The sequence below is a fragment of the Streptomyces sp. NPDC026659 genome (assembly GCF_040638245.1).
GTDB lineage: Bacteria > Actinomycetota > Actinomycetes > Streptomycetales > Streptomycetaceae > Streptomyces.
Window position 1 is genome coordinate 56395 of the sequence record NZ_JBEZXY010000014.1, and the last position, 112981, is coordinate 169375.

General features: G+C 72.7%; 95 protein-coding genes, 1 tRNA gene and 2 pseudogenes (1 of these 98 cut by a window edge). 46 read left to right on the plus strand and 52 right to left on the minus strand.

What is annotated here, in order from left to right; genetic code table 11:
* Positions 1-414: 414 nt before the first annotated feature.
* From AB0E91_RS28940 to AB0E91_RS28955, 4 genes are all read left to right on the plus strand, one after another.
* The gene (locus tag AB0E91_RS28940; protein WP_018548646.1) at positions 415-630 is read left to right on the plus strand and encodes a hypothetical protein; all 216 of its coding nucleotides are present in this window, start codon (positions 415-417) and stop codon (positions 628-630) included.
* Positions 631-762: 132 nt separating this feature from the next.
* Positions 763-1569, plus strand: a complete 807-nt coding sequence (locus tag AB0E91_RS28945; RefSeq protein ID WP_361787900.1) for an HlyD family efflux transporter periplasmic adaptor subunit — start codon at positions 763-765, stop codon at positions 1567-1569.
* The gene (locus AB0E91_RS28950) at positions 1566-3803 is read left to right on the plus strand and encodes an NHLP family bacteriocin export ABC transporter peptidase/permease/ATPase subunit (protein ID WP_361787902.1); all 2238 of its coding nucleotides are present in this window, start codon (positions 1566-1568) and stop codon (positions 3801-3803) included. The genes AB0E91_RS28945 and AB0E91_RS28950 overlap by 4 nt, the downstream gene beginning before the upstream one ends.
* A gap of 1 nt (position 3804) precedes the next feature.
* Positions 3805-6621, plus strand: coding sequence for an NHLP bacteriocin export ABC transporter permease/ATPase subunit (locus AB0E91_RS28955; RefSeq protein WP_361787904.1), 2817 nt, complete (start codon positions 3805-3807; stop codon positions 6619-6621).
* A 213-nt stretch (positions 6622-6834) separates the two neighbouring features.
* Here AB0E91_RS28955 and AB0E91_RS28960 read toward each other — a convergent pair whose 3' ends face one another.
* Complete coding sequence (locus tag AB0E91_RS28960; RefSeq protein WP_361787906.1) at positions 6835-7257, minus strand: subtilase-type protease inhibitor; 423 nt, start codon at positions 7255-7257, stop codon at positions 6835-6837.
* A 475-nt stretch (positions 7258-7732) separates the two neighbouring features.
* Between AB0E91_RS28960 and AB0E91_RS28965 the strand changes: the two genes are divergently transcribed.
* The 4 genes from AB0E91_RS28965 (at position 7733) to AB0E91_RS28980 (ending at position 11774) form a co-directional block, all read left to right on the plus strand.
* On the plus strand, positions 7733-9319 hold the full coding sequence (locus AB0E91_RS28965) for a cytosine permease (protein ID WP_361787908.1): 1587 nt from the start codon (positions 7733-7735) through the stop codon (positions 9317-9319).
* A complete protein-coding gene (locus AB0E91_RS28970) occupies positions 9316-9975 on the plus strand; it encodes a cyclase family protein (RefSeq protein ID WP_361787910.1) in 660 nt (219 codons plus the stop codon). Before AB0E91_RS28965 ends, AB0E91_RS28970 begins: the two co-directional genes overlap by 4 nt.
* A 102-nt stretch (positions 9976-10077) precedes the next feature.
* A complete protein-coding gene (locus AB0E91_RS28975) occupies positions 10078-11016 on the plus strand; it encodes an ATP-binding cassette domain-containing protein (RefSeq protein WP_361787912.1) in 939 nt (312 codons plus the stop codon).
* Positions 11013-11774 (plus strand): ABC transporter permease, encoded by a 762-nt coding sequence (locus AB0E91_RS28980; RefSeq protein WP_361787914.1) that lies wholly within the window; start codon positions 11013-11015, stop codon positions 11772-11774. Before AB0E91_RS28975 ends, AB0E91_RS28980 begins: the two co-directional genes overlap by 4 nt.
* On the opposite strand, the gene AB0E91_RS28985 is transcribed toward AB0E91_RS28980, so the two are convergent.
* Positions 11758-14934 (minus strand): BTAD domain-containing putative transcriptional regulator, encoded by a 3177-nt coding sequence (locus tag AB0E91_RS28985; RefSeq protein ID WP_361787916.1) that lies wholly within the window; start codon positions 14932-14934, stop codon positions 11758-11760. The two genes, AB0E91_RS28980 and AB0E91_RS28985, sit on opposite strands and share 17 nt — an antisense overlap.
* A 171-nt stretch (positions 14935-15105) precedes the next feature.
* On the opposite strand from AB0E91_RS28985, the gene AB0E91_RS28990 reads away from it, so the two are divergent.
* A complete protein-coding gene (locus AB0E91_RS28990; RefSeq protein ID WP_361787918.1) occupies positions 15106-16263 on the plus strand; it encodes a lactate 2-monooxygenase in 1158 nt (385 codons plus the stop codon).
* Positions 16264-16399: 136 nt separating this feature from the next.
* On the opposite strand, the gene AB0E91_RS28995 is transcribed toward AB0E91_RS28990, so the two are convergent.
* From AB0E91_RS28995 to AB0E91_RS29005, 3 genes and pseudogenes are all read right to left on the minus strand, one after another.
* Positions 16400-18055, minus strand: coding sequence for an RICIN domain-containing protein (locus AB0E91_RS28995; protein WP_361787920.1), 1656 nt, complete (start codon positions 18053-18055; stop codon positions 16400-16402).
* Between the two features lie 447 nt (positions 18056-18502).
* Positions 18503-18883, minus strand: coding sequence for a toxin Doc (locus tag AB0E91_RS29000; protein WP_161179753.1), 381 nt, complete (start codon positions 18881-18883; stop codon positions 18503-18505).
* 99 nt (positions 18884-18982) lie between these two features.
* Positions 18983-19201: pseudogene (locus AB0E91_RS29005) on the minus strand (hypothetical protein); the annotation flags it as partial.
* A 151-nt stretch (positions 19202-19352) separates the two neighbouring features.
* On the opposite strand from AB0E91_RS29005, the gene AB0E91_RS29010 reads away from it, so the two are divergent.
* Positions 19353-20978 (plus strand): multicopper oxidase family protein, encoded by a 1626-nt coding sequence (locus tag AB0E91_RS29010; RefSeq protein ID WP_361787923.1) that lies wholly within the window; start codon positions 19353-19355, stop codon positions 20976-20978.
* 245 nt (positions 20979-21223) lie between these two features.
* On the plus strand, positions 21224-23635 hold the full coding sequence (locus AB0E91_RS29015; RefSeq protein WP_361787925.1) for a SpoIIE family protein phosphatase: 2412 nt from the start codon (positions 21224-21226) through the stop codon (positions 23633-23635).
* 26 nt (positions 23636-23661) lie between these two features.
* Here the strand turns inward: AB0E91_RS29015 and AB0E91_RS29020 are convergent, their stop codons facing one another.
* Entirely contained in the window at positions 23662-24210 is a 549-nt protein-coding gene (locus AB0E91_RS29020; protein ID WP_361787927.1) for an RNA polymerase sigma factor, read from the minus strand.
* A 44-nt stretch (positions 24211-24254) separates the two neighbouring features.
* Here AB0E91_RS29020 and AB0E91_RS29025 point away from each other — a divergent pair, with 44 nt between their 5' ends.
* From AB0E91_RS29025 to AB0E91_RS29040, 4 genes are all read left to right on the plus strand, one after another.
* Positions 24255-25637 carry a serine/threonine-protein kinase gene (locus AB0E91_RS29025; protein WP_361787929.1) on the plus strand — a complete coding sequence of 461 codons (1383 nt, stop codon included), beginning with the start codon at positions 24255-24257 and terminating at the stop codon, positions 25635-25637.
* Positions 25638-25809: 172 nt separating this feature from the next.
* Positions 25810-26535 carry a DUF4232 domain-containing protein gene (locus AB0E91_RS29030; RefSeq protein ID WP_361787931.1) on the plus strand — a complete coding sequence of 242 codons (726 nt, stop codon included), beginning with the start codon at positions 25810-25812 and terminating at the stop codon, positions 26533-26535.
* A 53-nt stretch (positions 26536-26588) separates the two neighbouring features.
* Positions 26589-27881 carry an arsenic transporter gene (locus AB0E91_RS29035; RefSeq protein ID WP_361787933.1) on the plus strand — a complete coding sequence of 431 codons (1293 nt, stop codon included), beginning with the start codon at positions 26589-26591 and terminating at the stop codon, positions 27879-27881.
* Between the two features lie 67 nt (positions 27882-27948).
* Positions 27949-28431 carry a universal stress protein gene (locus tag AB0E91_RS29040; protein WP_361787935.1) on the plus strand — a complete coding sequence of 161 codons (483 nt, stop codon included), beginning with the start codon at positions 27949-27951 and terminating at the stop codon, positions 28429-28431.
* A gap of 7 nt (positions 28432-28438) precedes the next feature.
* On the opposite strand, the gene AB0E91_RS29045 is transcribed toward AB0E91_RS29040, so the two are convergent.
* Together AB0E91_RS29045 and AB0E91_RS29050 are read right to left on the minus strand one after the other, a co-directional pair.
* Positions 28439-30346, minus strand: a complete 1908-nt coding sequence (locus AB0E91_RS29045) for an RICIN domain-containing protein (RefSeq protein WP_361787937.1) — start codon at positions 30344-30346, stop codon at positions 28439-28441.
* A 327-nt stretch (positions 30347-30673) separates the two neighbouring features.
* On the minus strand, positions 30674-31642 hold the full coding sequence (locus tag AB0E91_RS29050; RefSeq protein ID WP_361787939.1) for an aldo/keto reductase: 969 nt from the start codon (positions 31640-31642) through the stop codon (positions 30674-30676).
* Positions 31643-31851: 209 nt separating this feature from the next.
* Between AB0E91_RS29050 and AB0E91_RS29055 the strand changes: the two genes are divergently transcribed.
* The gene (locus AB0E91_RS29055) at positions 31852-32595 is read left to right on the plus strand and encodes an endo alpha-1,4 polygalactosaminidase (protein ID WP_361788120.1); all 744 of its coding nucleotides are present in this window, start codon (positions 31852-31854) and stop codon (positions 32593-32595) included.
* Positions 32596-32605: 10 nt separating this feature from the next.
* Here the strand turns inward: AB0E91_RS29055 and AB0E91_RS29060 are convergent, their stop codons facing one another.
* The 3 genes from AB0E91_RS29060 to AB0E91_RS29070 are packed head-to-tail and all read right to left on the minus strand — an operon-like array spanning position 32606 to position 34642.
* Positions 32606-33118, minus strand: a complete 513-nt coding sequence (locus tag AB0E91_RS29060; protein ID WP_361787941.1) for a flavoprotein — start codon at positions 33116-33118, stop codon at positions 32606-32608.
* 54 nt (positions 33119-33172) lie between these two features.
* On the minus strand, positions 33173-33400 hold the full coding sequence (locus AB0E91_RS29065; RefSeq protein ID WP_161181002.1) for a ferredoxin: 228 nt from the start codon (positions 33398-33400) through the stop codon (positions 33173-33175).
* Positions 33401-33412: 12 nt separating this feature from the next.
* On the minus strand, positions 33413-34642 hold the full coding sequence (locus AB0E91_RS29070; protein ID WP_361787943.1) for a cytochrome P450: 1230 nt from the start codon (positions 34640-34642) through the stop codon (positions 33413-33415).
* A gap of 348 nt (positions 34643-34990) precedes the next feature.
* On the opposite strand from AB0E91_RS29070, the gene AB0E91_RS29075 reads away from it, so the two are divergent.
* From AB0E91_RS29075 to AB0E91_RS29085, 3 genes are all read left to right on the plus strand, one after another.
* Positions 34991-35440, plus strand: a complete 450-nt coding sequence (locus AB0E91_RS29075) for a nitroreductase family deazaflavin-dependent oxidoreductase (protein ID WP_361787945.1) — start codon at positions 34991-34993, stop codon at positions 35438-35440.
* Between the two features lie 425 nt (positions 35441-35865).
* On the plus strand, positions 35866-36165 hold the full coding sequence (locus AB0E91_RS29080; RefSeq protein WP_361787947.1) for a DUF4235 domain-containing protein: 300 nt from the start codon (positions 35866-35868) through the stop codon (positions 36163-36165).
* Positions 36166-36368: 203 nt separating this feature from the next.
* Entirely contained in the window at positions 36369-36749 is a 381-nt protein-coding gene (locus tag AB0E91_RS29085; RefSeq protein WP_361787949.1) for an anti-sigma factor antagonist, read from the plus strand.
* 64 nt (positions 36750-36813) lie between these two features.
* Here AB0E91_RS29085 and AB0E91_RS29090 read toward each other — a convergent pair whose 3' ends face one another.
* The gene (locus tag AB0E91_RS29090) at positions 36814-37767 is read right to left on the minus strand and encodes a ribose-phosphate pyrophosphokinase (protein ID WP_361787951.1); all 954 of its coding nucleotides are present in this window, start codon (positions 37765-37767) and stop codon (positions 36814-36816) included.
* Positions 37768-37926: 159 nt separating this feature from the next.
* Between AB0E91_RS29090 and AB0E91_RS29095 the strand changes: the two genes are divergently transcribed.
* The 3 genes from AB0E91_RS29095 to AB0E91_RS29105 all read left to right on the plus strand — a co-directional run bounded on the left by AB0E91_RS29095 (position 37927) and on the right by AB0E91_RS29105 (position 40686).
* On the plus strand, positions 37927-38595 hold the full coding sequence (locus AB0E91_RS29095) for a DUF4230 domain-containing protein (RefSeq protein ID WP_361787953.1): 669 nt from the start codon (positions 37927-37929) through the stop codon (positions 38593-38595).
* Between the two features lie 84 nt (positions 38596-38679).
* Positions 38680-39348, plus strand: coding sequence for a VanZ family protein (locus tag AB0E91_RS29100; protein ID WP_361787955.1), 669 nt, complete (start codon positions 38680-38682; stop codon positions 39346-39348).
* A gap of 105 nt (positions 39349-39453) precedes the next feature.
* Positions 39454-40686, plus strand: coding sequence for a lectin (locus tag AB0E91_RS29105; protein ID WP_361787957.1), 1233 nt, complete (start codon positions 39454-39456; stop codon positions 40684-40686).
* A 68-nt stretch (positions 40687-40754) separates the two neighbouring features.
* Here AB0E91_RS29105 and AB0E91_RS29110 read toward each other — a convergent pair whose 3' ends face one another.
* Positions 40755-41000 carry a hypothetical protein gene (locus tag AB0E91_RS29110; protein ID WP_361787959.1) on the minus strand — a complete coding sequence of 82 codons (246 nt, stop codon included), beginning with the start codon at positions 40998-41000 and terminating at the stop codon, positions 40755-40757.
* Positions 41001-41141: 141 nt separating this feature from the next.
* On the opposite strand from AB0E91_RS29110, the gene AB0E91_RS29115 reads away from it, so the two are divergent.
* Entirely contained in the window at positions 41142-42182 is a 1041-nt protein-coding gene (locus AB0E91_RS29115) for a PHP domain-containing protein (RefSeq protein WP_361787961.1), read from the plus strand.
* A gap of 208 nt (positions 42183-42390) precedes the next feature.
* Here the strand turns inward: AB0E91_RS29115 and AB0E91_RS29120 are convergent, their stop codons facing one another.
* Complete coding sequence (locus AB0E91_RS29120; protein ID WP_361787963.1) at positions 42391-43680, minus strand: ROK family transcriptional regulator; 1290 nt, start codon at positions 43678-43680, stop codon at positions 42391-42393.
* 132 nt (positions 43681-43812) lie between these two features.
* Positions 43813-46992 carry a cytochrome P450 gene (locus AB0E91_RS29125; RefSeq protein ID WP_361787965.1) on the minus strand — a complete coding sequence of 1060 codons (3180 nt, stop codon included), beginning with the start codon at positions 46990-46992 and terminating at the stop codon, positions 43813-43815.
* Positions 46993-47200: 208 nt separating this feature from the next.
* On the opposite strand from AB0E91_RS29125, the gene AB0E91_RS29130 reads away from it, so the two are divergent.
* From AB0E91_RS29130 to AB0E91_RS29145, 4 genes are all read left to right on the plus strand, one after another.
* On the plus strand, positions 47201-47905 hold the full coding sequence (locus AB0E91_RS29130) for a PAS domain-containing protein (RefSeq protein ID WP_361787967.1): 705 nt from the start codon (positions 47201-47203) through the stop codon (positions 47903-47905).
* 125 nt (positions 47906-48030) lie between these two features.
* Positions 48031-48525 carry an FBP domain-containing protein gene (locus AB0E91_RS29135; protein WP_361787969.1) on the plus strand — a complete coding sequence of 165 codons (495 nt, stop codon included), beginning with the start codon at positions 48031-48033 and terminating at the stop codon, positions 48523-48525.
* 73 nt (positions 48526-48598) lie between these two features.
* Positions 48599-49843, plus strand: coding sequence for an aromatic acid exporter family protein (locus AB0E91_RS29140; RefSeq protein WP_361787971.1), 1245 nt, complete (start codon positions 48599-48601; stop codon positions 49841-49843).
* 89 nt (positions 49844-49932) lie between these two features.
* Positions 49933-51201, plus strand: a complete 1269-nt coding sequence (locus tag AB0E91_RS29145) for a lactonase family protein (RefSeq protein WP_361788122.1) — start codon at positions 49933-49935, stop codon at positions 51199-51201.
* Here AB0E91_RS29145 and AB0E91_RS29150 read toward each other — a convergent pair.
* Complete coding sequence (locus AB0E91_RS29150) at positions 51169-51900, minus strand: DUF2470 domain-containing protein (protein WP_361787973.1); 732 nt, start codon at positions 51898-51900, stop codon at positions 51169-51171. The two genes, AB0E91_RS29145 and AB0E91_RS29150, sit on opposite strands and share 33 nt — an antisense overlap.
* A 234-nt stretch (positions 51901-52134) precedes the next feature.
* Positions 52135-52740 (minus strand): TetR/AcrR family transcriptional regulator, encoded by a 606-nt coding sequence (locus AB0E91_RS29155; protein ID WP_361787975.1) that lies wholly within the window; start codon positions 52738-52740, stop codon positions 52135-52137.
* 121 nt (positions 52741-52861) lie between these two features.
* On the opposite strand from AB0E91_RS29155, the gene AB0E91_RS29160 reads away from it, so the two are divergent.
* Entirely contained in the window at positions 52862-54433 is a 1572-nt protein-coding gene (locus tag AB0E91_RS29160; protein WP_361787977.1) for a cytochrome P450, read from the plus strand.
* On the opposite strand, the gene AB0E91_RS29165 is transcribed toward AB0E91_RS29160, so the two are convergent.
* Positions 54395-55234, minus strand: a complete 840-nt coding sequence (locus tag AB0E91_RS29165; protein ID WP_361787979.1) for a pentapeptide repeat-containing protein — start codon at positions 55232-55234, stop codon at positions 54395-54397. The genes AB0E91_RS29160 and AB0E91_RS29165 overlap by 39 nt on opposite strands.
* Before the next feature lie 333 nt (positions 55235-55567).
* Between AB0E91_RS29165 and AB0E91_RS29170 the strand changes: the two genes are divergently transcribed.
* Genes AB0E91_RS29170 through AB0E91_RS29185 form a run of 4 tightly spaced genes read left to right on the plus strand, consistent with a single transcriptional unit; the run spans position 55568 to position 59647 of the window.
* Positions 55568-56323 carry a (Fe-S)-binding protein gene (locus AB0E91_RS29170; RefSeq protein WP_361787981.1) on the plus strand — a complete coding sequence of 252 codons (756 nt, stop codon included), beginning with the start codon at positions 55568-55570 and terminating at the stop codon, positions 56321-56323.
* Positions 56320-57798: a LutB/LldF family L-lactate oxidation iron-sulfur protein gene (locus AB0E91_RS29175; RefSeq protein ID WP_361787983.1), complete on the plus strand. Its 1479-nt coding sequence runs from the start codon at positions 56320-56322 to the stop codon at positions 57796-57798. The genes AB0E91_RS29170 and AB0E91_RS29175 overlap by 4 nt, the downstream gene beginning before the upstream one ends.
* Complete coding sequence (locus AB0E91_RS29180) at positions 57795-58496, plus strand: LUD domain-containing protein (RefSeq protein ID WP_361787985.1); 702 nt, start codon at positions 57795-57797, stop codon at positions 58494-58496. Before AB0E91_RS29175 ends, AB0E91_RS29180 begins: the two co-directional genes overlap by 4 nt.
* Positions 58493-59647: a betaine/proline/choline family ABC transporter ATP-binding protein gene (locus tag AB0E91_RS29185; RefSeq protein ID WP_361787987.1), complete on the plus strand. Its 1155-nt coding sequence runs from the start codon at positions 58493-58495 to the stop codon at positions 59645-59647. Before AB0E91_RS29180 ends, AB0E91_RS29185 begins: the two co-directional genes overlap by 4 nt.
* A 25-nt stretch (positions 59648-59672) precedes the next feature.
* Here AB0E91_RS29185 and AB0E91_RS29190 read toward each other — a convergent pair whose 3' ends face one another.
* The 4 genes from AB0E91_RS29190 to AB0E91_RS29205 form a co-directional block, all read right to left on the minus strand.
* Positions 59673-60632, minus strand: a complete 960-nt coding sequence (locus tag AB0E91_RS29190) for an ABC transporter substrate-binding protein (protein WP_361787989.1) — start codon at positions 60630-60632, stop codon at positions 59673-59675.
* Entirely contained in the window at positions 60629-61300 is a 672-nt protein-coding gene (locus AB0E91_RS29195; RefSeq protein ID WP_361787991.1) for an ABC transporter permease, read from the minus strand. The genes AB0E91_RS29190 and AB0E91_RS29195 overlap by 4 nt, the downstream gene beginning before the upstream one ends.
* A gap of 28 nt (positions 61301-61328) precedes the next feature.
* Positions 61329-62009, minus strand: a complete 681-nt coding sequence (locus AB0E91_RS29200; RefSeq protein WP_361787993.1) for an ABC transporter permease — start codon at positions 62007-62009, stop codon at positions 61329-61331.
* A gap of 171 nt (positions 62010-62180) precedes the next feature.
* Positions 62181-62612: a DoxX family protein gene (locus AB0E91_RS29205; RefSeq protein WP_361787995.1), complete on the minus strand. Its 432-nt coding sequence runs from the start codon at positions 62610-62612 to the stop codon at positions 62181-62183.
* A 184-nt stretch (positions 62613-62796) separates the two neighbouring features.
* Between AB0E91_RS29205 and AB0E91_RS29210 the strand changes: the two genes are divergently transcribed.
* On the plus strand, positions 62797-65115 hold the full coding sequence (locus AB0E91_RS29210) for an FdhF/YdeP family oxidoreductase (RefSeq protein ID WP_361788124.1): 2319 nt from the start codon (positions 62797-62799) through the stop codon (positions 65113-65115).
* A gap of 63 nt (positions 65116-65178) precedes the next feature.
* Here the strand turns inward: AB0E91_RS29210 and AB0E91_RS29215 are convergent, their stop codons facing one another.
* Complete coding sequence (locus tag AB0E91_RS29215) at positions 65179-66111, minus strand: alpha/beta hydrolase (RefSeq protein WP_361787997.1); 933 nt, start codon at positions 66109-66111, stop codon at positions 65179-65181.
* Positions 66112-66464: 353 nt separating this feature from the next.
* On the opposite strand from AB0E91_RS29215, the gene AB0E91_RS29220 reads away from it, so the two are divergent.
* Both AB0E91_RS29220 and AB0E91_RS29225 read left to right on the plus strand, forming a co-directional pair.
* Positions 66465-67388, plus strand: coding sequence for an alpha/beta hydrolase (locus tag AB0E91_RS29220; protein WP_361787999.1), 924 nt, complete (start codon positions 66465-66467; stop codon positions 67386-67388).
* Positions 67389-67509: 121 nt separating this feature from the next.
* Complete coding sequence (locus tag AB0E91_RS29225) at positions 67510-68598, plus strand: aldo/keto reductase (RefSeq protein WP_361788001.1); 1089 nt, start codon at positions 67510-67512, stop codon at positions 68596-68598.
* 63 nt (positions 68599-68661) lie between these two features.
* On the opposite strand, the gene AB0E91_RS29230 is transcribed toward AB0E91_RS29225, so the two are convergent.
* The gene (locus AB0E91_RS29230; protein ID WP_361788003.1) at positions 68662-69291 is read right to left on the minus strand and encodes a TetR/AcrR family transcriptional regulator; all 630 of its coding nucleotides are present in this window, start codon (positions 69289-69291) and stop codon (positions 68662-68664) included.
* Here AB0E91_RS29230 and AB0E91_RS29235 point away from each other — a divergent pair.
* The gene (locus AB0E91_RS29235) at positions 69239-69664 is read left to right on the plus strand and encodes an FCD domain-containing protein (RefSeq protein WP_361788126.1); all 426 of its coding nucleotides are present in this window, start codon (positions 69239-69241) and stop codon (positions 69662-69664) included. The two genes, AB0E91_RS29230 and AB0E91_RS29235, sit on opposite strands and share 53 nt — an antisense overlap.
* Here the strand turns inward: AB0E91_RS29235 and AB0E91_RS29240 are convergent.
* The 4 genes from AB0E91_RS29240 to AB0E91_RS29255 all read right to left on the minus strand — a co-directional run bounded on the left by AB0E91_RS29240 (position 69557) and on the right by AB0E91_RS29255 (position 73381).
* Positions 69557-70459, minus strand: a complete 903-nt coding sequence (locus AB0E91_RS29240; protein ID WP_361788005.1) for a helix-turn-helix transcriptional regulator — start codon at positions 70457-70459, stop codon at positions 69557-69559. The two genes, AB0E91_RS29235 and AB0E91_RS29240, sit on opposite strands and share 108 nt — an antisense overlap.
* 85 nt (positions 70460-70544) lie before the next feature.
* Positions 70545-71225, minus strand: a complete 681-nt coding sequence (locus AB0E91_RS29245; RefSeq protein ID WP_361788007.1) for an NAD(P)-binding domain-containing protein — start codon at positions 71223-71225, stop codon at positions 70545-70547.
* Positions 71226-71317: 92 nt separating this feature from the next.
* Positions 71318-72367: an NAD(P)-dependent alcohol dehydrogenase gene (locus AB0E91_RS29250; protein WP_361788009.1), complete on the minus strand. Its 1050-nt coding sequence runs from the start codon at positions 72365-72367 to the stop codon at positions 71318-71320.
* A gap of 33 nt (positions 72368-72400) precedes the next feature.
* The gene (locus AB0E91_RS29255) at positions 72401-73381 is read right to left on the minus strand and encodes an aldo/keto reductase (protein ID WP_361788011.1); all 981 of its coding nucleotides are present in this window, start codon (positions 73379-73381) and stop codon (positions 72401-72403) included.
* A gap of 266 nt (positions 73382-73647) precedes the next feature.
* Here AB0E91_RS29255 and AB0E91_RS29260 point away from each other — a divergent pair, with 266 nt between their 5' ends.
* Together AB0E91_RS29260 and AB0E91_RS29265 are read left to right on the plus strand one after the other, a co-directional pair.
* Positions 73648-74520: a helix-turn-helix domain-containing protein gene (locus AB0E91_RS29260; protein WP_361788013.1), complete on the plus strand. Its 873-nt coding sequence runs from the start codon at positions 73648-73650 to the stop codon at positions 74518-74520.
* Positions 74517-75359 carry a helix-turn-helix transcriptional regulator gene (locus tag AB0E91_RS29265; protein WP_361788015.1) on the plus strand — a complete coding sequence of 281 codons (843 nt, stop codon included), beginning with the start codon at positions 74517-74519 and terminating at the stop codon, positions 75357-75359. The genes AB0E91_RS29260 and AB0E91_RS29265 overlap by 4 nt, the downstream gene beginning before the upstream one ends.
* Before the next feature lie 46 nt (positions 75360-75405).
* Here the strand turns inward: AB0E91_RS29265 and AB0E91_RS29270 are convergent, their stop codons facing one another.
* Positions 75406-77805 (minus strand): SpoIIE family protein phosphatase, encoded by a 2400-nt coding sequence (locus tag AB0E91_RS29270; protein WP_361788017.1) that lies wholly within the window; start codon positions 77803-77805, stop codon positions 75406-75408.
* A 128-nt stretch (positions 77806-77933) separates the two neighbouring features.
* Positions 77934-79463: an alpha/beta hydrolase gene (locus AB0E91_RS29275; protein WP_361788019.1), complete on the minus strand. Its 1530-nt coding sequence runs from the start codon at positions 79461-79463 to the stop codon at positions 77934-77936.
* 119 nt (positions 79464-79582) lie between these two features.
* Here AB0E91_RS29275 and AB0E91_RS29280 point away from each other — a divergent pair, with 119 nt between their 5' ends.
* A complete protein-coding gene (locus tag AB0E91_RS29280; protein WP_361788021.1) occupies positions 79583-80542 on the plus strand; it encodes a MerR family transcriptional regulator in 960 nt (319 codons plus the stop codon).
* A 34-nt stretch (positions 80543-80576) separates the two neighbouring features.
* On the opposite strand, the gene AB0E91_RS29285 is transcribed toward AB0E91_RS29280, so the two are convergent.
* On the minus strand, positions 80577-81458 hold the full coding sequence (locus AB0E91_RS29285) for a universal stress protein (RefSeq protein WP_361788023.1): 882 nt from the start codon (positions 81456-81458) through the stop codon (positions 80577-80579).
* Between the two features lie 277 nt (positions 81459-81735).
* On the opposite strand from AB0E91_RS29285, the gene AB0E91_RS29290 reads away from it, so the two are divergent.
* The gene (locus AB0E91_RS29290) at positions 81736-82617 is read left to right on the plus strand and encodes a universal stress protein (protein WP_361788025.1); all 882 of its coding nucleotides are present in this window, start codon (positions 81736-81738) and stop codon (positions 82615-82617) included.
* Positions 82618-82670: 53 nt separating this feature from the next.
* Positions 82671-83651 (plus strand): nitroreductase, encoded by a 981-nt coding sequence (locus AB0E91_RS29295; protein WP_361788027.1) that lies wholly within the window; start codon positions 82671-82673, stop codon positions 83649-83651.
* A 131-nt stretch (positions 83652-83782) separates the two neighbouring features.
* On the opposite strand, the gene AB0E91_RS29300 is transcribed toward AB0E91_RS29295, so the two are convergent.
* From AB0E91_RS29300 to AB0E91_RS29330, 7 genes and pseudogenes are all read right to left on the minus strand, one after another.
* Complete coding sequence (locus AB0E91_RS29300; protein ID WP_361788029.1) at positions 83783-84631, minus strand: universal stress protein; 849 nt, start codon at positions 84629-84631, stop codon at positions 83783-83785.
* 212 nt (positions 84632-84843) lie between these two features.
* Complete coding sequence (locus AB0E91_RS29305) at positions 84844-85518, minus strand: CBS domain-containing protein (protein ID WP_361788031.1); 675 nt, start codon at positions 85516-85518, stop codon at positions 84844-84846.
* A gap of 284 nt (positions 85519-85802) precedes the next feature.
* A complete protein-coding gene (locus AB0E91_RS29310) occupies positions 85803-86543 on the minus strand; it encodes an alpha/beta hydrolase (RefSeq protein ID WP_361788033.1) in 741 nt (246 codons plus the stop codon).
* 238 nt (positions 86544-86781) lie between these two features.
* Positions 86782-87075: a hypothetical protein gene (locus AB0E91_RS29315; RefSeq protein WP_361788035.1), complete on the minus strand. Its 294-nt coding sequence runs from the start codon at positions 87073-87075 to the stop codon at positions 86782-86784.
* An 81-nt stretch (positions 87076-87156) separates the two neighbouring features.
* Positions 87157-87527: pseudogene (locus AB0E91_RS29320) on the minus strand (6-carboxytetrahydropterin synthase).
* Positions 87528-87545: 18 nt separating this feature from the next.
* On the minus strand, positions 87546-90290 hold the full coding sequence (locus AB0E91_RS29325) for an AAA family ATPase (protein ID WP_361788037.1): 2745 nt from the start codon (positions 90288-90290) through the stop codon (positions 87546-87548).
* Positions 90291-90460: 170 nt separating this feature from the next.
* Positions 90461-90994 carry a universal stress protein gene (locus tag AB0E91_RS29330; RefSeq protein WP_361788039.1) on the minus strand — a complete coding sequence of 178 codons (534 nt, stop codon included), beginning with the start codon at positions 90992-90994 and terminating at the stop codon, positions 90461-90463.
* Positions 90995-91265: 271 nt separating this feature from the next.
* Between AB0E91_RS29330 and AB0E91_RS29335 the strand changes: the two genes are divergently transcribed.
* Together AB0E91_RS29335 and AB0E91_RS29340 are read left to right on the plus strand one after the other, a co-directional pair.
* Positions 91266-92342 (plus strand): hypothetical protein, encoded by a 1077-nt coding sequence (locus tag AB0E91_RS29335; RefSeq protein WP_361788041.1) that lies wholly within the window; start codon positions 91266-91268, stop codon positions 92340-92342.
* A 90-nt stretch (positions 92343-92432) separates the two neighbouring features.
* Positions 92433-93017: a DinB family protein gene (locus tag AB0E91_RS29340; protein WP_361788043.1), complete on the plus strand. Its 585-nt coding sequence runs from the start codon at positions 92433-92435 to the stop codon at positions 93015-93017.
* On the opposite strand, the gene AB0E91_RS29345 is transcribed toward AB0E91_RS29340, so the two are convergent.
* From AB0E91_RS29345 to AB0E91_RS29360, 4 genes are all read right to left on the minus strand, one after another.
* The gene (locus AB0E91_RS29345; protein ID WP_361788045.1) at positions 93007-94092 is read right to left on the minus strand and encodes an enoyl-CoA hydratase/isomerase family protein; all 1086 of its coding nucleotides are present in this window, start codon (positions 94090-94092) and stop codon (positions 93007-93009) included. The two genes, AB0E91_RS29340 and AB0E91_RS29345, sit on opposite strands and share 11 nt — an antisense overlap.
* 78 nt (positions 94093-94170) lie before the next feature.
* Positions 94171-94575 (minus strand): hypothetical protein, encoded by a 405-nt coding sequence (locus AB0E91_RS29350; protein WP_361788047.1) that lies wholly within the window; start codon positions 94573-94575, stop codon positions 94171-94173.
* Positions 94576-94604: 29 nt separating this feature from the next.
* The gene (locus tag AB0E91_RS29355) at positions 94605-95240 is read right to left on the minus strand and encodes a sulfite oxidase-like oxidoreductase (protein WP_361788049.1); all 636 of its coding nucleotides are present in this window, start codon (positions 95238-95240) and stop codon (positions 94605-94607) included.
* Between the two features lie 130 nt (positions 95241-95370).
* Entirely contained in the window at positions 95371-95790 is a 420-nt protein-coding gene (locus AB0E91_RS29360) for a TOBE domain-containing protein (RefSeq protein WP_361788051.1), read from the minus strand.
* 204 nt (positions 95791-95994) lie between these two features.
* Between AB0E91_RS29360 and AB0E91_RS29365 the strand changes: the two genes are divergently transcribed.
* Positions 95995-97041, plus strand: coding sequence for a methyltransferase domain-containing protein (locus AB0E91_RS29365; protein ID WP_361788053.1), 1047 nt, complete (start codon positions 95995-95997; stop codon positions 97039-97041).
* 20 nt (positions 97042-97061) lie between these two features.
* Here the strand turns inward: AB0E91_RS29365 and AB0E91_RS29370 are convergent, their stop codons facing one another.
* From AB0E91_RS29370 to AB0E91_RS29380, 3 genes are all read right to left on the minus strand, one after another.
* A complete protein-coding gene (locus AB0E91_RS29370; RefSeq protein ID WP_361788055.1) occupies positions 97062-98426 on the minus strand; it encodes an NAD(P)/FAD-dependent oxidoreductase in 1365 nt (454 codons plus the stop codon).
* Positions 98427-98710: 284 nt separating this feature from the next.
* The gene (locus AB0E91_RS29375; protein WP_361788057.1) at positions 98711-99562 is read right to left on the minus strand and encodes a formate/nitrite transporter family protein; all 852 of its coding nucleotides are present in this window, start codon (positions 99560-99562) and stop codon (positions 98711-98713) included.
* Positions 99563-99853: 291 nt separating this feature from the next.
* On the minus strand, positions 99854-101023 hold the full coding sequence (locus AB0E91_RS29380) for an NAD-dependent formate dehydrogenase (protein ID WP_361788059.1): 1170 nt from the start codon (positions 101021-101023) through the stop codon (positions 99854-99856).
* Positions 101024-101622: 599 nt separating this feature from the next.
* On the opposite strand from AB0E91_RS29380, the gene AB0E91_RS29385 reads away from it, so the two are divergent.
* Positions 101623-102042, plus strand: a complete 420-nt coding sequence (locus AB0E91_RS29385) for a TOBE domain-containing protein (protein ID WP_361788061.1) — start codon at positions 101623-101625, stop codon at positions 102040-102042.
* 67 nt (positions 102043-102109) lie between these two features.
* Here the strand turns inward: AB0E91_RS29385 and selD are convergent, their stop codons facing one another.
* The gene (gene selD / locus AB0E91_RS29390; protein ID WP_361788063.1) at positions 102110-103138 is read right to left on the minus strand and encodes a selenide, water dikinase SelD; all 1029 of its coding nucleotides are present in this window, start codon (positions 103136-103138) and stop codon (positions 102110-102112) included.
* Positions 103139-103294: 156 nt separating this feature from the next.
* Here selD and AB0E91_RS29395 point away from each other — a divergent pair.
* Positions 103295-103390 (plus strand) — tRNA-Sec (locus AB0E91_RS29395).
* Positions 103391-103422: 32 nt separating this feature from the next.
* Here AB0E91_RS29395 and AB0E91_RS29400 read toward each other — a convergent pair.
* The 6 genes from AB0E91_RS29400 to AB0E91_RS29425 form a co-directional block, all read right to left on the minus strand.
* A complete protein-coding gene (locus tag AB0E91_RS29400) occupies positions 103423-105192 on the minus strand; it encodes a SelB C-terminal domain-containing protein (RefSeq protein ID WP_361788065.1) in 1770 nt (589 codons plus the stop codon).
* 2 nt (positions 105193-105194) lie between these two features.
* Complete coding sequence (gene selA, locus AB0E91_RS29405) at positions 105195-106559, minus strand: L-seryl-tRNA(Sec) selenium transferase (protein WP_361788067.1); 1365 nt, start codon at positions 106557-106559, stop codon at positions 105195-105197.
* A 116-nt stretch (positions 106560-106675) separates the two neighbouring features.
* Positions 106676-107767 (minus strand): NrfD/PsrC family molybdoenzyme membrane anchor subunit, encoded by a 1092-nt coding sequence (gene nrfD, locus AB0E91_RS29410; RefSeq protein ID WP_361788069.1) that lies wholly within the window; start codon positions 107765-107767, stop codon positions 106676-106678.
* Positions 107764-108849 (minus strand): 4Fe-4S dicluster domain-containing protein, encoded by a 1086-nt coding sequence (locus AB0E91_RS29415; RefSeq protein ID WP_361788071.1) that lies wholly within the window; start codon positions 108847-108849, stop codon positions 107764-107766. The genes nrfD and AB0E91_RS29415 overlap by 4 nt, the downstream gene beginning before the upstream one ends.
* Positions 108846-112184 carry a formate dehydrogenase gene (fdh, locus tag AB0E91_RS29420; protein WP_361788073.1) on the minus strand — a complete coding sequence of 1113 codons (3339 nt, stop codon included), beginning with the start codon at positions 112182-112184 and terminating at the stop codon, positions 108846-108848. The genes AB0E91_RS29415 and fdh overlap by 4 nt, the downstream gene beginning before the upstream one ends.
* Positions 112185-112274: 90 nt before the next feature.
* On the minus strand, positions 112275-112981 hold the 3' portion of the coding sequence (locus AB0E91_RS29425) for a cysteine desulfurase family protein (RefSeq protein ID WP_361788075.1). Its footprint extends 490 nt past the window's final position; the window shows 707 of its 1197 coding nt (coding positions 491-1197); the start codon falls outside the window, past its right edge; its stop codon occupies positions 112275-112277.

Consider the following 112981-nt stretch of genomic DNA (forward strand, 5'->3'; position numbering starts at 1 on the left):
GGAATCGTTGCTTCAGGGAATCTGCACACCGACTGCCCAAGCGGGTCACCGGAGAGGCCGGATCTGCACATCCGCGCGCTCCCGCAACGCACCTTTGGAGAGGAGTGCCGGATTCGCCGCCGGAGGATCGCACGAGTCGGCGCGCGCCGGGCGCCCGGCATGTGAAGGAGTAGCCACGGCCCGGTGCGCGCGCCTGCACCATCGCCCCCCATTACCGACAGAAACGCCTGGTGAGGGGCTTGTTCAGGTGGAAGCGGGCGCGGCGTGCGTGCTTTGATCCATCGCACCGCGGGGACCGCTCAGGGGCCGCCGGAGACGGCGACCCCCGGGTGCTCGCGGACGCGGCGGTCCATCTGTCCCCAGAGGGGGCCGCTCTCCCCCTTGTGAGATATCCATATGAAGGGAAGTTCCACCATGAACTCCACCCCCCAGGTTGAGACCGTCGAGATCTCGGACGCCGAGCTGGACAACGTCTCCGGCGGCCTGTCCGTGAACGCCCTCAACACCGTGACCGGCGCCGTCAACGGCATCGCCCCGGTTTCCGGCCTGGTGGACACCGCCATCGGCACCGTCGAGGGCGTCACCGGCCTGAACACCCAGCCGGTCACCAACCTGGTCGCCGGTCTCTGATCGCACCTGGTTTCACCGAAGTCCCGGAGCCGTCCGCCGGCTCCGGGACTCTCGGGCGTTCCGCCGCGGTTTCCGCACAGGTCTCCGCCGCGGCTTCCGTGATGTCGTCTCTCCTCGGGTGAGGGAAGTTCCGTGCAGTTCCGCCAACAGGCCCTCGCCAAGCTCCAGTCGCCGGAGGAACTCGACCTCCCGGTGCGGCTCGCGCGTCCGCAGGGCTGGCTCGCGCTGGGTGTCACCGTCGTCGTGATGGCGGCCGCCTCCGTGTGGGCGGTGACCGGTTCGGTCACCTCCACGGTGAGCGCCCCCGCCATCCTCACGCACGCGCAGGGCAGTTATCTGCTCCAGAGCCCCGTCGCCGGGCAGGTGACGGCCGTGCTCGCGCAGCAGGGCGACCGCCTCGACGCGAACGCGCCCGTCCTCAAGGTCCATACCGCGCAAGGCGATTCACTTATCCGCACGGTCGCCGCCGGACGGATCACCGCGCTCGCCGCGACGATCGGGCAGATCATCCGGACCGGCGCCAACGTGGCCGCCGTGGAGAAGGTCGCGCACGCGGACGACCCGCTGTACGCGACGGTGTACGTGCCCGCCGGGAACGCCGCCTCGATCCCGGCGCACGCGGAGGTCGACCTGACCGTCTCCTCCGTGCCCGCCGAGCGCTACGGCGTGCTGCGCGGCCGGGTGAAGTCGGTGGACCGCACCGCCCAGTCGGCGCAGTCGATCGCCGCGTTCCTCGGCGACAGCCAGCTCGGCGAGCAGTTCACCCGCGAGGAACGCCCGGTCGCCGTGACCGTGAAGCTGGAGAAGTCGGCCTCGGCGAAGAGCGGTTACCGCTGGTCCTCCGCCGACGGACCGCCGTTCCGGCTCGACTCCATGACCCTGGCCACCGGTTCGGTCCGGCTGGCCGACCAGCGTCCCCTCGATTGGCTGCTCCCGTGACCGTGCAGACGGGGCAGGACCCCGACACCCGTAGCCGCAGACGCGCCGCCCCGCCCCGGCGCCCGGTCCCCAAGGGCCGTGGCGGCACGGTCCGTACCCCCACCGTGCTCCAGATGGAGGCCGTCGAGTGCGGCGCCGCCTCCCTCGCGATGGTGCTCGGCCACTACGGCCGCCATGTCCCGCTGGAGGAGCTGCGCATCGCGTGCGGTGTCTCCCGCGACGGCTCGCGTGCGAGCAACCTTCTGAAGGCGGCGCGTAGTTACGGGCTGACCGCCAAGGGCATGCAGATGGACCTGGCCGCCCTCGCCGAGGTGCGCGCACCGGCCGTGCTGTTCTGGGAGTTCAACCACTACGTCGTCTACGACGGCATGGGCCGCCGCTTCGGCCGGCGCGGGGTGTACATCAACGACCCCGCCAAGGGCCGCCGGTTCGTGCCCATGGAGGAGTTCGACGGCAGCTTCACCGGTGTCGTGCTCGTCCTCGAACCCGGTGACGACTTCGCCAAGGGCGGCCGCAAGCCGGGCGTGCTCGGCGCGATGCCCGCCCGGCTGCGCGGCACCGCGGGCACCCTGCCCGCCGCCGTCCTCGCGAGCCTGCTGCTGGTCGCGGTCGGCGCGGCGCTGCCCGCGCTGAGCCGCACCTACATCGACATGTTCCTCATCGGCGGCCAGACCTCGCTGCTCGGCGTGCTGTTCGCCTCGATGGGCACGTGTGTCGCGCTGACGCTGGTGCTGACCTGGCTCCAGCAGACCAACCTGCTGCACGGCCGGATCATCTCCTCCACCCTCTCCAGCGCCCGCTTCCTGCGCCATCTGCTCCGGCTGCCGGTCACCTTCTTCTCCCAGCGCTCCCCCGCCGACCTGGTCCAGCGCCTCCAGTCCAACGACCAGGTCGCCGAGACCCTGGCCCGCGACCTCGCGGCGGCGGGCGTGGACGCGATCGTGGTCGTGCTGTACGCGCTGCTCCTCTACACCTACGACCCGCAGCTCACCTTCGTCGGCATCGGCGTGGCCCTGCTGAACATCGTGGCGATGCGGCTGGTCGTACGGCTGCGCGCGACCCGTACGGCGAAGCTGCGCGCGGACTCCGCGCGGCTCACCAACACCTCGTACACCGGCCTTCAGCTGATCGAGACGATGAAGGCGACCGGCGGCGAGGACGGCTACTTCCGCAAGTGGGCCGGGCAGCACGCGGCGACACTGGAGGAGCAGCAGAAGCTCGGGGTGCCGAGCGCGTGGCTCGGGGTGGTCGCGCCGACGCTGGCCACGCTCAACAGCGCGCTGATCCTGTGGATCGGCGGCGTCCGCGCGATCGAGGGGCACATCTCGGTGGGTCTGCTGGTCGCCTTCCAGGCGCTGGTGGCCCGCTTCACGGCCCCGCTGACCCGGCTCAACGGCGTGGCGGGCCGCATCCAGGACTTCGCCGCCGACGTGGCCCGGCTGAAGGACGTGGAGAACTTCCAGGCCGACCCGCTCTACGACCGCCCCGGCGGCGCGGGCGAGTCCACGCGCAGGCTGCGCGGGCACGTCGAGCTGGAGAACGTCACCTTCGGCTACAGCCCGCTGGACAAGCCTCTGCTCACCGGTTTCGACCTCACGGTGGGCCCGGGCCGGCAGGTCGCGCTCGTCGGCGGCTCGGGCAGCGGCAAGTCCACGGTGTCCCGGCTGATCTCGGGGCTGTACTCCCCGTGGGACGGCGCGATCCGCATCGACGACACACGCCTGGAGGACATCCCGCGCGGCGCGCTCGCCTCCTCGGTCTCCTTCGTGGACCAGGACGTGTTCCTCTTCGAGGGCACGATCCGCGACAACGTGGCGCTGTGGGACCGCTCGATCCCGGACGAGGCCGTGGTGGAGGCGCTGCGGGACGCGGCGCTGTACGACGTGGTGACGCGCAGGCCCGGCGGCATCCACAGCCGGGTCGAGCAGGACGGCCGGAACTTCTCCGGCGGCCAGCGCCAACGCCTGGAGATCGCGCGGGCGTTGGTCCGCCGTCCCAGCATCCTCGTCCTCGACGAGGTGACCAGTGCGCTCGACGCGGAGACGGAACTGACCGTGATGGACAACCTGCGCAGGCGCGGCTGTGCCTGCGTGGTGATCGCGCACCGGCTGAGCACGGTCCGCGACAGCGACGAGATCGTGGTGCTCCAGCACGGCACGGTGGTCGAACGCGGCCGCCACGAGGAACTGGTGGCCCACGGCGGCGCCTACGCGGCGCTGGTCAGGGAGCGGTGAGATGACGCGGACACACGAAGGGGACCTGGTCCTCGGCGCCCTGGGCGCGCTCGGCTCCCGGGTGGACTGCGCGGGCTTCAGCCGCCTGGACCTCGAAGGCCCGCAGGTGCTGTGGCTGGTGGCGTCCGGCGCGCTCGACCTGTTCGCGGTGGACGCCGCCCAGCAGGGCCACTGGCACCACCTGGGCCGCCTTGAGGCGGGCGCGCTGCTGCTCGGCCCGGTCGCCGGCCCCCAGCACACGCTGGTCGCCCGCCCCGTACGGGACTGCGTGGTGCACCGGGTGAACCTGCGCGAGCTGTACCAGAGCGCGCAGACCGAGACCTGGTCGTACGACGCGTACGGCAACCCGCAGTACGTACCGCCCGCCACCAGCCCCCTGGAGTACGCGCTCGCGCTGGGCGTCGGACGCGGACTCGCGGTGCTGTTCCAGACGCCGCTCGCCGAGGACCGCTCCACCGCGCCCTCGGACGACGACGTGTTCTGGACCCAGGTGCCGCCGGGCAGCGTGCAGTACGGCTCGGTGTACGGCGCGGAGGCCGCCGCCGATCTGCTGATGGACCCGGCGCTGTGGCAGACCCTGGTGGACCAGCAGTACCGGCTGCTGACCGCCCTGGACCGGTGGATCGAGCAGCTGGAGCGCAGCCACGAGACGCGTACGGCGGCCGGGATCAAGGCCGGTGAGGCGGTGCGCGCCGAGGCCGACCGGACGCTGCTCGCCTCCATCGGCAAGCGTTCGGCGCGGCGGACCACGGCGGCGGACGCGGACGCCGGATACGCGGCCTGCAGGCTGGTCGCGGAGGCGGCCGGGATCACGCTGGCCGAGCCCGCGCACAGCGGCACCGAGAGCGAGCGCCTGGACCCGGTGGAGCGCGTGGCGCTGGCCTCCCGGGTGCGTACTCGCGCGGTCCGTCTCGACGGGCACTGGTGGCGCGAGAACGTGGGCCCGCTGGTGGGCCACCGGGCGCTGTCCGGGGCGCCGGTCGCGCTGCTGTGGCGGCGCGGCGGCTATGTGGCCGTACAGCCCGCGACCGGGCGCGAGACGCCGGTGGAGAAGGCGAACGCGGAGGAGTTCGAGCCGCGCGCGGTGATGTTCTACCGTCCGCTGCCCGAACGGCGCCTCGGCCCGCTGGGTCTGCTCCGCTTCAGCCTGCGCGGCACACGCGGCGATCTGACGAACCTGATGCTGGCCGGTCTGGTGACGGTGGCGATCGGCGCGCTGGTGCCGGTGGCCACGGGCAAGGTGCTCGGCGAGTACGTCCCGCAGGCGCGGGAGAACCTGATCGCCCAGGTGTGTCTCGCGGTGATGCTGAGCGGGATCGTCTCGGCCGCCTTCACCCTGCTGGAGAACCTGACCATCCTGCGCCTGGAGGGCCGTATCGAGGCCGCGCTCCAACCGGCCGTGTGGGACCGGCTGTTGAGACTGCCCACCCGCTTCTTCGCGAGCCGTTCGACCGGTGAACTGGCCAGCGCCGCCATGGGGATCAGCTCGATCCGGCGGCTACTGGCGGGCGTGGGACCGGTGGTGGCCCAGTCGGTGACGGTCGGCGCGATGAACGTCGGGCTGCTGCTCTGGTACAGCGTGCCGATGGCGCTCGCCGCGATCGGACTGCTGATCGTGATCGGCGCGGTGTTCCTGGGGCTCGGGCTGTGGCAGGTGCGCTGGCAGCGGCGCCTGGTGACGCTCGGCAACAAGCTGAACAACCAGGCGTTCCAGACCCTGCGGGGCCTGCCCAAGCTGCGGGTCGCGGCGGCGGAGAACTACGCCTACGCCGCCTGGGCGCGGGAGTTCGCGCGCAGCCGGGAGCTCCAGCAGAAGGTCGGCCGGATCAAGAACCTCAGTTCGGTGCTCGGCGCGGTCTATCTGCCCGTCTGCACGCTGGTGATGTTCATGCTCCTCGCGGGTCCGGCGAAGGGGGCGATGTCGGCGGCGGCGTTCCTCACCTTCAGCACCTCGGTGACGATGGTGCTGACCTCGGTGACCCAGTTGACCGGCGCGTTCGTCTCGGCGGTGGCGGCGCTGCCGCTGTTCGAGGAGATCCGCCCGGTCCTCGACGCCACCCCGGAGGTGCGCTCGGCGAGCACCCGGCCCGGCCCGCTCACGGGTGCGCTGGAGGCCCGGCGGCTGTCCTTCCGGTACGCCGACGACGGCCCGCTGGTCCTGGACGACGTGTCCTTCTCGGTGCGCCCCGGCGAGTTCGTCGCGGTGGTGGGCCCGAGCGGCTGTGGCAAGTCCACGCTGCTGCGCCTGCTCATCGGCTTCGACAAGCCGGTCTCCGGCAGCGTGCTCTACGACGGCCAGGACCTGGCGGCGCTGGACCAGTCGGCGGTACGGCGCCAGTGCGGGGTGGTGCTCCAGCACGCGCAGCCGTTCACCGGCTCGATCCTGGACGTCATCTGCGGCGCCGAGCCGTACACCCCGGAGGAGGCGATGGCGGCGGCCGAACTGGCCGGGCTCGCGGAGGACATCCAGCGGATGCCGATGGGGCTGCACACGATCGTCTCCGGCAGCGGCGCGGTCTCCGGCGGCCAGCGGCAGCGGCTGATGATCGCCCAGGCGCTGATCCGCCGCCCGCGCGTGCTGTTCTTCGACGAGGCGACCAGCGCCCTGGACAACGAGACCCAGCGCACGGTCATGGAGAGCACTCGCAAGCTGAACGCCTCCCGGATCGTCATCGCCCACCGCCTTTCGACCGTCATGGACGCGGACCGGGTGGTGGTGATGGAGGACGGCAAGGTCGTCCAGCAAGGGCCGCCCGCCGAACTCCTCGCGGACACCGGGGGCCGGCTGCACGAACTGGTGCGCAGGCAGCTGACGTAGAGCCGTCGCGGGCGTCCTCGGCGGCGAAAACGCCGTGTCCCGGCCAAGGCCCCCCACGGGCCCGGCCGGGACACGGTTGTGCTTCCGGAGACGGGCGGTCGGCCCCACACCGTCCGCCTGCTCCGGCAACGGAATCGCGGTCGCTCCGGCCAGGGGCCGCACTCCCCAGTCACGAGCCCGATCCGGCGTCCTGGAGTCCGCGCGATCCCGGTCCTAGAACGCGAAGACGCTGCTGTCCAGCGCGTCCTTCGCGCAAGCGTTGCCGAACGTGCGCTCGTAGGAGACCCGTTGGCCCTGCCAGACGCCCTGGACGGTCACGGTCACCGGGTCGTAGAGCCGGGTGCACCACACGTCGTCTCGGGCCTTCAGGGCCGTGAAGTCGCCCTGGAGACCGCGCAGTTCGGCACAGGCCCGGACGGGGTCCGGGTGGGTGCCGGACGGGGTCGGGGCGCAGCTCAGGGTGACGGCGCGCTCGGGGGCGAGCGTGGCGGCGCTGTCGCCGTGCCCGGTGGTGAGCACCAGCGCCGAGGGCGCGTACAGCGAGGCCGGGGCGGCTGCGGCGGTCCCGGTCAGGGGGCCGCAGACGGCGGCGGCGGTGAGCCCGAGGGCCGCGGTCCAGCGCGCGGTGTTCCGCATCGTGTGCATCCTTCCGCTCGAACAGTCGGGGGGTGCCGGCCCGGCTCCGTTCGGGTGCCGGGGCGGCGGCCGCCACTCTGCCGAGTCCGCCGCCGGAACACACATCCCACCCATGACTTTCAGTAACCTTGCGTGTTGAATCAGTGGCGAGAAGTCACGGAAATCGAACACGTCGGCCGCTCAACCCCACGGTTCTTGATCGGATGTGACGACTCGATGGCCGAAAACCACCGCCTGCGCAATCGGCCTGAAACATTCCGGCCGCGCGCGCCCCGACCGCCTTCACGTCCCGTTCGTGACACCTTCACGCTTCCTCGCGTTCGCCCGGGTTTCCGGCGCACCGGCATGGCCGAACCCTCCATCGGCGGCCCCGGAATATGGACGAAACATCACCTGGCCCGATTCCGCCGCCCGGCCGTACCGTCGGCAGATCCCGATCCGGACATCCGCCCACCACGCGGCGCAGGAGCCCCCGTTGACCTCACAGCCCGCCGAATCCCCGGCCACGCCGCCGCCCGCCCTCACCGAGGTCGAGCCCTACGGCGTCGAACGCATCCCCGACTCCGAGCGCACCGCGACCCCGCTCGACCTCTTCCGGGTCGCCTTCGGCGGCGCGAACACCTTCTCCACCTGTGTCCTCGGCGCGTTCCCGATCCTGTTCGGACTCTCCTTCTGGCAGGGCCTCGCCGCGACCGTCCTCGGCGTGGTCGTGGGCGCCCTGATCCTGTGTCCGATGGCCGTGTTCGGCCCGGTGAACGGCACCAACAACGCGGTGGCGTCCTCCGCGCACCTCGGTGTGCACGGCCGGATCGTCGGCTCCTTCCTCTCCCTGCTCACCGCGATCGCCTTCTTCTCCATCTCGGTGTGGAGCTCGGGCGACGCCCTGGTGGGCGGCGCGCACCGGCTGTTCGGCCTGGAGCGCGGCACGCTGTCGTACGTCGTGGCGTACGCGCTGTTCGCGGGCCTGGTCCTCGCGGTGTGCGTGTACGGCTTCCGGTTCATGCTCTTCGTCAACAAGATCGCGGTGATGTCGGCGACCGTGCTGTTCCTGCTCGGCGCCATCGCCTTCGCCGGTGACTTCGACCCGTCGTACGCCGGTGTCTTCACGGCCCACGCGGACGCGGCGACCCAGTCGATGTTCTGGCCGTCGTTCATCGGCGCGGCCCTGATCGTGCTGTCCAACCCGGTGTCGTTCGGCGCGTTCCTCGGCGACTGGTCGCGCTACATCCCCGCGTCCACCCCGCACCGCAAGGTGATCGGGGCCGCGTTCCTCTCCCAGCTGGCCACGCTGCTGCCGTTCGTGTTCGGCCTGGCGACCGCGAGCATCATCGCGACGAAGGCACCGGCGTACGTGGACCCGAAGGCGCCGGACTTCGTGGGCGGTCTGCTGGCGATCTCCCCGAGCTGGTTCTTCCTGCCGGTGTGCCTGCTCGCCCTGATCGGCGGCATGTCCACGGGCACGACCTCGCTCTACGGCACGGGCCTGGACTTCTCCTCGGTCTTCCCGAGGCTGTCCCGGGTCCAGGCGACCCTGCTGGTCGGCGTCCTGTCCATCGCGTTCATCTTCATCGGCCGCTTCGGCCTGGACCTCGTGCAGTCCATCTCCACCTTCGCCACGATGATCATCACCTGCACCACGCCGTGGATGGTCGTGATGATGCTCGGCTTCTGGACCCGGCGGGGCTGGTACGACCCGGACGCCCTCCAGGTCTTCAACCGCCGTCAGCGCGGCGGCCGTTACTGGTTCGCGCACGGCTGGAACTGGCGCGGCATGACCGCCTGGTGGGTCTCGGCGGTGCTCGGTGTGCTGTTCACCGACATCCCGGGCCAGTTCGTGGGCCCGCTGGGCGACGTGGCGGGCGGCGTGGACATCAGCCTGCCGCTCTCGCTTGCGGTGGCCGCGCTGCTCTTCCTGGCCCTGCTCCGGCTGTTCCCCGAGCCCCGCGCGGTCTACGGCCCCGAGGGCCCGCGCCTTGCCCGCACGGCGGACACCCCGGTCCCGCCGATCACGGGCCCGGACGCGCCCGCCCAGCCGGTCGCGGCGACGGAGCCCGCCGTATGACGCGCTGGCTGGACCTGTCTGTCCCCGTGGTGACCGGGATGCCCGTGTATCCCGGTGACCCGGAGGTCACGGTCTCCCCCGCGCTGCGCGCCCCGGCCGACGGCGTCAACGTCCTTGCCCTGCACCTGGGTTCGCAGTCCGGTACCCATGTGGACGCGCCGTACCACATCGACGACGCCTGGCCCCGGCTGGACGAGCTGCCGCTGTCCCGGTTCACGGGCCGCGCGGTGGTGGCCGACGTACGCGGGCTGGCGCCCCGCTCCCCCGTCACCCCGGAGCTGCTGGCCCCGGCCCTGGAGGCGGCGGCGCCGGACGCGGTCCTGCTGCTGGCCACCGGCTGGTCGGCGCACTGGGGCACGGACGCCTACGCGGACCATCCCTGGCTGACCCCGGCCGCCGCCGAGGCCGTCGTGGCGGCCGGGGTCCGCACGGTGGCGGTGGACGCCCTCAGCGTGGACCCGAGCGGCCCGGACGCCGACCCGGCCCTCCCGGCCCACCGCGTGCTGTGCGGCGCGGGCGGGGTGATCGCGGAGAACCTCAGGCACCTCGACCGGCTGGTGGGCGTGGACGACGCCGAGGTGTTCCTCTTCCCGCTGCGTCTGCCGGGGGCGGACGGGGCGCCGGTGCGCGCGGTGGCGCGGCTCGGCGGGGAGTGACGGCACACGAAATGACGGCGCGGGGCCCGTGGTGACACGGGCCCCGCACGCGTGTCAGGGGCGTGGCGGCGCCGTGTCAGGGGCGGCCGCCACCTTGGGGTCATGCGGAATTCAGCGATCGCGGTCTCGGGGCTGCGCAAGGCATACGGCGACAGAGTCGTCCTCGACGGCGTCGACTTCGACGTCCCGGCGGGCTCCGTGTTCGCCCTGCTCGGCCCGAACGGCGCGGGCAAGACGACGACCGTCAACATCCTCACCACCCTGCTGAGGGCCGACGCCGGGACGGTGCGCGTCGCCGGGCACGACGTGACGACCGCGACCCGGGAGGTGCGCGCGGTCATCGGTGTGACCGGCCAGTTCGCGGCGGTGGACGAGCTGCTGACCGGCCGGGAGAACCTGCGGCTGATGGCCGACCTCAAGCGGGTGCGCCCGGCCGGCGAGGTGGTCGCCGGGCTCCTGGAGCGGTTCGATCTCACGGAATCCGCCGACGAGTTGGCGTCGTCCTACTCCGGCGGCATGCGCCGGAAGCTGGACCTGGCGATGACCCTGGTCGGCGACCCGGGCATCATCTTCCTGGACGAGCCGACGACGGGTCTGGACCCGCGCAGCCGCCGCACGATGTGGGACATCGTGCGCGAGCTGGTGGCCGACGGCACCACGATCCTCCTCACCACCCAGTACCTGGAGGAGGCCGACCAACTGGCCGACCGGATCGCGGTGCTGGACCACGGCCGCCTGGTCGCCCAGGGCACCCCCGAGGAGCTGAAGCGCCAGGTCCCCGGCACCCATGTCCGGCTGCGCTTCGCCGGCCCCGCCGACCTCGACGCGGCGGCACGGGTATTGCCCGGGTCCGTGCGCGACGACCAGGAACTGACCCTGCGGGTGCCGAGCGAGGGCGACTCGCGGTCGCTGCGCGCCCTGCTGGACCGCCTCGACGAACACATGCTGGACGCCAAGGAGTTCTCCGTGCACACACCCGACCTCGACGACGTCTTCCTCGCCCTCACCGGCCGCGCGCACACGGAGGTGACCGCCAAGTGAGCACCTCCACGATGCCGTTGGCCGACGCGGCGGTCATGCTGCGCCGCAACTTCAGGCACACGCTCCGCAATCCGGTCACCGTGTTCCAGGCGGTCCTGTTCCCGCTCGTGATGATGGCGATGTTCGTCTACGTCTTCGGCGGCGCCTTCGAGGTCCGGGGCGAGTACATCGACTACGCGGTGCCGGGCCTGATCGTGATGGCCCTCACCTACGGGCTCGGTCCGACGGCGGCGGCCGTGAACCAGGACATGACCAAGGGCATCATCAACCGGTTCAAGGTCATGGACGTCTCGCACGGCGCCGTGCTCATCGGGCATGTCGTCTCCACGACGGTGCGCGGTCTGATCGCGGACGCGGTCATCATCGGGGTCGGCTTCGCCATGGGGTTCCGTCCGCACGCGGACCTCCTCCAGTGGCTCGGCGCGATCGGCGTGATGCTGCTGCTCGGGTTCGCCGTCAGCTGGCTCACGGTCGCCCTCGGGCTGGCCGCGAAGACCGTGGAGTCCGCGGGCCTGGCCACCGTTCCGCTGATCATGCTGCCGTTCCTCAGCAGCGCGTTCGTACCCGCCGACACGATGGGCACGGGCGTACGGCAGTTCGCGGAGTACCAGCCCTTCACCCCGATCGTCGAGACGCTGCGCGGCCTGCTGGCGGGTCACCCGTCGAGCGGCGACACCTGGGCGGCTCTCGCCTGGTGCGCCGGGTTCGCGGTCGTCGGCTACGTCTGGGCGGTCTCCACGTTCAAGAAGCGGGCGTGACCCGGGGCGCGGCGAGCACGGCCTCGGCGAGGCGGGGCCAGGCGGCCCGGGTCCCCTCCCGGGCCGCCTCGGCGTACCGCGCGTCGCCGAGGCGGTCGCGGGCCTCCCGCTCGATCCGGTCCGTGTCCGGGTTCGAGCGGTCCCGCAGACCGCCCACGTCCGCGCTCGCCGCGAGCAGCCGGGCGGCCTGCCCGGGCTCGCCGCGGCGCAGCGCGAGGTCCGCGACGCCGACGAGGACCTGTGCGATCGCCAGCGCGTATCCCGACTCGGCCGCCGCGGCGCAGGCCGCCGCGTGGTGGGTGCGGGCCTCGTCCAGGTCGTCGGCGAGGTGGCCCAGCAGGTCGTGCCTGATCGCGCGGATGTGCGGCAGCTCGGCCTCGTCGCGCAACAGGTCGGTGGCGAGGTCGAGTTGTGCGCGCGCCTCGTCGGCGTCGCCGTCCCAGCGGGCAAGTGCGGCCTGGGCGAAGCCCAGTTCGGCCAGCGCGTCCGGCCAGGTGACCCGCTCCGCCCACCGCCGCGCCTCGGCCACGGCGGCGGCGCTCGCCTCCCGGTCGCCGAGCAGCCAGTACAACTGGGCCTGCCGCGAGCGCATGCGGATGACGTCCTCGGCGGCGCCGACCTCGGTGACGACCGCGACGGCCTGCTCGTAGTGCGCGCAGGCGGCGGCGAACTCGCCGCGCGCGGCGATCCGGTCGGCCAGCTCGCTCTGCGCGAAGGAGATCCCGAACCGCTCGCCGAGCGCCCTGAACTCCGCGAGCGCCGCCTCCAGATGGGCGTCCGCGTCCTGCCCACTCCAGCCGAGCACGATCCGCATCTTGCCCATGTGCAGCCGGGCCAGGGCGCGCACCCAGGGGTCCTCGTCGGCGAGCAGCGGCTCGAACGCGGTCAGGGCCTCCTCGGGCCTCCGCAGCAGACGCACCAGCGCGCCCACGAGGCCCAGCGCCGGATGACCGCCGCCCGGCAGGCCCTCGTTGATCCGGTGCGCCTCGTGGATCCACTCCGCGGCCTGCTGCGCGTCGCCCCGCCCGGAGGTGGCGAACATCGAGTACAGGGCGTACACCGTGGCCCGGACCTCGTCGGCGACCACGCCGGGCACCTTCGTCGCGGCGGTGATCAGCTCCATGCCCTCGGTGCGGTGTCCGCCGAGCCACCAGTACCAGCCCACGGCCGCCGCCAGCCGCATCGCCGCCTGGGCGTCGCCCGCCGCGAGCGCCCCGCGCATGGCCGCCGCGATGTCGTCGTGCTCGGCCTCCAGCCGTGCCAGCCAGTGGAGTTGACTCGCGCGGCGCAGCTGCGGCTCGGCGGTCTCGGCGAGTTCGGTGAGGTGCGCGAGGTGGGCCCGGCGGGCGAGGTCCGCCTCTCCGGCCTCCGCTAGGCGGTGCCCGGCGTACTCCTTGATCGTGCCGGTCATGCGGTAGCGCGGGGTGCCGTCGCCCTCGGTGCGCAGCAGCGACTTCTCGGTCAGCGCGGTGAGCAGCTCGAAGACCTCCTCCGGCGCGACGTCCTCCCGTGCGAACTCCTCGCCCGCGCAGACCCGTTCGGCCGCCTCCAGGCTCGCCCCGCCGGAGAACACCGCGAGCCTGCGCAGCACGGCCCGTTCGGCGTCGGTGAGCAGTTCCCAGCTCCAGTCGACGGCCGCGCGCAGGGTCTTGTGCCGGGGCAGGGCGGTGCGGCTGCCGCCGGTCAGCAGGCGGAAGCGGTCGTCGAGGCCGCCCGCGAGCTGGTCGACGGACATGGTGCGCAGCCGGGCGGCGGCCAGTTCGATGGCCAGCGGCAGTCCGTCCAGGGCCCGGCAGACCCGCACCATGGTGGCCAGCGTGCCGGTGTCTCCGGCCAGGTCCCGGCGCACCGCGAGGGCCCGGTCCCGCAACAGCCGTACGGCCGGTGCGGACGCGATCTCGCCCGGGGCGGCGTCCGCCGACGGGAGCGCCAGCGGCTCGACGGGCCACAGCGCCTCGCCGGTGATGCCGAGCGGTTCCCGGCTCGTCGCCAGGATGCGCAGCCGCCGGCACTCCCCGAGGAGCCGGTGGGCGAACACCGCGGCGGACTCGATCACATGCTCGCAGTTGTCCAGGATCAGCAGCGCCTCGCGCTCGCGGATCGCGGCGACGAGACGGTCCACCGGCTCCGCGTGCGGGGCGCCCCCGAGCAGGGTGTCCCGCAGCCCGAGCCCGGAGAGGGCCGCCTGTGCCACGTCGCCGTCCGCGCCGACCCCGGCCAGCTCCACCAGCCAGGCGCCGTCCGGGAGTTCACCGAGCAGGGTACGCGCGGTCTCGGTGGCGAGCCTGGTCTTCCCGGCGCCGCCCGGCCCGATCACGGTGGTGAGCCGGTGCTCGGTGACGAGCCCGCGCACCGCGTCGACATCGGGGTCCCGGCCCACGAACGTGGTCAGCTCGGCGCGCAGGTTGGTCTTCCGGCTCTCCTGCGGGCGCCCCAACTCGCCCCGCAGCAGCGCGACATGGAGTGCGGCCAGCTCCGGCGAGGGATCGACGCCCAGCGCCTCGGACAGGGCCTCCCGCGCCCGCTGGTACACCAGCAGCGCCTCGCTGTCCCGCCCGGCCGCGACGAGGGCACGCATCAGCGCGGCCACGAGCCGTTCGCGCAGCGGATGCGCGGCCACCAGATCGGTCAGCTCCGTGACCGTCTCCGCCCCGCGCCCGAGCGCGAGATCCGCCTCGGCCCGCTCCTCGGTGGCGGTCAGCCGCAGCCCCTCCAGCCGTACGACGACGGCGTCGAACGCCTCACTGCCGCCCAGCCCGACATCCTGAAGAGCCGCCCCCCGCCACAGTTCAAGCGCCTCGCGCAGCAGCCGCACCCGCCCGAACGCGTCCCGCCCCTGGGCCTCCCCGACGAGCCGCTCGAACCGTACGGCGTCCACGGCGTCCGGCTCCACCCGCAGCCGGTACCCCTCCGTGCGCCCCTCGATCGCGCCGTCCGGCAGCAGTTTCCGCAGCCGGGACACCAGCCGCTGCAGCGCGTTCGCGGCGTCGGCGGGCGGCAGTTCGCCCCAGATCCAGTCCACGAGCGTCGCCTTCGGGACCACCTGCCCCGCCCTGAGCGCCAGCGCGGCCAGCAGCCCCCGCAGCCGCGCCCCCGGCACGTCGACCGGGCCACCGTCGTCCGCGCGCGCCGTCAACGGCCCCAGTATCCCGATCTGCACGCGCCGATTTTGCCACGGGCGCGGGCGGGCGTCTCCGGGCCGGTGACGCCTATCGTCATCGGGTTCTCCGGATCTCGCCCCGACTCCTGACCAGCGGCTCCGGCCCGCCTAGGATCGACGCCGGTCCTCATGGGGACCGTAGGTCCACAACGGAGTGGAGGGAGCCGGATCATGGTCGGGCAGTGGGCGGATTTCCAGTACGAGATCTACTTGAACGGGATGACCGGCGCGGTGCCCCGGCTGCCCACCGATCTGACCCGGCTGGAGGAGCTGGCCGAACACCGGCTCGGCCCGGGTCCCGTGGGGTACGTCGCGGGGAGCGCCGGGGACGGCAGCACGGCGCGGGCCAACCGGGACGCGCTGGAGCGGCGCCGGATCGTGCCCCGGATGCTGCGGGACGTGCGCGAACGGGACCTGTCCGTCGAGGTGTTGGGGCGCACGCTGCCCGCGCCGCTGGCCCTGGCGCCGGTCGGGGTGCTGTCGATCATGCACCCGGAGGCGGAGTCCGGGGCGGCGCGGGCCGCCGCCGCGCGGGGCGTGCCGTACATCCTGTCGTCGGCGTCGAGCACGCCGATGGAGGAGGTCGCGGGGGCGATGGGGGACGCCGAGCGCTGGTTCCAGCTGTACTGGGGCAGCGACCGGGAGGTGACGGCCCGTTTCCTCGCCCGCGCGAAGGCGTCCGGGTACTCGGTGCTGGTGGTCACGCTGGACACCCCGCTGCTGTCCTGGCGGCCGCGCGATCTGGACCGGGCGTATCTGCCGTTCCTGCACGGCGTCGGCACCGCCAACTACTTCACCGACCCGGCGTTCCAAGCGGGGCTGGCGAAACCGGTGCACGAGGACCCGAACGCGGCCGTGCTGCGCTTCCTCGGGCTGTTCGGGGACGCCGGGCACACCTGGCCGGACCTCGCGTTCCTGCGGGAGCACTGGGCCGGCCCGATCGTGCTGAAGGGCGTACTGCACCCGGACGACGCCCGCCTCGCCGCCGACGCCGGGATGGACGGGGTGGTGGTCTCCAACCACGGCGGCCGCCAGGTCGCCGGTTCCGTCGCGGCGGCCGACGCGCTGCCCCGGATCGCCGAGGCCGTCGGCGACCGGCTCACCGTCCTGTTCGACAGCGGCATACGCACCGGCGACGACGTGTTCAAGGCCCTAGCCCTGGGCGCCCGCGCGGTGCTGCTCGGCCGCCCCTACGTGTACGGGCTCGGCCTGGACGGGCAGGCGGGCGTGGACCACGTGATCCGCTGCCTGCTCGCGGAACTGGACCTGACGATGGCCCTCTCCGGCCACGCCTCCGTGGCGACACTGGGCCCGGACTCGCTCGCCTGATCGACCACTTCGCGAAGGACTGAACCGGGGGCCACGACAACTCCCCAGGGGCGCGGGGAACTGCGCGACCAGCCACCACGCACCCGCACCCGACAAAGGCGAGAACCCCTGTTCCCCGGCCGAAGCGCCGCAGGCACTACGCCCCTTGGCGCGGCGGCTCCGAAGCCCCCGCTATGGACAGCGAGTCGGGCTTCGCCGACGGCGTGTCGGTCAGCCAGAGCTGGCCGGCCGAGCGGTCCCGGAAGGCGGCCACGATGTCGGAGCCGGGCCGGGTGTCCGCCGCCGCGAGGGCGAGTGTCCGGTCCCAGCGGGGCAGCAGCTCGCCGCGCACCGTGAGGTCGTAGCGCACGTCGTCCGCGCGGTCCGTACCGGCATCGGTGCAGGTGCCCAGGATGACCACGCCGGGGTCGGCGTGCGAGTCCAGGCACAGCTGGGGGTCGGCGGCGCTGTGCAGCATCCCGTCGGCGTCGTAGGTCCAGCGCTGGACCTCGTCGCCGGAGCACAGCGCCAGCGTGGTCGCGCCGCCGTCCCGGGGTTCGCCCTTGACGCTCAGACAGAGGTCGGCGCCGACGTTGCGCAGCCGGAAGGGGTGCCCGGCCGTGGGGACCGCCACGGCGGTGGGCGTCCCGGCGGACGCGGACGGTGACGTGCCGTCGGACGGCTGCGCGGAGCGGGGGTCGGCGGCGGGCTCGGCACCGGTGGAGGCGATCTGGGAGGTGCCGTCACCGCCGCCCGGCCAGGCGCCGACGGCGTACACGGTCCCGAGGAGCCCGGCGGAGGCGACGCCGACGCCGGTGAGCACCACCTTGGCCGACCAGGCCCCGGCGACGCGGGCGAGCGGGCCCTCGCCGCCCCGGCGGCGGCTCGTGCCCTCGGCGCCCCCGGCCGCTGCCCCGCGCCTGCCGCCGCCGCGCCTGCGGCCGCCCGGGCGGCGGGAGGTGCCGTGCGTGGCGGCGGACCCGGAGCGGCCGGGGCGGGAGTCGAGGTAGCGGCGGGCGCCCCAGCCGAGGACGGCCTCGGCGAGCAGGGCACCGGGCGCCGTGTCGATCTGGCCGAGCTGTTCGGCGGCGTGCCGGCAGTAGGTGCAGGCGGCCAGGTGCCTGCGCACGTCGGGCAGCAGGTCGCCGCCCCGGCGGATCGGCACGTCGAAGAGGCGGTTGTAGTGGCGGCACTCGGCGCTGGGCGCCAGTTCGCGGTGGGCGCGCACGCAGCCCTCGCGGAAGCGCTCCCGGGCCTGCTCCAGCGCGGCGGCGGCGCTTCCCTCGTCCAGGCCGAGCAGGACGGCCGGGACACCGAGCGGCTCCGCCTCGACGGCGGTGTGCCACAACAGGGCCTGCTCCAGCGGGGCCAGGGCGTGGAAGGAGCGCTCGGCGAGGGCGCGGTTCTCCGGCGTCAGCGACTTGGCGGCGCGCATCCCGCGTCCGCCCGCCGGTTTGCCGAGGCCGGGCAGCGCGGCGGTGATCCGGTCGGCGGCGGCCCAGTCCACGATGGTGTCGCGGACGGTGAGCAGCAGCCGGGGGCGCAGGGCGACGGCGGGCTCGCCGAAGCGGAGCCGGTCGAGGACCTGGTGGAAGGCGGCCGCGGTGACCATCTGGGCGACGGGGCCGGACGTCGCCAGGCAGATGACCGCGTAGTCGGTGGCGGGCTGCCAGTGACGGGCCATCAGCAGGGCGGCGGAGCGGGACGACTCCGCGTCGGAACCGGCGCGCAGGGGCGCGGCGAGCGACTCGTCGGACTCACCCGGGTCGCCGCCTTGCGGGTACGGGGGACGGGGAGGTCGGGGGGTGGTCACTTGAGCGGTTTCCTTTGGCGCGTGCGGTGCGTGGGAGCCGGGAGCGAACCTCCGGGGTGCGCACGGGGAGCGGGAAGTCACCGGCGTCGTCCCCCGCCCCGGTTCCTCAACTGCCGAAGCGGTCCCGGACCTTACCCCCCGCGCGGGTGTGTCAACCCTCGCACAACTTCTGCACAAGCAACAAGGCGCCCGTCCCACATCACCGGTTTTGAAAGGAAGTCTTCGAAACCCCCGGCGGTGTGTTCTCTCGCGCCCCGTGTGAAACACGCGCACCCATCGCCCCGCCGCGCACGGTGTCGCCGCGGGGACCGGCGGTGTGGACTTGGTCCCGGTCCTTCCCCGGGAGGCCCCGGCGGAACGGCGGTTCCGCGTACGGGGCAGGCCGGCCGGTCCGTTCCCACCGCCTCGGCCGGCGGTACGACGGCTTCCCCCGTCCGCCGGGCGGTGTCAGATCTGCCAGGAACGGAGCCGGCCGGCCACGCGGTTCACGTCGGCCGCCCCGGAGCGCAGGTCGCGCACGAGCCCGGTGAGGGCGCCGGGCGGCGGTTCGACGCGCACGCCGCTGACCGCCAGATAGGCGACGGCGGTGGCGCACGCGAACCGCGCGTTGGCCGAGGGCAGCGGCCGGAGCACGGCGAGGGTGTGCAGCAGGGCGGCCGCCCGCCACGCGGCGTCGGCCTCCACCCCGGGCCCCGGGGGCTGCACCCGGTGCCGGGCCACGGCGGCGACCAGTACGGAGAGGTCTCCCACCGCCGCCGCGCCGGGCAGCACCTCCTCGTACCGCCGCAGCAGCCAGGGAACGTCGATGTGGATGACGGGCGACGGCATCGCTCAGGCGGCCTCGCCGTCGGCGGAAGCGGAGGGGGAGGGGGAGGCGGGTGCCGGTACGGGGGCCGAAGCGGGTGCCGGTGCGGGTGCGCTCCGTACGGCCGGTTCGTCGTCCGGGAAGGCCGCCGCGAACTCCCCCGCGTGGGCGGCGAAGAAGCCGCGGAAGGTCTCCGCGCCCTCCTTCAGTGCCCGGTGCCGGGCGATGTCCGCGGCGGCGGCCTCGCGCACGAGGGCCTTCATCGACGTACCGCGCTCCTTGGCGATCTGGCGCAGGTCGGCCAGTTCGCGTTCGCTGAACTCCACATTCAGAGCTGGCATGACCTCACGGTACAGCGCGGGTACTTGGCCGTAAATTCCGCCAGTTGACGGGCCTTTCCCGCCGGTACCGGGGGCGGTGCGGGCCCGACACCAGCGGACGCGCCGCCGCAGATCCATCACATATCAGCACAAAAAGTGTCTTATTTCCTTCATGCATACACCTTCGCGGCGTACCCTGCTCCGAGCCCCGTTCGCTGCCGCCGGCGCGGGTCTCCTGGCTGCCTGCACGGACTCCGGCTCCCGCCCCAGGCCGGGTCCGGGGCCGAGCGGCGCGTCGGCGGCGGAGAAGGCCTTCGTCCCCCCGGGACCCCAGGGATATGTCGACCCGTCGGGTCCGGAGGTCCGTGCCGCCGAGCGCAGACGCGGCTCGGGGCGGGTGCGCATGGTCGGGCTGACCGCCCGGGAGACCACGCTGGACCTCGGCGGCCGCAGTGTGCGGACCTGGGCCTACCACGACCAGCTCCCGGGGCCGCTGGTGCGCGCCACCGCGGGTGACGTGCTGAGCTTCACCTTCTCCAACCGGCTGCCGGAGTTCTCCACCCTGCATTTCCACGGCATCCGGTTGCGCTGCGACATGGACGGCGTGCCGGGGCTGACCCAGCGGGCCGTCGCTTCCGGAAGCGACTTCACCTACCGCTTCACGGCCGCCGATCCGGGGACCTACTTCATCCATTCGCACGTCGGGATGCAGCCGGACCGCGCGCTGTACGCGCCGCTCATCATCGACGACCCGCGCGAGCCGCTCTCCTACGACCAGGAGTGGATCGTCGTCCTGGACGACTGGCTCGACGGGGTGAACGGCTCCACCCCCGACAAGGTGCTCCGTCAGCTCGTCCCGGACTCGGCGATGCTCGACAGCATGAGCATGGACATGGGGATGGGGATGGGCCCGCAGCACCCGTCGGCCCACCCCACGGCCACGCACGTGGACAACGGCCCCGACCGCAGGCTGCACCACTCCTACAGCCGCATGCTGCACAGCATGGGCGGCAGCGTCGACTTCCCCGTCTACCTCGTCAACGGCCGCCGCCCGGGCGAGCCCACCAGCTTCCGCTGCCGTCCCGGCGAGCGCGTCCGGCTGCGCATCATCAACGCGGGCTCCGAGACGGCCTTCCGGGTCGCGCTCGGCGGTCACACCATGACGGTCACGCACACCGACGGCTACCCCGTGCAGCACTGCGACACGGACGCACTGCTCGTGGGCATGGCCGAGCGCTACGACGTGCTGTTCACCGCGAAGGACGGCGTCTTCCCGCTCGTGGCGAAGGCCGAGGGCAAGAACGGACAGGCGATCGCGGTGCTGCGCACCGACAAGAGCAGAACCGTTCCGCTCCCCGATGTGCACCCCGACGAGCTGGACGGGAACATCGTCCTCGCGAACCGGCTGCGCCCCGCCGACTCGGCGGCCCTGCCCGAGCGCGAGCCCGACCGCCAGTTCCGGATCAGGGCCACGGGCAACATGGGCAAGTACGACTGGAGCTTCGACCACAAGCCGTACGACGTGCGCCAGCGCCACCCCGTGCGCGCCGGTGAGCGGGTCAGGGTCACCCTCATCAACGCCACCGACATGTGGCACCCCATGCATCTGCACGGCCACACCTTCGCGATGACCGGCCTCGACGCGGTGGGCGCCCGCAAGGACACCGCGATCGTCCTGCCGCACCGCAAGCTGGTCTTCGACTTCGACGCCGACAACCCGGGCCTGTGGATGCTGCACTGCCACAACCAGTACCACTCGGAGAGCGGCATGATGACGATCCTCGGCTACCGCACCTGAGCGGGGCGCAAAGGTGCCGGTACGACCCGCATCTGACGAGGCGGCGGCACGGCGGGGCCGTTCGCCTGCGCCCGGTCGCCGGGCGACCCGCGTCCCGCCCGAACCCGCACAGCGGGCGGGGGCTCGCCGACAGGGCCCAGGGGGTGTCTCGCCGCGGGCCCGCGCAGATCGGGGAGACACCCCCTAGGCTGGATGACGGAGGTGCGCCTGTCGACTCTGCGCGCACGCGCTTGGGAGTGGCGACGATGAGCCGGGGCTATCCGTTCGACGAGGCGGCGACGGCCCGGGCCGTGATCGCCGACGACGGAACACTGCTGGAGTGGAACGAGGGCGCCCGGCGTCTGCTCGGCCACCCGGCCGACGCGGTCGTGGGCCGCCCGGCCGCCCGCCTGCTCGCGTCCGACGGCAGCGCTCCGGTCCCCTCCGGCGGCCGCTGGGACGGCACGCTCGACCTGCGCCACCTGGACGGCCGTACGGTCACGGTCCGACTGATCGCCCGGCACCGCCCGGCCGACGGCACGCGCGGCGGCGACTGGCTCGTACTCGCCCCGCCGCCCGGTGCCGCACCCGCGTCGGCCGACGACGCGCTGGCCGAGGCGGGTCTGCTCCAGTCCCCCTGTGCCGTCGCCGTGTACGACGACCGGCTGCGGCTGTGCCGGATGAACGACGCGATGGCGCGGGTCACCGCGCTGCCCGAGGACCGGGTGCGCGGGCTGCGGATCACGGAGACGGGCGGCCTGCCGCAGCCCGAGGAGCTGGAGCGCGGCATGCTCCGGGTGCTCACCACCGGCCGGTGTCTGGACGTGCGCGTGGTCACCGGCGCGGCGGGCCGGTCCTGGCTCGTACGGATGGCGCCGGTGACGGGTCCGGCGGGCCGGGTACGGGGTGTCGTCGTCGCCGCGCACGACGTCACCGAGGGCGACCGGGCGCGGCAGCGGCTGCGCCTGGTGAACGAGGCGAGCATCGGCATCGGCACTTCCCTGGACGTGCCCCGTACGGCGCAGGAGCTGGCGGACGTGTGCGTGCCCGTGCTCGCGGACTTCGTCACCGTCGACCTGCTGGACCCGGCCGAGCACGGCGGCGAGCCCCCGTACCGGGTGGTGGCGCCCGTGCCGCTGCGCCGGGCCGCCCACCGGTCGGTGCTGGAGGGCGCGCCGGAGGCGGTGGCGGAGCCGGGCGGGTCCGAGGTGTACCCGGAGTTCTCGCCGCAGGCGGCCGCGCTGCTGACCGGCCGTACCGTGTCCGCCACGGTGGCCGCGGGCGATCTGGACAAGTGGCTGGCCTGGAGCGCGGAGCGGGGCGAGCGGGTGCGCGAGTTCGGCATCCATTCCTCGATGGCGGTACCGATCCATGCCCGGGGCACGACGCTCGGGGTGGTGGTGCTGGCCCGGCACCGGCGCCGCGATCCGTTCACGGCGGACGACGTGCTGCTGGCCGAGGAGATCACCGCGCGCGCCGCCGTCTGTCTCGACAACGCCCGCCGCTACTCCCGCGAGCGCGACACCGCCCTGGCCCTCCAGCGCAGTCTGCTGCCCCGGCGGCTGCCGCCCACGGCCGCCCTGGAGGCCACCTCCCGCTATCTCCCGGCGGCCCGGGCCGGGGTGGGCGGCGACTGGTTCGACGTGATCCCGCTGTCCGGGACGCGGGTCGCGATGGTCGTCGGGGACGTGGTGGGGCACGGGGTGCAGGCGTCGGCGGCGATGGGTCGGCTGCGCACCGCCGTGCGCACGCTGGCCGACCTCGACCTGGCCCCGGACGAGCTGCTCACCCATCTGGACGACCTGGTGGTCCGGCTCTACGAGGAGTCCGGCGGCGACGGCGGCGGCGAGGTGGGCGCGACCTGCCTCTACGTGGTCTACGACCCGGTGTCCCGGCGCTGTTCGCTGGCCCGCGCGGGCCATCCCCCGCCCGTGGTCCTGGAGCCGGGCAAGCCGCCCCGCGAGCTCGACCTGCCCTCCGGGACCCCGCTGGGCCTCGGCGGGCTCCCCTTCGAGTCGGCCGAGGTGGAGCTGCCCGAGGGGACGGTGATCGCCCTGTACACCGACGGTCTGGTGGCCTCGCGGGACCGCGCCGGGGACGGGGGCAGACAGCTGCTGTTCGAGGTGCTCGGCGACGAGACGCGGCGCCTCGGCGAACGCTGGGGCCACGCGCTGGACGCCACCTGCGACCGGGTCCTGGACGCCCTGCTGCCGCGCGGCGACGCGGCGGACGACGTGGCGCTGCTGCTGGCCCGTACCCACGCCCTGCCCGCCGACCAAGTGGCGGCCTGGGACGTGCCGGACGACCCGGCGCTGGTGGCGCCGGTCCGCCGGGAGGTCGGGGAGCAGCTGGAGCGCTGGGCGCTGAGCGAGGCGGCGTTCACGGCGGAGCTGGTGGTGAGCGAGCTGGTCACCAACGCGATCCGGTACGGCTCCCAGCCGGTGCGGCTGCGGCTCATCCACGACGCGGACCGGCTGATCTGCGAGGTGTCCGACGCCAGCCACACCGCCCCGCACCTCAGGCGGGCCAAGACCTTCGACGAGGGCGGCCGGGGTCTGCTCCTGGTCGCCCAGCTCACCGAGCGGTGGGGCAGCCGGCACACCGCCGAGGGCAAGACCATCTGGGCGGAGCTGGCCCTGCCGAAGGAGGAGCGGCGGCCCGAGCGGGACGCTCGGTAGGCGGCCAGTGGGCGTTCAGGAAGCGTTCAGTAGCCGCTGAGCCAGGGTCGTACTCGCTTGCGGGCCTCGTGCAGGCGTGACTTGAGGGTGCCGAGCGGGATACCGGCGCGTTCGGCGGCCTCGGCGTAGTCCAGATGGCAGATGTCCCGGTAGACGAGCGGCGCGACCAGGTGCGGGTACTCGCGCTCCAGCCGGTCGAGCGCCTCCAGGAGGTCGACCCGGGAGCCCGCGATGACGCTGGTGGTGCGCGGGTCGACGGGTTCGGGGCGCGTGGGCGGGGCGGGCCGTTCGGCGGCGCGGCGGCGCAGCTCGCGGTACTTCTGGCGGCAGCAGTTGGCGACGACGGTGTAGAGCCAGGTGCTGAAGCGGCTGCGGCCCTCGAAGCCGGTGATGTGCCGGGCCACCTGGAGCAGCACGTCCTGCGCGGCCTCCTCGGCGTCCTCGCGGCACGGCAGGAAGCGCCCGCAGCGGCGCACCACCTCCGGACGCAGCTCGGCCAGGAGCCGGTCGAGCGCGGCTGTGTCCCCGGCCGCGGCCAGCCGGGCGAGGTCCTCGGCCGTCGGCTCGTCCCCCACCGCTGCCCCCTCGAAGTCGATCTCAGGGCAGGCATGATAGTCGTATGCATCCCCCGGAGCGGATCGGCCGTCACCGCATGGAACGGGTCCTGGGCACCGGTGCCTTCGCCACGGTGTGGCTCGCCCACGACGACGAGCTGGACGCGCCGGTGGCGGTCAAGGTCCTCGCGGACAACTGGGCGCACCGGCTCGATGTGCGCGAGCGGTTCCTGTCCGAGGCCAAGCTGCTGCGCAAGGCTTCCTCCAGCCGTCTGGTGCAGGTCTACGACATCGGTGAACTCCCGGACGGCAGGCCGTACTTCGTCATGGAGTACGCCGACGGCGGCACGCTCGCCGACCTGCTGACGGACGGTCCGCCGCCCGTCGAGGAGGCGCTGCGGCTGACCGCGCAGGCAGCGCGAGGGGCGGCCGCGCTGCACGAGGCGGGGATCGTGCACCGCGACATCAAGCCGACCAACGTGCTGCTGCACACCGCGCCCGACGGCGAGCGGCGGCTGCTGCTCGCCGACCTCGGGCTCGCCAAGAGCCTCGCGCAGGCGTCCGTGCTCACGATGGCGACGGGTTCGGCGGGATATCAGCCGCCGGAGCAGGCCGAGCCGGGGGCGGGGATCGACGCGCGCGCCGACGTCTACAGCCTGGGCGCGGTGGGCTACGAGCTGGTCACCGGCACCGTGCCGGGGCCGCCGGGCCGCGTGGTGCCGCCGGGGCGGCTGCGTACCGGGCTCGGCGCGGACGTGGAGCGGGCGCTGCTGCGGGCGCTGGAGCCGGACCGGGAGCGGCGCTGGCCGGACGCGGCGGCGTTCGCGGACGAGCTGGAGCGGCTGGCGGACGGCGGCGGCCCCGGGCGCCGATGGCGGCCCCGCCGGATGCGGGCCGGGTACGCCGTCGTGGCCGGGGCGGTGGCGCTGGGGGTGGCCGCCGGAGCGGTGGCTCTGGTGCTGCACCGGCCCGCCGCCGGAGACGCCGGGCCGGTCCGGGTGCGGGACGCCTCGGGCCGGATCAGCGTCCAGGTGCCCGCCGGATGGGCGCGCGAGGTCCGCGACTCGGGCTGGAACCCGGCGGCGATCGGGCTGCCGTCCGGCCAGGAACCGGGGCTGGTGGTGGCGGGCGACCTGGCGCGCTGGCCGGACCTGGACACACCGGTGGACGGCGTGTTCGTCGGCGTGTCCGACCACGGGGACACGGCGGCGCGGGTGGCCGCGCTCACCCACGCGGGGTGCCGTGACGCGGGTGACCGGGCCTTCACGGGCGGCGGCCGGCGGGGCACGGTGCACACCTGGGCGGACTGCCCGGACGGCGGCTCGGTGACCGAGTCGGCGCTGCGCCCGGCGAATGGCGCGGACGAGCCGCAGGTGTACGTCCAGGTGCGCCGCCGGGGCGGCGGGGACGCCACCGACGGCATCCTGCGCTCCCTGCGGGTCGGCTGACGGGCGCGGGGCGGATCGGCCGACGGGGCACGAAAAGGCGCGCGGCGGGAAAATACTCTTCGCGCGCTCCGAACTTTTCCCCCGGTCCGCGCATCGGAGTGTGGTGACGGCGCACCCGGCGCCGGAGGCACGCGTACGGCGCGTGCCGCGACTACCAGGAGTGTCGAGCGACATGGCGAACTCATCTCCCTCCGCGCGGCGCGGGGCCCTCATCGCGGGGTCGGTCGCCGTACTGGGTCTGCTGACCGCCTGCGGCGGCGGCCAGGGCGTCCGGGCCGAACCGGTGAAGACGGAGTCGGGCACGGCCGCGCCCGCGACCGAGCGCTCCCCGGGTGCCTCCCCGCCCGCGTCGGCGGCGACGGCCACACAGCCGGGCACCGCATCCGCCTCGGCCCACGAGTCCCGGCGCGGCGACGGCACGAAGGACGACGACGGCACCAAGGGCGACGCGACGAAGCCGGGCACGCGGCCCGCCGCGAGCTCCCGCTGCCACACCTCCGAGCTGCGTGCATCGGTCGGCCGCAACGACCCGGGGGCCGGGCAGGAGAACTTCCCCGTCGTGCTCACCAACAAGTCCGCCCGCACCTGCACGGTGCACGGCTATCCGGGCGCGGCCTTCGTCGACGCCTCGGGCAAGCAGCTCGGGCCCGACCCGAAGCGCTCCTCCGGCTCCGCGGTGACAGTCACGCTGCGGCCGGGGGCGAGCGCCTGGGCGGGCCTGACCTTCTCCAACCCGGAGATCAGCGGCGCCTCCAAGGCCCAGCCCGCCGCGCTGGTGGTCACCCCGCCGGACGAGCGCGACTCGCTGAAGGTGGCGTGGTCGGCCGGGGCGGTGCCGGTCGGCGGCAACTCCTCCTCCGTGTTCCTGAGCGTGTTCCGGCCGGGCACCCAGCCCTGACCGGCGAAGTCGGCCCCGACGGACGCGCGGTGCCCCGCCCTTGATCTGTTTTCATGGGCGGGCACCGACCGCGTCCGCCCCGGAGGAACGTCCTGAACACCGCGCTCGCCGAGACCCTGTCCGCCGTCCTGCTCGTGGCGGTGCTGGCCTGGGCGGTCGTACGGCCCTTCGGCCGCTCCGAGGCCGTCCTCGCGGTCCCCGCCGCCGGGCTCGCCATCGCCCTCGGCGTCATCTCGCCGGAGCACGCCCGCGAGGAGGTGGCGCGGCTCGGCCCGGTGGTGGGGTTCCTCGCGGCGGTGCTGGTGCTGGCCCATTTCTGCGACGTGGAGGGGCTGTTCCGGGCGTGCGGGGCGTGGATGGCGCGCTGGTCGCGGGGGCGCCCGGTGCGACTGCTCACGGCGGTGTTCGCGCTGGCCTCGGTGATCACGGCCGTGCTCAGCCTGGACGCGACGATCGTGCTGCTGACCCCGGTGGTGTTCGCGACGGCCGCGCGGACCGGCGTACGACCGAAACCGCAGGTGTACGCCTGTACGCATCTGTCCAACACCGCCTCGCTGCTGCTGCCGGTGTCCAATCTGACGAACCTGCTGGCCTTCGCGGCGAGCGGGCTGAGCTTCACCCGGTTCGCGGCGCTGATGGCGCTGCCGTGGCTGGCCGCGATCGGGGTGGAGTACGTGGTGTTCCGGCGGTTCTTCGCCGGGGATCTGGCGGTCTCGGCGCCGGGTGCCCGGGAGACGGGCGAGGAGCCGCCGCTGCCGCTGTTCGCGCTGGTGACGGTGGGCTGCACGCTGGCCGGGTTCGTGGTGGCGTCGGGCTTCGGTGTGGACCCGGCGTGGGTCGCGGCGGCGGGCGCGCTGGTGCTGGCCGGGCGGGCGCTGATCCGGCGGCAGGCGACCCCGCTGACGGTTCTGCGGGCGGCGGCGCCCTCCTTCCTGGCGTTCGTCCTTGCACTCGGGGTGGTGGTGCGCGCGGTGGTGGACAACGGGCTCGCGGACGCGCTGAAGCACGTACTGCCCGGCGGTACGGGCCTGCTCGCGCTGCTGGGCACCGCCGCGCTGGCCGCCGTCCTGGCGAACCTGATCAACAACCTGCCCGCCGTCCTAGTCCTGCTGCCGCTGGCGGCCCCGGCGGGCGCGGGCGCGGTGCTCGCGGTGCTGCTCGGGGTGAACATCGGCCCGAACCTCACCTACGCCGGTTCGCTCGCGACCCTGCTGTGGCGGCGGATCGTGCACCAGCACGACCACGGGGTGGACCTCGGGGAGTTCACCCGGCTGGGTCTGATCGCCGTGCCCTCGGCGCTGGCCGTGTCGGTGGTGGCACTGTGGGGTGCGCTGCACCTGTTCTGAAGCACTTGTTCCGAAGCCGCGGTGGTCCGGGGCACCGACCGCCGTACGTCGAGAGGGGCCCGACCGGATGCGTGTGATCGCCTGGCTCGTCGAGGGCACCTGGCCCGCCTGTGTGGACGCCGTACGGGAGCACACCCCGGCCGGTGCTGAGGTGGTGCTGCTGCACGTGAGCGGGCCCGAGGTGCCCGGGGTGGCGCACGGGGCGTTCGCGGGCCTGCTCGGCCGGGGGCGCCGGGGCGATCCGGGCGATCTGATGGAGGCGCTGAACGACGGCTCGGCGGCGGAGCTGCTCGCGGCGGCCGCCGAACGGCTCGGCCGCCCCTGCGTCCGCGAGGAGCGTTCCGGCCGGGTCGAGCGCGAGGTCGTCGCGGCGGCCGAGGGCGCCGATCTGCTGGTCCTCGCCCGCGACGGCGACCACACCCGGCTCGGCCCGCACAGCCTGGGCCCCGCCTCCCGCTTCACCGTGGACCACGCGCCCTGCCCGGTCCTGCTGGTCTGGCCGGACCGGGCGCCTTCCCTGCGGACCCTGCCGCCACCACCGCCCCACTGACGACCGGTCAGCGGCGGTGACCTCCGTAGGAACCCCCGTACGAACCCCCGTAGGAGCCGTAGGAGCCGCCGTGGTCCCAGTCGCCGTACTGGCCGTCCCGGAGACAGGCGTCCTGGTGGTCGGCGCAGCGGTAGGAGACGGGGAAGCCCTCCCGGGTGGGCCCCGGCTGCTCGGTGGGGGTGGCGCTGGGGGCGGGCCGCGCGCTCCGGGTGGGAGCCGGCGCGGCGGTCCGGGCGGGAGCGGCGGGCGCGCTGCCGGTGCCCTGGGCGGGCGGGGTGCTGCCGTCCCAGTTGACGGTCTGCATCTGCGGGTCGGTACGGCTCGTGTCCATCACCCAGCGCTGCGCCCCGGTGTCCTCGCGGTTCTTGACGACCAGCGCGCCCGAGCCGTCGGTGGCGGCCGGGGTGAGGGCGAGGTCCTGGTCCCAGCGCGGGACGAGGACGCCCTGGAGGGTGAAGTCGTAGCGGAGGTTCTTCGCGGTACGTCCGGTGGCCGAGCAGGGGGCGAGGCGGACCGAGTAGCCGAGGTGGGAGTCGAGGCAGAGGTCGGGGGCGGCATCGCTGCGCAGCAGCCCGTCGGTCTCGTACGTCCAGCGCTGTGACGGCGCCGCGGAGCAGGCGGCCAGTTCGGTCTCGGCGCCCTGGACCGCGTCGCCGACGACACCGATGCAGTCGCCGGAGGCCACGTTGTGCAGCCTGCCGTGCAGGGCGCCCTCGCGGGTGCTCGCCCCGGCCCAGGAAGGGCCCGACGAGGGCGGCTGGGTGTCCGGTGCCTCGGAGGGGGTGGCGCCGTGGGCGCGGGCGGACTCGTCGCCGGAACCGAACGCCGACCAGAGCACCAGCGGGAGGACGACCAGCCCGCCGACGGTGGCGACGGCCATGCCGAGGTTGCGGCGGCGGGCGCGGCGCGCGGCCCGGTGCGCGGAGCGGACGGTCGCTCCGTGGGGCGTGATGTCGCGCTGCGCGGGCGGGAGGCCCGGGGCGGCGGCGAGCGACGGGCCGAAGTCCTCGCCGCCCGTGAGCGCGGGGACGGCGGGCGCCTCCTCGGCGCGGTTCGTCCGGGCCTCGCGGTACTCGGCGGCGCCCCAGCCGAGGACCGACTCCGCGAGGGCGAGCCCGAGCCCCTGCTTGAAGCGGGCGAGTTGCTCGGCGGTCTCCATGCAGTGGCGGCAGCCCTCGAGATGGGTCCGCAGATCGGGGTCCATGTCCATCGCGCCGCGCCGGAAGGTCACGTCCAGCATCCGCAGATAGCGCCCGCACTCGGGGTCGGCGGCCAGCTCGCGGTGGGTCTGGAGGCATTCCTCGCGCAGCCGCTCGCGGGCGCGGCGCAGTTCGATGAGGGTGTTCTCCTCGTCCAGGCCGAGCAGTTCGGCGGGGACGGAGAGGGGCTCGCCCTCGACCTCGGCGTGCCAGAGCACGGCGCGGTAGGACTGGGGCAGCCGCTGAAAGGCGCGGGACAGCAGCCGCCTGCCGGAGGGCGGGAGCAGCCGGGCGGCGGCGCGCTCCGTACTGCCGGGGACCGGGCGCAGCGCGGGGTGCAGCAGGTCCTGGCGGCCGTCGCCGTCCCACTCGGCGGCGACGCGGCGCACGGTGACCAGCAGATGGGGGCGCCAGGCGGCGGACGGTCCGGTCTGGCGCAGGGTCTCGCCGAAGAGCCGGGTGAAGGCGGCGGTGGTGAGCATCCCGGCCGCGCGCGGTCCGGCGGTGCACAGCCGGGCGTAGGCGTAGCCCGCGGCCCAGTGCCGGTCGAGGAGTTCACCGACGGGGTGCAGCGCGGGCGCCGCTCCCGTCCAGTTCTTCAGCTCGGCACTGAGTTCCCGGTCCGATACCGGAGCCCGCCTGCCGTGCTCGGCATAATCGACGGAATCCGGGGACTGGGGGAAATCAGGGAAATTCTCCGGTCCTTCGCCTTTCACTACCGCATTCCTCCAGACCCGACACGGAATCGGCCCATACCGACGGCAGGACCCCGGACGCGACAGCCCCAACGCCCGCCTGGGGAAGCTCATTTGAGACAGGGGGGACGCACCGGAGCGGACCGGCGCTCGCGGCGGAAAAATAATTGTCCGGACGCCGGCAGCGCACACTTTCGCACAGGCCGGCGGCACGGAACAAGAGATCTCCCGCTCGCGGGCACGGAAAACGGAACGGAGCGAGAAGGAAGATGATCATTGACCGGGATTCAATCCCGGGAATCCTGTTGATCACTCAAGGAAAAATTAGGCGGTGGAAAGCGGTGGAAATCAGTGCCCGCTCACCGCGCGCGGGGTGTACGGCCGCTCCAGCTCCTCGATCTCCTCGTCGGTCAGCTCCAGCCGCACGGCGGCCACCGCGTCCTGCAGATGCCCGGGCCGCGACACCCCGACGATCGGCGCCGCCACCGTGTCCTGACGCAGCAGCCAGGCCAGCGCCACCTGGGCACGCGGCACGCCCCGCGCCCCGGCGACCCGGGTCACCGCCTCCACGATCTCCCGGTCGCTCTCCAGATACAGCCGGCTGCCGAAGTCGTCGCCCGCGCTGCGTCCGGTGACGGTGCCCCAGTCACGGGTGAGCCGCCCGCGCGCCAGCGGGCTCCACGGCAGCACGCCGACCCCCTGGTCCGCGCAGAGCGGCAGCATCTCCCGCTCCTCCTCGCGGTAGAGGAGGTTGTAGTGGTTCTGCATGGACACGAACCGGGTCCAGCCGTTCAGTTCGGCCGTGTACTGCGCCTTGGCGAACTCCCACGCGTACATCGAACTCGCCCCGAGATAGCGGACCTTGCCCGCCTTCACCAGGTCGTGCAGGGCCTCCATCGTCTCCTCGACGGGAGTCTCATGGTCGTAGCGATGGATCTGGTAGAGGTCCACGTAGTCGGTGCCGAGCCTGCGCAGGCTGTGGTCGATCTCGGACATGATCGCCTTGCGGGACAGGCCCCCGCCGTTGGGCCCGGGGCGCATCCGGCCGTGCACCTTCGTGGCGAGCACGATCTCGTCGCGGTGCCCGTAGTCCCGCAGGGCCTGGCCGACGATCTCCTCGCTGGTGCCGTCGGAGTAGACGTTGGCGGTGTCGAAGAAGTTGATCCCCGCCTCCAGCGCCTGCCGGATCAGCGGCCGGGCCGCCTCCTCGTCGAGCGTCCACTCGTGGACGCCCCGGTCGGGCTCGCCGTAGGTCATGCAGCCCAGACAGATCCGCGAGACGTCCAGGCCCGTGGAACCCAGCTTCACATACCGCATCGTTGCCGCTCCTGCCGTCGGGGAGGTGCCGTCACCGCGAGGGTACGCGCGCCTGGTCAGGGCGAGTTGACGCACGCGGCGCGCGGCCGGTTGGATCACGACAGTGCCGTACGGCGGTCCCACCGCCCCACCCCAGAACCGAGGGAGCGGACGTGGCCCGCCAGGCTGTCCCGCGTGCCGCCGCCGCGCTGCTCGCCCTCGCCGTCGCCCTGACCGGCTGCGGACCGGGTCGGGAAGCGGAGGGGGTGCGACTCCCGCCGCGCCACGCCGGGTTCGACTACCAGATCGGCGGCGCCTACCCACCGCCCGCCGGGGTCCGGATCGTCACCCGCGACCGCTCCGGCTCCCCCGCCCCCGGCCACTACAACGTCTGCTACGTCAACGCCTTCCAGGCCCAGCCCGACGAACGCGCCGACTGGCCCGCCGACCTGCTCCTGCGCGACACGGACGGCCGCACGGTGATCGACCAGGACTGGGACGAACCCCTCCTCGACCTGCGCACCCCCGCCAAGCGGGAGCGGGTCGCGCGCCGGGTGAACGGCTGGATCGACGGCTGCGCCCGCAAGGGCTTCGACGCCGTCGAGCCCGACAACTACGACAGCTACACCCGCTCCCACCGGCTGCTCTCCGCCGCCGACGCGGTCGCGTACATGCGCCTGCTGACCCGCCACGCACACGCCCGCCACCTCGCCGTCGGCCAGAAGAACACGGCGGAACTGACCGACCGCCGCACCGCCGCCGGGCTGGACTTCGCGGTGACGGAGGAGTGCGGGCAGTACGACGAGTGCGGGGTGTACGCGAAGGCGTACGACGACCGGGTGCTGGACGTCGAGTACACCGACACGGGCCTGCGCAGGGCGCTGGCGCGCTGGGGCGGCCGGCTGAGCATCGTCCGCCGGGACCTGGAGGTCGCCACGCCCGGCGATCCGGGGTACGTCCGCCGGACCCGCTGAACCCGACGGCTCAGCGGGGCGGCTCCAGCAGGTCGAGGGCCGACTCCCAGGGGAAGCCGCCGTCCCCGCCGCCCGCCCCGAACCGCACGCCGAGCCCGGTCAGCCGCGCCACGCTCTCCCCGTAGGCGGGGTGGGCGGCCAGCGCCTCGCCGACGCGGGGCAGCACCACGATCGGCACGCCGAGACCCAGTGCCTCGCACAGGGTGCCGACGGCGAGGGTGTCGGCGATCCCGGCGGCCCACTTGTTGACGGTGTTGAAGGTCGCGGGCGCCACGACGACCGCGTCCGGCGGCGGGAAGGGGCGCGGGTCGGCCGGGGTGCGCCAGGCGGAGCGCACGGTACGGCCCGTCAGCCGTTCGGCGGCGGCCAGGTCGAAGAAGCCGTTGGTGGCCGCCGGGGTGGCGATGACGCCGACCTCCCAGCCCCGGCCCCGCGCGGCCGCGATGAGGGTGCCGACCCCGTCGGCGATCCCGGCCGCGCAGACGACGACGTAGAGGAACGGCTTGCCGGTGCGGTCGGTCATCCGGGCACCCTACCGGGACCGTCGGCCCGCACCGGCAGCCGTACTCAGTCGTACTCAGTCGTCCGTGACGGTCACCGCCGCCCGGGACGAGTCCTCCGTGACGGTGATCGCGCCGACGGGGCAGGCCCGCGCCGCCTCCCGCACCATCGGGTTGTCGGTGGCGTCCTCGCGGCCCGGGATCAACGAGCTGTAGCCGTCGTCGTCCTGGGTGAAGACCGCCGGGGCGGCCAGCGCGCACTGTCCCGCGCCGATACAGGTGTCCGTGTCGATGTCGATGTGCATGGCCTGAGCCTCTTACCAGGTCACGGGGAGGTCCAGCATCCCCTGGATCGTGTCGCCGGGTTTGAAGGGAATCTCCTCCGCCGGGACGGCAAGCCGCAGCCCGGGCAGCCGGGTCAGCAGCGAGCCGAGGGCGATCTCCAGCTCGGCCCGCGCGAGGTTCTGCCCCAGGCACTGGTGGATGCCGAAGCCGAAGGCCACGTGGTGGCGGGCGGAGCGGTGCCAGTCCAGGCTGTCGGGGTCCTCGTACACGGACGTGTCGCGGTTGATGACCGAGGTGGAGAAGAGCACGCCCTCCCCGGCCCGGATGGTCTGCCCCTCGACCTCGATGTCCTCCAGGGCGATCCGCACCAGGCCGTCCGCGATGGACAGCATCCGCATCAGTTCCTCGACCGCGCCGGGCAGCAGCGCGGGGTCGGCGCGCAGCTCGGCCAGCCGCTCGGGGTGCCGGAGCAGGGTGAAGGTGCCCAGCGAGATCATGTTGGCGGTCGTCTCGTGCCCGGCGACGAGCAGGATGAGCCCGAGCGAGACGGTCTCCGCGCGGTCCAGGGCGCCCTCGAGCAACTGCTGGTGCACGAGGTCGTCGAGCACGCCGTCGCCGGGCCCGGACGCGGCGGCCTTGCGGTCGACGAGAGCGCCGAGGTATTTCTCCAGCTCCACGCGGGCGGCCTGGGTGTCCTCGGCGGTCGGGCCGCGCAGCAGTCTGCGGGACTGTTCCTCGAAGAACTCGTGGTCGTCGTACGGCACCCCGAGCAGGCCGCAGATCACCATGGACGGCACGGGCAGCGCGAAGGCGGAGACCAGCTCGGCGGGCGGGCCCTGCTCGATCATCGCGTCGAGGAGGTCGTCCACGATGCGCTGGATGGCCGGCCGCAGCGCGGCGGCGCGCTTGACGGTGAACGACGGGATCATCATCCGCCGCTGGACCTTGTGCTCGGGGTCGTCCAGGCCGAGCAGCGCGACCCGGCGGTCCCGCACCCCGGCGAAGCGGGCCGAGGGGATGGGGAAGCCGGGCCTGGTGCGGTCGCTGGACAGGCGGGGGTCGGCCAGCAGCGCGCGGGCGGCGGGGTGCCCGGTGACGGCCCAGACCTCGCGGCCGTCGAACAGCGTGACCCGGGACAGCGGCCGCGCCTCGCGCAAGGGGCCGTACCCGGTGGGCGGGTGGTAGGGACAGGTGCGGTCCTGCGGGAAGGCGACGGGGGCGGCCGGGGTGTCCGGCTCGGTGATGTCCGTCAGTTCCGTCATGGAAAGACCTCGCAGACGAGAAGGTGCGTCGTGCCGATCTTCATTAGATGCCTGCGGCACCCATGGGGCGACGGCAAGTTCGGCCAGATCGGCGGTCCCCCGGGTCTGGCCGAAGAGCGTGGCCGTCATGGGCACGGAAGCACCGGTTCCGGCCGTTCCGGAGCGCACTTCGCTTCTTCCCGGCCAGGTTACTCGGTTGCTTTCGGCCACTTTCAGTCTCGTGGCCCCGGGGGTGTTCCGGCCACCGCTGCGCGGTACGGATGATTGCGGCGCCCGCCGCTGTTGTGGCAGGTCGCAGAAGACAGCCGTACGAGCAAGAAGCCGTCTGAACGAGAAGAGGACCAGGCAATGCCGCTTGAGGGCGAGTACGAGCCCAGCCCGACCCAGTGGGTGCGCGAGCAGGTCGAGCTGTACGAGGGGTCCGGCGGGACCAAGGGGACGACGCTGCGGGACACCGGGCTGCCGGTGATCGTCCTGACCACCCGGGGCGCGCGCAGCGGCAAGATCCGCAAGACGCCGCTGATGCGGGTGGAGCACGACGGGAAGTACGCGGCGGTCGCCTCCGTCGGCGGCGCGCCCAAGCACCCGGTCTGGTACTTCAACGTCACGTCGGACCCGGCGGTCGAGCTTCAGGACGGCCCGGTCAAGCAGGACATGCGGGCCCGCGAGGTGACCGGCGCGGAGAAGGCCGAGTGGTGGGAGCGGGCGGTGGCCGCCTTCCCGCCGTACGCCGAGTACCAGGAGAAGACGGACCGGGAGATCCCGGTGTTCGTGCTGGAGCCGGTGGACGCGGGCTGAGTCCGGCGCGGTCCGGGTCCGCGGTGAGGCATCGCGGTCCGGGTCCGCGGTGATTTTTTCGGGGGCGGTGCGCATGAACCGCCCCCGGGCCGGGCACTCGCCGGTCAGGCCCCGCCGCGCTCCCCCGTCGCGGCGGGGCTCTCCCGTGTCCCGGTGGCCCCGTCGCGGTCGGTGACGTCGAGGAAGATCCCGACGGCCGCGAGCAGGGGCCAGAAATACCGCTCCTTGCCTTACCCGGACGGGTGGCGCGGATCGGCCGGACGGCCCTGGTCTGCCGGGTCTGCTTCTTCCGCTTCGGGAATGTCCCGCTCATCCGTCACCGCAGGCCCCGGACCGGGCGGTTCATACGACGCCGGGGAGGGCGAAACGGGTGGCGCGTCCCGCTCGGCCGACAAGAGGTCCGTGACGCGAGGAAGGAGTGACCCATGGCGAAGAACAGGACCAAGCTTCCCCTCCACTACCAGCCGGTCGGCTTCCTGCTCAGCTGGGCGGGCGGCGCGCTCGCGGGGCTGGCGTTCCGCAAGGTGTGGACGGTCGTCCGGCACGAGGAGCACGCGCCCGACCCCCTGGACCCGGACCGGGGCTGGGGCGAGATCCTGCTCGCGGCGGCGGTGCAGGGCGCGATCTTCGCGGTGGCGCGCAGTGCGGTGGACCGTACCCGGGCAAAGGCGGTCGCCCGCTCGACGGGGAGCTGGCCGCAGCCGCACGCGGCGAAGCGGCACTGAGCGACGGCGACACCGGACGAAGCACCGCCGGGCGCCATGATCGAGCCACGCAATCGCTTACGTATCCGCAGCTCGATCATGTTCGAACGACATGCGTCAAAGTCGAAGACATATGTCAATCGAACATGCTCAAATTCCTCCTGTCGAAGGCGAGTAGGCGGGCGCGGAGTCCGTCACGGGCGCGGGTGGGAGGTGATGTCGTCGTGCGACAGGACCCCACCCCGCCCACCCGGCATCTGCGGGTGCACGAGGACCGGGGCCACACGGTCCTGGAGTTACGCGGCGAGATCGACATCGCCACGGCCGCCGAGATCGCCCCGCTGCTCGACCGCCTCACCGGCCGCCCCGGCGTCCGGCTCGTCCTCGATCTGCGCCCCGTGGAGTTCTTCGACTGCTCGGGGCTGCGCCTGGTCCACCGCGCCCGCGGCCGCCTCCTGGAGCGCGGCGGACGTCTCCATCTGGTCTGCACCCACCCCCTGACCCTCCGCGTCTTCCGCGTCACCGGCCTGACCCGCCTCGTGCCTCCGCACCCCACCCTGGAGTCGGTGATCAACGAGTCGGACGGGAGCGGGAAGCCCCGCTGAGCGGAGTACGGCCGTCACGGCACACCGAGCGTGCACGGCGCGCTCGGTTCACGCGTTCTTCGCTTCACTCGCTCTTCGGTTCCTCGAACAGCGCGCTCACCGATTCCCCGTTGTGGATGCGGCGTACGGCCTCGGCGAGGGCCGGGGCGATGGAGAGGACGCGGAGTTTCTCGGGGTGGTCGTCGAGGGGGACCGGGACGGTGTTCGTGCAGACGATCTCCAGGACGTCCGGCTGTTCGCTGAGCCGCTTCAGCGCGCCGGCGGCGAACAACCCGTGGGTGCAGGCGACCCGGATCGAGCGTGGACCCAATTCCCTTAGTTTGCCCAGGAGTTCGAGCACGGTGCTGCCCTTGGCGATCTCGTCGTCCAGCACGATGACGTCACGCCCAGCCACCTCGCCGATGACGGAGCTGATGCTCACCCGGTCGTCCGCGAACCGCTGCTTGGCGCCCGCCGCCACCTGCGCCCCGATGAGCCGTGCGAAGGCGGCCGCCTCCTTGGCGTTGCCGAGGTCCGGGGAGACGACGGTGGTGCGGGAGAGGTCGTACCGCGAGAAGTGCGCGGCCAGTTCGCGCAGCGCGTGCAGATGGTCCACCGGGACGGAGAAGAAGCCGTGCACCTGCGGGGCGTGCAGGGTCATGGCGAGCACCCGGCTCGCCCCGGCCGCCACCAGCAGGTCGGCGACGAGGCGGCCGCCCAGCGAGATGCGGGGCGCGTCCTTCTTGTCGGAGCGGGCGTAGGAGTAGTGGGGCATCACGACGGTGATCCGGGCGGCCGAGGCACCCCGCGCCGCGTCGCACATCAGCAGCAGCTCGACCAGATGCTCCTGCACCGGCTTGACCAGCGGCTGGATCAGGAACACGTCCCGTTCCCGGCAGTTGGCCTCGAGCTGCACCTCCAGGCAGTCGTTGGCGAAGCGGCTCACCCGGGTCGGGCTGAGCGGCACCCCGAGATGCGCGCAGACCTCCTCGGCCAGCCGGGGATGGGCACTGCCACTGAAGACGGCGATGTCTCGCACGATCCGCTCCTCGCATGATCCGTACGGGCTGCGGCGGCCATGCTAGCGGCGCCCCGCGCCTCCCCCGCGCCACCGGCCCCGCACGTGATCCGGACGTCCGGTCAACTCCCCGGTCTGTGAAGGGATTTGGCGGGCATCTGTTCGGGGGAAGGAGGACCCGTGGACAAGACCAGTTCCGTCAGAGACCTGCCCCGCCGCCTGCCCGGCTGGGCCAGGGTGGTGACCGCGATCGCCGTCGTCCTGGTGCTGCTGCTGGCGGGGATACGGCTGGCCGTACTCCCGGGCATCAAGGACCTGTTCGGCACCGAGACGCACGACCGTTCCGGCCCGGCGCTTCTCAAGTCCATCCAGGACATGAGCCGTTACGACGCCGCCTCCGGCAACTTCCAGGTGGTGGTGGACCTGGAGAAGGACGCCAAGTTCCTCCCCGACGCGCTCCGGGGCACCCGCACGCTGTACGTCGGCGCGGGCACCGTGGACGCCTATGTGGACCTCGGGAAGCTGGGCAAGCAGGACGTGCAGGTCGACAAGGACCGCACGTCCGCCACCCTGCGCCTCCCGCACGCCCGGCTCGGCAAGGCCACCCTCGATCCGGACCGCTCCTACGCCGTCTCCAAGCAGCGCGGACTCCTCGACCGCCTCGGCGACTTCTTCTCGGACAACCCCAACGGCGAGCAGGCGGTGCAGAAACTCGCCGTCAAGCACATCGGCGAGGCCGCGAAGGACAGTGAGCTGACCGCGCGCGCCGAGACCAACACCACCGACATGCTCCAGGGCCTGCTGCACTCCCTCGGCTTCGACAAGGTGAGCGTCACCTACGGCTCCTGAACGCACGTACCCGTAGGGCGCCGCCGAGGACAGGCGCCCGTACAGCCCCTGAACACACACCCGCATCCCCGACCGGAGGACCGCATGGCCCGTACCGCCCCCCGCCTGCCCGCCGCGCTGCGCCTGCCGAGGCGAGGTGAGCGGCCCGAACGGAAGGCGAAGACAGGCCGGGCGAGCGCTCCCGGGAAGGCCGCCGCTCCCGCGCAGGCCGGACGAGCGGGCTTCCTCGGGAAGCTCCGGCGGACCAGCGCTCCCGAGAAGGCGGCGCCGTCCCCGGGCCCCCGGCCGCTCCCGCTCCCCCTGCGGCTGCCGATCATGCTGCTGGCCTTCGTCTTCATGGTGGCCTTCGCCATCCTCCTCGCGCGGGTCACCCTGGAGCCCTCCCCGGCCTCGGTGGCGCTGACCCACAGCAATCTGCATCCGGGCCGCTCCCTGCGGGCGTACCTCGACTACGCGTCCGTGCGCGACGTGGTCCGGCAGCTCGGCGGGAACATCCTGCTCGGCGTGCCGTTCGGCGTGCTGGTGCCGGTTCTCGCGCCGCGCGCCCGGGGTGTCCTCCAGGTCCTCGCGCTCACGGCGCTGGTGATGCTGATGGTCGAGCTGACGCAGGGCGCGCTGATCACCGGGCGCGCCTTCGACATCGACGACGTGATCCTCAACACCACTGGCGCGCTGCTGGGTTGGGCGTTGCTGGGTCGTCGCCTCGGCCGGGCGGTGCACGCGCGACGGGTGCGTGAGCCCGCCGACGTCTGACACATGACGACTCTCCAACTATTGGTACGTACCAAGCTATTGACGTGTCATCAGTTCACTCCTTGAATCGAGGTGCAGCAGACCCCCCACGTGAAACGGAGAGCCATGGCCACCCCACGCCTGCTCCGCAGATGCCTGCTCGCGGCCCTGTCCGCCGCGTTGATCGGTACGGCGGCCGTCGCGCCGGCGCACGCCAAGTCGGCGGCGCCCACCGCGGCGGCCGTCACCACGTTCTCCGACACCTTCGACGGACCCGCGGGCTCCGCGGTCAACTCCTCGAAGTGGACGCAGGAGACGGGTGACAACGTCAACAACCACGAGCGGCAGTACTACACCTCGGGCACCAACAACGCGGCCCTGGACGGCCAGGGCCATCTGGTGATCACCGCCAAGCGGGAGAACCCGGCGGGCTACCAGTGCTGGTACGGCACCTGCCAGTACACCTCGGCCCGGCTGAACACCTCGGGCAAGTTCAACGCGCAGTACGGCCATGTCGAGGCGCGGATGAAGATCCCGCGCGGGCAGGGCATGTGGCCCGCGTTCTGGATGCTCGGCACTCCGGTGAACTGGCCGGACTCCGGTGAGATCGACGTGATGGAGAACGTCGGCTTCGAGCCCTCCACGGTGCACGGCACGATCCACGGCCCCGGCTACTCAGGCTCGGGCGGCATCGGCGCGGGCTACTCGCTGCCGAACGGGCAGGCCTTCGCGGACGCCTTCCACACCTTCGCGGTCGACTGGGCGCCCGACTCGATCACCTGGTCGGTGGACGGCACTGTCTACCAGCGGCGCACCCCGGCCGACCTGGGCGGCAGGACCTGGGTGTTCAACAAGCCGTTCTTCCTGATCCTGAACCTCGCGGTCGGCGGCTACTGGCCGGGCGACCCGGACGGCTCGACGCAGTTCCCGGCGCAGCTGGTGGTCGACTCGGTGTCGGTGACGACGTCCGACGGCGCCGCGGGCAAGGCCATCCGGGGCCTGGCCGGCAAGTGCGTGGACGTGGCCGCCGCGAACTCCGCGAACGGCACCCCGGTCCAGCTCTACGACTGCAACGGCACCGCCGCCCAGCAGTGGACGGTCGGCTCGGACGGCACGATCCGGGCGCTCGGCAAGTGCCTGGACGTCGTGGACAACAGCACGGCGGACGGCGCGAAGGTCCAGTTGTGGGACTGCACGGGCGGCCCCAACCAGAAGTGGGTGGTGTCGTCGGCCAACGACATCGTCAATCCGCAGGCCAACAAGTGTCTGGACGTGACCGACAACAACCCGGCCAACGGCACCCGGCTCCAGATCTGGACCTGCGGCGGGGGCGCCAACCAGAAGTGGACGGTCGGGTGACCCGGACGGGGCGTCACCGTCGGCCGAGCCGCCGCCCCGGGCTCACGGTCGCATGACCCGCCCCGGGCTCAGCGCAGCCTCCAGGTGAACTTGTCGCCGCCGACCCAGCGGATCGCGTCCGGATCGTCCAGGTCGTGGATGACGATCCCCCGGGCGGCGGCGACCTCCAGTACCTCGGTGATGGACGTGACCTCGCCGATCACCTCACCGTCGATCTCCATGATCCGGAAGGGCGGCCGTCCCGGCTTGCCCGGACACACACCGAGCACCATGACCCGCGGCTTCGACATGTACGGAGCTGATTGTTCGGTCATGTTCTAGAGCCTAAATCGCCACGGACCTGGACGACTCGTCCAGATGAGCCGGACCGGCGGCGCCCGCCGTGCGCGGGGCGCGGGGCTGGGGAACGCTGGAGGTCCCCGTGCGGCCGGGGTGCCCGAAGCCGGAGGTGACCCATGAATCCCGTCGCGGCCCTGGACCGGATCGCCTTCCTGCTGGAGCGCTCGCTGGCACCCACCTACCGGGTGAAGGCCTTCCGCACCGCCTCCCGGGTCCTCTCGGCGCTGCCCGAGGAGGAGGTCGCCCGGCGGGCGTCGGCCGGTTCGCTGGAGTCGCTGAAGGGCATCGGCCCGAAGACCGCGCAGGTGGTCCGGGAGGCGCTGGCCGGTGAGGTGCCCGGCTATCTGAGCGCGCTTGAGGAGGAGGCCGGGGCGCCGCTCACCGACGGCTCGGGCGAGGACCTGCGGGCGCTGCTGCGCGGCGACTGCCACACCCACTCGGACTGGTCGGACGGCGGCAGCACCATCGAGGAGACGGGCCTGGCGGCGGCCGCGCTCGGCCACGAGTGGACCGCGCTGACCGACCACTCCCCCAGGCTCACCGTGGCCCGCGGGCTGTCCCCGGAGCGGCTGCGCGAGCAGCTTGACGTGGTCGAGGCGCTGAACGCCCGCTGGGCTCCGTTCCGGCTGCTCACCGGCATCGAGTGCGACATCCTGGACGACGGTTCGCTGGACCAGGAGCCCGAGCTGCTCGACCGGCTCGACGTGGTGGTGGTCTCGGTGCACTCCAAGCTGCGGATGGACGCCCGCGCGATGACCCGCCGGATGGTGAAGGCCGTACGGAACCCGCACGCCGACATCCTGGGCCACTGCACCGGCCGGCTGCTCGCCGGGAAGAAGCGGCCCGAGTCCACGTTCGACGCGGCCGAGGTGTTCGCCGCCTGCGCCGAGTCGGGCACCGCCGTGGAGATCAACAGCCGCCCCGAGCGCCTCGACCCGCCCGGGCGGCTGCTGCGGGAGGCGGTGGCGGCGGGCACGCTGTTCTCCATCGACACCGACGCGCACGCGCCCGGCCAGCTGGACTGGCAGGTCCTGGGCTGCGCCCGCGCCGAGGAGTGCGAGGTGCCCCCGGAGCGGGTGGTGACCGCCTGGACGGCCGACGAGTTGCTGGGCTGGACCCGCGAGGACCGGGTTCCCGAGCGGGCGGCAACGCGCTGACCTGCACTCATGGACGTGACACGGGTCACCGCCCCCGCAGGAACGACCGGGCGGCGTGAACCGTTGTAGGAGGTGTGGGACGCGGTCGACCGACCGGCCGTGTCCCACCCCGCCCCGGCCGTGCGTCCCCCCGTCACGGCCGGGGCTCCTCTTTTTTTTCAGGCTTTTACAGCCCTTTTGCCTCGGTTTACGGTCTTTTTCCGCGCGTTCAGCGCGGCGACCGTTCCTCCAGTGCCGTGTGCCAGGCGGGCAGCCGGTCACCGGGAGCGGGGTCGGCCCGTCGGCCGCCGCGCGCGAAGAAGTCGGCCAGCGGCAGGATCGCCGCGCCCACGGTCACCGCGTCCGGCCCGAGACGGCCGAGCTCGATGGTCACCCGGTCGGCCGGGTGGCGCAGCGCGTAGGTGGCCGCGTGGCGGCGTACGGCGGGCAGGAAGCGGGTGCCGAGCTGGAGTCCGGCCCAGCCGCCGATCAGGATGCGCTCGGGCTGGAAGAGGTTGATCAGGTCGGAGAGCCCGGCACCCAGGTACTCGGCGGTCTCCTCGAGGACCGCGAGGGCCACCGGGTCGGGCTCGGCACCGTCGGCCGGGTAGGCGGCGGCGAGCATCGCGGTCAGCGCGGTCTCCTCGTCGGTGTCCCCCGGCGGGCGTCCGCCCTCCTCGCGCCAGCGGGCGAGCAGCGACTCGGCGCCCGCGTACGCCTCCAGGCACCCCGGCGCCCCGCAGCGGCACCGGCGTCCGCGCACCCGTACGGTCAGATGCCCCCACTCCACGGCCCGCCCCTGCTCCACGTCGGGGGCGACCAGACAGGCGCCGACGCCGGAGCCGAAGAGGACGACCAGGGCGTTGCGCGCGCCGCGTCCCGCGCCGAACCACATCTCGGCCTGGCCGAGCGTCTTGGCGCCGTTGTCGATGAAGTACGGCACGTCGTCCGGGAGTTGGGAGGTCGAGCGGAGCAGCCGCTCCAGCGGTACCGCGTCCCAGCCGATGGTCTGCCCGTGCACCACGGCGCCCCGGTCGGCGGTGTGCTCGATGATGCCGGGGACGCCGACCCCGACGCCGAGCAGCCGGGCGGGTACGGCCGCCTCGGACGCGAGGACCTCGGCGATGCCGTCGCGGATATGGCCGGTGATCACGTCGACGTCGTAGCTCTGCGGGGCCAACGGGTGTTCCACGCGGGCGAGTTCGGTGAGGGCGAGGTCGAACAGCTCGACGCGGACGCGGGTCTCGCCCACGTCGACGCCGATCATCTGGCCGCTGTGCGGGGCCACGCGGAGGAGGGTGCGCGGGCGGCCGCCGTCGGAGTCGACGCTGCCCGCCTCCTCGACCAGGCCGTCCGCGACGAGGTCGGCGACCACGTTGCTCACCGAGCCGGAGCTGAGTCCGGTGGCCGGGCCGAGCTCGAATCGGCTCAACGGCCCGTCGAAGTACAGCCGTTGGAGCACGGCCGTGCGGTTGCCCCGCCTCAGATCGCGTACCGTGCGCCCGTTCCGCCCCGCCATGTGGCCCCTTCCGAACCGTGCCCGACCTGCAACATACCTCTCCTGGCAGGCCGGGCACGATGTCGGGGCGCCCTTATCTCATGCTGTGAGCTAAGGCGTGGAGCCATGAGCTGCGGCGCGAGGGGCTCTGGATCAGCCGGCCGCGTACACGTCCTCGACGTAACGCCCGTCCGCCACCAGCGAGTCGAGCCAGCGGACGGCGTCGGCCTCCTCGGCACCGGGGACGCGCTCCCGGTACAGGGCACGGAAGGCTTCCCGTACTCCGGGGGCCATCCGGGAGCCGTCGCCGCAGACGTACACCCGGGCCCCGGCGTTCAGCAGGTCCCAGACTTCGTCCGCCTCGGCCGCGATGCGGTGCTGGACGAAGAGGGCGCCGTTCTCGGGGGCCGCGCTGAAGGCGGGGCGCAGCGAGACGGCTCCGGCGGCCTCGGCGGCGCGCAGTTCGTCGGCGTGGAGGTAGTCGGCGTCGGGGGCGTCGCAGCCGAAGTAGAGGAGCGCGTCGGGCAGTTCGGCGCCCTGGGCGCGGGCCGCGGCGCGGTCGGCGACGGCGCCCCGGAAGGGGGCGAGGCCGGTTCCGGCACCGATCATCACGACCGGGGCCGCGCCGTCGACGCGGAACACCTCGCGGCAGGGCTGGACGCGGGCGTACACCGTGTCGCCGGGCTTGAGGGAGGCCAGGTGGTTCGAACCGGTGCCCCGGTAGCGGCCGTTGCCGGAGCGGGCGGGGGCGTCGAGCACGGAGACCATGAGGTCGGCGTGGTGCGGGTCGGCCGCCGGGGAAGAGGAGACGGAGTAGTGGCGCGGCCGCAACGGGGTGAGCAGGTCGAGCAACAGGGGCCAGCCGAGCGCGCCGCGTAGGGCGGGGTGGTCCTCGGTGATCTCCAGCAGCGTGCGCGGGTCGTCGCCGGGCAGGGCGGCGAGGGCGGCGCGCTCGGGCGGGCAGGGGTTGGCCCCGGCGAGCAGATCGAGCTGGCGGCGGTTCGGCTTCTCCTGCAACTCGACGTGGTGCGTCAGCAGTTGACGTACCGTCACCGGGCGGTCGACGGCGAGGCCGTCGCGGCGCGGGCGGGTGGCGCGGATGTCGAGGATCGCCTCGGGGTCGACGCCGAGTGCGGCGACGGCGCGGTCCACGAGGTCCGGGTCGTTCGCGGGGAGCACGGTCAGATGGTCGGCGGTGCGGTAGGTGACGCCCTCGGGGAGGGCGACGCGCAGGAAGCGCTTGACGCGCGGGTGGCCGGGCGCGGTGAGGTCGTGGGCCTCGGTGACGGTCATCGGGACCAGGCCGTGGCGCTCGGCGGCGGCGTCGAGGGGGCCGCCGGTGAGGGCGCGGACCTCGTAGGCGCTCTCGGGCTCGTCGCCGGAGGCGGACGCGATGGCGTCCGGGTCGCCGTACTCCTGGAGCAGCGCGGTGCGCAGGCCGGCGGTGAAGTCGCGGACGGTGCCGGTCAGGTCGCCGGAGGCGTCGGCGGCGGCGCGCTCGGTGAGGCGGGTGGCGCCGAGTTCGGCGAGGCGGCCGTCGATCCGGGTGGGCACGTGCTGGTAGGTGGCGGCCCAGTTGCGGTCGCCGACGCCGAGGACGGCGTAGGTGACGCCGGTGAGGTCGTGCTCGCCGTCCAGCCAGGCGTGGAAGGCGGTGGCGTCGTCGGTGGGGCGGCCGTTGTAGGAGGCGGCGGTGATGACGACGGGCCGGTCGGTGGGCAGGCCGTCGGCGTAGGCGTCCAGCGCGGCGACCTCGGTGGCGCAGCCGACGGCGGCGGCCTCGTCCGCGAGCTGGGCGGCGAACTCGCGGCAGGTGCCGTAGTTGCTGCCGTGCAGGAAGAGCGCGGCGGTGCCGGGGCGGACGCGGGCCGGGAGGGTGCCGGTGGCGCTGTCCTGGGCGGCCGTGGCCGGGGCGGCACCGGGGAGCGGGGCGTGGGCGCGGTCGGCGGGGGTGCGCGGGGTCAGGGCGAGCGTGAAGCCCTCGGGCTTGAGGGTCAGCGTCTCCTTGATGTCGAGCGCGTAGTCGGCGTGGTCGTGCAGCCGGTAGCGGTGGACCAGCATGGCCAGCAGCATGGTGGCCTCGTGCAGCGCGAACTGCCGTCCGATGCAGGCGCGTTCGCCGGTTCCGAAGGGCTTGAAGGCGTGCACCGGGCGGGCTGCCTCGGCCTCGGCGGTGAACCGCTCGGGGTCGAACAGCTCGGGGTTGTCGCCCCACACGTCCTGCCGGTGCAGCATCGGCACGAGCACGCTGACGGCCTGCCCGGCGCGCAGCGGTATGCGGCCGCCGAGCAGGGTGTCCTCGCGGGCCTCGCGGCTGAAGGCGGCGGCGGTGGGCCACAGCCGCAGCGCCTCGTTGAGCACCTGGCGGGTGTAGGTGAGCCTTCCGACCTCGTCGTACGTCGGCTCGGGGTCGGCGGTGTCGCCCCACAGGGCGTCGGCCTCGCGCTGGACGAGCCGGAGCGCGCTGGGGTGCTTGGCCAGGTAGTAGAGGGCGAAGGACATCGCCCCGGAGGTGGTCTCGTGCCCGGCGATCAGGAAGGTGATGACCTGGTTGCGGATGTTCGCGGTGTCCAGGGTGGTGCCGTCGGCGGGGTGCTGAGCGGTGAGCATCAGGCCGAGGAGGTCCTGGGCGTCGCTCTGGTCGGTGCCGGTGCGGGCGGCGATCACCTCGTCGACGACGCCCGCGAGGTAGTCGGCGTCCGCCTTGAAGGCCGCGTCGGCCGCCGCGTAGTCGCCACCCGGGACGCGGGCGAGGCGGATCATGCTCCACTCCAGGCAGCGCACCATCGCCTCGACGAAGGGGTGCGGCTCGTCCCGGTCGAAGGAGCCGAAGTCGTAGTCGAACCCGGCCAGGCCGATGGTGTCCAGCGTCATCCGGGTCATGTCGTCGGGGACGTTCACCGGGCGCCCGGCACCGGCGGAGCGGTCCCAGGACTCGATCAGGCGACGGGCGACCTTCAGCATCACCGGGTGGTAGGCGCGCATGGAGCCGAGCGCGAAGGCGGGCATGAGGATGTCGTGCGCCTTGGCCCAGTTGGGTTCGTCGTTGTAGGCGGTGAAGAGGCCGTCGGCGGCGAAGGCGCGCACGTTCTCCAGCGCGGGCCCGATGTGCTTGGCGAACCGGTCCTCGTCGGCCAGCTCGGCGACCAGGTCGGCGTCGGCGACGAACAGCGCGTCCCGCCCGTGCAGCCGGCGCACCAGCGCCGGGCCGTGCTCGCGCATCAGGCCCATGACCTGCTGGATGGGAGTGCGGCCTGGACCGATGTCGCTGATGTCCACGATGGGGACGCCGGGCTGGTCGGTGGGCTCGGGAAGCGATGCTGTGGGGGGCATGGCGCGGCAACTGCCTTTCGCGGGGCGGGAGTCCTGCCTTCCAGACTGGCCGCCCGGCGGGACGCGCCCGCGCCACGGCACTACATGATCGTGTAGCCGAAAGTTCCCGGAAGTACTTGCGCCGAGGGCGCCCATGAGGCCCGTAAGTTGCCGCTGACCTGTGCTTTCGTCTTGGATGGGACTGGCTTTGCACAGCGGGAGGCACCGGATGGACCTGGGGCGGACGGACGGAGTGGTGTGGCGCAACCGCGCCCTCACCCTCTTCGACCGGGTGCCGATACCCGTCGCCGTCTGCGATGTGTACGGCACGGTGATGCTGGCGAACCCGGCGATGGCGGCCGAGTGCGGTACGACACCGGGGCAGCTGCGCGGCCGGGACGTGCTGAGCGTGTTCCGGCCCCGCGAGGCCGGTCAGGTGGAGCGGATCGCCCAGGCGCTCCGGCTGCGGCACCGCTCGCGCTACGAGGTCGCGGTGAGCTGGACCGCACCGGGCGGCGCGGAGCGGTTCGGCGAGCTGACGGCGGACCCGGTGAGCGACAGCGTGGACGCGGCCCAGGCACTCCTGGTGATGCTGCGGGTGCGCGGGGAGCGGGGTGTCCGGCGGGGCCCGGAGCCCGTGCGGGTCACGGAGACCGAGGGCCGGGTGCTCGCCCTGCTGGCCGGGGGCGCCACGACGGACCGCGCCGCCCGCGAGCTGGGCCTGAGCCGGGACGGCGTCGCCTACCATCTGCGCCGTCTGTCGGCCCGCTGGAGCGCGGCCAACCGCACGGAGCTGATCGCCCGCGCCTATGCGCTGGGGGTGCTGGTGCCGGGGGTGTGGCCGCCGGAGGCGCGAGGTTCCGGGCCGGAGCAGCCCGGGACCGGGCGGGACGGAACCGGGCGGGACGGGACCGGGCGGGACGGGACACCGTAGGACCGGTGACCGGGGCGCCGCTGGAAGCCGCCTCCAAAACCATTCGCCACTCCCCCCTCGCCTACATATGCTCACCCTGCACCTAGACCCCCTAGGTTCCCCGAGCCGTACCCGAAGGACCCCTCATGCGACCGCTCACCGAGCAGGACATCCGCGCCTCGTTCGTCAACTGCTCCAAGGGCGAGGCCAAACGGCTGACGGTCCCGCGCGATCTGGCCGAACGCCCCTGGGACGACCTCGACTTCCTCGGCTGGCGTGATCCCGGGGCGCCCGACCGCAGCTATCTGGTCGTGGAGCGCGCGGGCCGACCGGCCGGGGTGGCCCTGCGCTTCCCGCCCGCGCGCCACGGCTTCCTGCACCGCAGCATGTGCTCGGTGTGCCTGACGACCCATCGCGGCGGCGGGGTCTCCCTGATGACGGCCCGCAAGGCGGGCGCGGCCGGGCGCGAGGGCAACTCGGTCGGTGTGTACATGTGCGCGGACCTGGCGTGTTCCCTGTACGTGCGCGGCCGGAAGGTGCCCGACTCCGGCACCCGCTTCGAGGAGAGCCTCACCGTCCAGGAGCAGATCGACCGGGCGTGCGCCAACCTGGCGGCGTTCGTGGACAAGCTGTACACGTGAGTCGCACACGTCACACGAACGGTCCTCTTTCGGCCCCGTTCACCGCCCGCCCGGAACGGGAACAGGGCAAGGGATGCCAGACGTACGGAAGTGGACAGCCGAGCTGCGGCGCCTGATCGCGCGCCGCCGCGAACCGGTGGTCGTGCAGACGCTGCGGTCGGCCTTCGCGGCGACGATCGCCTACGTCATCGCGCTCCGGCTCAGCCCCGAGCCCGCCCCGCTGACCTCACCCCTGACCGCGCTGCTGGTCGTCCAGGTCACGTTCTACGCGACGCTCACCAACGGCATCCGCCGGGTGAACGCGGTGGTCGCGGGGGTCGTGGTCGCCATCATCTTCAGCCTGCTCGTCGGGCTGACCTGGTGGAGTCTGGCCCTGCTGATCGTGTCCGCGCTGACGGTGGGCCACCTGGTGCGCGTGCACGAGTACGTGGTCGAGGTGGCGATCAGCGCCATGCTGGTGCTCGGGGTCACCACCGTCGGCTTCACGGCGTGGGCGCGGATCGTGGAGACACTGATCGGCGCCATCACGGGCATGGCCTGCAATCTGCTGCTGCCGCCGCCGGTGTGGGTGGACGAGGCGGGCCGCTCGATCGACGGTCTGGCCCGCCGGGTACGGCAGTTGATGCTCCGGATGGGTGAGGAGGCCGCGGGCGCCGTCCCCTGGCAGCAGGCGGCCGAGCGGCTGCACGAGGCCCGCCGCATGGACCACGAGATCGTCGAGGTGGACGCCTCGCTCAGGCAGGCCGAGGACAGTCTGCGGCTCAACCCGCGCGTCAAGGAGGGGCTGCTGCACCGGGTGGTGCTGCGCACCGGTCTGGACACACTGGAGATCTGCACGGTCGTCCTGCGCGTCCTGGCCCGTTCCTTCACCGACCTGGCGAAGGCGCGGGGCGGCCGGGAGCTGTTCCCGCCGCCGATCGGGGCGACCGTGCAGCAGGTGCTGTCCGAGATCGCGGACGCGGTGGTGAGCTTCGCGGTGCTGGTCACCACCGACCTCAGCGCGAACGCCGAGTCGGCGGAGGCCCGGCTCACGGCCGAGCTGCACACGGCGGCCGCCACCCGCGACCGGCTCGCGGAGCTGATCAAGGACGAGGTCGGCTCGGACTGGGCCAACTGGCAGCTGATGGGGGCGGTGCTGGCCGAGGTGAGCCGCATCATCGACGAGATGGACACCGAGCACCGCAGCCGCCGCCTCCTGGAGGAGCTGGACCGGGTGTCCCGGCAGCAGCGGGCGCGGCTGCCCAGGATGAACCGCCTGCGCGAACGGCTGGGCGTCCAGGATGACTTGTGGCGCAACCGTACGGGAGCCGGGCGCTGACCGGTCCACCTTGCTTTCGTGGGCCGCGCCGCGCCAAGGTGGCCGTGACGTACGGGGCGGAGAGGACCGAGGGGCGGCTGAGGGCACGGATGTACGGCACGGACGACGCCGGGAACAGGAAAGCGGGCGCACGGGCGCACGGCGGCTGGAACAGGCGCCGGTTCGTCGGCGCCCTGGCGGGCGCGGCGGCCGTGGTGGCGGTGCCCTCCCCGGCACCTCCGCCCGAGCCCCACGCGGACGGCACGCCGCCGAACGGCACCCCACCGAACGACACTCCGGCAGGCGCCGGGAAACCGGCCCCCGAGAACCGCCCGGCGCCCCCCGCCGCCACCGGCCCCCGCCCCCTCTACCTCGGCACCTACACCTCGGGCGAGAACGGCGGCAAGGGCATCGGCAGCGCCTCGTACGACCCGGCGACCGGCATGGTCACCGAGGCAGGCGTCCTGGCGGAGGTTCCCGACCCGTCGTATCTCGCCGCGCACCCGGACGGCCGCACGCTGTACGCGGTGGACGAGCGCGAGGACGGCGCGGTGACCGCCGTACGGCTGGCGGACGGCACGGTCCTCGGCAGCCGGAGCACGGGCGGTTCGGCCCCCTGTCATGTGTCGGTGCATCCGGGCGGGCGCTGGCTGCTGAGCGCGAACTACGGCTCGGGCAGCGTCGCCGTGCATCCGCTGGACGCCTCGGGCGTCCCCGGTGAGCGCACCGCGCTGGTCACCCACTCGGCCCCGTCCCCGGGACCGGGTCAACAGGGCCCGCACGCACACCAGTTCCTCACCGCGCCGGACGGGACGCACGTCCTCGCGGTCGATCTCGGCACCGACACGGTCTACACGTACCGCCTCGACACGGCGCACGGCACGCTCGCCGAGGTGTCCCGGGCGGCCGCCCGGCCCGGCGCGGGGCCGCGCCATCTGACCTTCCACCCGGGCGGCCGGTACGCCTATCTGGCCAACGAGGTGGACGACACGGCCGCCGTCTGCGCGTACGACGCCGGGAGCGGCCGGCTGACGATCGGTGACCCGCAGCCCACCGGCTCACGGGACGGGGTGACCAACTATCCGGCCCAGTTCGTGGTGAGCGCCGACGGCGCGCACGCGTTCCTCGCCAACCGGGGTGACAACAGCATCGCCCGGTATGCCGTCGAGGCCGACGGCGCCCGGCTGCGGCTGCTCGGCACGGTGCCGGTGGAGGGTGACTTCCCGCGGCAGATCGCGCTGTCCCCGGACGGCCGGCTGCTGTTCGCGGCGAACCAGCGCTCCGGCACGGTCAGCGTGTTCCACGTGGACGGCGGGGAACTGCGGCTCGCGGGCGAGCCGTTCGCGTCACCCGTCGCCGTCTGCGGGGTGCCGCTGTAGGGCGCGCGGGCAGGCGGCGGCCGCCTGGGTGAGCAGGGCGTGCATCCGCTCGGTGAGCTGCGAGACGTCGTCGGCAGGGGTGTGGAACGCCAGGCGTACGTCGCCGTGGGCGCGGGTGCGTTCGATGCGCAGGGTGAGGCCGTGCCGGTCCACGGCGACGGGCGCGACCCGGGTCGCGGCGTGCAGGCTCTCGGGCCGCACCAGGCGGGTCAGCCGCTCCACCGCGTCCGGGTGGGAATCGGCCAGATGGGTGAGCAGCTGGGCCTCGGCGAGGGCCAGCGGGTCGGGCCGGGCGGCGGCGAACTCGTCGAGGCCGACGACCTGGGCGCCGGAGGGCAGCCGGAGGACCACGCGGGTGGGCCGGAAATGCAGTGCACCGCTGCCCTGACTGCCCTGCGAGAGCCAGCCGGCGATCCAGAGCCGGGCCCGGATGCGCCGGCGCACCGGCACCGGGGCCACGTCGGCGAACTCCAGCACGGCGCTGGGCTCACCGCGCGGCGCGCACAGGGCCGCCGTGTGCAGGGCGCTGTCCTCGGGCACGTCGAGCAGCACCCCGCCGTCCTCGGTCACGGAGTGCGCGCCGACGTACTCCTCCCGGGCGCCCTCGGCGGTCACCGCGCACGACCACGCGGCCGCGAGGACCGACCTCGCCCGCTCCGCCGCTCCGGGTCCGGCCGCCCAGTCCTGCGTGTCACCCATCCCGAGTCCTCCTTAGGTAAGCCTTGCCTAACTTATCGAAGATCCGGGCGCACGCCAACCACGCCGCGCCGAACGGGTGACGGGAGAGTTCCCGGGGAAGCGTCAACGGGCCGCCGCCCTACCGGACTTCGGCGGCCGTGCGGGGCTGCGAAATGACTGCGGGGACTGTGGGGACTGCGAAATGACCGCGGATGCTGCGAAATGACCGCGGGTGCTACGAGATGACCGCGGGTGCTACGAGATGACGCCGAGCAGCGCCCGCGCGCACAGCTCGCGGACCTCGTCGCGGTCCGGGGTGCCCTCGCGCAGCCACTCCAGGCAGACGGCGGTGGTGAACGCCAGCCAGCCGCGCACCGCGAGCCGGGCGGGCGCCGCCTTCTCAAAGCCGGGCCCGAACTCGGGGTCGGCGGCGAGCGCGGCGAGGATCTGCCGCTCCTGCGCGGCGAGGGCTCGCCGATAGACCCGGCGTACGGCCTGGTCGCCGGCCGCGTCGGCACGGTGGAAGGCGCGGAAGCCGTGCGCGTGGGTCTCGACGTAGGTCAGATAGGTGTCCAGACCTGCGGCGAGCTGCTCGCGCACCGGAACCCCGGGCACGGGCGCGGTCATGCGCAGCATCCGCTCGCTCTCGCGCTCGACGACCGCAGCGAAGAAGTCCCGTTTGTTCGGGAAGTAGTGGTAGAGCAGCCCGCGCGAGACCCCGGCGATCTCGGCGACCCGCTCGATCCACACGTCGTCGTACGGACTCTCGGAGAACAGCCGGGCGCCGACCGAGAGCAGTTGCTCGCGACGCTCCTCGGTGCTGAGTCTGCGCCGGGCGCGTTCCCCCTCGTTCGCGGCCATGCGGCCACCTTACTTGACGCCGGTTCAACAAGCGGACCAGACTGAACCGGGCTATTGAACTCGCGTACAACACGCTGGGATCGCAGGCACAACCGTCCGCTGGATCAAGGGAGATCACGCCATGGCGGAGACGACGGGGAGCGGGCTGCCGAAGGGTTTCCGCAGCGCCGAGCACGGCTGGCCGGAGCTGGGCCGCATCCCGCATCCTTCACGCCGGCTGCCACTGGTCGGTGACGTGGTGGGCGTGGACCGGCGCCGCCCGCTCCAGGACTCGATGCGCTTCGGACGGGAACTGGGACCGATCTTCCGGCGGCGGGCGTTCGGCAGGGAGTTCGTGTTCGTGTGGGGCGCACGGCTCGCCGCGGATCTCGCCGACGAGTCGCGCTTCGCCAAGCACGTCGGCCTCGGGGTCGCCAATCTGCGGCCGGTCGTCGGGGACGGGCTGTTCACGGCGTACAACCACGAGCCCAACTGGCAGCTCGCGCACGACGTCCTGGCCCCCGGCTTCAGCCGCGAGGCGATGGAGACCTACCACGGCATGATGCTGTCGGTCGCCGCACGGCTGACCGCGCACTGGGACGGCGAGCTGGCGGCCGGGCGCACCGTGGACGTGCCCGGGGACATGACCAAGCTGACCCTGGAGACCATCGCGCGCACCGGCTTCGGGCACGACTTCGGCTCCTTCGAACGGGACCGGCCGCACCCCTTCGTCCGGGCGATGATCGGCACCCTCACCTACGCCCAGCGCCTGAACAGCGTGCCAGGACCGCTGGCCCCGCTGCTGCTGCGCACCGCCGCCCGGCGCAACGCGGCCGACATCGCCCACCTCAACCGCACGGTCGACGCGCTGGTGGCCGCGCGGCGCGGATCGGACGGCGGCAGCGGCTCCGGCGGTGGCACCGGGGACCTCCTCGACCGGATGCTGGAGACCTCCCACCCCGTCACCGGGGAACGCCTGTCTGCGGAGAACGTCCGCAAGCAGGTCATCACCTTCCTGGTCGCGGGCCACGAGACGACCTCCGGCGCGCTCTCCTTCGCCCTCCACTACCTGGCCCGGCACCCGGAGATCGCCGCCCGCGCCCGCGCCGAGGTGGACCGCGTCTGGGGCGACACACCGGAGCCGGGCTACGACCAGGTCGCCAAGCTGCGGTACGTACGCCGGGTCCTGGACGAGTCGCTGCGGCTGTGGCCGACCGCGCCCGCCTACGCGCGGGAGGCCACGCGGGACACCGTGCTGGCCGGGGAACACCCGATGCGCCGGGGCGCGTGGGCGCTGGTGCTGCTGCCGCTGCTGCACCGCGACCCCGAGGTGTGGGGCGCGGACGCCGGGCGCTTCGACCCGGACCGTTTCGACGCCAAGGCGGTACGCGGCCGGGCGCCGCACACCTTCAAGCCGTTCGGCACCGGCGCGCGGGCCTGCATCGGCCGCCAGTTCGCCCTGCACGAGGCGACGCTCGTGCTCGGCCTGCTGCTGCGCCGCTACGAACTGCGGGCCGACCCCGGCTACCGGCTGGAGGTCACCGAGCGGCTGACGCTGATGCCGGAGGGGCTGCGGCTGGGACTGGAGCGGCGGGGGGCTGTGGCGGCGGGCGTCGCTGCGGGACGTGCGGAGGGGGCGGGTTCCGGGTCCGGGTCCGCCGCGCCCGCATCCGGTTCAGCCGGCCGTTGTCCAGTGCACCGGGCGGACCAGTGACCCCGGCAGCCGCGTACCCGGGCCGCCCTTTGCCGCGTTGACCTGCGGCTGGGTGACGAAGAGGGCGCCGGTGAGGTCGGCGTCGGTCAGATCGGCGTCGCGCAGGTCGGCGCCTATCAGGTCCGCGCCCCGCAGATCGGCGCCGGTGAGGTCGGCCGCTATCAGACAGGCACCGCGCAGACTGACCCCGCGCAGGTCGGCGTCCTTGAGGCGGGCGCCGATCAGGTCGGCACCCCTGCGGTCCTTTCCCTTCTTGCGGCCGACCCCGCGCCGGGCCGACTCACTGACCCGCAACAGGAGTTGAGCCACCTCGTGCCAGTGGGCGTCGAGGTCCAGCGCGGCCAGCGCCTCGGCGTCCCGCCCGGCCAACTCCTCGGTCCGCTCCCGTGCTTGCCGCAGTTCGGGGTGGAACGGCCGGGCGGCTTCCAGTTCCAGTGCCTCGGCGAGGTACCAGAGCAGTTCGTGCAGCCGGCGGACCACGGGGAACACGTCGAACATCAGCCGGGCCTCGGCCCGTTCGCCACCGCGCCAGTCCCGGCCGCCGAAGGTGACCTGGGAGACGCGCTGGCCCGCGCCGAAGCAGTCGTAGACCGTGCAGCCGGTGAAGCCCCGCTCGCGCAGGCCGGTGTGGATGCCGCAGCGGTGGTCGCCGCGCAGGTTGGGGCAGGGCTTCCCGGCGGGCTTGTCCAGGGCGAAACCGGAGGAGGCGGCGAACGGCAGCGCGACACAGCACAGGGCGAAGCAGCGCGTGCAGTCGGCGCGCAGGGCGGAGCGGTCGCTCGTATGTTCGTGATCCGGCATAGCGGCAAGCTTACTGGCCTGCTGACCTGCGGGGTTCTGTTTTTCTCAGGGCCTGCCGGGCTAGGGCCTGTCTTTCGGATCAGGCCGCTCCAGCCGAGCGAGCTTTCCGGCCGACCCGAGCGGGGGCTGGTGCGTGCAGCTGCAAGGCGGAGGAGGGAGTCGACGCGATGGGGGTGCCCCCGCGCGAGCGAAGCCGAGCGTGGGGGAGTCGGCGACCGACGACAACGCCGCAGATGTGCGTGCCAGCCCCCGCGACTCGGGCTGATCCGAAAGACAGGCCCTAGGCTGCGGATGTCCGCCTGCCGAGTGGGAGCCGAGTCCCGAGGAGCCGCGATGCGTGTCGCCCTGTTCCTGACCTGTGTCAACGACACGCTCTATCCGGACACCGGCCGTGCCGTGGTGAGACTGCTGGCCAGACTGGGGGTCGACGTGGACTTCCCCATGGCGCAGACCTGTTGCGGCCAGGCGCACTACAACACCGGCTACCGGCACGGGACGGAGCCGCTGGCCCGGCACTACGCCGAGGTCTTCGGGGAGTACGACGCGATCGTGACCCCGTCCGGCTCCTGCGCGGCGATGGTCCGCGAGCTGTATCCGCGTCTGGGCGAGCGGGCGAGCGCCGAGGGGCGCGGCGGCGGGCTGGCGGCCACGCTGGCCCCGGTGATCCCGAAGACGTACGAGCTGACGGAGTTCCTGGTGGACGTGCTGGGGGTGACCGACGTGGGCGCCTGGTACCCGCACACCGTGACCTATCACCCCACCTGTCACGGCCTGCGCTCCCTCGGACTCGGCGACCGGCCGCGCAGGCTTCTCCAGGCGGTCAAGGGGTTGGAGTTGATCGAGCTGCCGGGCGCCGAGGAGTGCTGCGGGTTCGGTGGCACCTTCTCGGTCAAGAACGCTGACGTGTCGGCGGCGATGGGCGCGGACAAGGTGCGCAACGCCGAGTCGACCGGCGCCGAGGTGCTGTGCGCGGCCGACAACTCCTGTCTGATGCACCTGGGCGGCACGCTGAGCCGGTCCGGTTCGGAGCTGCGGCCGGTGCACATCGCGGAGATCCTGGCAAGCACGGAGGAGGACCCGGCCGTATGAACACGACGTCCATCGGAATGCCCGCCTTCCCGGAGGCGGCACGGGAAGCGCTCAACAACCGTACCCTGCGCGGGAATCTGCGCCACGCCACCCACACCATCCGCGCCAAGCGGGCCAGGGCCGTCGCGGAGGTGTCCGACTGGGCCGAGCTGCGCGAGGCGGGCAAGCGGATCAAGGACCACACGCTGGCCCATCTCGACCGCTACCTGGAGCAGTTGGAGGAGACGGTCACGGCGGCGGGCGGCACCGTCCACTGGGCGGCGGACGCGGCCGAGGCCAACCGGATCGTCACCGAACTCGTGCGCGCCACCGGCGAGTCGGAGGTCGTGAAGGTCAAGTCCATGGCCACACAGGAGATCGAGCTCAACGAGGCGCTGGAGGCGGCGGGCATCCGGGCCTACGAGACCGATCTGGCCGAGCTGATCGTGCAGTTGGGCGAGGACCGCCCCTCGCACATCCTGGTCCCGGCCATCCACCGCAACCGGGGCGAGATCCGCGACATCTTCCGCACGAAGATGGCGAGTTGGGGACGCCCCGCGCCCGAGGGCCTGTCCGACGACCCCGCCGAGCTGGCGGAGGCGGCCCGGCTGCATCTGCGGGAGAAGTTCCTGCGGGCCGAAGTGGGCGTCTCCGGGGCCAACTTCATGGTCGCGGAGACCGGCACCCTCGTGGTCGTGGAGTCCGAGGGCAACGGGCGGATGTGCCTGACCCTGCCCGAGACGCTGATCTCGGTCGTGGGCATCGAGAAGGTCGTCCCCACCTGGCGGGACCTGGAGGTGTTCCTGCAGCTCCTCCCCCGCTCCTCCACCGCCGAGCGCATGAACCCGTACACCAGCATGTGGACCGGCACCACCGACGGCGACGGCCCGCGCGCCTTCCATCTGGTCCTGCTGGACAACGGCCGTACCGACACCCTCGCCGACGAGGTGGGCCGCCAGGCGCTGCGCTGCATCCGCTGCTCGGCCTGCCTCAACGTGTGCCCGGTGTACGAGCGCGCGGGCGGCCACGCCTACGGCTCGGTCTACCCGGGCCCCATCGGCGCCGTCCTCAGCCCCCAACTCCGGGGTACCGCAAGCGAGATCGACGCCTCCCTGCCGTACGCGTCCTCGCTGTGCGGGGCCTGCTACGAGGTGTGCCCGGTCGCCATCGACATCCCCGAGGTGCTGGTCCGGCTGCGCGAGCGGGTCGTCGAGGGCGGCCCGGCGGTACGGAACGGCAACCGCGTGCTGCTCAGGCCCGCCAAGGGGCACGCCGCCGAGCGGGCCGCCATGCGCGCGGCGGGCTGGGCACTGGCCCGGCCCGGTGTCCTGCGGACCGGGCAGCGGCTGGCCTCGCGCACCCGCGGCTTCCGCCCGCGCACCCTGCCAGGACCCGGCCGGGCCTGGACGGCGACCCGCGATCTGCCGGCCGTACCGGCCGAACCCTTCCGGGACTGGTGGCTGCGCACGCGCGGCGGAAAGGACGACGCCCGATGAGCTCCAGGGACCGGGTCCTCGGCCGGGTGCGCCGTGCGCTGGCGGACGTACCCCGTGACGACACCCCCTACGACCGCGCGATCCCCCGCCCCTATCTGCGCGAGCACGGCGAGCGCACCGCCGAGGAGACGGTGGAGCTGCTGGCGGAGAACCTGGCGGACTACCGGGCCGTCGTGCACCGCTGCACGGAGGACGAACTGCCGTCACTCGTCGGCCGGTTGCTGACCGAGCGGGGCTCCCGGTCCGTGCTCGTACCGGACGGGCTGCCGCCGGAGTGGCTGTCCGCCACTGACGCGAACCCCGTCCCGGACCGGGCCACGAGTACACCGCACGAACTGGACACGGTGGACAGCGTGGTCACCGGCTGCGCGGTCGCCGTCGCGGAGACGGGCACGATCGTCCTGGACGGCGGCCCGGGGCAGGGCCGTCGCCGGATCACCCTGATCCCCGACCACCACATCTGCGTCGTCCGCGTCCCCGCACAGGTCGTGGCGTCCGTGCCGCAGGCCCTCGAACGCCTCTCCCCCACCCGCCCGTCCACCTGGATCTCCGGCCCCTCGGCCACCAGCGACATCGAACTGGACCGGGTGGAGGGCGTGCACGGGCCGCGCACACTGGAGGTCGTCCTCGCCGGGGTCATCCCTTCGGTCGGCGGAGCCGGGCGGGCGGAGGGGAGCGCGGCTAGCGTGGGGGAATGATCCGGTTCGAGCAGGTCACCAAGCGCTACCCGGACGGCACGACGGCCGTGGACGGGCTGTCGTTCGAGGTGGCCGAGGGCGAACTGGTCACCCTGGTCGGCCCGTCCGGCTGCGGCAAGACGACGACCATGATGATGGTGAACCGGCTCATCGAGCCCACCTCGGGGCGGATCACGGTGGGCGGCGAGGACATCGCCCGGGTCGACCCGGTGCGGCTGCGCCGCCGTATCGGCTATGTCATCCAGCAGGTCGGCCTCTTCCCGCACCGCACGGTCCTCGACAACACCGCCACCGTGCCCACCCTGCTCGGCTGGAAGCGGGCCCGCGCCCGGGCACGCGCCGCCGAACTCCTCGACCTGGTCGGGCTCGACCCGAAGACGTACGGCTCCCGCTACCCGGAGCAGCTCTCCGGCGGCCAGCGGCAGCGGGTCGGGGTGGCGCGGGCGCTAGCGGCCGATCCACCGGTGCTGCTGATGGACGAGCCGTTCGGCGCGGTGGACCCGGTGGTGCGCGAGCAGTTGCAGGACGAGTTCCTGCGGATGCAGGAGGCGGTGCGCAAGACCGTGCTGCTGGTCACCCACGACATCGAGGAGGCGGTACGGCTCGGGGACCGGATCGCGGTCTACGGGGCGGGCCGGATCGAGCAGTTCGACACGCCCGGCGCGGTGCTCGGCACGCCCGCCACCTCGTACGTCGCCGGGTTCGTCGGCGCCGACCGGGGCCTGAAGCGGCTCTCCGTCACCGAGATCGAGCCGGACGACCTCGAACAGCCGCCGGTGGCCCGCCCCGACGAGCCCGCCGAACGTGCTCTGGCCCGGCTGCGTGCCGAGGGGTCGCGCTGGGCGGTGGTGCTGGACCGGGACGGTGATCTGCACGGCTGGGTGGGCATCGACGAGCTGGTGGCCGGGGGCACGGTCGGCGCCCTCGCCCACCGGATGACCGCGTGGGTGCCGGTGGGCGCGCCGCTGAAGCAGGCGTTCGGCGTGATGCTCCAGTACGACGCCGGGTGGGTCGCGGTCCTTGACGGGGCGCGCTTCCTGGGCGTGCTGACCCCGGCCAAGCTGCACGAGGCGCTGCGGCGGTCGGTGGACGCGGACGCGCTGGGGGTGGCGCGGGGGCAGGTGCGGTTCGATTCGGTGGCGGATGCGTGAGGGGTGTTTCGGCGGGCGCGGGCGGTCACTTGAGCAGGCCCTTGTTTTCGAGGTAGGTGCGGGCCACCTGGGCGGGGAGCCGCCGCCAGCTGTCCACCTGCCGGTTCATGTCGGCCAGGTCCTGGGTGGTGAGGACGTCGTTGAGCTTGTCGAGGGCCTCGGCGACGCGGGGGCTGCCCGCACGGGCGCGGTTGACGACCGGGACGATGTAGTCCGCGTTCTGGAGGTGCTTGTCGTCGGCGAGCAGGACCAGGCCGAAGGAGTCGAGAGTGGCGTCCGTGGTGGTGGTCAGCACCATGTGGTCCCGGCCCGACTGCACGGCACGCTTGGCCTGTGTGGTGCCGACACCCTTGGGATCGACGCCGGTGATGTGGATGCCATATACCTTCTTCAGCCCGGGGGCGCAGTATGGGCGCCGCACACACTCGTCCCCGGCGGCCAGACGCACCTTCAGTCCGGAGGCGCCGAGGTCGCTGAGGGTCTTGAGGTGGTGCTCGCGTGCGTAGGAGGCGCGTACGGCGAAGGCGTTCTGGTCCACGGCGCGGCCCGGCGGCAGGACGGTGAGTCCGCGCGGGGCGGCGAGGGCGCGCAGGGACTTCATGGTGGCGTCGAGGTCGGGCGATCCGGCCGGGGGCGCGTCGACGCCGTGCTTCTTGGCGTTGAGCCAGTCGGCGAGGGTGGCGGCGTACTCGGGTACGACGTCGATCTGCCCCGATTCCAGGGCCGGTTCGTACAGTTCGCGGTTGGCGACGGTGAGCATCGAGGTCGTGTACCCGGCGTGGTCGAGCAGTTGGGCGTACAGCTGGGCGAGCAGATCGCTCTCGGTGAAGCCGGCCGAGCCGATGGTGAGGTGGTGGCTGTCGCCGGGTGAGGCGGTGACCTGGCTGCGGTTCTCCAGGGAGGGACCGGAGGCACAGCCGGTGAGGACACCTCCCGCGAGCGTGCACAGCAGGGCGGTGGCGGCCGCCGCCGTACGGAATCTCATCGTCCGGCCCGGGCCCAGGTGGGCGCCAGCCGCTCCACGACCTCGAACACGGCCTCCACAAGCAGCGCGAACACCGCCACGAGGAGCGCGCCCGCGACCACCTGCGGGGTGCTGGCCAGGTTGAAGCCCGCGGTGATGATCCGGCCGAGCCCGCCGCCGCCCGCGAGCGCGGCGATGGTGGCGGTGGCGACGAGCTGCACGGCGGCGATCCGCACCCCGTTGAGGATCATCGGCAGCGCGAGGGGCAGCTCCGCCCGCACGAGGACCTGCCGTCCGGTCATCCCCATGCCCTTCGCCGCCCGGACCACTCCCCGGTCGACCTCGCGCATCCCGACGTAGGCATTGGTGAGCAGCGGCGGTACGGCGAACAGCACCAGCGCGACCACGGTGGGGCCCTCGCCCCACTTGCCGACCGGGGTCAGCAGAAGCAGCACCAGGACCGCGAAGGTGGGGACGGCCCGGCCGACGTTGGAGATGTTGACGGCGAGCGCTCCGCCCTTGCCGATGTGGCCGAGGACGAGCGCGACGGGCAGCGCGATCAGACAGCTGACGACGAGGCAGACGACGGTGAGGACGAGGTGCTGGAGCAGCCGGTGCCACACCCCGTCCTCCCCGCTCCAGTGCGCGGGGTCGGCGAGCCAGTCCCAGGTGGCGGCGAGGGTGCTCACGCGGGGCGCTCCCCGCCGCCCGGCGCTCTCACGCCCGTCCCTTGCGCACCCAGGGCGTGATCAGCCACTGCACACCGAGCAGCAGCAGGTCGGCCGCGACGGCGATGAGCACGCACAGCACGGACGCGGTGAGCACCTGCGCCTTGAAGAAGGTGTTCATCCCGGAGTAGATGAGATTCCCGAGCCCCCCGAACCCGACGATCGCCCCCACCGTGACCAGCGAGACCGCCGAAACGGTCGCGATCCGCAGCCCGGCCATCGCGGCGGGCAGCGCGAGCGGCAGCTCCACGGTGAGCAGCAGCCGTACGGGCCCATACCCGAGCCCCCGCGCCGCCTCCCGCGTCTCCTCCGGCACGGCCCGCAGCCCGGCGAGGATGTTCCGCACCAGCAGAGTCAGCGAGTACAGCACCAGCCCCGCCACGACGAGCGTCGCCGAGAGCCCGTACACGGGCAGCAACAAGGAGAACATCGCCAGCGACGGAATCGTGTACAACACCGTCGTCACGGCGAGCATCGGCCCGGCCGCCCACCCCCACCGCCGCGCCACCACCGCCAGCGGCACGGCGATCACCAGCCCGATCACCACGGACAACACGGTCAGCTCAAGATGCTGCACGACCGCGTCGACCAGAATCTGCCGCCGACTGCTCAGATAGGCACCACAGATCCACTCGTTACGCGCGAGACAGTCGTCGGGGGGCGCGGTCACCTGTCCATTGGAGCGGGTGGGGTGGTGGGGGGCGCGTCGGAGTGGGCCGGACGGGGGGCGCGGCAGCGGCCGAGCGGTTCCGCCGCGCCATCACTCCGGCCCGGCGGAGACGCCCCGACAAGCGCGCCGTTCCTACGGGCGCTGCCAGGGCCTTCCCCGCGTGGCCGGTGTTCAGCCGGCCGAGATCCCCGTGCCGGACGGCGTGTCCGTCTTGCGGGGCGTGCCCGCGACGACCAGCAGTCCGCCGAGCATCACGGCGTTCTTCAGGAACTGGGTGCGCTGCGCCTTGCGCTGGGCGGGGTCCTCGACGGTCCAGAAGGCGTGACCGGCGTAGGTGGTCGGGATCAGGGACCCGGCCAGCGCGAGGGCGGAGATGCGCGGGAACAGGCCGATGGCCAGCGCCGCGCCGGCGCCGGTCTGGACGGCGCCGTTGACGCGTACGAGCAGTTCGTCGTCCTTGGGGAGCGGAACGACCTTGCGGATCTCTTCCAGTGCCGGACCGGCGAGCTTCGCCAGTCCGGCGGGCTCGCGCACGGCGCCGGAACCGAACACCGCGAAGCTTCCGCCGAGCAGCGCGCCGCCGAGTCTACCGAGGATGTTCATGCCACTCACTTTCCCTGGGGGTACGGATGTTCATGCTACGCAGCCCCCTTCGCCGGAGGGCCCGGCGGCGCCCGCGTCCCTCACCCGACGGAGATCCCGGTGGAGATATAGCCTCGAATGAGTGGCAATCGGCACGAAGGGGATAGCCGTGAGCGATCAGGGACTGTTCGAGGACGACGCCGAGATCCGACGGCAGGAGCAGGCGGCCGTCGACCAGCCGCTGGAGCCGCGGGTGGGCCCGGTGCCGAAGGGACCGCCGGTCTCGAAGCCGTACACGCATCCGGCGGCCGGCTGGGGCGCGGCCAAGGCCGTCACCGAGGTCCTGGTCGACGAGCGCGAGGTCGTGCTGGGCTCGCTCGAGATGCTGAAGATGAACCAGGAGGACAGCGGCGGCTTCGACTGCCCGGGCTGCGCGTGGCCCGACACCAAGGGCCTGGCGCTGGACCTGTGCGAGAACGGCATCAAGCACACCACGTGGGAGATGACGCGCAAGCGGGTCACCCGCGAGTTCTTCGCGAGCCACTCCGTCACGTCGCTGTTCGACTGGAACGACCACGACCTGGAGGCGGAGGGCCGGCTGACCGAGCCGATGGTCTACGACCCGAAGACCGACCATTACGTGCCGATCGGCTGGGCGGACGCCTTCAAGCTGTTCGGCGACAGCGTCCGGGCCCTGGAGAGTCCGGACCAGGCCGCGTACTACACCTCGGGACGGCTGGGCAACGAGGCGTCCTTCCTCTACCAGCTCATGGCCCGCGAGCTGGGCACAAACAACCAGCCGGACTGCGCCAACATGTGCACGGAGGCCGGCAGCCGCGCGATGCTCGCCTCGCTCGGCACCGGCAAGGGCACCGTCGATCTCAAGGACTGGGAGGCCGCGGACGCCGTCTTCGTCATCGGCATCAACGCCGCGTCCAACGCGCCCCGCATGCTCACCCCGCTGGCGCAGCTCTACCGCAAGGGCAAGAAGGTCGTCCACATCAACCCGCAGGTGGAGGCGGGTGCCACCCGTACGATCATCCCGCACGAGATCCTGGCGATGGCGACCTTCCACGCCACCCCGACCAGCAACCTCAACATCCAGCCCCGCTCCGCGGGCGACATGGCGCTGATGCGCGGCATCGCCAAGGCCACCCTGGAGCGGGCCGAGAGCGACGAGCACGCGATCGACCGGCAGTTCCTGGAGCGCCACACCGAGGGGTTCGAGGCGTACCGCAGGGCGGTCGAGGAGACCTCCTGGGACGAGATCGTCCACCAGTCGGGCGTGGCCAAGGAGGACATCCTCAAGGCCGCCGCGATCTACCGCGAGGCCGACCGGTCGATCATCACCTGGGGTCTCGGCGTCAACCAGCACGAGCACGCCGTCGACACGATCCGCGAGATCGTCAACGTCCTGCTGCTGCGTGGCAACCTCGGCCGCGAGGGCGCGGGCGCCGCCCCCAACCGGGGCCACAGCAACGTGCAGGGCAACCGCACCTGCGGCATCACCAACACCCCCACCCCGGAGTTCCTCGACAAGCTCGCCGAGGTCTGCGGGATCGACCCGCCGCGCATGGAGGGGCTGGACGTCGTCGGCACCATCGAGGCGATGGACCGGGGCGACATCAAGGTCTTCGTCGGGATGGCGGGCAACTTCGCGCTGGCCTCGCCCGACACCCGCTTCACCTACGCGAGTCTGCGGAAGGTGGACCTGACCGTCTACGTCAGCACCAAGCTCAACCGCAGCCATCTCGTCCACGGCAGGCGGGCGCTGATCCTGCCGTGCCTGGGCCGCACCGAGAAGGACGTCCAGCGCGGCACACCGCAGCGGATCTCCGTCGAGGACGGCGACTCGATGGTCCACCTCTCGCAGGGCAACCAGCATCCGGCCTCGCCGCAACTCCTCTCCGAGCCCGCGATCATCGCCGGTCTCGCCCGGGCCGCGCTGCCGGACTCGAAGACCCCGTGGGAGTGGTACGCCGAGGACTACGACCGCATCCGCGACACCATGGCGGACGTCCTGTACGGCTTCGAGGACTTCAACCGGCGCGTCCGGTTGCCGATGGGCTTCCGGATCAAGCAGCCCGCCCGCGAGCTGGTCTTCCTCACCCCGTCCGGGCGCGCCGAGTTCTCGCACGCCCCGCTGCCCGACGTGGTGCCCCGCACCGGACGGCTCGTCCTGGGCGCGATGCGCTCCCACGACCAGTGGAACACCACGATCTACACCGACAACGACCGCTACCGGGGCATCCACAACCTGCGCACCCTCGTCTTCATGAACCCCGACGACATGCGCGAACGCGGCCTGGAGGAATTCCAGCCGACCCTGATCACGGCCCACGCCAAGGACGGCACCGAACGCACCCTGGCGGGATTCCTCGCGGTCGAACACGACATCCCGCGCGGCGTCGCCGCAGGCTACATGCCGGAGCTGAACCGGCTGATCTCGATCAGCGACTACAGCGCCCAGAGCGACCAGCCGCTGATGAAGCAGCTGGACGTCACGATCGAACCGGCTGCCTGACGGACGACGCCGCGCCCCTCCGAGGTACTGGCCGCGCCCCTCCGAGGTACTACTCGCGGAAGGTCAGAGGTACTTCTTGTAGAACGGGATCAGGTGGTCCAGCGCGATCTTGACCGGCTCGGGCTGGTCGTACAGGTCGTAGTGGGAGAAGCCCTCCGCCACGACCAGCTCCTTGTCCTTGGACGCCGCGCGCCGGTAGATCTCCAGGCCGTCGCGGTAGGCGCCGAAGGCACCGGGCTTGTCACCGACCACGACGCAGAGGGGGCGGGTGAGGAGGACCTCGGCGCGGTTGAAGGCGTCCCAGCCGACCGCGTTGGCCTGGCGGGAGAACAGCGCCTCGGTGCGGCCGCCGGGCTTCTCGCCGCGGTCGGTGCGGTAGTACTCGGTGGCCTCGAACAGGTCCAGTTCGGTGAGCCCCTGCTCCTTGGCGACCTCGGGAGAGGCGGGGAGGTACTGGTTGATCCGCGGCTGCGCCCCGCGTGCCTCGGCCGTGCGCTGCTCGGCGATGGCGTCCAGGGTGGCGATGGGGTCGTAGCCGCTGAACGCCTCCTGCATCAGGCGTCCGAAGTTGACGCCGGTCACGCTGCCGACGGCCTTGATACGGCGGTCGGTCATGGTGGCGTTGATGGCGTAGGCGCCGCCGCCGCACACCCCGATGACGCCGATGCGGTCGGCGTCGACGTACGGCAGGGTCACCAGATAGTCGATGACGTAGCTGATGTCCTCGACCCGGAACGTCGGGTCCTCGATGGACCGCGGCTCCCCGCCACTCGCACCCTGGAAGCCGGCGTCGAAGGCGATGACGACGAAGCCCGCGTCCGCCAGCGCCGCGCCGTAGACGTTGCCCGAGGTCTGCTCCTTGCACGAGCCGATGGGGTGGACGCTGACGATGGCGGGATAGGACGTGCTCGCGTCGAAGCCCGGCGGGAAGCGGACGTCGGCGGCCAGGTCCCAGGCGAGTGCCTTGACGGAGACGTGCTCGATGTTCTCGGTCATGAGAGGAACTGCTCCTCGATGAGATGGATCGTGGGGGTGAGACCGGGTGACGGGCAGTCGGCAGATCCTGAGGAGGACCCGCGACCGGGTAGCCCCGGCTCCTTCATGCTGCCGTGGGAGAAACGGTTCCGCAGCGCCTGAGCGGGGTGCGCTCTTCAGGGGGGACCGGCAGCCCCTGCCTGGGCTCGCCCGGTGCGGCTCCTTCGGGCCGCGTCCCTTCCGCCGGTGGAGGGAGAGGCTGCCAGTACCCCCCACAAGCAGCGTCTGTCACGCCCGCGCACGTGCCCGCAGTCTTGAAACGTCGCCCGAACCCACCGGTCGGGTATCAGCACAGCAAGCACTTGGAGTGACCCGTGGAAGCGATCACCTTCCCGAACGGCCCGATCACGATGTCGGGCAACCTCTACCTCCCGGCGGACTTCGACCCCGAGGGCAGCTACCCGGCGGTCGTCACCGTCCACCCCGGCGGCGGCGTCAAGGAGCAGACCGCGGGCCTGTACGCGAGCAAGCTGGCCGAGCAGGGCTTCGTCGCCCTCGCCTACGACGCCTCCTTCCAGGGCGACAGCGGCGGCGAGCCGCACCACCTGGAGGACCCCTACGCCCGCGTCGAGGACGTACGCGCCGCCGTGGACCACCTTCAGTCGCTCCCCTACGTCGACCCCGAGCGCATCGGTGCCCTCGGCGTCTGCGCCGGCGGCGGCTACACGGTCAACGCCGCGATGACCGACTACCGCATCAAGGCCCTCACGACCGTGAGCGCGGTCAACATCGGCACCTCCTTCCGGCGCGGCTGGTACGGCACCGACTCCGACGCCGCCGCCGTGCCCACCCTCCAGGCCCTGGCCCAGCAGCGCACGGCCGAGTCCGCGCAGGGTGCCGAGCCCGCCTTCCTGCCGTACGTCCCGGTCGAGCCGGACGAGAACACCCCGCGCGACCTGGTCGAGGCGCACGACTACTACCTGACCCCGCGCGCCCAGCACCCCAACGCCAAGAACAAGTTCCTCTTCACCAAGAGCGTCTCGCGGATCTTCACCTTCGACGCCTTCCACATGGTCGAGGACCTGCTCACCCAGCCGGTGCTGGTGGTGGCGGGCAGCGAGGCGGGCTCGCTGTGGATGTCCACCGAGCTGCACGGCCGCGCCCGCAGCCCGAAGAAGCTGGTCGTCGTCGAGGGCGGCGCCCACATGGACTTCTACGACGTGCCCAAGTACGTCGACCAGGCCGTCGCCGAGGCCGTGCCGTTCTTCACCGAGCACCTGGCCGCCGCGCAGGACTGACCCCACCCCCCATGGCACACCCGGAGGTCCGCCGGTCCCGGACCGGCGGACCTCCGGCCGTACCGCACCACTCGCGTGCGAGTGGCCCCCCACCTCTCTTCACCGACGGGAACGCGCATCCATGTCCTTGGACTCGTACATCACTCTCGGGAACTCGGGGCTGCGAGTCAGCCCCTTCTCCCTCGGCACCATGACCTTCGGGGAGGACTGGGGGTGGGGGACGCCGGTCCCCGACGCCGAGGCGATCCTCGCCCGCTACATCGAGCGCGGCGGCAATTTCATCGACACGGCCAACGTGTACACCTACGGCCACTCCGAGAAGATCATCGGTGACTACGTCGCCGGCCGGGGCGGGCTGCGCGACCGGCTGGTGATCGCCACCAAGTTCTACTCCAACCTGTACCGCAACGACCCCAACGGCGGCGGTGCGAGCCGCAAGGCGATCATGGCGCAGGCCGAGCAGTCCCTGCGGCGGCTGAACACCGACTACATCGACCTGTACTGGCTGCACAACTTCGACGAGTACACGCCCGTCGAGGAGACCATGCGGGCGCTCGACGACCTCGTGACCGCGGGCAAGGTCCGCTACATCGGCTTCTCCGACACTCCGGCCTGGGCCACCGCCCAGGCGCACACCATCGCCCAGTTCCGGGGCTGGGCCCCGCTCGTCGCCCTCCAGCTCGGCTACTCGCTGCTGGAGCGCACCGTCGAGGGCGAGCTGATCCCGATGGCGCAGCGTCTCGGCATGGGCGTCACCCCCTGGAGCCCGCTGGCCGGAGGCGCCCTGTCCGGCAAGTACACCCGCGAGGACGTGGGCAAAACCGACGCCGACCGGGGCTGGATGGTCTCCGGCTACCTGGCCGACAAGACCTTCGACATCGTGGACGAGCTGCGCCGGATCGCGGCCGAGCTGGACACCACGCCCGCCGCCGTCGCCCTGGCCTGGGTGCAGGGCCGCCCCGGCGTCACCTCCACCATCATCGGCGCGCGCAGGCTGGACCAGTTGGACGCCAACCTCAAGGCGCTCGACCTCCGGCTGACCCCGGAGCAGGTCGCCGCGCTCGACCGGCTCTCCACGCCGACGCTCAACTTCCCCGCCCACATCAACGGGCAGTCGGCCGCGAACCTCGCGCACGCGGGAGCGACCGTGAACGGCCGCGCCACGGAGCCGATCTACTTCGCCCCGGAGACCGACGCTCAGCGCTACTGAGCACGAGGCCGTTCATGGCGGGGACGAGCTTCTCGGGTCCCCTGGTCGCGAGGTGGTCCAGGATCAGCGCGTCGCCCGCACCGACGATCGCGCGGGCCACAGGGTCCGGCAGCCGGGCCGGGAGATCGCCCGCCCCGGCGTCCGCGGCGGTCGCCTCGTACACACCAGCCTCAGGCGGGACATCGACGCCTCGCGCCGGACGGCCTGGCAGTCCTGCACGGCGGCGCCGGCCTCCGGCACCCCCGCGGCGAAGGCCCGGACGTGGTTCGGCATGGACGCCGGCGTCGAGCAGAGCGCGGCGTACCCGGCCCGCAACTGCTCATCGACGTCTCCGGTGGGCGGCGGCTGCCCGTTCACCGAGGTGGCGAGCGCCTGCGCGGCGTGGTCGAAAGCGGCGAGGAAACAGGCCTGCTTGTCGGCGAACTGCTCGTAGAACGTCTTGCGGGAGACCCCGGCCAACCGCAGCACGTCGGCGACCGTCGTGGCCGTGTAGCCGATCCTGGCGACGGACTCGGCCATCGCGTCGAGCAGACGGCCGCGCCGGGAGGCGGCGACCAGCGCCGGCTCCAGCCGGTGCGGACCCCGCCGCGGATTCGTCGTCGCCCCCTTCACCCAGCAGGACGTGCGCGACCTGTTCTGGGTGCAGGCCCAACTGGGCGGCGAACTGGCCGCCCGTGCGGCGAAGAAGATCACGCCCGAGCAGCTCGACGGGCTCGAAGCGATCGTCAAGCAGCAGGAAGCGGCGATCGAGGCCAACGACGAGGACGGCATGGTCGAGTACGGCCATGCCTTCCACCGGCAGATCAACCTCGCCGCCGCCTCGCACCGCCTCTCCCTGCTCCTGCGCTCCGTGAGGAACGCGGTGTGTGGAAGCACCAGGAGGACGAGGCGGCCTCGTGAGCGCGGACCGGCGGGGCCGGGGTGCTCCGGCCGGGCCCTGTGCCATCGCCGGGAAGGGTCAGCCGACCTCGCGCCGAGGTGTCTCCCGCGCGGCCTCGGGGTGCGGCTCCGCCTGCTCGGTCGCGGACCAGCTGGCCAGCAGCATCAGGGCCTCGTGCGAGGGTGAGCCGGGTTCGGCGGTGTAGCCGATGAGGCTGAGCCCGCCCGCGCTGGCCACGTCGAGGGCCTCGAAGCGCAGGGTCAGGTCGCCGACCGCGGGGTGGCGGAAGTCCTTGGTGCCGCTGCGGTGCGCCCGTACGTCGTGCGCGGCCCAGCGGGTGCGGAACGCGGCGCTGCGGGTGGCGAGTTCGCCCACCAGGTTGGTGACCGCCTTCGCGTACGGCGTTCTGGTGGCCTCGACGCGCAGCAGGGCCACGGCGTCGTCGGCGGCCTTCTCCCAGTGCGGGAAGGTGTCGTCGGCGGCGTCGTCCAGGAAGATGAAACGGGCCAGGTTCGGCGGCTCGGGCTGGTGGGCGTAGACGGCGCCGTACAGGGCGCGGCCGAGCGGATTGGCCGCCACGATGTCGAGGTGGCCGTTCTGGACGATGGCCGGGGCGGTGACCATGGTGTCGATGAGCGCCTGGAGGGTGTCGGGGACCTGGCGGCGGGGGGTGCGGGCGCGGGTCTGCCTGCGGCCCGCCTTCCCGGCGGCGCGGGCGAGGTCGAACAGGTGGGCCGTCTCGACGTCGTCCAGTCGCAGTGCGGTGGCGACGGCGTGCAGCACCTCGTCGGAGACCCCGGCGACCTGGCCGCGCTCGATCTGGATGTAGTACTCGGCGCTCACCCCGGCCAGCAGGGCGACCTCCTCGCGGCGCAGTCCGGGCACCCGGCGCCGTCCCAGCGAGGGAAGCCCCACCTGGTCGGGGGTGATCTTCGCTCGGCGGGTGGTGAGGAAGTCCTTGATCTCCTTGGCGGTCTCCATGCCTTCGAGGCTAAGTCAGCTGCGGGTCCTGATGGAGAGGCTGCCAGTACCCCCGACCGGCGGCCCCCGCGCCTTCCCACGTCTCTCAGGCGACCTGGATGTGGAAGTTGAAGTCGGGGTGGCCGATGTCGCCCAGCAGGCGCAGCCACATGGGGGCCGGCATCTCGGTGTAGCGGGCGGAGACGATGCCGCCCAGGTCGAGGACGCTGCCCGCGGGCCAGCCGAAGGACCACAGCAGCTCGGTCACGCGCTTCTTGGCGTCGGCGTCGTCGCCGCAGACGAAGACGTTGTGCGGGCCGGGCACCCGTGCCGGGTCGACCATCACCCGGCAGTTCATGGTGTTGAGGGCCTTGACGACCTTCAGGTCCGGGAAGGCGCGCTGGATCTGCTCGCCGAGGCTGTCGGTGTTGCCCGGGTTCAGCACCGGCCCCTGACGCGGGTCGATCGGGTCGGAGATGTCGAGCAGGATCTTTCCGGCCAGGTTCTCGGCGCCCGCGGCTTCGAGGGCCACCAGGCTGACCGGTCCGGCGGTCGCGTTGACGACCACCTCACCGAAGGCGGCCGCCTCGGCGAAGGTGGCGAGACCCACCTGACTCCGGGCGGCCTGCCACTGGGCGAACGGCGGGTTGCCGATCGCGTCCGGTTCGGTGCGGGCCGGCGTGTCCTGCGGGTTCCGGGTGCCGACGACCACGGAGTGTCCGAGTCCGTCGAGTCGGGCGGCGATGGTCAGACCGGCGGTGCCGGTGCCCAGTACGGCGTAACGCAAGGGAGGATCCGTTCAGGAGGAGGGAAGAGGCAGGGACGGCCGCGCCGGGTGAGGGGAGACCCGGCGCGGCCGTCCGGCTGGTGGGGTGAGGGTCAGATGGTGGAGTTGTCGATCACGAAGCGGTAGCGCACGTCGCTGCGCAGCACCCGGTCGTACGCCTCCTCGATGCGGTCGGCGCCGATGACCTCCACGTCGGCGCCGATGCCGTTCGCGGCGCTGAAGTCGAGCATCTCCTGGGTCTCCGGGATGCCGCCGATGCCGGAGCCGGCGATGGACTTGCGGCCCATCATCAGGGAGCCGACGTTCGCCGAGACCGGCTTCTCCGGGATGCCGAGGTAGACCATGGTGCCGTCGGTGCGCAGCAGGGAGAGGTACGCGTCCCCGTCCAGCGAGGCGGAGACCGTGTTCAGGATGAGGTCGAAGGTGCCGGCCAGCTCCTCGAAGGTCTTCGGGTCGCTGGTGGCGTAGTAGTGGTCGGCGCCCAGACGCAGGCCGTCGTCCTTCTTGCGCAGGGACTGCGAGAGCACGGTGACCTCGGCGCCCAGGGCGTGGGCGAACTTCACCGCGAGGTGGCCGAGGCCGCCGAGTCCGATGACGGCGACCTTCTTGCCGGGTCCGGCGTTCCAGTGCCGCAGCGGGGAGTAGGTGGTGATGCCCGCGCACAGCAGCGGGGCGGCCTGCTCCAGGGGCAGCCCGTCGGGGATGCGGAGCACGAAGCGCTCGTCGACGACGATGTGGGTGGAGTAGCCGCCCTGCGTGGGCGCGCCGTCCGTGTACCGCATGGTGTCGGCGTAGGTGGCGACGAGGCCGCCGCCGGTGCAGTACACCTCCAGACCGGCACGGCAGTTCTCGCACTCGCGGCACGAGTCGACCATGCAGCCGACGCCGACGTGGTCGCCGGCCCTGTACCTGGTGACGGCCGGGCCGGTCTCGGTGACCACACCGGCGATCTCGTGGCCGGGGACGAGCGGGAAGCCGCCGCGGCCCCATTCGTCACGGACGTGGTGGATGTCGGTGTGGCAGATGCCGACGTACTTGATCTCGATCAGCACGTCGTGCTCACCGACGGGACGGCGCTCGATGGTGGTGCGCTCCAGCGGCGCACCGGGGGCGGGGGCGGCGTAGGCCGGTACGGAGGTCATGGTGGGGGCTCCTGTGGGGTGGTCGGGGGTGGATCAGCGGTCGATGACGGCCATGCCGATCTCGTCGTGGCGGTCGCCCGCCGCCGGGGTGAGACGGTTCAGGCGGTCGATCTGCGCGGCGGTCAGCTCGACGGCGTCGGCCGCGCTGTTCTCCTCCACGCGGGAGACACGCTTGGTGCCGGGGATGGGGGCGATGTCGTCGCCCTGGGCGAGCAGCCAGGCCAGGGCGATCTGCGCCGGAGTGGCGTCCGCCTCGGCGGCGACGGCCTCGACCTCGTCGACGATGCGCAGGTTGCGCTGGAGGTTCTCACCGGTGAAGCGCGGGTTGCCGCGGCGCCAGTCGTCGGCGGCGAGCCCGTCCAGCGAGCGGATCCGCCCGGTGAGGAAGCCGTGGCCGAGCGGGGAGTACGGCACGAGGCCGATGCCCAGTTCGCGCAGCAGCGGCAGCAGTTCCGCCTCCACGTCGCGCGTCCAGAGCGAGTACTCGGTCTGGAGGGCCGCGACGGGGTGCACGGCGTGAGCGCGGCGGATGGTCGCCGGGCTCGCCTCGGAGAGGCCGATGTGGCGGACCTTGCCCTGCGCGACCAGCTCGGCGAGGGCGCCGACCGTCTCCTCGATGGGCGTGCCGGGGTCGACGCGGTGCTGGTAGTACAGGTCGATGTGGTCGGTGCCCAGCCGCCTCAGGGAGCCCTCGACGGCGACACGGACGCTGGCCGGGCTGCTGTCCAGCGCCACACCCGCGCGGCCGCTGTGGGAGATGCCGCCGCCGAACTTCGTGGCGAGGACGACCTGGTCACGGCGTCCCCTGATCGCTCTGCCGACCAGCTCCTCGTTGGTGTACGGGCCGTACACCTCGGCGGTGTCGATGTGGGTGACACCGAGGTCCAGAGCCCGGTGGACGGTGCGGACGGACTCCGCGTCGTCGCTGCCCGCGCCGGTGTAATAGGCGGACATCGACATGGCGCCCAGACCGATGCGGGAGACGTCGAGTCCACCGAGGGAAACGTGCTTCATGAGAATGCGTTCCGTTCTCAGTATGGAAATGAGCGAGGGGTGGCGTGTACCGTGAGCGGCACGAATGACGACATTCCGTTCGACGGGTCGAATTTCATCGCCAGGCATCGCCAGGCATCGCGGGGCGACCTTCCAGGCGCACGCCGAAGGCGTTTTCGTCCCCCACAACGGAAAGAGTGGCACACCGGGACAGAGGTGTGCAGGGTAGAAATCCCTACCCCCCACGGCGGTCATTTCGCTGTGTCGCCGGCAGTACGCTGACTGCCATGAGCACGGATGTCCATCGGAGCGAGCTGGGGAATTTCCTCAGGGCCCGGCGCGCCGAACTGAGCCCCGCCGCCCTGGGTCTGCCCGAGGTGGGCACGCGCCGGGTGCCCGGGCTGCGCCGGGAGGAGGTGGCGCGGCTGGCGTCGATCAGCACGCAGTACTACACCCGGCTGGAACAGGGCCGTCTCCAGGCGTCCGCCCCGGTGCTGCTCACTCTCGCGACGGTGCTGCGGCTAAACGAGGACCAGCGCGACTACCTCCTCGAACTGGCCGGCAAGGAGAGCGCGCTGCCCCGCAGGCACCAGGGGCAGCGAATGCGGCCTGCGGTCCGGCGGCTGCTGGATTCACTCACCGACGTTCCCGCCATGGTGCTGGGCCGCCGTATGGACGTGCTCGGCTGGAATTCCCTCGCGGCCGACCTCCTCACGGATTTCTCCCGGATACCGCCGGAGGAGCGGAATTACGTACGGCTCGTCTTCACCGACTTCACGGTGCGCGCGCGTTACACGGACTGGGAATCGGTGGGCCGGGACTGTGTCGCCTTTCTCCGTATGGAGGCGGCGCGGAATCCGGACGATCCGCGGCTGGCCGCGCTCGTCGGGGAACTGTCCGTGCGCGACGCGGATTTCCGCCGCTGGTGGGCGGGTCATCATGTGGCCCGCCGGGCCTTCGGCACCAAGACGATCCGGCACCCGCTGGCCGGTGATCTCACCCTGGACTGGGAGAGCCTGGCCTCGGCGGGCGACCCCGACCAGCAGCTCACCGTCTGGACCGCCGAGCCCGGCACACCCGCGCACGACGCTCTGCGTCTGCTCGCCGCCCGGAGCGCGGCGGAGCGCGCCGCCGCCCCCGCCGAGCGGGGCCTGACATGACCGGCACCCCTGACCAGGACGGGCTAGGGGCGTTCCTCCGGGCCCGCCGGCGCGAGCTGAGCGCCCGCGCCGCGGGACTGCCGGACGGCGAGGGCCGCCGGCGGGTGCCTGGACTGCGCCGCGAGGAGGTGGCCCTGCTGGCCGCCATCGGCACCGACTACTACGCGCGCATCGAACAGGGCCGGGTCCGGCCCTCGTCCGTGGTCCTGAACCGCCTCGCCCGTGTCCTGCACCTGGACGACGGGCAGCGCGAGCGTCTGTACGCCCTGGCGGCCCGGGACGCGGACGGTCCCCGGCGGTGTCCGCCGCAGCGGACCCGGCCGCAGTTGCGGCGCCTGCTCGACGGCCTGTCCGGCACCCCGGCACTCGTCCTGGGCCGCCGGATGGACGTCCTGGCCTGGAATCCGCTGGCCGCGGCGCTGGTCACCGACTTCGCCGGGACACCGGCGAAGCGGCGCAACTACGTACGGCTGCTCTTCACCGACCCCGCCGTGCGCGCCCTGTACGCCGACTGGCCCGAAGCCGCCCGCGCGGCCGTCGCCCATCTGCGCGCGGAGGCGGCCCGTGACACACGGGACGTGCGGCTGACCGAGCTGGTGGGGGAACTCTCCATCCGCGACGAGGACTTCCGCCGCTGGTGGAGCGAACCGCACAACCCCGCCCCGGGTATCGGGGCCAAGGTGCTCCGGCATCCGGTGGTCGGCGAACTCACCCTGCACTGGGACGCCGTCTGCTGCTCCGACGACCCGGACCAGCAGCTCGTCACGCTGACCGCCGAACCCGGCAGCCGTTCCCAGGACGGGCTGCGCATCCTGGCCTCCTGGGCCGCCGGTGCGTGACCTCCCACGGCCCGGTGTGTGACCTCACACAGCCCGGTGCGTGACCTCACATGAGTGCCTCGAAGTCCACCTCCTGCGGCACCATCCGCTGCTCCGACCAGATCGTCTTGCCGTTGCGGCCGTAGCGGCTGCCCCAGCGGGTGGAGAGCTGGGCGACGAGGAAGAGGCCGCGGCCGCCCTCGTCACTCCAGCCGGCCCGGCGCAGGCGGGGCTGGGTGTTGCTGGGGTCGGTGACCTCGCAGACGAGGACGTCGTCCCGGACGAGGCGGAGGCCGACCGGGGCCCCGGCGTAGCGGACGGCGTTGGTGACCAGCTCGCTGACGATCAGTTCGGTGGTGAAGACGAGGTCGTCCAGGCCCCATTCGACGAGCTGGTGTCTGACGGCCTGCCGGGCGTCGGCCACCACGGACTCGTCCGCGCCGAACTCCCAGCTCGCGATGGCGTCCTCGGGGATGGCGCGGGCGCGGGCGAGGAGCAGGGCGATGTCGTCGCGGGGCGGGGTCTGGCCCAGGTCGGCCTGGAGCAGGCGGCTGGCGTCGACGAGGCTCTGGCCGGGGCGGCACGAGGTGGCGAGGCGGTGGGTGAGCCAGCGCAGGCCCGCGTCGAGGTCACCGCCGTACCGGTCGAGGAGTCCGTCGGTGTAGAGGGCGAGGACGCTGCCGGGCTCCACGTCGGCGGTGACGGTCTCGAAGGGCATCCCGCCCACCCCGAGCGGCGGTCCGGGCGAGAAGCGGAGCATGCGGGTGGTGCCGTCGGGCCGTACCTCGACGGGCGGTGGGTGTCCGGCCCCGGCGATGACGCAGCGGCGGGCGATGGGGTCGTAGACGGCGTACAGGCAGGTGGCGCCCGCGGGCTTGCCCCACTCGGTGTCCTGGCCGAGCCGTCGTACGAGGTCGTCGAGGTGGGTGAGGAGCTCGGAGGGGTCGAGTTCGAGGTCGGCGAGGGTGCGTACGGCGGTGCGCAGACCGCTCATCGCGGCGCTGGCGTCCAGGCCGTGCCCGACCACGTCCCCGGCGACCAGGGCGACCCGGAAGGAGGGCAGCGGGATGACGTCGTACCAGTCGCCGCTGATGTCGGCGCCGCCGCCCGCGGGCAGGTAGATGCCGGCGGTCTCGGCGGCCGGGCCCTCGGTGGTGGCCGGGGGCAGCAGGCGTCGCTGGAGGGTCAGGGCGGTGCGGCGCTCGCGGGTGTAGCGGCGGGCGTTGTCGACGCTGAGAGCGGCCCGTGAGGCGATCTCGCCGAGCAGTTCGGCGTCCTCCGGTTCGAAGGGCTCACGCTCCCCGGTGCGCCAGACCGTGACGGAGCCGAGCACCAGTCCGCGCGCGAACAGCGGCGCCCACAGGCCCGAGCGGCCGTCCTCGGGGACGAAGCGGTGGACCAGCGAGGGGTCGCCGAGGACGTCGGCGACCGTCTCGGGGTCCAGGACGACGGGCCGCCCGCGCTGGATGTCGCCCAGTTCGGGCGAGTACGGCAGCCGGGGTATCGCCTCGCCGGGCCGGAAGAGGGCGGCGGTGCCCTCGTCGGGGGTCACGGTGACCCGGCACAGATGCAGGTCTCCGCCACCGGCGGCGGGTTTGGCCGGTTCGTCGGTGTTGAGCACGGCCTCGGCGAGGTCGGCCCAGCCCACGTCCCCGAGGGCCGGGACCAGGACGTCCATCAGGTCCCGCACGGTGCGCCTGACGTCGAGGGAGGCGCCGATGCGGTCGGCGGCTGCGTGCAGCACGTCAAGGCGTCGGCGCACCCGCTGCTGTTCCGGGGTGTCGGCGAACATCGTGACGACACCGATGGGCGTGCCCTCGGCGTCCTCCACCCGGAAGGCGCACAGCGACAGGACGAGGTACCGGTCCGGGTCGTCCGGCGCGCGCATGTGCAGCGTCTTCCCGACCAGCGGCTCACCGGTCTCCAGCACCTGCCGCAGCTCGGTCTCGGCCGCCTTGGCGTCCTTCAGGGCGGGTACGTCCGTGAGTCTGCTGCCGCGCGGCAGGGCCGACCCGCCGAACATGTCGGCCGTGATATTGGTCCACATCACAGTGAGGTCGGTGTCGTGCATGCCGATGCCGAGACGGTCCTGGGAGAGCAGGGCGCGCAGCACATTGGCGTCCGCCTCCCAGTGGCTCACCCGCCGGGTGGGGGCGAGCAGCACCAGGGACTCGGCGGCGGGCTCGGTGCGCAGGACGCGGAAGCTGACGGCGACCGCGTCGCCGCAGCTGTGCCGCAGCAGGGCCGTGCCGTCCACCGGAAACGTCCCGTCGCCGTCGGTGTCCGGGCAGTCGCGCGCGAGCAGCTCGCGCAGCGGGCGTCCGCAGACCTCCTCGGCGGTCCGGCCCAGCAGTTCGGCGGCCGCCGGCGACCAGCGCACCACGGTGCCCCGGTCGTCGAGCACGGCCGTCGCCACTCCGGCGAACGAGAACACATGCCTCTCGGCACCGGCGCTGAACCCGCCCATCCTGCTCCTCCGGCTCGGCGCCCCCGCCTCTCCCACGGTACGACCAACGAGGTGGGAGCGCTTTTCGCGGGAGCGGGGACACGGAGGGGGCTGGTGTCTCCGGGCCGTCGTGCGTACGCGCGGGCGGCTCAGTCCGTCAGCCGGCCCAGCACCTGGCGGTGGGCCGCCGCCACCGCGTGCCGGGACTCGTCCGTGGGGTCGGCCACGTCGAAGCCGTGGTGGCCCGAGGGAACGTCGACCGTCACGACGTGGGCGTCCGCCGCCCGCGCGGCGGACAGGAACTCCGTCACCGTGGCCGCGATCGTGTCGTGCTCCAGTCCGACCCGGGTCAGGACGACCGGCAGCTCCCCGGCCGAGCGGACGGCCGTGACGGGACGGAAGCGCGCGTCCACCGCGTTCCAGCCCGGCAGCGGCGCGAGCACCGGGTAGCTCGCGGCGACGCAGCGCAGCCAGGGCGGCGGCGCGGCGAGCCAGTCGCTCATGAGCAGGCCGCCGCCCGAGAAGAACCACAGGGCGATCCGGTCGGCGTCCACCCGGGGATGCGCCCGGACCAGGGCGACGGCCGCGGCGAGGTCGTCGGCGGCCCGCGCGTAGTCGGTGAGCGCGTGCAGGCCGTGGTCCACGGTCACGCCGACCACTCCTCGGCTCGCCGCGTACCGGGCGTGGCCGGTGTAGAGCGGCCAGTCGCGCGGAGTGGGCCGCTGGGAGGCGGGAACAGGGCCGCCGTGGACGAACACGACGGCGGGCCGGGGTGCGTCCGCGTCGGGCGGGGAACCGGTCGGACGGTGCGGCGGGGAGTCGGGCAGGTGAAAATCGACCCGGCCGGTCCGCTCACGGGGCCGCTCGGGCACGTCCAGCACGAACGGGCGTAGATACAGGGGCTGTTCGTCGGCGTCCACGGTGATCCGGTGCCCCTCCCCGGCGGCTGCCGCCAGCAGCACGTCGGCCAGTTGGCCGGGCGTGGAGAGCATCGGCCAGTGTCCGGTGGGGAGTTCGAAGAAGGTGACCCGGGGGTCGGCGAGCGCCCGGAACTGCGGTGGCCCGGTGCGGACGAAGGTCTCGGCCATGGCGATGGTCATTCCGGAGGCGGTGCAGAAGATCCCCGTGCTGGGCAGCCCGGCTGCCGCCCCGGTGAGCCGCAGCGGCTGGACGAGGGTGCCGGACGGCTGCGGCGCGGCGTGGCGGTCCAGCCGCTCCAGCGCGCTCTCCGACAGCCCGACCGTGCTGCCCCAGCGCTCCCAGTCCCCCGGCTTCGGCACCGGGACGCACCCGTCGGGCTCGGCGAGCACCCGCTCGCGCGCCTCCTGGTCCGGCACGAGGGCCAGCGCCGCGTCACCGTCCTGCGGCATCCCGGCGTCGAGGTACACGATCCGGGAGATCCGCCCGGGGCGGCGGTCGGCCGCGCCCAGCACCGGATGGATGGCGTAGTCGTGTCCGACGAGAACCAGCCCGGGTGCGTCGAGGCCGTCGATCTGTCGTACGACGTCCTCGATGTGCGTCTCCAAGTCGGTTACCGGACCGCCCGGTTCGCGCCTCTCCCCCAGGCCGGTGAGGGACAGCGGATGTGCCTGAGCCCCTGCCTCGCGCAGCCGTGCGGCGGTCTCCCGCCAGATCCAGGCACCGGTGAAGGGGCCGGAGACCAGTACGAACGCCGTCATGATCGTCTCCTTGCGGGGTGGTGGTCCGCCGGGGTGGGGTGGTGGTCCGCATGGTCGGCCGTACGGGCCGCCCGTGCTCGCGGGTACCGTAGGAACTCCCCCTGAGGGAGATTCAAGACATGGCCCCTGACGGCCTGTTGAGCATCGGCGAGCTGGCGGAGCGCGCGGGTGTCACGGTGAAGACGGTCCGCTTCTACTCCGACCTCGGCCTGTTGCCCGAGGCGTCCCGCAGCAGCGGCGGTCATCGGCGCTACGGCCCCGGCGCGCTGGACCGGCTGCGGCTGATCCGCTCGCTGCGCGCGCTCGATCTGCCGGTGCCCGAGGTGGGCCGGGTGCTCGACGGGGGCGACGGTCCGGCGGGTACGACAGGAATCCTGGCGACGGGGGCCCTGGAGGACGCCCTCGACGGCCGTCTGCGTGAACTCGGCTCGGAGATCACGGCGTTGAGGTGGCGGGAGGCCGCCCTTCAGCTCGTCCGGGACTGTCCGGCCGAGGAGCGCGCCGACCGGCTCCGTCTGGTCGGCGCCGTGTCCGCGCCGCCCAGTACGGCGGCGCTCGCGCGCTTCTGGCGCGGGGCGCTCCCCGCCCGGCTGTCGTCCCGGCTGCGCTCGGCGATCCTCGACCACGCGGTTCCCCGGCCCCCGGCCGACCCGACGCCCGCGCAGGTGCTGGCCTTCGCCCGGCTGCACGCCATCGCCACCGCGCCCTGCCCGGCGGCCGACCCGCGCCGTCCCGCCCGCAACCGCACCGACGCGGACTGCCGGCCCGATGTGCTCTACGACGGCCTCTTCGACGCCTACACCCTGGTCGCCACGGAACTGCGCACCGGGCGTACCCCCGACCGGGGGCAGGCCCTGGAGTGCTTCGTCACCGCCCACGCCACCGCGCGCGAACTGCCCGACAGCCCCGCCTTCCGCCGCCGCCTGCACGCCCTGCTGACCCGGGCCGCCGATCCGATGATCGATCGCTACTGGGAACTGACCGGCGTCCTCACCCCGTCACCGGAGCCGACCCTCGGGGCCGTGCACGAGTGGCTGCGGTCCGCGCTCAGTGCGGATGTCGCCAGGGCGGCGGGCTGAGCAGCGGGGAGTCACCCTCCCTGCCCTCGCCCGGTCAGACCGGCTCCGGTACGACGGCGACAGGACAGCGCGCATGGTGCAGCACGCCATGTGCGACCCGCCCGAGGTGGCCGTCGCCCCTGTGTGCGCCGACCCTATGTGTGCCGACCACGAGCAGCGCGGCGTCGCGGGCGGCGGCGAGCAGGGTGTCGCGGGCCGGGCCCTCGACCGCGCGGCGCCGTATCCACAGGTTCTCCGGCGCGTCGTGCAGGGCCGCCTCCAGCGTCTCCACCGCCCGCTGCTCGTGCACATGGGCGGGCGCGCCGATGAGCAGCGGGTGCGCGGCGGGCGCGTGCCGGGGGCGGCGCCAGGCCCGTACGGCGTCCAGGGGTACGTCCCGCAGCAGGGCCTCCTCTACGGCGAACCGTACGGCCGCCGAGCCCTCCGGGTACTCGCCGACGCCCACGACGACGCGCCCCGACGCGGGCGACTCCACATGTGGGCCGCGCACGACGATCACCGGGCAGTGGGTGTGGCGCGCCACCATGGCGCTGACGGAGCCGAGCAGAGTCTCGGCCACGGCGCCCCGGCCCCGGCAGCCCAGCACCATCACGAGGGCGGTGCGGCTCTCGCGTACGAGCGCGTACTCCGGCGCTTCCAGGATGAGCCCGATGCCGACCTTCACACGCGGCTGCCGGTGGCGGGCGCGGCGTTCGGCGACGGCGACGACGGCCGTCCCCTCGTCGGCGGTGTCCGCGTGGGGCTCCCACCAGCCGGCGTGCACCACCCGGAGCGCGGCCCCGCGCAGGGCGGCCTCGTCGGCGGCCCAGTCCAGTGCGGCCAGGCTCGCCTCGGAGCCGTCGACCCCGACGGTGACCGTGCGTTCCACGGCATCGGACGGCCGGTGGTCCGCCGCCGTGCCGGAGCTTGTGCCCATCGCCGGGTCTCCTCGCCTCGTGCCTCGGCCGCCGGTCTCTCCACTCCAGCGTGCGCCTTCTTCCGCCACTGGGGCCGAACAGCCCGTACCGGGGGTGCCGCAGGTCCCTTTTTCCTCCCGTGTGGCCCGGCAGACCGAAGGAAGGGACGATGGCGTCGACGGCTGTCGGCATCCGCGGTGGCCCCGCGCGCCACCCCGGAGGAGGAGGCGAGGGCGATGTCCGTTCACGCGGCACCAAGGCCGGCGAGGAAGACCGTCCCCGGGCCCGGAGCCGGTCGTGTCGCGGCCCGGTGACCCGAGGCCGGTCGTGGTCGGGATCGACACCGAGTCCGAGCACCGCATGGCGCTGGCCTGGGCGGCGGACGAGGCGGCCCGGCGCCATGTGCCGCTGCGGCCGGTCCTCGCCGAGGGCGTGCCGACCAGGGGCGACCGGGAGCGGAGGGTCCCGCCGTCCTGGGAGGAGTGGAACGACCCGCTGCACGAGGAGGGTGAACGCGTCCTGGCGGACGCCGCCGGGTTCGCCACGGCCCACCACCCCCGCCTGGAGGTGGACGCGCTGCTCGCGGAGGGCGATCCCGTGTGGGTGCTCGGCGAGCAGAGCCACGACGCCACGGCCGTCGTCCTGGGCTCACGGCATCTGAGCCGGGCGCAGGAGGTGTTCGGCAACGAGTCGGTCGCCGTGCCGCTCATGGCCCAGGCCCACTGCCCCGTGGTGGTCGTGCCCGAGCCGGAGCACGTCACCCAGGTCCCGGCGTACCTCGTCGTGGGGATCGACGGCGGCGAACAGTCCGCCGCCGCGGTCGACGTGGCGTTCGAGGAGGCGGCCCTGCGCGGCGCCGAGCTGCACGTCCTGTTCGTCTGGCAGCCCACCGCGCTCCGCGTCTTCGACGAGCACGGGTCGCGGCAGGAGTGCCGCCGCATGCTCTCCGAGATCGTGGCCGGGCACGGCGAGCGCTACCCCGACGTGGTGCTGCGCCACGAACTGGTCGTCGGGGAGCCGGTCAAGGTACTCACCGAGGCCGCCGCGCACGCGCTGGCCCTGGTCGTGGGCACCCGCGGGCACGGCAGCGTCGCGGGCGCGCTGCTGGGCTCGGTCAGCCAGGGCGTACTGCGCCGGGCGCGCTGCCCGGTCATCGCCGTACCGGCCGCGGCGGTCTGACGCACACACCGGGCGGCGGACCGGGCGCCGACGCCTGCGGAAGGGAGGTCACCGTGTCCGAGGAACCCCTCGACGAGCGGACCGTCACCGCACTCGTGGCGGACGCCACGACGGCCCCGTCACTGCACAACGCCCAGCCCTGGCGGTTCCGCCATCTGCGCGGGCCCGGTGTGCTGCGGCTGTACGCCGACCCGGAGCGCGTCCTGCCGCACGGCGATCCGCAGAACCGGGGACTGCACATGGGCTGCGGCGCCGCCCTGTTCAACCTCCGGGTGTCCGCCGCCGCTGCCGGACTGGACCCCGACGTCCGGCTGCTCCCGGACCCGGCCGACCCGGACCTCCTCGCCGAGGTCCGCCTGCGCGACACCGGGCCCCCCGACCCGGCGCTCGCCGCGCTGCACCCCGAGATCCGCCGTCGGCACTCCAGCCGCCTGCCCTACCGCGACCAGGAGATCCCCGCCGCCGTACGGGAGCGTCTGTACGCGGCGGCCCGCGCGGAGGGAGCGCAGTTGCTGTTCCCGGGGACCTGGCACGTGCGCTCGGTCCTGGACCTCGTACGGGACGCCGAGGAACGGGAGTTGATGGACGCGGGCGCGCGGGAGGAGATGGCACGGTGGGCGCACACCGACCCGGGGGACGCGCCCGACGGCATCCCCGCCGAGGCGTTCGGCCCGCGCTCGCGCCACGGCACGTCCTCCGTGCGCGACTTCGCCGTGGGCCGCCCGATGCCGGACCGCCCGTGGGCGTCGTTCGAGGAGCGTCCGAACATCGCCCTCCTGGGCACGCCCCACGACGACCCCGCCGACTGGCTCCGCGCCGGTCAGGCGCTGGAACGGGTCCTGCTGCGCGCCACCGCCGACGGCCTGGTCGCCTCGGTGACCTCCCAGCCGCTCGAGTGGCCGGAACTGCGCTGGGCGACCCGCGACCCGCTCTCCGCGATGTCCCAGGTCCAGATGGTGCTGCGCATCGGCTACGGCCCGCAGGGACCCCCGAGTCCCCGGCGTCCTGTGGGGGATGTGCTCGACATCGAGTGAGGCGGGCGAGGCCGACATCGCGTGAGGCGGGGCGACGTCAACCTCGTGTGAGGCAGGCCGAGTTCGCGGGCTTCGTGTCCGGCCCGCCTCTCCCCCCGCCCCGGCCCGCTGCCCGATCCGCTGCCGCGTGCCTACGCCCGCTCCGGTACGACCGCGACCGGACACTCGGCGTGGTGCAGCAGGGCGTGGCCGACCCGGCCGAGCTGGAGTCCGAAGCGGTCCGTACGGCGCCGCGCCCCGACGATCACGAGGTCGGCGGCGGCCGAGCGGTCCACCAGCACTTTCGCGGCGGGGCCCTCGACCACGGCCGGGTATGTGCGGACCCGCGGGAACTCGGCGGACGGACCCTCCACAGAAGCGGCGAGCAGCGCGGCGGCCCGTTCCTCGTACCCGGCGCCCGACCTGTCGTGGACGGGCCGCCGCCACGCTCGTACGACGTCCAGGCCGCAGCGGCGCGTCTCGGCCTCCCGGTACGCGAACTCCAGGGCCCGCGTACCGGTGTCGGCCCCGCCGACACCCAGCAGAATCCGATCGTGCTCGCCCGCGAGGCCCGCGCGGTCGCCCCGGACGACGATCACCGGGCAGGACGCCCGGGCCGCGACCGCGAGGCCGACGGAACCGAGCAACATGCTCGTGAACGGGCCCCGGCCACGCGCCCCCGTCACCACCGCGAAGGCGTCGTCGCCCGCCCGCACCAGAGCGTCCGCGCCCTCCTGCGGCACGATCCCGGTCGTGACCTTCACATCGGGGTCGCGGTGCGCGGCGCGCTCGGCGGCGGAGGCGACGACGTGCTCGGCCAGCACCTGTTCGGAGGGGCGGTCCCCGCTGAGTGAGGGCAGGCCGCCTTCATAGCGCTCCCAGAGTGAGCCGTAGAGGAGTTTCAGCGGAATGCCGTGGCGCGCGGCCTCGTCCACGGCCCAGTCGACGGCGCGCAGGGAGGAGTCCGAGCCGTCGACTCCCACGACGAGGGGGAGGGTCATGCCGGCCACCGCCTTTCGTACAGGGGGTTGTCGGGACCATTTCCACGGTGGCATGTCCGTCGGCCGGGCGGCGAGGGCGATTCGGCTCGGGTGGACGGGTGCGATTCGGCTCGGATGGAGGGGACCTCTGGCCGGTGCCGGGCGGCTCGGCGACACGGCCCGTGCGGTAAGGCGGTGTGAAAGAGGTGACGCGGTGGGAAGGGAGCGCAACCTCAGTACGCCTCGGGAGAGCGCCGGGCTCCCCCCGCGCCGCCGGTGAGCCGGGAGTCGACCGCCACGACGCCGTCGACCCCGCGGCAGAGCTGCCGCACGACGGGGATCAGGTTCGCGTCCGCGACGGTGCCGAGGAGGGTGACCCGTCCCTCGTGGACCTCGACCGTCACGTCCCTCGGGTCGAAACCCAGGGTGCGGCCGAGGACGTCGCCGGTGATCTCCTCGCGGATGGCATCGTCGCGGCGCAGGAAGACCCGTAGCAGGTCGGCGCGGCTGACGATGCCCACGAGCCGGTCGGCCTCGTCCACCACGGGCAGCCGTTTGACGTTCCGCGCCTCCATGAGCCGGGCGGCCTCGACCACGTTCCACTCCGGGTGCGCGCAGACGGCCGGGGCCGACATCAGTTCCTCGGCGAGGGCGCCCTCGGCCTTGGCGCGCTCCCATGCCTCCAGGTGCGGCGGGGGCGTCCGGCCGGACGGGTCGGCCCGGTCGGCGCTCTTGCGCAGGAGATCGGCCTCGGACACCACGCCCAGGGGTCGGTCCAGCTCGTCGACCACGGGCAGCGCGGTGACGTCGTTCTCCGTCAGGAGCCGCACGAGGTCCTTGAACGGCGTGTCGCGGCGGGCCCGGACGACGTCCCGGCTCATGAGCTCCTCGACCGTTCGGTGGTGCATGGTGCCTCCCGGATGCGCTCCGCGGGCCTCGCGGATGTGCTCCGCGGGCCTCGCGGAGGCGGGTCCGTCCGCGGGTCGCCCGCCCGTACGGCGGTGTGGCCCGCGTCGCAGGTTGGATACAGGCACCATTCTGCGGAGAAGGCGGCGATCCGGCGAACCCACCTCGGCGACGGCTGCTTCGCGACACGTGGGGCGCTCCCCGAGCGCCGCCCCGACCGGTGGTACCGACGACGGCCGGTACCGTCGCGCGATCGGGGCGGTTGTGCACAGCTTGCCGGCCTCGGCTAGCTCAGGTGGCGGGCGAAGAACTGGGCCGCGGCATCCCCGGCGAACTGCGGAACGCCGGTGTGCCCGCCCATGTTGGCGTTCAGCGTCTTCTCCTCGGAGCCGAAGGCGTCGAACAGGTCCAGGGCCGCTTGCCGGTCATTGCCTTCGTCGTCCCACTGCAGCAGGACGTGCAGCGGAACGGTGACCTGGCGAGCCTCCTCGAAAATGACGCGAGGAATGAAACTTCCGGCGAACAGCACGGCGGCCGCGATACGCGGCTCGACCACCGCCAGCCGGGTGCCGATGGAGATGACTCCCCCCGAGTACCCGACCGGGCCGCCGATCTCGGGCAGTGCCAGAAGGGCGTCCAGGACGGCCTGCCATTCGGGGACCGCCCTGTCCACCAAAGGGAGGATCAGGGCGTCGATGGTCTCGTCACTGACCCGCTCGCCCGCCTGAATCGCCCGGCGCAGGTCGGCGACGGCCTGTTCGGTGCCGGGCAGACGGGGCCGGTCCCCGTTTCCGGGGAGTTCGATGGTGGCCGTGGCGAAGCCGTCCCTCGCGGCGTGCCGGGCTCGTCCGACCAGCCGGGGGTACGCCCTGCGCAGCCCGACAGGAGGGGGGCTGAGCAGGATCGGCGACGCCGGTGCGGACGCGGATGCGGAGTCGGGCGTCCACAGGATGCCGGGGATCTCGCCGAGGATGAATTCGCGCTCGAGGACACCGTCGTCGAGGCGCTGTTCGGAAGTGAAACGCATGGTCGTGCCTTTCAGGAGTGCACAGAACGGCGCTCCCGGACGACGACCTATCGCCCGACCGTGACCTCGGAGGAGAGCACCCACGTCAAAACGATCACGGGTACCACCTCCTCAATCTCTCGCACGGCCTCCGAGAGGCTAGCAGACCAGTGCGATCAGTCGGTGACCCTGGGCACCGACCATGCGCCATGGGCCGGCCGGGACACGTAGCCATGCCAACGCCAGCCGCGGCAACGGCTCAGAACCCGGCCATGAACTTGTCGAACACTCCGCCCAGCGCACCGTAAACGCTGCAGCGAACCGAGTGCGTTGCCCTGCGGCGCAGTCCGAACCCCACGATGAACGACAGGGCGAAGAGCCCACCGAGCACCATCGTCACGACCGGGCTGTAGACGAAGTACATGAAGCAGCCCGCGCCGGTCCAGACAAAAATCGGCAGGAGTGAGCCGCGCAGCACTGTCCAGAACCCGATCCGCCCTGGTCCCGGCGGCAACGCACGGTCATGCCACACCTCGATGTGGTTCCTGGTCACACAATGCTCAGGTCGCATGGCCCCACCCCGTCATCGGCAACTCGGCAACTCGGCACTGTGCAGTGCTCCATGAGCGACGACTCAGGACGGCGGCCGGTAGACGGCCCAGGTCTTGGGCGTCTCGGACACCTTCACCGCGGAGAGTTCAGGCACGTCCTCACGCCACCTGTCGAAGACCCATTTCGCCAGGTTCTCGGCTGTGGGGGAGATACCCCCCCCATGGCCTCATTCAGGTGACGGTGGTCGAGGGTGTCGTCCATCCACTTCTTGAACGCATCGAGGTCGCGGTAGTCGCGGACGAAGCCGGGTGGGATCAAGTCGCCGTCGGCGGCGGACAGTTCGAGGACGACGATGTAGTTGTGGCCGTGCATCCGCGCGCACGGGTGCCACGCCGGGAGCCGGTCGAGCGCATGGCTGGCGGAGAAGTGGAACTCCTTGGTGATGGTGAACACGTCCGATCCAGCCCTCCGCTACTCCCCCATGCGGGATTCGCCCTGATCAGGCACTGTAACTCCGGGATCTTCGGCCCGGTACTCGCCGATCGCTCCGAGCAGGGCGCGGTTGAGCGGCACCCCCGTCAGGAACCGCTCCCGTGCCTCCGGTTCATCGATGCCGCCGGCCTTGCGCAGCACCTCGTCCCGCGCCCGTTCGAGCAGTCCGGCCGCCTCCGCGCGGGCGTCCGCGGCGGTCAGCGCGCGGTGCGCCTCGTAGAAGACCTCCTCCGTACGCAGCGCCGGCATGGTGCCGCGTTCCTCGAGGATGGCCAGCGCCAGGCGTGCGTCCTCGGCGGCCTCCTCCGGGCGGCCTTCGAGCAGACGCCCCCTGCTGCGCAGGCAGTGCGCCGCGATCCTGCTCCGGTCCATGCCGGTCTCCGCCGTCTCCGCGAGAGTGTCGTCGATCAGCCGGAGCGTCAGTCGACGTTCCCTGCCCACGGTCAGGAGCACTTCGGCGTACAGGTTGCGCACGATCGGCACCAGGTTCACCAGCCAGGTCTGCTCCGTCTCGGCCCACGCGTCCCTGGCCCGCCGGACGGCCTCCTCCGCACGCGCGGGTGTGCGGGACGCGATCAGCGCCACCAGGGCGTTGTTGTAGGCGTGCCATCCGCTGAGGCCGTATCCGAGCCCCTCCTCGAATCGCATCGCCTCCATGAGCAGGGACTCCGCCCGCTCCTCCGAGCCGAGCGCGATGGACAGCTGTGCCAGGTAGTTCAGCGCGATCGGCAGTTCGACCCGGTAACGCTCGGCGCGCAGCCGGTCGACGCACCGCTCGAGGCGCTGCAGGGCCTCGCCGAAGCGGCCCGCGTCGAAGAGGTTCACCCCGATCTGCATCTCGTTCAGATTCCGGGCGTGCTGGAGCACGGGGTCGGCGGTGTCGCCGAGGCCGGGCGCCGACGCGTACAACTCCTCGGCTTCGAACAGCACGCGGAGACCGGCCTCGAGGTCGCGCTTGGGCAACTGGCGGCCGTATTCGACCAGGGCCACGAAGAGTGCCCGGTTGCCGTCGGGCCCGCACTCGCGGGCGCGCTCCACCGCTTCCTCCAGTTTGAGGAGCGAGGGATTCAGTCCCTTCACCGCCAGCAGTGTCTTGCCGCGCAGCAGAGTCGTCCGGGCGATCAGGAACGGGTCGTCCAGGCGCCGCGCCGCTGCCTCGGCCTCCGCGGCCAGGGTGTCGATGCCGGGGGTGTCCGCGCTGCCCTGTCCGCCCTTCCAGCGCACTTCCGTGATGCTGAGCAGGAGTTCGATCGCGTCCACGAGCCTGCGGTCGCGCTCCGGACTGCCTTCGGGCAGCTGCCGCACGCTGTCCAGGGCGGACTGGCAGTATCTCTCCGCCTGGCTGAAGGACAGGTCCTCCACGACGGCGGAACGGGCCAGGGTGTAGTAGGCGGTGGCGCTCTCGGCGGCGCGCGCGGGTCCTGCGGCACGCAGCTGATCCGCGATCAGTACGCGTACCTCGTAAGGCAGTTCGTCGCCGGTGCGCGGGATCTTCCCGAGGGCATCGGCGATACGGCTGTGCCGCAGGAGCCGCGCTCCCTCATGCTGCTCCTCGCGTACGCAGGCCTGAAGAGCCCGGTGCTCGAAGTCGTACCAGTCGACGTGCAGGGCCCGCGCCCAGCGGGGCATGTCCGCGCGCCGCCGCTCACGGATCATGCCGTGTCGGCGCTCCAGCTGGAGCAGCAGATCCTGCACACGGGTCTGCGGCAGTCCGGTGACTTCCGCCAGGGTGTGGGAGAAGAAGAACTCGCCCATCGTGGCGCCGACGACGAGAAGCTCCCGGACGTCGGGGTCGATGCGCTCGAACCTGTCGGCCACGGCATCGGGGAATTTCTCCGGAAGAGGTACCTCGGCGCCGTAGCCGGGCTGCCACAGCTTGAGGCACTGCTCGACGAACACGGGCCGTCCGCCGGTGACATCCGTCAGCCGCTGGGCGAACCCGGTCGGCACGGGCCGGCTCGGCAGACGTTCCCGGACCAGTTCGCCGACGGCCCAGTCGGGAAGAGGCGGGACCTGGTGACGGGCCACGAGCAGGTTGTGGCGGTTCTCCCACCCCCGGATCATCTGCTCGACCACCGCACCCCGTGGTGTGGCCGACGCGAACGCGCCCAGGCTCAGCACCAGGGCGAACGGTTCACCCTCGAGCGAAGGCAGGAGCAGATGCAGAAGCTCCAGGCTCTCCTCGTCGCACCACTCCATGTCGTCGATGAGCAGCAGGAGGGGGCCGCCGTCGCGCGCCTCCTCCAGCAGGGCGTTGACGAGCTGCCGTGTCATGGTCGCCCGGATCGGTCCGAGGCTGTCGCCGGGGATGGACCCGGTCGTCACACTGGCCTCCGCCACCGCCCGGCCTGCCGAGAACAGCTCCCCGAGCCCGGGCAGGGCGGCGGACAGCAGGGTCGGCGCGGCGGCGATCGCCCCTCGGCCCACCGCGCGGGCCCAGCGTGACCGGCGCTGTCCCGGCCGTGGGACGGTGCTCAGCTCGGTCAGGGCGTCGAGGAAGGGACCGTACTCGCGTCCGGTGCCCAGACCCGGCATGCAGCTCACCAGCACCGTCCGGCACGGTCCGGCCGCCGTCCTGCGGCGGAACTCGGCGAGCAAGGAGGTCTTCCCCATGCCGGAGTCCGCCTCGATGATCAGGACGCTGCCCACGCCCTCCGCGAGCCGTGCCGCGACGCTGCCCAGCACATCGAGGCTGTCCTCCCGGTCGACGAACACCGCCGTCACGCTGGCCCCCTCCGCCTCGCCCCGGCCGACCGGGGCTCGCCAACTCCGCCGACGGCAAGGCTATTTCACGTGGGGCGATCCATCGAGTAGGCGGTGAGAGTGTCAGGTGTGGTTGCGGACGGGTTGACCTGCCACCACAACGGTCCGAGCGGAACAGCCGACCGGTGCGATCACTCCGGCACCTCCGTGGTCGGCCGGACGATGACCACCGGGCAGGTGGCGTGCTGGGTGCAGTGCTGGCTGACGGAGCCGAGGAGGGCGCCGGCGAAGCCGCCGTGGCCGCGGTTGCCGACGACGAGGAGGGAAGCGCCGTCGGCGGCTTCCAGCAGGACACCGGCCGGGCTGCCGTAGGCGACCTTGGTGAGGATCTCCACCCCGGGATCCGGGCCCGCCGTCTCCTCCAGCGCTTCGGCGACGATCTCTCCCGCCACGCGCTCGAAATCGGCCTCCGCGCCCGTGGGCGGCATCCAGCCGAGCGAGCCGTACATCTGCGGAAACTCCCAGGCCGTCACCGCCTCCAGTGTGCTGCCCGTCGTCTCCGCCTGGCGGAGGGCCCAGCGCAGCGCCCGCTTGGACGACTCCGAGCCGTCCACGCCCACGACGATCCGGGGTTTCTGATCGGGATGAACGGCCACGCTGTCCTCCGAGTCCTCCGGCACTCCACGGCCCGGCGCGTCGTACGGCCGCGCCGTCGTCCAGACCATGGTGACGCGCGGTCGTGGTTCGCGCCCGGCGACTCGGGGGTGTGTGGTGAGGACACATGTGGTGAGGCCACATGTGATGAGGGTGCCGGGGCTAACGAAAGCCAAACGACAACCGGAGGCACCGCGCGCCCGACGCCCGCACGCGGACCCGCGATCACGCACCCGGGTTGTACGCAATTCGTCTGGTTGACCCGCGAGTTGGGCATACGGTTCCATCCACCGGGGAGTCCTCGGTGAGGGGCCGGGGGCACAGGGGGTTTCGGGGGGAAGCATGTCCGGTGCTGTGCGTGTGTCCTTGGTGGCCGTGCTGCTGCTCGTGGGGGCGGGTACGGCGGTGGCGGCCCCCGCTCATCCGGCCGGAGCGAGAGTCGAGCGGGTCAGCTCGGGGTCGGACGGGAGTCAGCTGCCGAAGGCGTCGGCGGGCGGTGTCGTCAGTGCCGACGGGCGGTACGCGGCGTTCCTGGGCAACGACCCCGCGGGCGGTATCGACAAGTTGCTGTATCTCAAGAACCTGCGCAGCGGCAGGCTCACGAAGGTGCCCGAGAACCTGGTGTACACCATGATCACCGGGCTCAGCGCCGACGGCCGCCGCATCGCGTACTCCGACAGCAACCGCTATCCCAAGCCGTACGTCTACGACCGCGTGACCGGCGAGACGCAGCTGCTGTGGCCCGCCGAGGGCGACGCGTACGAGCTGGGCGAGACGGCGGCCATCAGCGGCGACGGCCGGAGCGTGGCGTACACGCTCGGCAACCGGCACGGCCTGGAGTACGCGAACGTCCTCTACGTCCGCGACCTGGCCACCGGCGCGGACGACCAGATCATCAAACTGGACCGCGAATCCGGGCTCAACGGCGCCTCGCTCGACGCGCAGGGCCGCACCCTCGCGTACGGCATCACCACGAGCAGCGGCGACGGCCAGATCTATGTGAAGGACCGCCGCACCGGCACGACCCGCCGCGTCGACACCGGCACCCAGGCCTATTTGGTCCAGCTCTCCGCCGACGGCGACCGCGTGCTGTTCAACGTCCACCTCGGGGACGGGGTGTGGGTCGCCTACCTGCGCGACCTCCGCACCGACGAGGTCCGCCGGATCGCCGACGGCCCCGCCGCCGCGGGCGACGGCTCACTGCGGCACATCCTGCTCACCGACGGCGACTCCCTGGTCCTGCGCGACCTCCGTACCGGTCGGCAGCGCACCGTCGCCCCGACCGCGTCCGCCACCGCACGCTCCGGCTCGGTCACCCGGAACGGCGACGCGGCCGTCTTCACCTCCACCGCCGCCGACCTGGTCCCGGGCGACACCAACGAGGTCTCGGACGTGTTCGTCACCCGGCCCCGCCGGTAGCGGCCTGAGTACGCCTCGCAGCTCGCCGGTCGTCGCGGACCGCGTACGGGATCTTGAGACCACGATCAGCCCATGGCAGGCTCATGCCGCATGATCGATGAATTCGCGAAGAACAACCTGCACGGGAGACTGCGGCGGGACCGCGAGGCGCTGCTCTGGAAACTCGACGGCCTGTCCGAGTACGACGCCCGCCGGCCGTTGACGGCGACCGGGACCAACCTCCTCGGTCTGGTCAAGCACGTGGCCACCGTCGAGGCCAGGTACTTCAGCGAGGTCTTCGACCGCCCTTCCCCGGAGCCGCTGTGCCGGTGGCAGGACTCCGACGGCGGCGATCTGTGGGCGACCGAGGACGAGAGCCGCGATCGGATCATCGGGTTCTACCGGCGCACATGGGAACACTCGGACGCGACGATCAACGCGCTTCCCCTCGACGCCGTCGGCCACGTGCCGTGGTGGCGGGAGCCCGAGCCCAACACGAACCTGTTCGCCGTCATGGTCCATGTTCTCAGCGAGACCGTCCGGCACGCCGGGCACGCCGACATCCTGCGCGAGGGCCTCGACGGCCGGACCGGGCTGCGCGCCGAACACGAGGGGCGGATCGACGAGGAAGCCCGTGCGGCCTACCGCGCGAAGATCGAGCAGGCCGCCAGGTCGGCTGCGCCGATCAAGGCGTAGCCGGTCGGACTCCCACCCGGTCGCCCACCCCACCGAGACCCAACTCGCCCTCACCGAGCGGCGCGAAGAAGCGTTCCACGTCGGCTTCGGTGACCTCGGCCAGGGTCGCCGGGGACCACCGCGGGTCGCGGTCCTTGTCGATGATCTGGGCGCGGACGCCCTCCACGAGGTCGGGGCCGGTCAGGCCCGCGCAGGAGACGCGGTACTCCTGGTCGAGGACCTCCTCCAGGGTGCCGAGCCGCCGGGCGCGCCGCATGGAGGCGAGGGTGACCTTCAATGCGGTGGGCGACCTGGTGAGCAGGGTCTGCGCGGCTTCCTTCGCGGCGGGATCGTCGTGCGCGAGCAGTCCGTCGAGGATCTCCTCGACCGTGCCGGCGCCGTAGCAGGCGTCGATCCACTCCCGGTGCCGGGCCAACTCCCCTTCCGGGGGCGCCTGTACGTGCCGTGCGACGGCCTCGCGCACGGGCAGCGCGGCGAGGTCGTCCAAAAGGGCGGGGAGCGCCTCGGAGGGTACGTAGTGGTCGGCGAGCCCGCACAGCAGCGCGTCGCCCGCGCCGACGGCGACGCCCGTGAGCGCGAGATGCGTGCCCAGTTCACCGGGTGCGCGGCCGAGCAGCCAGGTGCCGCCGACGTCGGGGACGAATCCGATGCCGGTCTCGGGCATGGCGACCCGGGACCGCTCGGTGACGATCCGGACCCTGCCGTGCGCGGAGATGCCGACGCCGCCGCCCATGACGATGCCGTCCATGACGGCGACGTACGGCTTGGGGTAGCGGGCGATACGGGCGTTGAGCCGGTACTCGTCGCGCCAGAACGCGGCGGAGGCGGTGCCGTCGCCGTCCCGGGCGTCGTCGTGCACGGCACGGATGTCCCCGCCCGCGCACAGCCCGCGCTCCCCCGCCCCGGTGACGACGACGGTCTCGACGGCGGGGTCGTGCTCCCACGCGGTGAGCGCCTCGTCGATCCGCCGCACCATGGCGTGATTCAGCGCGTTGATCGCCCGGGGCCGGTTGAGCACGACGTGACCGGCGCGCCCGGCGGTGCGCAACAGTACGGACTCCTCGCCGCCGCTCATCCGTTCTCCTCCGTCAGGCCAGGGGTCACGACGCCTCGCATGATCTCGTCGTTTCCTTCCAGAATGCAATGGTCACCGTCAAGCGCTCTCGCCGTCCCGGCTGTCCATCCACTGTTGGACACCCGGGGCCGAACGCAGCAACTCGAGGACAGGCATGCCCTCCTCGCGCGAGGTCACCGTCGGCAAGGAAGGGAAGGTCTCCGGCAGGACGTCGAGCAGGCTGAGTACGCGCTCTCCCGAGCGCAGCGCGATCAACAGCTCGCAGCGCAACTGGCGTGGAACGTCCGAGCGGTGGAAGAGGTAGTGCCAGAAGGCGGGCCGCAGATAGTGCCGCCCGCAGGGCTCGGCATGCTCCCGGACCCACTCCGGATCGAGTCGTCGGCTCAGCCCCAAGTCCCATGCACACTGCTCCAGTTCGAGCAGCGAGTCGGTGGTGACGGCCTTCAGTTTTCGCGGTACCGGCAAGTCCGGGAGTTCGTCCATGGCGGTCATCCTCGCGTGGGCCGGTCCCGTCAGCCCGAGAGTTCCGGGCCCTCGCCCGGCCTCTCCTGATGGGAGTACCGCTGCTCGCGCCAGGGGTCGCCGATGTTGTGGTAGCCGCGTTCCTCCCAGAAGCCCCGGCGGTCCTCGGTGAGGTATTCGACGGCGCGGAGCCATTTGGGGCTTTTGTAGCCGTAGAGGTGGGGGACGACCAGGCGGAGGGGGAAGCCGTGTTCGGCGGTGAGGGGTTCGCCGTTGTGGTGGGTGGCCAGGAGGGTCTCGGGGGCGTCGAAGTCGGACAGGCGCAGGTTGGCCGAGTAGCCGTACTCCGCCCAGGCCATGACGTGGGTGACCTCGGGTGCGGGCGGGACCAGGTCGAGGAGGGCCCGCGCGGGGATGCCGTACCACTCGTGGTCGGTGGAGGTGGGGCCCGTGGCACAGTGCAGGTCGGCCACGACGGTGGTGTGCGGGAGCGCGGTCAGGTCGTCGAACAGCCACTGCCGCTCCTTGCCGGAGGCGGTGGCGCCGAAGACGCGCAGGTTCCAGCGTTCGGGGCGGAAGCGCGGTACGGAGCCGTAGTGCGAGACGGGCCAGCCGTGGACGAGGCGCTGCCCGGGCGGTATCCGATCAGGTGCGTCGGTGGGGGCGCCTTGTCCGTTGCCGGCCACGTGGTTGTCCCCTCTCCGCCCGTGCCCCGGGGCACAGCTGCCTACCAGAGCAGCGTAGGTGCTCCCGTGGAGCGGGGCACGGGGTGGGGCCGGGAAGGGGGCGGAGGCAAGGGCCCCGCCCCGCCTCGCGTCACACGCTGGCCAGCGACACCTCCGTCGACTTGATCAGCACGACGACCGGCGAGCCGACCGCCAGCCCCAGGTCGAGCACCGCGTCCCTGGTGATCGCCGCCGTCAGCTCGCCCTCGTCGACGGCGACGCGCACGGTGGCCATCGCGCCGCCGACGGCCAGGCCGGTGACCGTGCCGGGCAGCTGATTGCGGATGGACAGCCCCTCCACCCGGCCCGTGGCAAGCGCGACCTCGGTGGACTTCATCATGGCCCGCACGGCGGACCCCTCGGCCAGGCCAAGGTCCTTGACGGACTCCAGGGTGATCGCCGCCGTCAGACGTTGACCGCCGTCGAGGCGCACCTGCACGGTCGCCATCACCTCGCCGTGGACGATGTCGGTGACGGTGCCGGGGATCTGGTTGCGAATGCTCAAGTTCATGGCGCTCCTCACGGAGAGAGGTCGTCTATGCCCTGTGCGTGTACGGGCACAAGCTAGCCGTGACAGCCAGTCGCGTCGCATCACCCCTCGCATTCGCCACCCTCGTGGCCGTAATAGGCTGGCAAACGAGAGGTACGAAGACCCGTTCCCGCCTTTACCCCCGCCGCCCGGCGGGGGTACGGGTCGCGCGTGAGGTGGTGAGCCGTGATCCAGATCGTCGAACACACAGCGGCGGAGAGCCCCTCCGCCATCGGCGCCGCACTCGCCGCCACCGGTCTTCCGGTACGGGTCTGCCGCGTCTGGGCGGGTGAGCGGGTGCCGGACACGGTGGACGGCATGGTCGCCCTGGTCGTGCTGGACGGCCCGACGACCGTGCCCGCCCCCGGCGCCCAACTGGCGTTGCTGCGTGCCGCCTTGGAGGCCGAGGTGCCGGTGCTGGGCGTCGGGGCGGGGGCGCGGCTGCTGGCCCTGGCGGCCGACGGCGGCGCCGGAAGGGGCGGGCTCCCCGACCGCTCGCGCGTCCCGCACGACGAGGGCGATGTACGGGTCCTCCGAATCGGCCCGTCGGCCTGGGGGGTCCAGCTCCACCAGCTCCACCAGATCCCTCAGGCCGACGGCGTGTACGGCCGTTTCGCCGCCCTCGTCGCGGACCGGGCCGAGCGGACCACGACGCGCGCGTTCTTCACGCGCCGGGCGGCGGGCTGGGACGAGCGGTTCACCGACGACGGCCCCCGGTACGCGGCCGCCGCCCACCGGATGGAACTGCGGCCCGGACAGCGGGTGTTGGACGTGGGCTGCGGCACCGGCCGGGTACTGCCCGCCCTGCGTGACCAGGTCGGCCCGGCGGGCGTCGTGGCGGGCGTCGACCTCACCTCCGCCATGCTGACGGCCGCCGCGCACCAAGGCCGGGGTGAACAGGGCCACTTGGTCCTGGCCGACGCCTGCCGTCTCCCGCTGCGGGCCGGGGCGGTGGACGGCGTGTTCAGCGCGGGCCTGCTCAACCATCTCCCCGACCCGCGCCGGGCGCTGCGCGAGTGGGCCCGGGTGAGCGCCCCGGACGGCGTCCTGCTGCTCTTCCACCCCTCGGGCCACGTCGAACGCGCCGCCCGCCACGGCCGCCCCCTCGCCCCCGACGACCCGCTGACCGAGGTCAACCTGCTCCCCGCCCTGCGCGCGACGGGCTGGCGGGCGGTGTGCTACGAGGACGCCCCGCACCACTTTCTGCTGCGCGCGGTCCGCCGGGCGGGCTGAGTCACGCCCGAACTCACCTCTCAGGAAAGGCTGTTCGCCCGGTCGGCGCGGCGCAGCAGCGGCTCGGGGAGGGAGGCGTCCACGAACGCGTCGCGCGGGTGGGCCATCGCGGGCAGGCCGACCGTCTCCCGGCGCAGGAAGACGGCGAGCGTCCAGTCGAGGAAGACCCGCAGCTTGCGGTTCATGGTCGGCACGCGGCTGCCGTGGTAGAGCCGGTGGAACCACCAGGCGGGGCGGCCCTTGAGCCGGTACTTGCCGAACAGGATGGCCACACCCTTGTGCAGGCCGATGCTTGCGACCGCGCCGAGGTTCTTGTGCCGGTAGACCCTCGGCTCGTCGTCGCGCAGCCGGGCGATGACGTTGTCGCCGAGGACGAGGGCCTGTCGTACGGCGTGCTGCGCGTTCGGCGGGCACCAGGCGCCCTCGCCCGACGCGAGGTCCGGCACCTGGGCGTTGTCTCCGGCGGCCCAGACGTGGTCCATGTCCTGTACCTGGAGGGTGGGGGCGGTGTCGATGTGGCCCTTCGGGCCGAGCGGCAGGCCGAAGTCGGCGAGCAGCGGGCTCGGCTTGACGCCGGCCGTCCAGACGATGGTGGAGGCGGGGGTCTCGACGCCGTTCTTCAGCACCACGTGCTGGTGGAGGCAGGACTCCATGGAGGTGTTGAGGTAGACCTCGATGCCGCGCTCCTCCAGCTTCTGCATCGTCCACACCCCCAGGTCGGGGCCCATTTCGGGCAGGATGCGGTTCGCCGCCTCGACCATGATGAAGCGCATGTCGTCGCGGCTGACGTTGCTGTAGTTCTCCGCCGCGTCCCGGGCCATGTCCTCGATCTCGCCGATGGCCTCCACGCCCGCGAAGCCGCCGCCGACGAACACGAAGGTGAGCGCCTTGCGGCGGACCTCCGGGTCGGTGGTGGAGTCGGCCTTGTCGAGCTGCCACAGCACGTGGTTGCGCAGGCTGATGGCCTCTTCGACCGTCTTCAGGCCGATGCCGTGCTCCGCGAGACCGGGGATGGGGAAGGTGCGCGACACGGAGCCGGTGGCGACCACGAGGTAGTCGAAGGGCAGCTCGTACTCGTCGCCCGCCGCGGGCACGATGGTGGCGGTCTTCGCCGCGTGGTCGACGGCGACGACATGCCCGGTGACGACCTCCGCGCCCTTCAGCGCCGGGCGCAGCGGGGCGACGAGGTTGCGGGCGGCGATGTTGCCTCCGGCGGCCTCGGGGAGGAAGGGGAGGTACGTCATGTACGGGCGCGGGTCGACCACGGTGACGGCGGCCTCGTGCTTGTGCAGTTTCTTGAGGAGGCGCAGGGCGGTGTACAGCCCGACGTAGCCACCGCCGACGATGAGAATCCGGGGCGGCTTGGTGGTGCCGGTGCTGGGCATGGAGGAAGGGCCTTTCTGGGGAGGGGCGAGCGGCGGGGTACGGGGCAGGGGCGGGCGGAGCGCTAGGGCCTGTCTTTCGGATCAGGCCGCTCCAGCCGAGCGAGCTTTTCGGCCGACCCGAGCGGGGGCTGGTGCGTGCAGCTGCAAGGCGGAGGAGGGAGTCGACGCGGAGTGATGGGGGTGCCCCCTGCTCGAGCGCAGCCGAGAGCTTGGGGGAGACCGACGACAACGCCGCAGATGTGCGTGCCAGCCCCCGCGACTCGGGCTGATCCGAAAGACAGGCCCTAGCTCTGCGCGGTGACGGGCGCTCCGGTCTGCGTGTCGACCTGCGCACCGGCGCCCTTGGCCGGGCGGGCGATCACGCTGTACGCGATGCCGACCAGGACCGCGCCGCCGACCAGGTTGCCGAGGCCGACGAAGAGCAGGTCACGGGCGAAGGCGCCGATGGTGACGCCGGGGACGTGCTGGAAGAGGCCGAGCGAGAAGTACGTCATGTTGGCGACGACGTGCTCGAAGCCGGAGCCGATGAAGGCGAGCAGACACCAGAAGATCAGGGCGATCTTGGCGCCGTCGGAGCGGGTCCGGCCGGCCATCCACAGGGCGAGGCAGACCAGGAAGTTGCACAGGACCCCGCGGAAGAAGAGCGCCTCGGTGCTCTCGTGGATCTTCGTGGTCAGCATGCCGGTGAGCAGGGTGGCGCCGGGGGCGGGCTTGCCGGGGACACCGGCCATGTCCAGGACACCGGCGCTGTGCACGATCCAGGCGAAGACGATCGAGCCGATCAGGTTGCCGATGAAGGAGAAGACGATGACGCCGACCGCGCCGAGCAGCGACACGCGCCGCCTACTCACTCCCTGGGTCATCGTCAGCACGTTGCCGGTGCACAGTTCCGACCCGGCGAAGACGACGAGGATCAGCGCGATGCCGAAGACGCCGCCCTGGACCAGCTTGGTCCACGCGGAGTGCTGGGCACCGAGCGGCCCGGTCACCATGATCAGGAGGACACCGGCCACGCCGATAAAGGCTCCGGCGAGTGCGGAGAGCAGCAGATAACGGCCGGGACTGCGGAGCTGGGACACCTTGGTCCGCGCTGCGGCGGCCTGTTCTTCCAAGGCGTGCTGAAGGGGAATGGGCACGGTGACTCTCTCGGTGCTGATGCCCGTCGAGGACGGCACTCGTCCCGATAGGCAACGGTTATGACGGCGTCGGGCGGCGTCTTCTAAGAAATTCATTGATTACACGGCAAGAGGTCGCCCCCTCCGGTTTTTCACCCCCGGAGAAAACGACCTCTTATGCCGACGGAAATTCCGTCCTGTCCGCGTCGGAGCAACCCGGCCCACACCGGCGATGGGGAAACTCCGGACGAGGGGACCGTGGCCGGGGCGGGCGAGACCGGTATCGTCCGCCCCTGTCACAGCCAGTGGGGCTTACTTCTTCTTGTCGCCCGCGGTGTAGGAGGCGGCGCCGGTGCCGGCGAGCTTGCCGCCGTCGACGATGAGGTACTCGTCGCGGATCGGGGTGCCGTCGAAGAAGTTCTCCAGGATCTCCCGCGTACCGGCCGCGTAGCGGGCCTGGGCGGTAAGGGAGGTGCCGGAGATGTGGGGGGTCATGCCGTTGAAGGGCATGGTGCGCCACGGGTGGTCCGCCGGGGCGGGCTGCGGGTACCACACGTCACCGGCGTAGCCGCCGAGCTGACCCGACTCCAGGGCGCGGACCACGGCGTCGCGGTCGACGATCTGGGCGCGGGCGGTGTTCACGATGTAGGAGCCCTTGCGCATGCTGTTCAGGAGCTTCTCGTCGAACAGGTTCAGCGTCTCGGGGTGGAGCGGGGCGTGGATGGAGACCACGTCCACGTTCTTCGCGAGGTCCTGCGCGGTGGGGTGGAAGGTGAGGTTCAGCTCCTCCTCGATCTCCTTGGGCAGCCGGCGCTTGTCGGTGTAGTGGAGCTTGACGTCGAACGGCTTCAGACGGCGCAGGACCGCGACACCGATGCGGCCGGCGGCGATGACACCGACGTCCATGCCCTCGAGGTCGTAGGAGTGCGAGACGCAGTCGGCGATGTTCCAGCCGCCCTCGGCCGCCCACTTGTGGGAGGGGAGGTAGTTGCGGACCAGGGACAGCACCATCATCACGGCGTGCTCGGCGACGCTGATGGAGTTGGAGTAGGTGACCTCGGCGACCGTGATGCCGCGGGCGATCGCCGAGTCCAGGTCCACGTGGTCGGAGCCGATACCGGCGGTGAGGGCGAGCTTCAGCTTGGGGGCCTTGGCGATGCGCTCGGGGGTGAGGTAGGCGGGCCAGAACGGCTGCGAGATGACGACGTCGGCGTCGGGCAGGTGGCGGTCCAGCTCCGAGTCCGGGCCCTCCTTGTCCGAGGTCACGACCAGCTCGTGGCCGCGCTCCTCCAGGAACCGGCGCAGGCCCAGCTCGCCGGAGACGCTGCCGAGCAGCTCGCCCGGGGTGAAGTCGATGGCCTTCGGCGACGGCAGGGTCTGACCGCCCGGGTAGCCCTCGATCTTCGGCAGGTCGTTACGGGCGTACTTCGGCGGGAAACCCGTCACCGGGTCCGGGTACAGAACACAGACAATCTTCGCCACGATTTCCTCCTGTGTGAGACCACGGAATTTCGCTCCGGAATTCCTTTCCGGTTTCCGTGTCGATAACAACCTTCCACCCGGGCACCCGAGGCCGTCAAAGAAGGGAATTCGACCGCTTGATAGGAGATGCCTATCTGTACGTCATTCAACTAGCTGACGGCGGCGCGGCCACGCGCCGGCCAGGCGCCAAGGAAGGGTCAATTCACCTGCACGACAAGGGATTTGACGACCACCTATGACCCACACCCCACCCCGGGGAGCCCCCACCCACCCACCCGATCGGCCCCCACCCCCACCCCCGCGACCCGCGCGACAGTGACCCACGACACAGCGATCGGGCCTTTCATGCATACGCAAATGCCAGGTTGACCGCCACAGAAGGCCGCACATGCGAGCCGTGAGAGCGTCTCGAACACGCAGATGCGTCCAACACGGCCCAGGAGTGCGTCCAGGCGCCCCTGGGGCCGACCGGGGGAGCCTTCCTCTGATTTACCGGGCTCGTACGTCCCCACAGGCAGCGAATGCGACCGCTCGAAAACCGCCTCGGCATATCGCGCCTAGGTTGAAACAGACGCCACCGCATTCACAGGAGAATCGCCATGAGCCTGAGCATTCGCAATCAGATCCCCGGCACCGTCACCGAGATCGCGCACGGGGAGGCGATGGCCACGGTGAAGGTGCGTGTCGACAGCGGCCCGGACCTCACGGCGGCGATCACCGAGGACGCCGTACGGGATCTCGGGCTCACCGAGGGCTCCGCCGTGCGGGCCATGATGAAGTCCACCGAGGTCGCGCTCGCGACCGGGGAGGTGGAGGGGCTGTCCATCCGCAACCAGCTGCCCGGCACGGTCAGTGAGGTCACCGCAGGACCCTCGATGGCGGCCGTGAAGGTCGCCGTCGAGGCGGGCGAGCTGACGGCCGCCATCACCAGGGACGCGGTGGACGATCTCGGTCTGGCGGCCGGTACGCGCGTCGTCGCGCTCATCAAGTCGACCGAGGTGTCCCTGGCCAACGCCTGACGGGCGGGCCTGCCGGCGAGCCCGCCCTCTCAAGGCACCCGATAGCAGGCGCTGTCGGCAGGCCCCGTCAGCGCACCACCAGCCGGTACGGCCCCTGAGGCACCAGCTCCCCGATCACCGGCGCGCCCGGCACCTCCCCCGCGACGAGCAGCCCGCCGGAGGTCTGGGCATCGGCCAGGAGCAGCCGGGTCACCTCGTCGGCGTCGCCGAAGTCCGTGTACGGCGCGACCCAGTCGAGGTTGCGCCGTGTACCGCCGCTGACGTACCCCTCGCGGGCGGCTTCCACGGCGCCGTCGAGGTACGGGACGGCGGCGGAGTCGATGACGGCGGTCACCCCGGAGGCGCGCGCCATCTTGTAGAGGTGGCCGAGGAGGCCGAACCCGGTCACGTCGGTGGCGCAGACGGCGCCCGCGGCCAGCGCGGCCCGCGCCGCGTCGCGGTTGAGTTCGACCATCGTCTCCACCGCCTGCGGGAAGACCTCGCCCGTCGTCTTGTGCCGGTTGTTGAGGACGCCCAGGCCGAGCGGCTTGGTCAGCGACAGCGGGACGCCCGCGCGTCCGGCGTCGTTGCGCAGCAGGCGGTCCGGGTCGACGACGCCGGTCACGGCCATGCCGTACTTGGGCTCGGGGTCGTCCACGCTGTGGCCGCCGCCGACCGCGCAGCCCGCCTTCGTGGCGACGTCCAGGCCGCCGCGCAGCACCTCGCGGGCCAGGTCGAAGGGGAGCACGTCGCGGGGCCAGCCCAGCAGGTTGACGGCGACGAGCGGGGTGCCGCCCATGGCGTAGACGTCGGAGAGGGCGTTGGCGGCGGCGATGCGGCCCCAGTCGTAGGGGTCGTCCACGACGGGGGTGAAGAAGTCGGCGGTGGCGACGGCGGCGAGCCCGCCGGGCAGCCGGACCACCGCCGCGTCGTCACCGTGCTCAAGACCCACGAGCAGGTCGTCCGTGGCCGAGCCCGGGGGTGTGAGTCCGGTGACGATCTCCTCCAGCTCGCCCGGCGGGATCTTGCAGGCGCAGCCGCCGCCGTGCGCGTACTGGGTGAGCCGCACGGTGTCGCGCTCGGGGGTGGGGCGGCCGTCGGTGCGGATGTCGGTCATGACTGTCTCAGTCCTCGCTCACGTCTGCGGGTGGGGCGTCCGGGGTGCGTTCAGGTCGCGTCCTCGGGGGAATGCCGTGTGGCGTGTTGACTCGGGGCGGGGGCGGGGGTTCCATGGCCGCGTGGCCCGGGGCATCCGTCCCGTGACGGCCCGCGGGGAGACGTAAGGGTGCCTGGTGGCCCTCCCGGTCTTCAAAACCGAGGTGTCCGAGCAACTCGGGCAGGCGGGTTCGATTCCCGTCCGTCTCCGCCAGTACCCGCGCTCTCTCAGCCGGGGAACCCCGCTCATTCCGCGCTCCGGCAGCGCCGCAGGGCGCCCTCCACGCGCACGGTGTGGCCGTGCCGGTCCAGATACTCCAGGAGCGGGATGCCGACCCGGCGGGTGGTGTGCAGTGCCCGGCAGGCCTGGCTCGCGGTGAACGGCTGCTCCAGCCGGGCGAGCACGGCGGCGGCCCGGGCATCGGCCCCCGGCAGCAGCACGAGACCCTTGTCGATGCGCAGGAGCGCGCCCGCCGCCTCGGCCGCCGCCAACAGCTTCGGCGTGAGCCCGAGTTCGCGCAGCCGGTCGGCGTCCGGGGCGTGGAACGGCTCGCGGGTGAGGTCCTCACGTACTCGTGCGACGGCTGCCTCGACCTCGGGCGGGAGGTTCGGGCGGGCCTCCGCGCCGTAGATCCGGCCCTCGCTGTGCCGCAGACCGGGGGACTGGGCGAGCAGGGCGTCGACGAGGGCGCGGTCCGGCAGCCCGAGCGCCTGGCGGGCCTCCTCCGGGGGCAGTCCGGGCTCCAGGGGCTGGCGGGCGGCGTGCTGCTCGACCTCTTCCGCCAGGCGGGTCTTCAGCGCGGCCCAGTGGTCCGGGTCCGCGAGCCAGTCCCCGGCGACGGGTTCGGCGGGGGGCGGTACGCCCATGGCGAGCAGGTCGGTGCGGCGGATCAGGCCGCGGCGACGGAGTTCGGCGGCGCCGTCGGCACGCCCTGGCGTGGTGCTCAGTTCGAGGTCGCGGGCGGCGGCCGCGCCGCGCCGGGTGAGCCGGGGCGGGCGGACGTCGAGGACGGTGATCCCGGCCGGGACGCGGTGGCGGCCGGGGTCGCGCAGCAGGGCGCCGTCGCCGACGCGCAGCGGGAGCGGTGCGGCCAGGCGCAGGCGTACGGTGTCCTCGCCGAGCGGGCGGACCGTGACGGGGACCGCCGCCGAGCCCGCGTGGAGGGTGAGTTCGCGCGGCAGGTCGCGGGCGGCGTCGCCGCGCAGCCGTACGTCGATCGTGTCGCTGGTGAGCCAGCGGCCCGGGGTGAGCAGCGCGTCGCCCCGGCGCAGCGTCCCGGCGCCGGGCCCGGTGACGTTGACGGCGACCCGGGCGACCGCGCCGGTCTCCTGGCGGGTCTCCTTCAGGCTCTCCAGGCCGCGCACCCGCAACAGCACTCCGTCGCGCGCCAGTTGGAGCCGGTCACCGACGCGCAGGGTGCCCGCGCCGAGGGTGCCGGTGACGACGGTGCCGTGGCCGCGCACGGTGAAGGCGCGGTCCACCCACAGCCGTACGTCGCCGCCCAGGTCCGGGGCGGGCAGTTCGCCGGCCAGCCGGACCAGGGCGGCGCGCAGGTCGTCCAGGCCCTGGCCGGTGACCGCGCTGACGGCGACGCTCGGGACCTTGCCGAGGGAGGATTCCGCGATGCGGGCGAGGGCCTGTTCGCGGGTGGCCTCGGGGTCCGCGAGGTCGCTGCGGGAGACGGCGAGCAGGCCGTGCCGTACACCGAGCGCGTCGAGGACGGCGAGGTGTTCCTCGGACTGGGGCTGCCAGCCCTGGTCGGCGGCGACGACGAAGAGGACGGCGGGGACGGGGCCGACTCCGGCGAGCATGTTGCCCACGAGGCGTTCGTGTCCGGGTACGTCCACGAAGGCGAGGTCACCCGCGCCGGGCAGGCGGGTCCAGACGAAGCCGAGGTCGAGGGTCATGCCCCGGCGGCGTTCCTCGGCCCAGCGGTCGGGTTCCATGCCGGTGAGGGCGCGCAGCAGGGCGGACTTGCCGTGGTCGACATGTCCGGCGGTGGCGACGACGTGCACGGTCAACTCCCCGTTCCGGTGGCTTCGGTGTCCTCGGCGGGCCCGGACTGCCGTACGGCTTCGGCGAGTTGGGCGTCGGCGTCCTCGGGTACGGCGCGCAGGTCGAGCAGGCAGCGGCCGTTCTCGACGCGGGTCATCACGGCGGGGTCGGCCTGGCGCAGCCGGGCTGCGTACTCGGCGGGCAGGGAGACGGCGGCGCTGGGCAGGGTGACGCCGGGGGCGCCGCCGCCGCCGACGACGGCCTCGCTGTCGACGCCCCGGCTGTCGACGCCGTCGGCGCGGAGCATCGCGGCGAGCCGCTGGGCGCGCTCGCGCAGTTCCGCCACATCGGCGCGGAGCGCGGCGACGGTCGGGGTGCGGGGTCCGCGTACGGTCGCCTCCAGGGCGGCGAGGGTGAGTTTGTCGACGCGCAGGGCGCGGGCGAGGGGGTGCCGGGCCAGGCGTCGTACGAGGTCGGCGTCGCCGAGGAGGAGCCCGCACTGGGGGCCGCCGAGGAGTTTGTCGCCGCTGGCGGTGACCAGGGAGGCTCCGGCGCGCAGCCAGGTGGTGGCGTCGGGTTCGTCGGGCAGGGCGGGTTCGGGGGTGAGCAGCCCGGAGCCGATGTCGGCGATCACGGGGACGCCGAGACCGGCGAGTTCGGTCACGGAGGCTTCGCTGGTGAAGCCGGTGACGCGGAAGTTGGAGGGGTGGATCTTGAGGATGAAGCCGGTGTCGGGGCCGACGGCGGCTTCGTAGTCGGCGCGGGTGGTGCGGTTGGTGGTGCCGACCTCGCGGAGCCGGGCGCCGGTGGAGACGAGCAGGTCGGGCAGGCGGAAGCCGTCGCCGATCTCGACCATCTCGCCCCGGCTGACGACGATCTCGCGGCCCTGGGCCAGCGCGGTGGCGGCCAGGACGAGCGCGGCGGCGCCGTTGTTGACGACGTGGGCGTCCCCGGCGGCCGGTACGGCGCGCCGCAGGGCGTCAAGCGCGGAGCGGCCGCGCCGGGAGCGGGCGCCGGTGGCGAGGTCGAGTTCGACGTCGGTGGTACCGGAGGCGGCCAGGACGGCGTCGCGGGCGGCTTCGGAGAGCGGGGCGCGGCCGAGGTTGGTGTGCAGCAGGACGCCGGTGGCGTTGAGGACGGGGCGCAGCGCGGAGGCGGTGGCGGGCAGGGCGGCCACCGCGCGGTCGGCGATCTCGGCGACGGGCACCTCGCCGGTGCGGGCCCTGTCCTGGACCCGGGCGACGACCTCCTTGACGAAGTCGCGCCCCAGGCGCAGCGCGGCCGCGTCGAGCCGGGGGTCGGCAAGGAGCACGTCGGTACGGGGCAGCCGCCGTCGTTCGTCGACGGGCGGGGCGGCGTCCGTGGCGGAGGCTTGACGGCGGTCCATCGGGCACCCTCGTTCTGGCCTGGCCGGCTGAGGCACCTGCCAGGCTACGACGGTCGGGGCCCGGGGGCACCCGCGCCACACCGGCCGGGACGGTCACGGGCCGCCCCGCCGCCCGGTCACTGTCCGCCCTGCTGTTCCTCCTGCCGCCCCTGCGTCCGTGCCTCTTCCTCCTGCCGCTGCCGTTCCTGTTCCGCGCGCCGGGCATTGAGGCGTTCGCGCTGCGGCTTCACCACGTAGATCGGGTCCTTGGTGGATTCCACGCCCGCCTCGAAGGTGCCGAAGCGCTGGAAGCCGCTGCCCGCGACGAGGGCGAGTCCGCCGAGCACGGCGGCGATGCGGCTGCGCCGGGCGAGGGTGACGGCGACGAGCGTGCCGGCGAGGGTGAGGCGCTCCGACGTCTGGCGCAGGTGGTGCGGCTCGCCGTGGGTGAAGGTGGAGGTCTCGAAGTCCGGCTTGCGGTCGATGAGGCGGGCGGCCGTGATCTCGATCGCCGCGCCGAGGACGGCCAGTTTGCGGGCGGGGCCCGCCTCCTTGAGCGGCGTCGTGGCGAGGGCGAGACCCGCGGCGCTGGCGGCCGCGGAGCCGGTGAAGACGAACGGCATCTCCCGGTAGGCGCCGTGCCAGGCGGGCACGGCGGTGTCGGCGAGCAGGACGGCCGTGTAAGAGGCGAGGGCGGGCGCGATCACTGCGGCGGACATGCCGCTCAGCCGGGCGACCCACTTGAGCAGGGGGCCGTAGCGGCTGTGGGTGCGCCAGGACTTCGGCAGGCATTCGACCATGCCGGCCAGGGAGCTGCCCGGGCCGTAGGACATGAGGATCCAGGTGCCCATGGACATCGGGGAGGTCGGCTTGGCCACGCGCATCATGTGGTGGAAGCGCAGGGGGCGGCCGAGGTCTCCGATGAGGAGGTAGCTGGAGGCGAGCAGGGCGCCGAAGCCGCCGATGCGGCAGGAGCGGCACAGCGCGGGCCGGTTGGTGAGGTCGGCGCCCACGGAGAGCAGGGTGGCGCCCGCCGAGAGTCCGCCGGTGAGGAGGTAGGCGGGGACCATCCACTCCCAGACCGGGGGTTTGAGTACGGGGCGGCCGTAGTACGACTTGAAGTCGGCGTCGGGGACCATCGACTCCTCGCCGCCGTGCTTCTTCTTCCGCTTGCGGCCGCCGTCGCCGGAGGCGTGCCCGCCTCCGTTGCCGGGCGCGTGCTCGGTCATCGGCGTCCTCCCTTGAAGAACACGGCTGCGGTCGCGGCCACCATGAGCGCGCCGGCCACTCCGGCGTGCTTCCACATGGAGCCCACGTCCCGGGTGGTGACGATCGGGTCCGGCGGCAGTCCGTAGACCTCGGGCTCGTCGAGGAGCAGGAAGAAGGCGCCGTCGCCGCCGACGCCGTCCTCCGGGTCGCGGCCGTAGAGCTGGGCGGACTCCACGCCCGCGTTCTGGAGCTGGGCCAGCCGGTGGTCGGCGCGTTCGCGCAGCTCGTCCAGCTCGCCGAACTGGATGGAGTCGGTGGGGCACGCCTTGGCGCAGGCGGGTTCGAGGCCGCCCTTGAGCCGGTCGTAGCACAGGGTGCACTTCCAGGCGCGGCCGTCGTCGGGGCGCCGGTCGATGACGCCGTAGGGGCAGCCGGAGACGCAGTAGCCGCAGCCGTTGCAGATGTCGGGCTGGACGACGACGGTGCCGAACTCGGTGCGGAAGAGCGCGCCGGTCGGGCAGACGTCCAGGCAGCCCGCGTGGGTGCAGTGTTTGCACACGTCGGAGGACATCAGCCAGCGGAAGTCCTGCCGGGTCTCCGCGCCGCTCCCGGCGCCGGGCAGGTCGAAGCTGGGGAAGCCCAGGTCGACCGGTTCGGTGCCGAGTTCGCCGCCCGCGCGGTGGCCCTTGCGGAGCGCGCCTGCGACGGTCTCGGCGGCCGTCTCGGTGCCGGAGGGGCCGGTGGGCAGGCCGACCAGACCGGAGTCCTGGTCGCCGAGTCTGAGGTCCTGCTCGATGAAGGCGACGTGCCGCCAGCTGCTGGCGCCGAGCGAGCCGGTGTTGTCGTACGACATACCGGTGAGCTCGAAGCCGTCGGCGGGGACGGCGTTCCACTCCTTGCAGGCGACCTCGCAGGCCTTGCAGCCGATGCAGACGGAGGTGTCGGTGAAGAACCCCATCCGCGGCGGGTGGTCGTCGGGGTATCCGGCGTCCCCGGCGGGGTCGGCCAGCGGTCCGAAGAAGCTGTTGTCCCAGCCCTCCTCCGGCTGCCCGGCGGTGCCTCCGGCCGCGTCCTCGGCCGTGTGGTCCATGTCCGTGCTCATGAATCCTCCGGTCCGTAGCCCGGGGTGGCGGTGCGGCCCCCGCCCGGCTGCTCCCCGTCCGGTGCGCCCGACGACATCTCGTCCTCGGGGTAGTCGACCGTCAGCTCGTGGGTGCCGGTGTCCAGGGTGACCCCGGCGCGGCGCCGGTACTCCTCGACGTACGCCAGGAGTTCGCGGCCGCGGGGTCGTCGGCCGGGCTGGATGTCGCAGGTCATGACCTTGCTCTCCTGGATCAGCACGTTGGAGTCGAGCACGACGCCGATCAGGTCGTTGGTCACGTCGCCGACGGTGATGCCGAGGTTGCCCCAGTGGATGGGCATCCACATCTGGTGCACCGTGCGGCCGTCGAGTTTCAGCGGCGCCAGCCGGTCGGTGACGACCACCTTGGCCTCCACCGCGGTACGGCTGGTGATCACGTGGGCCCAGCCCATGTGGTGCAGCCCCCGCTCGGCGGCCAGCTCCGGCGACACCTCGACGGTGAGACCGGGTTGCAGCTCCGAGAGGTAGGGCAGCGTGCGGCTCATCGCGCCGGCCGTGTGGTGCTCGGTGTACCGCGACGCGGTGAACACGTACGGGAACACTTCCTCGTGCGGCTGGGGCGGCGAGGGGTTGTAGGGGTTGAAGGTCTTCTTGTAGATGGTCCGCGTCGGGTTGGACTGCTGCCCGTACAGGGGGTTGCGGACGGGCGACTCCTCCGGCTCGTAGTGGGTGGGCAGGGGCCCGTCCACCAGGCCGGTCGGCGTGTACAGCGCCGCCTTGCCGTCGCCCATCATGATGAAGGCGTCGTCGCCGGAGAGTGCCTCCGGACCGTGCGCGTCCGGCGCGGGCCGGAAGTCCGGTGGCTTGTGCCGCTGGAAGTCGGGCGTGTCGCCGCCGACCCATTCCCGCTTCTCCTCGTCCCACCAGACGAGGGCCTTGCGGGCGCTCCACGGGCGGCCCTCGGGGTCGGCCGACGCCCGGTTGTAGAGGATCCGCCGGTTCAGCGGCCAGACGAAGGCCCACTTGCCTTCCCAGATCGGGTGCTCGAAGCGGGAGTTGCGCCGCCGCGCCAGGTTGGTGTCGTCCGCGTAGACGCCGGTGTAGATCCAGCAGCCGCACTTGGTGGAGCCGTCGTTCTTGAGTTCCTCGTAGCTGCTCAGGGTGCGGCCGGTCGTCAGGTCGATGCCGTTGATGTGGCGCAGGACGTCCGCGGCCGAGGGCTCGTCGCCCTCCTCCATCTCGTAGTCCCAGGCCATGTCGAGGAGGGGGCGGTCGCGCTCGTCCTCGGAGTGCTGGAGCTTCTCCCGGAGGATCCGGCCGAGGTGGTAGAAGAACCACAGGTCGGAGCGGCGGTCGTCGATGGGTTCGACGGCCACGTCACGCCACTGGATCATGCGCTGCGTCTGGGTGAAGGTGCCGCACTTCTCCACGTGGGAGGCGGCGGGGAAGAAGAACACCTCGGTGGGGCACTTCTCGGTGGAGATCTCGCCACGCTCGATCTCCGGTGCGTCCCGCCAGACGGTCGCGCTCTCGATCATCGCGAGGTCACGGACGACGAGCCACTCCAGATTGGCCAGGCCGAGCCGCTGGAGCTGCCCGTTCGCCGAGCCGACGGCGGGGTTCTGCCCCATCAGGAAGTACCCGTAGACCTTGCCGGCGATCATGTCCATGGTCGTCTGGTAGGTGCCGTGGTCGCCGTCGATGCGTGGCAGGTAGTCGTAGCAGAAGTTGTTCTCCGGGGTGGCCACGTCGCCCCAGTACTCCTTCAGGAGGGAGATCATGTAGGCGTCGGCGTTCCACCAGTAGCCCTTGCGGTAGACGTGCCGCACGTCCTCCACGAACTTCTCCAGCGTGTGGTGGGTGACGTTGGGCATCGGCATGTAGCCGGGCAGCAGGTTGTACAGGGTCGGGATGTCCGTGGAGCCCTGGATGCTGGCGTGACCGCGCAGGGCGAGGATGCCGCTGCCGGGCCGCCCGAGGTTGCCGAGCAGCATCTGGACGATGGAACCGGCCCGGATGTACTGGGCGCCGACGGTGTGCTGGGTCCAGCCCACGCTGTAGATGAGCGCGGTGGTCTTCTCGCGGCCCGAGTTCTCGGTCCAGGCGCGGCAGACGTCCAGGAACTGCTGCTGGGTGATGCCGCAGACCCGCTCGACCATCTCCGGCGTGTACCGGGCGTAGTGCCGCTTGAGGACCTGGAGCACACAGCGCGGATGCGTCATGGTGGGGTCGGTCGCGATCGTGCCGGGCGGACCGGGGGGCGCCTCGTGGCCGCCCTTCGCCTGCGCGGGGGTGGCGGAGATGAGCGTGCTGCCCTGCCGTCCGTCGGCGCCCTTCTCGACGGTCTCGTACGCCCAGCTGGAGCTGTCGTAGCTGCCCGTCTCGGGGTCGTAGCCGCTGAAGAGGCCGTCCAGTTCCTCGGTGTCCCGGAAGTTCTCGTTCACCATGAACGTGGCGTTGGTGTACGCCTTCACGTACTCCTTGAAGTGCAGGTCGTTGGAGAGGATGTAGTTGACCACTCCGCCGAGGAACGCGATGTCGCTGCCCACCCTGATCCGCACGTGCTGGTTGGCATGCGCGCTGGTGCGGGTGAAGCGCGGGTCGATGTGGATGACCCTCGTGCCGCGCACCTTGGCCTCGGTGACCCACTGGAAGGCCACCGGATGGGCCTCGGCCATGTTCGAGCCCATCAGGATGATGCAGTCGGAGTTGGTGAGGTCCTCCGGGTAGTTGGTGGCGCCGCCGCGTCCGATCGAGGTTCCCAGACCGGGAACCGTGGCGGAGTGTCAAATACGGGCCTGGTTCTCGATCTGGATGGCGCCGAGGGCGGTGAACAACTTCTTGATGAGGTAGTTCTCCTCGTTGTCCAGCGCCGCGCCGCCGAGACCCGCGAAGCCCAGGGTGCGGCGGAGCACCCTGCCCTGCTCGTCGGTGTCCTGCCAGCCCCTGCGCCGGGCGTCCAGGACCCGGTCGGCCACCATGTCCATGGCCCGGTCCATGTCCATGCGCTGCCACTCGGTGCCGTACGGCGGCCGGTAGAGCACATAGTTCTCGCGCTGCGGCCCGGTGACGAGCTGCTTGCTGCACGAGCCCTTGGGGCACAGGCGTCCCCGGTTGACGGGGCTGTTCGGGTTGCCCTCGATCTGGATGACCTTCTCGTCCTTCACGAAGACGTTCTGCGAGCAGCCCACCGCGCAGTAGGGGCAGACCGAGTGCACGACCCGGTCCGCCGTCTCGGTGCGTGGCTGGAGCGTGCGGGACCGCTTCGACTGGACGGCCTTGCCTCGGCCCAGCCAGTCGGCCCCGGTGATCTGCCGGTAGACCGGCCAGAGTTCCAGCAACCGTTTGACGACCATGTGCCCGCTCCTTCGCGCAAGGGGCCTAGCCTCATCTCGACGCTACCGGCTGGGGAGCGAGTCGCAAGTCCTGGCGGGAACGCGGGCAGGTCAGAGGGTGCGGGCCGTGGTGAGCGCGCGGGCGGCGTCGGCCAGTGCGGCGGCCGCCCGGTCGACGTCCTCGGCACTCGTCCAGCGGCCCAGCGAGAGGCGTACGGCGCCCAGGGCGCGGGTGTCGTCGTACCCCATGGCGCTCAGCACGGGCGAGGGGGTGTGGGCGCCGCTGTGGCAGGCGGACCCGGTGGAGGCGGCCAGGCCGGGGGCGGCGGCGAGGAGGTCGTGTCCCGTGGTGCCCTCGACGCTGATGTTGAGGGTGCCGGGCAGGCGGCGCTCGCAGCCGTTGAGGTGCACCCGGCCCGGCAGGGCACGCTCGAGCGCCCGGTGCAGGCGGTCGCGCAGCTCGGTGAGGCGCCGTGCCTCGCCCGACGCGAGTTCCCGGGCGGCCAGGTCGGCGGCGGTGCCGAGGGCGACCGCGAGGGCGACGTTCTCGGTGCCCGCGCGCAGACCGTGCTCCTGGCCGCCGCCGTACACCACGGGTTCCAGGCGGACGCCGGTGCGGACGCAGAGGGCGGCGATGCCCTTCGGGGCGTACATCTTGTGGCCGACGACGGTGAGGAGGTCGGCGCCGAGGGCTCCGATGTCGAGGGGGACCTTGCCCGCGGCCTGGGCGGCGTCGCAGTGCAGGAGGGCGCCGTGGTCGTGGGCGAGGCGGGCGAGGTCGGCGACGGGCTGGAGGGTGCCGGTCTCGTTGTTGGCGG

Bases quoted from the DNA above. Each gene is read 5' to 3' on its own strand.
- AB0E91_RS29115 (WP_361787961.1), top strand. From the start codon at position 41,142: ATGAATCCCGTCGCGGCCCTGGACCGGATCGCCTTCCTGCTGGAGCGC.
- AB0E91_RS29180 (WP_361787985.1), top strand. From the start codon at position 57,795: ATGAGCTCCAGGGACCGGGTCCTCGGCCGGGTGCGCCGTGCGCTGGCG.
- AB0E91_RS29125 (WP_361787965.1), bottom strand. From the start codon at position 46,992: ATGCCCCCCACAGCATCGCTTCCCGAGCCCACCGACCAGCCCGGCGTC.
- AB0E91_RS29185 (WP_361787987.1), top strand. From the start codon at position 58,493: ATGATCCGGTTCGAGCAGGTCACCAAGCGCTACCCGGACGGCACGACG.
- AB0E91_RS29105 (WP_361787957.1), top strand. From the start codon at position 39,454: ATGGCCACCCCACGCCTGCTCCGCAGATGCCTGCTCGCGGCCCTGTCC.
- AB0E91_RS29050 (WP_361787939.1), bottom strand. From the start codon at position 31,642: ATGCGGTATGTGAAGCTGGGTTCCACGGGCCTGGACGTCTCGCGGATC.
- AB0E91_RS28975 (WP_361787912.1), top strand. From the start codon at position 10,078: ATGCGGAATTCAGCGATCGCGGTCTCGGGGCTGCGCAAGGCATACGGC.
- AB0E91_RS29060 (WP_361787941.1), bottom strand. From the start codon at position 33,118: ATGACCGACCGCACCGGCAAGCCGTTCCTCTACGTCGTCGTCTGCGCG.
- AB0E91_RS28990 (WP_361787918.1), top strand. From the start codon at position 15,106: ATGGTCGGGCAGTGGGCGGATTTCCAGTACGAGATCTACTTGAACGGG.
- AB0E91_RS29075 (WP_361787945.1), top strand. From the start codon at position 34,991: ATGCCGCTTGAGGGCGAGTACGAGCCCAGCCCGACCCAGTGGGTGCGC.
- AB0E91_RS29170 (WP_361787981.1), top strand. From the start codon at position 55,568: ATGCGTGTCGCCCTGTTCCTGACCTGTGTCAACGACACGCTCTATCCG.
- AB0E91_RS29285 (WP_361788023.1), bottom strand. From the start codon at position 81,458: ATGGGCACAAGCTCCGGCACGGCGGCGGACCACCGGCCGTCCGATGCC.
- AB0E91_RS28940 (WP_018548646.1), top strand. From the start codon at position 415: ATGAACTCCACCCCCCAGGTTGAGACCGTCGAGATCTCGGACGCCGAG.
- AB0E91_RS29280 (WP_361788021.1), top strand. From the start codon at position 79,583: ATGGCCCCTGACGGCCTGTTGAGCATCGGCGAGCTGGCGGAGCGCGCG.
- AB0E91_RS29260 (WP_361788013.1), top strand. From the start codon at position 73,648: ATGAGCACGGATGTCCATCGGAGCGAGCTGGGGAATTTCCTCAGGGCC.
- AB0E91_RS29015 (WP_361787925.1), top strand. From the start codon at position 21,224: ATGAGCCGGGGCTATCCGTTCGACGAGGCGGCGACGGCCCGGGCCGTG.
- AB0E91_RS29030 (WP_361787931.1), top strand. From the start codon at position 25,810: ATGGCGAACTCATCTCCCTCCGCGCGGCGCGGGGCCCTCATCGCGGGG.
- AB0E91_RS29240 (WP_361788005.1), bottom strand. From the start codon at position 70,459: ATGGAGACCGCCAAGGAGATCAAGGACTTCCTCACCACCCGCCGAGCG.
- AB0E91_RS29165 (WP_361787979.1), bottom strand. From the start codon at position 55,234: ATGCCGGATCACGAACATACGAGCGACCGCTCCGCCCTGCGCGCCGAC.
- AB0E91_RS29065 (WP_161181002.1), bottom strand. From the start codon at position 33,400: ATGCACATCGACATCGACACGGACACCTGTATCGGCGCGGGACAGTGC.
- AB0E91_RS29385 (WP_361788061.1), top strand. From the start codon at position 101,623: ATGAGCCTGAGCATTCGCAATCAGATCCCCGGCACCGTCACCGAGATC.
- AB0E91_RS29310 (WP_361788033.1), bottom strand. From the start codon at position 86,543: ATGCGTTTCACTTCCGAACAGCGCCTCGACGACGGTGTCCTCGAGCGC.
- AB0E91_RS29215 (WP_361787997.1), bottom strand. From the start codon at position 66,111: ATGACCGAGAACATCGAGCACGTCTCCGTCAAGGCACTCGCCTGGGAC.
- AB0E91_RS29345 (WP_361788045.1), bottom strand. From the start codon at position 94,092: ATGAGCGGCGGCGAGGAGTCCGTACTGTTGCGCACCGCCGGGCGCGCC.
- AB0E91_RS29350 (WP_361788047.1), bottom strand. From the start codon at position 94,575: ATGGACGAACTCCCGGACTTGCCGGTACCGCGAAAACTGAAGGCCGTC.
- AB0E91_RS29000 (WP_161179753.1), bottom strand. From the start codon at position 18,883: ATGCCGTCGCCCGTCATCCACATCGACGTTCCCTGGCTGCTGCGGCGG.
- AB0E91_RS29340 (WP_361788043.1), top strand. From the start codon at position 92,433: ATGATCGATGAATTCGCGAAGAACAACCTGCACGGGAGACTGCGGCGG.
- AB0E91_RS29070 (WP_361787943.1), bottom strand. From the start codon at position 34,642: ATGACGGAACTGACGGACATCACCGAGCCGGACACCCCGGCCGCCCCC.
- AB0E91_RS29225 (WP_361788001.1), top strand. From the start codon at position 67,510: ATGTCCTTGGACTCGTACATCACTCTCGGGAACTCGGGGCTGCGAGTC.
- AB0E91_RS29145 (WP_361788122.1), top strand. From the start codon at position 49,933: ATGTACGGCACGGACGACGCCGGGAACAGGAAAGCGGGCGCACGGGCG.
- AB0E91_RS29010 (WP_361787923.1), top strand. From the start codon at position 19,353: ATGCATACACCTTCGCGGCGTACCCTGCTCCGAGCCCCGTTCGCTGCC.
- AB0E91_RS28955 (WP_361787904.1), top strand. From the start codon at position 3,805: ATGACGCGGACACACGAAGGGGACCTGGTCCTCGGCGCCCTGGGCGCG.
- AB0E91_RS29205 (WP_361787995.1), bottom strand. From the start codon at position 62,612: ATGAACATCCTCGGTAGACTCGGCGGCGCGCTGCTCGGCGGAAGCTTC.
- selD (WP_361788063.1), bottom strand. From the start codon at position 103,138: ATGACCGACATCCGCACCGACGGCCGCCCCACCCCCGAGCGCGACACC.
- AB0E91_RS29155 (WP_361787975.1), bottom strand. From the start codon at position 52,740: ATGGCCGCGAACGAGGGGGAACGCGCCCGGCGCAGACTCAGCACCGAG.
- AB0E91_RS29100 (WP_361787955.1), top strand. From the start codon at position 38,680: ATGGCCCGTACCGCCCCCCGCCTGCCCGCCGCGCTGCGCCTGCCGAGG.
- AB0E91_RS29035 (WP_361787933.1), top strand. From the start codon at position 26,589: ATGGGCGGGCACCGACCGCGTCCGCCCCGGAGGAACGTCCTGAACACC.
- AB0E91_RS29275 (WP_361788019.1), bottom strand. From the start codon at position 79,463: ATGACGGCGTTCGTACTGGTCTCCGGCCCCTTCACCGGTGCCTGGATC.
- AB0E91_RS29080 (WP_361787947.1), top strand. From the start codon at position 35,866: ATGGCGAAGAACAGGACCAAGCTTCCCCTCCACTACCAGCCGGTCGGC.
- AB0E91_RS29190 (WP_361787989.1), bottom strand. From the start codon at position 60,632: ATGAGATTCCGTACGGCGGCGGCCGCCACCGCCCTGCTGTGCACGCTC.
- AB0E91_RS29300 (WP_361788029.1), bottom strand. From the start codon at position 84,631: ATGACCCTCCCCCTCGTCGTGGGAGTCGACGGCTCGGACTCCTCCCTG.
- AB0E91_RS29255 (WP_361788011.1), bottom strand. From the start codon at position 73,381: ATGAAGCACGTTTCCCTCGGTGGACTCGACGTCTCCCGCATCGGTCTG.
- AB0E91_RS29360 (WP_361788051.1), bottom strand. From the start codon at position 95,790: ATGAACTTGAGCATTCGCAACCAGATCCCCGGCACCGTCACCGACATC.
- AB0E91_RS29305 (WP_361788031.1), bottom strand. From the start codon at position 85,518: ATGCACCACCGAACGGTCGAGGAGCTCATGAGCCGGGACGTCGTCCGG.
- AB0E91_RS29370 (WP_361788055.1), bottom strand. From the start codon at position 98,426: ATGCCCAGCACCGGCACCACCAAGCCGCCCCGGATTCTCATCGTCGGC.
- nrfD (WP_361788069.1), bottom strand. From the start codon at position 107,767: ATGACCGAGCACGCGCCCGGCAACGGAGGCGGGCACGCCTCCGGCGAC.
- AB0E91_RS28960 (WP_361787906.1), bottom strand. From the start codon at position 7,257: ATGCGGAACACCGCGCGCTGGACCGCGGCCCTCGGGCTCACCGCCGCC.
- AB0E91_RS29265 (WP_361788015.1), top strand. From the start codon at position 74,517: ATGACCGGCACCCCTGACCAGGACGGGCTAGGGGCGTTCCTCCGGGCC.
- AB0E91_RS29160 (WP_361787977.1), top strand. From the start codon at position 52,862: ATGGCGGAGACGACGGGGAGCGGGCTGCCGAAGGGTTTCCGCAGCGCC.
- AB0E91_RS29140 (WP_361787971.1), top strand. From the start codon at position 48,599: ATGCCAGACGTACGGAAGTGGACAGCCGAGCTGCGGCGCCTGATCGCG.
- AB0E91_RS29040 (WP_361787935.1), top strand. From the start codon at position 27,949: ATGCGTGTGATCGCCTGGCTCGTCGAGGGCACCTGGCCCGCCTGTGTG.
- AB0E91_RS29130 (WP_361787967.1), top strand. From the start codon at position 47,201: ATGGACCTGGGGCGGACGGACGGAGTGGTGTGGCGCAACCGCGCCCTC.
- AB0E91_RS29415 (WP_361788071.1), bottom strand. From the start codon at position 108,849: ATGAGCACGGACATGGACCACACGGCCGAGGACGCGGCCGGAGGCACC.
- AB0E91_RS29110 (WP_361787959.1), bottom strand. From the start codon at position 41,000: ATGACCGAACAATCAGCTCCGTACATGTCGAAGCCGCGGGTCATGGTG.
- AB0E91_RS29250 (WP_361788009.1), bottom strand. From the start codon at position 72,367: ATGACCTCCGTACCGGCCTACGCCGCCCCCGCCCCCGGTGCGCCGCTG.
- AB0E91_RS29135 (WP_361787969.1), top strand. From the start codon at position 48,031: ATGCGACCGCTCACCGAGCAGGACATCCGCGCCTCGTTCGTCAACTGC.
- selA (WP_361788067.1), bottom strand. From the start codon at position 106,559: ATGGACCGCCGTCAAGCCTCCGCCACGGACGCCGCCCCGCCCGTCGAC.
- AB0E91_RS28970 (WP_361787910.1), top strand. From the start codon at position 9,316: ATGACGCGCTGGCTGGACCTGTCTGTCCCCGTGGTGACCGGGATGCCC.
- AB0E91_RS29175 (WP_361787983.1), top strand. From the start codon at position 56,320: ATGAACACGACGTCCATCGGAATGCCCGCCTTCCCGGAGGCGGCACGG.
- AB0E91_RS29150 (WP_361787973.1), bottom strand. From the start codon at position 51,900: ATGGGTGACACGCAGGACTGGGCGGCCGGACCCGGAGCGGCGGAGCGG.
- AB0E91_RS29270 (WP_361788017.1), bottom strand. From the start codon at position 77,805: ATGGGCGGGTTCAGCGCCGGTGCCGAGAGGCATGTGTTCTCGTTCGCC.
- AB0E91_RS29335 (WP_361788041.1), top strand. From the start codon at position 91,266: ATGTCCGGTGCTGTGCGTGTGTCCTTGGTGGCCGTGCTGCTGCTCGTG.
- AB0E91_RS29025 (WP_361787929.1), top strand. From the start codon at position 24,255: ATGCATCCCCCGGAGCGGATCGGCCGTCACCGCATGGAACGGGTCCTG.
- AB0E91_RS29120 (WP_361787963.1), bottom strand. From the start codon at position 43,680: ATGGCGGGGCGGAACGGGCGCACGGTACGCGATCTGAGGCGGGGCAAC.
- AB0E91_RS29330 (WP_361788039.1), bottom strand. From the start codon at position 90,994: ATGGTCTGGACGACGGCGCGGCCGTACGACGCGCCGGGCCGTGGAGTG.